Source organism: Paractinoplanes aksuensis (genome assembly GCF_024137025.1).
GTDB classification, from domain to species: Bacteria; Actinomycetota; Actinomycetes; order Mycobacteriales; family Micromonosporaceae; genus Actinoplanes; species Actinoplanes aksuensis.
The window spans coordinates 1-111,609 of sequence record NZ_JAMYJR010000041.1; the positions used below are offsets into that span (position 1 = coordinate 1).

Sequence of the window (111,609 nt, forward strand, 5' to 3'; positions counted from 1 at the left end):
GGGGGGGGGGGGGGGGGGGGGGGGGGGGGGGGGGGGGGGGGGGGGGGGGGGGGCCCCCCCCCCCCCCCCCCCCCACCACGGCGACGTGCGTAAGTGGTTGCGCCCAACCCCAAAACCGCCGTTCCGGTGGCGGGTGATGATCAACTGCTGTTGGGGCTGGGGCAGAATGGCGCGATGGCGAGCGACCCGAAAATGGAGTTGGTTCCGGTTACGGCTGAGAACTGGCGGGACTGCGCCGGGCTGAGTGTGCGCGGGGAGCAGCAGCGGTTTGTCAGTGCGGTCAGCTACTACCTCTGTCTGTGCAACTACGGGGACACCTGGAATCCGCTGGCGGCCGTCCGGGACGGGGACGTCGTCGGGTTTGTCATGTGGGGGATCGATGACGACCGGAGCGCCTGGATCGGGGGCCTGGTGGTCGACGGGCGGCATCAGCGGCAGGGGATCGGGCACGCCATCGTTCGGCAGCTGCGGGAGCGGCTGATCAGCGAACCGGGCACGCCGAACGTGGCGCTCAGCTACGCCGCCGACAACACCGCCGCCAGGCACCTGTATCGGACGCTCGGCTTCCACGAGACGGGTGAGACCGAGGGGACGGAGCTGGTGGCGCGCTGGACCCCGGCTCACGGGTGACGGGCTGAGGTGAGTCGCGCCCCGGCACCAGCGTGACTCCGGTGCCGGCCAGTGTGACCAGGGCCAGGGCGGCGACCGGCAACCCGCCCACTCCGGGCACGAGCCCACCCAGGCGCGCGGTCAGCACGATGTAACCGGCGCCACAGACCCCGGCCAGTGCGGCCAGCAGCAGTCCGCCGAGCGGGACGGATGCGCCGGGCTGCCACCACAGCAGGGCGACTCCGGCTCCGGCGAGCAGGGCCCAGAGCAGGTCGAGCAGCCGCCGCGTCTGCACGAGCGAGACCGTGAGCGGGCCCAGGAACGAAACGGTGACGACCACGCCGAGCGGAACCGTGCGCAGGGCCAGCGCCGACAAGAGGTTGAGCCCGGCGACCGCGATCCCGAGCAGGGCCGCCGCTCGCCATGCGGCTCGGGACCAGTTCCGCAGGCGGGGGCGGGCCAGAACGAAGAGGGCCAGCGCCGCGATCGTGACCCGCAGCAGCACCACGCCGGTGGCGCCCAGGTCGTCGAACAGGGTGCGGCCGACGGCCTGGCCGAACTGGATCGAGGCCACCGAAACGAGCACCAGCAGGGGCGCGGCATTCATGTCGTACCCCCGGTCTAGGTTCCCGGCATGGAAACTATCGAGCCGGTGAACGGGATCAAACTCTTCGTCCGCCGTTTCGGTGACCCCGGGCGGCCGATGCTGGTCGTGATCCATGGTGGACCGCCCTGGGACCATTCCTATCTGCTCCCGGTGGCCGAGCTGGCCGACGCGTTCCACGTCGTGTTCTTCGACCTGCGGGGCAGCGGCCGGTCGAGCCGCGACGTGCCCCTGCAACCCGGCCTCATCGCCGACGACGTGGCCGCGCTGATCCGGCATCTGGGCGCCGAGCGGGCCGACGTGCTGGGCTTCTCGTACGGCGGTGGCATCGCCATGCGGCTGGCCGAGCAACACCCGGCGGTGCTCCGGCGGCTGATCCTCGCTTCCACCACGGCGTACGGTGATTTCGTGCCTGTCATCCCGGCCGAGCGGGCGGCGATGTGCGGCGAGGTCGACCGGTCCGGCGGTGAGGACGGCGCGCTGGCGCGGGCGATGGCCGAGGCCGACCTGCCGGTGACCATCTGGCGGCTCGACCGGGCCGAGGCGTGGCGGGCCGTGCTGGCCGAGGTCCGCTTCTCCAGCGCGTGGGACGTCCCGTACGCGGAAGGAAAGCTGAAACCGGCCCGCCCCACCGACCCGTCGGGGGTGCTGCGCCGCTGGGGCGGTGACGTGCTGATCCTGCACGGCGAGCGCGAGATGACGTTCCCGCCCGAGGTCGCGCACCGCCTGCACGCCGCCGTGCCCGGCAGCCGGCTGCGGCTGATCCCCGACGCGGCCCACATGGCCCAGTTCGACAACCCGGTCGCGTGGCTCGCCGCCGTGCGCGACTTCCTGACGGGATAGCCTCGTGGACGTGGCGACTGCACTTGTCATCGAGAACGATCCGACCGACGACCTGCGCCGGCTGGGTGACTGGCTGACCGAGGCGGGGCTCGGGCTCACCGTCCTGCGGCCGCACGCCGGTGACGAGCTGCCCGAGACGCTCGACGGCTACCTCGCGCTCATCGTGCTGGGCGGCGACCAGAACGCGTACTCCGACGCCGAGGGCCGGCCCGGCGCCCCCTGGTTCCCGGCGCTCGAGGCGCTGCTGCGCAAGGCGGTCCGCCACCGGGTGCCGACGCTCGGGGTCTGCCTCGGCGGCCAGCTGCTGGCCACCGCGCACGGCGGCCTGGTCGAGCGCGGCACCAGCGGCCCCGAGATCGGCCCCGGCCTGGTCGGCAAGCGCGACGCGGCCGACAAGGATCCGCTGTTCAAGTGGGTGCCGCTGCTGCCCGACGTGATCCAGTGGCACCGCGACGAGATCACCGAGCTGCCGTTGCAGGCGACGCTGCTCGCCGCGTCCAGCCGCTACCCGCATCAGGCGTTCCGCATCGGCGACCGGGCCTGGGGCATCCAGTTCCACATCGAGTGCGACGCCGCGATGATCGCGCAGTGGGCCGCGAGCGACCAGGCCGGCCTCGACGAGCTGGGCTACGACGCCGAGGCGGTCGTCTACGCCATGGCCGAGCAGCTGCCCGACGTCGAAGAGGTGTGGCAGCCGTTCGCCGCCCGGTTCGCCGCGCTGGCCCTCGGCACCCTGCCCGACGCCGACATACCCGACGCCGGCACCGGCCGCACCCTTCCGCTGCTGGGGAACTGAGCGTGACCCGGCCCAGCCGGCTGGCCCGGTACGGCTTCGCCGAGGACGGTGTCCGGGCGTCCGACCTGCTCGGGCCGACCGGGCTGCGGCTGTGGGACGCCGAGGCCCAGGCGCCGGCCGATCCCGACGCGGCCGAGCTGCTCAGTTCGCTGTCCCGGGCGGCCGACCCCAACCTGGCCCTGCGCCAGCTGCACCGGCTGGTCGAGGCGGCCGGGCGGGCGGCCGCGCGCGGCAACGGCGGCCCGGTCACCGGCCCGGGCGTCGGGATCAGCGCCAACGAGGCCACCGACGTGCTGATCGGCGCCCTGGCCGCCGACGCCGGCCTGCGCCGCCGGCTGGTCGCTGTGCTGGGCGCGTCGTCGGCGCTCGGCGACCACCTGGTGGCCAACCCCGGCGACTGGCAGGTGCTGGCCACCGGCAAGACCGGTCTGCCGCCCAACGCCGAGGGCCACCTCGAGGTCGGGGGCGACGAGCCCAGCGTGCCCGAGCTGCGCCGGGCCTACCGCATCGCGTTGCTGCGCATCGCCGCGGCCGATCTGACCGGGGGCCGGGGGCTCGAGCCGACCATGGCCGCGTTGTCCCGGCTGGCCGACGAGACGCTGGCCACCGCGTACGCCATCGCCGTGGCCGGGTTGACCACGGGCACGGCCGAGCCGAGCCTGGCCGTGGTCGCGATGGGCAAGTGCGGCGGCAACGAGCTCAACTACGTGTCCGACGTCGACGTCATCTTCGTGGCCGACTCCGACGACGACCTCAGCGCCGGCACCGTCGTCGCGGCCCGGATCATCGAGATCTGCGGCATGGTGGCCTGGCCGGTCGACGCCGCGCTGCGGCCCGAGGGCAGCCGGGGCCCGCTGGTCCGCACGCTGGCCAGCCACCAGGCCTACTACCGGCGCTGGGCCCGCACGTGGGAGTTCCAGGCGCTGCTCAAGGCCCGTCCCGCCGCCGGCGATCTGGCGCTGGGCCGGCGCTGGATCGACGACCTGGCTCCGCTGGTGTGGCACGCGGCCGAGCGGCCCGAGGCGGTGGCCGACGTCCGCGACATGCGTCGCAAGATCATCGACAACGTGCCTCCAGGGCTGGTCGACCGCGAGATCAAGCGGGGGCCGGGCGGGCTGCGGGACATCGAGTTCGCGGTGCAGCTGCTCCAGCTCGTGCACGGCCGGGTCGACGAGACGCTGCGCGCCCCGGGCACCATCCCGGCCTTGCGCGCGCTCGTGACCGGCGGTTACGTCGGCCGCGACGACGGCGAGACGTTGCTGCGCGGCTACCGTTTCCTGCGCAGCGTCGAGCACCGGCTGCAACTGCAACAGCTCCGGCGTACGCACACCGTCCCCGACGACCCGGCCGGCCTCCGCTGGCTGGCCGCCGCCCTCGGCTACACGGCCATGCCCGGGCGCGATGCCGTCGAGGCGTTCCGCTCCGACTGGGTGGGCCACGCCGCCCAGGTGCGCCGCCTGCACGTCAAGCTGCTCTACCAGCCGCTGCTCGAGGCCGTGGCCCGGGTGCCGGCCGAGGCGCTGCGCATGACGACCGAGTCGGCCGGCCGCCGCCTCGAGATCCTCGGCTTCGCCGACCCCGACGGGGCGCTGCGCCACCTGCAGGCACTCACCGGCGGCGTCACCCGCACGTCGGCGATCCAGCGCACCCTGCTGCCGATGCTGCTGCAAGAGTTCGCCGACGCCCCCGAGCCCGACCGCGGCCTGCTCAACTACCGTCACGTCTCCGACAAGCTCGGCAGCACCCCGTGGTACCTGCGCCTGCTGCGTGACGGTGGCCCGGTCGCCCGCCGCCTGGCCCGGGTGATCAGCCTCTCCCGGTACGCGACCGACCTGCTCACCCGCGACCCCGAGGCGCTGCGGCTGCTGGCCGACGACACCGAGCTGCAGCCCCGCTCGCGCGCGTCGCTGCTCGACGGGTTCACAGCCGCCGCCGACCGGTACGCCGACGACCCGGTCAAGGCGATCGCCGCCGTCCGCGCCCGCCGCCGGCGCGAGCTGTTCCGCCTGGCCTGCGCCGACATCCTGAGCCGGGCCGGTGAGCTGGCCCCGGCCCACCCGCTCGAAGTCAACGCGATCGGCATCGCGCTCTCCGACGTCACCGACGCCACGCTCAACGCGGCCCTGACCGTGGCCCGCCGCGCCCACCCCGGCCCCGACGGGCTGCGGTTCGCGATCATCGGCATGGGCCGGCTCGGCGGCTACGAGATGAGCTACCCGTCCGACGCCGACGTCCTGTTCGTCTACGAGCCCCCGGCCGGCGTCCCCGAGAACGAGTCGAGCGCCGCCGCCCGCGTCATCGCCGAAGAGCTGCGCCGCGCCCTGACCGCCCCCGCGCCCGACCCCGAGCTGGGCATCGACGCCGACCTGCGCCCCGAGGGCCGCCAGGGTCCGCTGGTCCGCAGCCTGGCCGCCTACCAGCAGTACTACGCCCGGTGGTCGCGCGTCTGGGAGGCCCAGGCCCTGCTCCGGGCCCGTTTCGTCGCCGGCGACACCGACCTCGGCGACCGCTTCGAAGAGCTGGCCGACAAGATCCGCTACCCCGAGGGCGGCCTGACCCGCGAACAGGTCGTCGAGATCCGCCGCATCAAGGCCCGGGTCGAGGTCGAGCGGCTGCCCCGCAACGCCGACCCGCAGACGCACACCAAGCTGGGCCGGGGCGGCCTGTCCGACGTGGAATGGGCGGTCCAGCTGCTGCAGCTGCGCCACGCCTACGCCGTGGCCGGTCTGCGCCGCACCCGCACCCTCGAGGCGCTCGACTCGGCCGTCGAGGCCAAGCTGATCGACAAGGTCGACGCGGCCGCGATGACCGCCGGCTGGACGCTGGCGGCCCAGGTGCGCAACGCGTTGACCCTGGTCCGGGGCCGCCCCACCGACCAGTTGCCCCGCCACGGGGTCGAACTGGCGGGCGCCGTCCAGCTGCTGGGCGGCGGCGACCCGGGCGAGTTCGTCGACCGCTACCTGCGCCTGACCCGCCGCTCCCGCGCCGCGATGGAAAGGGTGCTGGAGTCTTAGGAAGCGCGCGGGTGGGTATTACCCTTTCATGCTGTTCAACATGGTGAAGCGCTTCGCAATCATGGCCATCGCCGTCCCGCTCGCGGCGGCCGGCGCCCGCAAGCTCAGCGACACGCTGGAGGCCAAGCGCGGCCCCAGCCGCGGCAGCCGCGCGCTCCGTCAGGGCGCCGACTTCCTCGGCGGCCTCCGCGGCAACCAGAAGAAGAAGCGCCGTTTCGCCTGGTGACGACGCTGTCTCAGGCCTGCTTGCGGATCTCGTCGGCGGCGGCGAGCAGCACCTCGACGGGAATCTCGACGAGACGCTCGCCGTCCGGCACCTCGACGCCGGCCTTTTCACCGGTCATCTCGTAGCCCTGCACGACCACAGTGTCGCTGTCGGTGCCGTAGACGGTCGGGCAGGAGCCCACGCCGCACATGCTGGCAAGGGTTTTGGTGACGGCAGGTTCTTGAGTCGTCATGTCTTCCAAGGTACGGACGGGAGCAAGTCCGTTACAACGAGTCAGGCCGCGGTACCCGGCAACATGCGGATGTACCGCTTCTGATGACGATCCAGAATGGGATCGATGTCGGCCGTCCCGAGGGCCTCGTAGGCGTCGAAAACGCGCCGGTAGTTGCGAACTGTGCGGCGGCCCCGGGAGAAAAGGCTGGTGTTGAAAAGATCGACCAGAACGGACTTCTCGCCCATGATCTCGAAGCCGTGATAGGGCGCGGTCGGCCACCGTGCGTCTTCGGGAATGATCCGCACGCTGACGTTGGGTAACTCGGCAACCTCACGCAACCGGGCGATCTGACCGATCATGTCAACCGGCGCGCAGACCCGGTTACGCAGCACCGTCTCGGCCATGATGAAGATGAACCGGCGGCTTCGGTCGTAGAGAGCCTGACTGCGCTGCATTCGTGCGGAGACGGCTTCGGACACCGCCAGCGCGGACGCGGCCAGCTGATCCTCGGCCAGTTCGGTCTCGACCGGCGTCAGCAGGGCTCGCGCATATTCACTCGTCTGCAACAGGCCCACTACCACGGCCGGTTGGAACGTACGGACCTCACGGCCGAGAGTCTCGAGCTGACGCACGAACTGCTGCCGGGCCGGAAGGTCGGGCTCGGTCGCCTGCCAGTCGACGAGCTGATCACTGGGATGCTCGGCGTTGGCGACCAAACGGTCGATCTCGGCCGCCGGCAGCTCCAGGGCTTCGGCGATGCGGCGGACGTCCTGCGGGTCGAGGCTGGAGACGCCGTTTTCGAGGCGGGACACGGTCGCCTGACTGAGGCCGACGAGCTTGCCCAAAGCGTGTCCGGACATCTTGCGCTGTTTGCGCCAGCGGGCCAGGGCGGCTCCCACGGATTCGTCCGAGCCGTCCGGCCGGTCCAGGGGCGGCTCGCTCACGCCAACCGCCCCCTCTCGATATCTGTCTCGGTCAGCTTGCTGCTTTCAGGGCTTCAGCCAGAAGTGCGGCTGGAATCTCCACGAGCTGTTCGCCGGCGGGGATGTCGAGGCCGGTGGCCTCGGCGGTCACGGTATATCCCTGCACCACGTAGGTGTCGCGGTCGGTGCGGTATACGGTCGGGCAACTGCCGGCGCCGCAGATCTTGGTAACAAAGGTCAGCTGCGGTGCCGACTCCTGAACGCCCGTTAAGGGTAGATTTGTCACACGCAGACGGTACAGCAAATGTCAAGGTCTATGCAGGCATCGCGCATAGATTCCATGCAACCACATGGTGGAATAGACGAACACCCCGAGTTTCCCGCCGTGAACTGGTGAGGGAACAGGATTCATGTTCGCGCATCATGCTTGCGTACGAGTGCATAGCCGTGGATATTCAGGGGTAAGGGTCTCGGAGAGAAAACCCGGTCGGCGCCAGAGGCGCCGACCGGGTCGTCCCACCGGCCGACGACGGGGTCAGGCCCTTGACGGTGCACGTACGGCCTGAACCGGAGGTCGATGGCATGCTCTCGTTCCGTTTCCTTTCATCGGCAGACAGCGATCTCCCAGCCGTGTATCCGGCTCGTGTCCTGCCACCCCTTCTGATCGGCCCGCGCGTCAGGCGTCCGCGTCCGAACCCTGGACGGTCCACTGAGTGGTCACCTCGTTCGAGCCGGCCGGTCGCGCGCCGGGCGGAACCCACTTTCGTCTCCCGGACCGGAGAACCTCGATGATCACATCTGTGCTGGCCGGGGTCGTCGCACTGATCGTGGTGCTGATCGTCCTCAGCGAGATCCTCGCGGCCGTCATCCCTCTCATCATCGTCCTGACCTGCGTGCCCGCTGCGGAGCGGGACGGGCTCGCCCGCGTGCTGGCGGTCATCGACTCCTCCCGCCGGCTGCGGGTGTGGTCTGCGCTCAAGCTTGCCGTCGTGCTGCGGCGGCAGGAGATCGAGCAGGCGCGGACGGCTCAGGATCCGTTGCGGAACCCGTACGCGCACCTCAACGACCACTTCGCGAACCTGCCGGGGGATGCGCCGCTGAATCCGCCGTACGAGCGGGCCGAGCCGGTCAGCCCACCCGTGCGCGACTGAGGTGGTGGGCGGCGGCGCCGGGGGTGATGTGGTCGCGCTCGGCGTTGGTGAAGACGGTGGTCAGGGTGGTTCCGATGGCGTCCAGGCGGGCTGCGACCTGGGCCGGTGTGTCGTGGTGCAGTTCGACGGCGGTGGCGCTGATGACGCCGCCCGCGCTGACCACGTAGTCGGGGGCCCACAGGATGCCGCGGGCGTGCAGCAGGTCGGCCGTGGCGGGGGTGTCGAGTTGGTTGTTGGCCGGGCCGGCCACGGCGGCGCAGCGCAGCGCGGTCACGACGGCCGGGGTCAGCACGCCGCCGAGGGCGGCCGGCACCACCACGTCGACGTCGGCGGTCAGGGCCTCGTCGGGGGTCGTCCAGGTGGCGCCCAGTTCGTCGGCCAGGGGGCGTAGGGCCGGGTCGACGTCGGTCACCACCAGCTTCGCGCCGGCCTCGGCCAGCAGGCGGGCCACCCGGCCGCCGACCCGGCCCAGGCCGATGACCGCGAAACAACGCCCGGCCAGGGCGGCGGAGCCGAAGCGGGCGGCGCAGACCGCGCGCAGGGCGGCGACCGTGCCCACGGCGGTGCCGGGCGACGAATCACCACTGCCGCCCGCACCGACCGGGCGGCAGAAGACATGGCTCGTACGCCGGCCGATCGTGACCATGTCGTCCGGGCCGGTGCCCACGTCGGGGCCGGTCGCGTAGCGGCCGCCCAGCTCCTCGATGACCGTGCCCGCGTCGTGCAGGGCAGCTTCGCGCAGCCCGGGATCCGTGGCGGGGCCGACGATCACCGTTTTGCCGCCGCCGTTGGGCAGACCGGCCAGGGCGCACTTGTCGGTCATGGCCGCCGAGAGCCGCAGCGCGTCGGTCAGGCCGTCCTGCCATTGCCCGTACGCCTTCAGCCGGCACCCGCCGAGGGCCGGGCCCAGCTTCGTCGAGTGCACGGCCACGATGATCGGCAGCCCGGACTCGGGGCCGCGCCGAACGATGATGCGTTCATGCGAGAACATGGGCTCAAGTTAGGCGTCTGCCCGACAGTTGTGCCGTCTCGCCGAACGAAATTCGGTGAAGTAGCCGGAAGGGGACCCGGTGGACGAAGTTGATTCGGCGATCGTGCGGGAACTGCAGGCGAACGCGCGGCAGACCAACCGCGACCTGGCCCGCGCGGTCGGCATCGCTCCGTCGACGTGCCTGGAACGCGTGCGCCTGCTGCGCGACCGCGGGGTGATCACCGGCTATCACGCCGAGATCGACCTGGGCGCCCTCAACCGGCACGTCCAGGCCTTCCTGCACCTGCAGGTGCGCCCGATGAGCCGCGAGGTGATCGAGAACGTCAAGACCTACATCACCGCGCTGCCCGAGGTGCTCTCGGTCTTCGTGGTGGCCGGTGGGGACGACCTGCTGGTCCATGTGGCCGTGGCCGACGTCGATGCGTTGCACTCGTTCCTCATGGACAAGTTCAGCCCGCGCCGCGAGATCGTGGGCTTCCGCAGCTCAGTGATCTATCAGCACACCCGCAACCGGGTCCTCGACGAGCTCGAGCCGTGACGTACCGTCGTACGGTCGAAGCGTCGAACGGAGCGAAGAGAAGCATGAGCCGTCCGTTCGTGGCCGCGGCGGTGCTGGCGGCGGCCCTGCGGGTGCCGTTCCTGTTCACCGGCCTGTCGACCGATGAGGGCGGCTACGCCTACGTCGCCCAGCAGTGGTCGCGCGGCGAGGCCCTCTATTCGGGGGTGTGGCTCGACCGCCCTCAGGGGCTGCTGCTCACCTATCGCGCGCTGCTCGGGCTGGCCGACGCCGGCTGGGCGATCCGGGCCGGCATGGTGCTGGCCGGGGTGATCATCACGGTCGCCCTCGGAGTGATCGCCGGCCTGCTGGTCAACCGGGCCACCGGCATCACCACGGCTTTCCTGTACGCGGTGGTCGGCGTCGCTCCGCACCTGGAGGGCATCACGCTCAACGGCGAGCTGCTGGCCGCCGCCCCCGCGACGGCGGGGATCGCCCTGGCCGTGTGGTGGTGGAAGCGCGAACGGTCCCTGTTCTGGCTGGCCGGCGCGGGTGCGCTGGCCGGCCTGGCCCTGACCATGAAGCAGTCCGGGATCGAGGGCGTGCTGGTCGTCGGCGCGCTGCTGGCGGTCGTCGTGCGGCGCGGGCGGCCGGCCCTCGTGTTCGCGGCCGGGCTGCTGCTGCCGTTGCTGGCCTCGGCGCTGCACGGCCTGGTCACCGGCTGGGACGCGTACTGGGACGCGCTCGTGGGCTATCAGCTGTCGGCGATCGGCTCGGACGGCTCGAACGCGAGCACCCGCTGGACCGACCTGGGCCGCAACGCCGGGGACATCGCGCTCGACATGGTCGTACCGCTCGTAGTGTCGCTGCTGGGCTGGCGGGTGCTCGACCGGCCCGCCCGCCGGCTGGTGGCGGCCTGGCTGGTGGCCGGGGTCGTCGGGGTCAACCTGGGCGGCTCGTACTGGCCGCACTACTTCGTGCAGCTGCTGCCGCCGCTGGTGCTGCTGGTCGCGGCCGCAGTCACCGCGCTGGGGCAGCGCTGGCAGAAGCTCACCGTGGCCGCCGTCGTGGTCCTGCCCACGCTGATCTGGCTGGTCGCGCTGGTGCCGATGTCGCCGGCGAAGCGGGCCGAGACCATCCCGTACGACGCGCTGGCCGCCCGCGACGACAAGATCGCCGCCGTGATCCGGGCGACCACGACCCCGGACGACGAGATCTATGTGCTCGAGTCCGAGGCGTACCTCTACTTCGCGGCCGAACGCCGGTCGCCCTATCCGTACCTGTGGGGCAAGCCGATCGACAAGATCCCGGACGCGCTGCCGCGGTTGCGCGAGATGCTCGACTCGCCGCAGCGCCCGACCCTGGTCATCCTCGACACCCCGCCGTCGGCGGTCGATCCCACCGGCGGGATCGAGGCCGCGCTGGCCGAGCACTACCGTCTTGACACGGTGGTCGAGGGCGTCCCGATCCTGCGGGCCCGGTGATGGCTGTGCTGTCCACGCCGGCCGGGGTGCGGTATCTGGGGCTGTTCGGGGCGCTGTGCTGTGCCGTCGACGCGATCCTGTTCGGCGCGCCGAGCTGGATCCGCCAGGGCGTGTCTGTGGTGAGCATCCTGCGCGGCCCGAACGGCTTCCTGATCATGGTGTTGTGGATCGCCGGGTTGACCGCGCTCTGTGTCGCCTGGTGGCACGGCCGGCATTTGACCGAGAGCCGGACCTGGATCTGGACGACGGCCGCGCTCTGGAGCCTGCCCCTGCTGTTCGTGCCGCCACTGGCCAGCCGCGACATGTACGCGTACGCCTGTCAGGGCGCCCTGTTCGACGCCGGGTTCAACCCGTCCGAGGTCGGGGTGGCCACCCAGCCCTGCCCCTGGCTCGAGTCGGTCTCGGTGGTCTGGCGCGAGACCCCCACCCCGTACGGACCTTTGTGGATCTTGTTGGCCGGGGCCGCTGCCGCGTTCGGTTCGCAGGTGGTCGCGCTGGCCGTCTTCCGGCTCTACGCCGTGCTCGGCGTCGTGGCGCTGGCCGCCGCCACGCCGGTGCTGGCCCGGCGGCTCGGCGTGTCCGAGAGCCGGGCGCTGTGGCTGGTCGTGGGCTGCCCGATCATCCCGGTCCACGTCATCGGCGGCGGGCACAACGACGCCCTGGCCCTGGCCTTGCTGATCGGCGGGCTGGCGCTGATCGCGGGCCGGGACCGCCCGCTGGTCGCGTTGCTGGGCGGCGGCGCGCTGATCGGGGCCGGGATCGCCGTCAAGATCACTCTTGGGGTGGTGCTGCCGTTCGCGGCCGTGCTCGCCGCGGGGGGCCTGGCGCTGACCCGGCCCGGCTTGATGCTGGTGCTGCGGCGGGGCGGCGCGGTCGTCGGTGGAGCGGCAGCCGCCATGGCCGGGCTGTCGATCGCGTCCGGGCTCGGCTTCGGCTGGCTGTACGCCCTGTCCGGGGCGGGGGAGTCGCGCAGCTGGACGTCCCCGGTGACGGCCGTCGGCATCGCGATCAACGCGGTCGGCCAGTGGTTCGGCGCCTCGATCGACGCCGTGCCCCTGGCCCGCACGCTCGGACTCGGCCTGCTGCTGGTGGCGCTCGTGGTGATCTTCCTGCGCTTCCGGCAGGGTGATCAGCTGGTCGGGGCGGCACTGGCCCTGCTGGCCGTCATCTTCCTGGCCCCGATCACCCAGCCCTGGTACGTGCTGTGGCCGCTGGCCGTACTGGCGCTGACCGTGGCCTCGACCCGGTGGCTCGAGATCGTCGTCATCGTCTCGATGTTCTTCATCCTGCCCAACGGCGACGGCGCCTGGAAGCCGCTGCAGGTGCCGCTGGCCTTCGTGATGGCCGGGCTGGTGGGCTGGGTGGCCTGGCGGGCGGTGCGCTGGACGCGGGAGCCGGTGCCCGAGGCGGTGTCATGACCGTGATCACGCCGGCCTCGGTGCGCTGGGCCGGGTTCGCGGGCAGCGTGGCCACCGCGGTCACCGCTTACCTGGGCGGGGCCGGGCCGGTGCGGGTGCCCAGCGTCAACCCGGGCACGCTGCTCAGCGGGGCCAAGGGCGTGGCGCTGCCGCTCTGCTGGCTGCTCGGCACGGCGCTGTTGATCACTGCTTGGTGGTACGGCCGACGGGTGGCGCCGAGCCTGCGGTGGGTGCTCGTGACGTGCGCGCTGTGGTTCCTGCCGGTGCTGCCGTTCCTGCCGCTGGGCAGCGCGGACGTCTACTCGTACGCCTGCCAGGGCTGGGTCCAGCGGGTCGGCGGCGACCCGTACGCGGCCGGGGTGGCCGGCTCGGGCTGCCCCTGGGTGTCGTCGGTCGCGTCCTCGTGGGCCGATTCGCCGGCCCCCTACGGTCCACTGTTCCTGCTGCTGGCGGCGGGCGCGGTGCTGTTCGGCGGCACCTCGCTGGACGCGGTGATCGCCGGCCTGCGGGTCATCGCGCTGGCCGGGCTCGTGCTGACTGCCTGGGGTGTGCCGGCGCTGGCCCGCCGGGCCGGTATCGACCCCGTGCAGGCCACCTGGACGGTGCTGGCCGGCCCGCTCGTGCTCGTGCACCTGGTCTCCGGCGCCCACAACGACGCCCTGCTCATCGGCCTGATCGTGGCCGGGCTGGCCGTCGTTCCACGTCCGGCGCGGCGCTGCGCCGAGGCCCCGGCCATCGGACAACCGCCGGCCGTCGTGCGGGGGCGGGCCGTGGTGCCGCTGGTCGTCGCTGGTCTGCTGCTCGGTCTCGCGGTTTCGGTCAAGGCGACTGCGATCGTGGTAGTCCCGTTCGCCGTGCTGGCCGTGGTGCCGCCCGGATCCGCCCTGCGGACGCTGTGGCGCCCGGCCGTGATCCTCGGCGGCAGCGTCGTGGCCGGCGCGGCCGTGGTCTCGGTGCTGTCCGGCCGGGGTGTCGGCTGGATCGGCGGCCTGCTGCGCAGCGGCGACACCGTGGCCTGGACCTCGCCGTCGACCGCGGTCGGGCTCACGATCGAGACGGTCACCGGCCTGTCGGCGATCGGGGTCACCCGGGCGGTCGGGGTCGCCGTTCTCGCCGTACTGCTGGTGTGGTTGTGGTGGCGGGCCCGCCGGGGCGACGCGCTGATCGGGGCCGGGCTCGCCCTGGCCGCGACCGTCCTGTGCGCGCCCGTCTTCCATCCCTGGTACGCGACCTGGCCGCTGGCCGTGCTGGCGGCGACCCTGCCCGCGGGCACCACGATCGGCCGCTGGCTGATCGGCCTGTGCGCCTTCGCCGCCACCTTGACCACGCCGGCCGGTTACAACTGGGCGCTCTACACCCGGATCCCCGGGGCGGTGCTGGTCACCGTCCTGCTCCTCGCCGGACTCGCCTACCTCGCCCGGAAGCCGCGGCGACGGGCCGAGGAAGTCGCGCCATGAAGCTGAAGATCGGTCTGGTCACGGCGGCGGCGTTGATCACCGTCCTGGTCGTGTATCTCGCCGAGACGCGTAATCACTTCTTCGACTCGACGGTCTATCACGGCGCGATCCAGTACTGGTTCCGCGGCGACGGTGGCCTGGTCTACGACTGGCTGCGCCCCGGGAATCCGTACGGCTTCACCTATCCGCCCTTCGCCGGCCTGGTCATGGCCCCGATGGCGATCCTGCCGCTGGGCGCCGTCGTGTCGATCACCTTGGTCGCCACCGTGCTCACGACCGCGGTGGTCACCTGGTGGCTGGCCGGCCCGCTGATCCGCCGTCGAGGCTGGACGGTCTGGTTCGCCCTCGCGATCGCTGTCTGTCTGGCCATCTCGTTCGAGCCGGTGCGCGAGACCATCACCTTCGGCCAGATCAACGTCCTGCTGCTGGCTCTGGTGGCCGGCGACCTGCTGCTGGGCCTGAGCCGAGGAAGGAAGTGGGCCGGTGTCGGCATCGGCCTGGCCACCGCGATCAAGCTGACCCCGGGCATCTTCATCGTCTATCTGCTGGTGACCCGGCGCTGGCGGGCGGCCGCGACGGCGAGCGGCACGGCGGCCGGGGCCACCCTGCTGGCGGCCGCGCTCTTCCCCGACGAGTCCCGCGAGTTCTGGACGTCGGCGTTGTGGGACACCAACCGGGTCGGCGTGCTCTCCATCGTGTCCAACCAGTCGGAGCGCGGCCTCCTGGCCCGTCTGGCGCTCGGCCCGGCCGAATCGAAGGTGTGGCTGGTCGGCGTACTGGTGACCCTGGCCTTCTGGGTGTGGCGGGTGGCCCGGGCGCCGGAGGACATCGCGGGCGGCCTGGCCCTGACCGGCATCGTCGGGTGCCTGGTCAGCCCGGTCAGCTGGATCCACCACTGGGTCTGGCTGCTGCCGGCCATCATCCTGTGCGTCGAGGCCAACCGGAAGGCGCTGGGAATCTCCGCCTACCTGGTGCTGACCAGCCGGCTGACCTGGTTGTGGGAGCGCCCGGGGCGGCCGCTGGAGCTGATCGGCGGCAACCTCTATGTCTGGTTCGGCCTGGCCCTGCTGATCTGGACACCCATCGGCACGCGTCGTTCAACGGAAATCCATGCGAAGGACAAGATCCTCACGTAGTCAGAGCGCATGCGTAAACGCTCGGCAATCGCTCTCCTCGGCCTGGCCGCGACCTTCGTCGCCACCCCGGCGGCCGCGCACGGGCCCGATAAGGAATTCCGCCGGCTGGCCACCTTCCCGGCGTATCTGAACTCGTCGATCGACGACACCGCGGCGGCGGAGATCTCCACGGTCACCGAGGACGGCCGGACGGTCGTCTACACCGACAGCCCCGGTAAGCGGCTCGGCTTCGTCGACATCACCAACCCGAGCCGGCCCCGGGCGGCCGGCACGCTGGCCCTGGACGGCGAGCCCACCTCGGTCGCGCACCTGGGCCACCTGCTGCTGGCCGGCGTGAACACCCGCGAAAGCTCCACCGATCCGTCCGGCCAGCTGGTCGTGATCGACGACCGCAGCCGCAAGGTCGTGCGGCAGATCGACCTCGGCGGGCAGCCCGACTCGGTCGCGGTCGCGCCCAGCGGCCGCTACATCGCGGTCGCGATCGAGAACGAGCGTGACGAGGACGTCGACGACGGCGCGATCCCGCAGCTCCCGGCCGGCTACCTGTCGGTGATCGACACGAGGACGTGGAAGGCCTCGAAGGTCGACCTGACCGGGCTGGCCGCGGTCGCCCCGACCGACCCGGAGCCCGAGTACGTCAGCATCAACGCGCGCGACGAGGCGGTTGTCTCGCTGCAGGAGAACAACCACCTCGCGGTCGTGTCGCTGAAGTCGAGGAAGGTCGTCGAGCACTTCCCGGCGGGCGCGGTCACTGTGTCCGGTGTGGACACCAAGGACGACGACCGGATCACGCTGGACGGCACGATCACCGCCAAGCGCGAGCCCGACGGCGTGGCCTGGATCGGCGACGAATACTTCGCCACGGCCAACGAGGGCGACTACGAGGGCGGCTCGCGGGGCTGGACGATCTTCACCCGCGACGGAAAGGTCGCCTGGGACGCCGGCAACACGCTCGAGCACATCGCCGTCGAGCACGGGCTCTACCCGGACAAGCGCTCCGACGCCAAGGGCATCGAGCCCGAGAACGTGGCCTTCGCCAAGATCGGGCGTACGCCGTACGTCTTCGTCAACTCGGAACGCGGCAACTTCACCGCGGTGTACGACGTGTCGAACCCGCGCAAGCCGAAGTTCCAGCAGTTGCTGCCGACGACCAACGGGCCCGAGGGTGTCGTCGTGGTGCCGTCGCGGGGGCTGCTCGTCGTCTCCAGCGAGGAAGAGATCCCGGACGCCAACATCCGCGGCTCGGTGCAGATCTACGGCCTCGGCCACGGCCAGTTCCCATCGATCGTCTCGGACGACAAGATTCCGTTCGGCACGCTGTCGGCCCTGTCGGCCGTGCCCGGTAAGCGCTCGCAGCTCGTCTCGGTCACCGACTCGGCGTACACCCCGACCCGGATCCTGACGGTCGACACCGCACAGCGTCCGGCTCGTATCGAGCGTCAACTCACCGTGACCAAGGCCGGAAAGCCGGTCGGTTACGACGCCGAGGGCATCGTCGCGCGCAGGGGCGGCGGTTACTGGCTCGCGAGCGAGGGCTCCGCCGAAACCCCCAACCTTCTCGTACGCCTCGACGCGCGCGGCGCCGTGCAGCAGGAGATCGCGCTGCCGGCCGACATCGCGGCCGCCGTCACCACCAACGGCTTCGAGGGCGTGGCCGAGACGGGCAACTCCGTCTGGGTCGCCATCCAGCGCTCGCTGAAGATCGATCCCACCAATGTCGTACGCATCGGGAAGCTCGACCTGAAGACCGGCGCCTGGTCGTGGCTGCTCTACCCGCTGGACGCGGCCCCGATCGGCTGGACCGGGCTGTCCGAGCTGGTCGCCGTGGACGGCAACACGTTCGCGGTGATCGAGCGGGACAACCAGCGCGGCCCGCAGGCGTCGATCAAGAAGGTCTACCGGTTCGACGTCCCGGCCCGCTGGACCGGCACCCCGACCGTGAAGAAGAAGCTCGTCAAGGACCTGCTGCCCGCGCTCAAGGCCGACAACGGCTGGGTGCAGGACAAGGTCGAGGGCCTCGCGATCGGCGGTGACGGCCAGACCTACGCCGTGACCGACAACGACGCCATCGACGACGCCACCGGCGAGACCGTGTTCCTGCGGCTGGGTCGGCTGTTCTAGAAGAGCCGACCCGCCTCGGCCCCGGTGATCCCGGCCGCCCGGCGGTACGCCTCGTCGAAGCCCGCGTCGCCCAGTGCGGCGCGGGCTTCGGCCATTATGCGGTCGACATCGGGCACCGAGTGGCCCCGGTGGCCGCGGACGGGTGGTGGGTGGATGCGCTCCTGGAACCGGCTGTCTCCACCCTACGGTTCTGCCCGTTGGTAGCGAGCGATGAGGACGCCCTTGGTCGTAGGGACGCTGCTGATCAGTTCGAACTCACTCAGCGGCCCCGGCTGCTCGAACAACCGAGTGCCCGCGCCCAGGGTGAGTGGGTGGATGAGCAGCGTGTAGTCGTCGATCAGGCCGGCCCCGTGCAAGCTCCTGACCAGGGCTGCGCTGCCGTTGACGGCCAGGTCGGGGCCCTCGGTGCGCTTGAGCGCAGCCACGGTCTCGACGGCGTCCCCGCGCAACACGATCGAGTTCTCCCAGCCGTCGGCGTCGTTCAGGGTGGTGGAGACCACGTACTTGGTGGCCTTGTTCATCAGCGCCGAGAACGGGTTGCCGTCGATGGCGCGCCCCCACACGTTCGCGAAGTCCTGCCAGGTCCGCCGGCCGAACAGCAGGTCACCGGCCTGCGCCATGCCCTGACCGAGCTCACGCCCCATGACCTCGTCGTTGTAGCGCGGCCCCCAGCCACCGTGCGGGAACCCGCCGCGCGTGTCCTCGTCGGGGCGGCCCAGCCCCTGAACCACCCCGTCCAGAGTCATGAACATCGTCGCGCTGATCGTCCGCATACTGCCTCCTCGTTTCCTTCTACACGAACGACAAGCCGGCATTTCGACACGACGCAAGCGCAGGCTGTCGTAGCGGGGTGGTGGGTTACCGACCGCCGCTCACGCCGAGGGTCGCTTCGCTCCACCTGCGTGAGTGGTTGCGCCCGAACCCCAACCCCAAGCCGCCCGAACTCGGTCCCGACTCGAACTGGGTCCCGCGCCGAACTGGGTGCCGCGCCGTCCCCACCCGTCGACGAGATGCCGCTAGTCTCGCCTCGTGTGGTCGGCGGATTTCCGGTGGTTCTTCGGGGCTACCGTGGCCGGGCAGCTGGCGGACCGGTTTGTTTTTCTGGCGCTGCCGCTGGTCGCGATCGTGTGGCTCGACGCCGACGAGTTCGCCGTGGGCGTGCTGACCGCGATGACCACGGCCGGGTCGCTGCTGATCGGGCTGCCGGCCGGGGCCTGGCTCGACCGCCGGCGGAAGCGCCCGGTGATGATCGCGGCCGACCTGATCCGGGCCGCCCTGCTGCTGCTCGTCCCGCTCGCGTGGTGGGCGGGCGGACTGTCGATCTGGCTGCTCTACGCGGTCGCCCTGGGCCACGGGTTGCTGACCGTGCTGTTCGACGTCGGGTACGCCAGCTACCTGCCGGTGCTGGTCGGCCGGGAGCACCTGGTCGAGGGCAACGCCAAGATCGCCGCAGCCCGGTCGGCGGTCAGCATCAGCGGACCCGGACTGGCCGGGCCGCTCGTCGGTGTGCTGGGCGCGCCACTGACGGTCGTCGCGAGTTCGGCCGGGATGCTGCTGTCGGCCTCGGGCTTGGTGCGGATCCGCCGCCCCGAGCCACAACCGACTGCCGAAACATCGCATCACCTGCTGCGCGAGGTGGGTGAAGGGCTGCGCTTCGTGCTCGGCCACCCGCTGTTACGCCCGATGCTGCTGACGGAGGGCCTGTTCAGCCTGTTCCTCGTGACGTACCAGACCATGCTGTTGGTGTTCCTGGCCCGCGCGGCCGACCTCGGCGCAACCGGCATCGGCGTGGTGCTTTCGCTGATGGCGTGCGGGGGACTGGTGGGTGCGCTGATCGCGCGGCGGGTGGCCGGCTGGATCGGCCCCGGCCCCGCGGTGTGGCTGCCGCCGCTGGTCACCGCGCCGGCGGCCGCGCTCATGCCGGCGGTCGCGATTGATGAGCGATGGTTGGTCCCCGGGGTGGCCGGCCTGATGCTGATGTCACTGGGCGGAGTGGTCCGGCTGGTGGCCCAGGCCGGGCTGCAACAGTCGGTCACACCGGACGGCTTGCTGGGCCGGATGAACGCGACCGTCCGTTTTGTCCAGTGGGGAACCATGCCGCTGGCCGGCCTGCTCGGCGGGGCGCTGGGCACGACCTGGGGCGCACCCGCAGTCCTGGTGCTCGGCGCGTGCGGAATGACTGTCGCGAGCTTGCCCGCCCTGTTCTCCCCACTACGCGTAACCCGAACAATGCCGGCCGCGACCAGCCCTTCCACAGATCCCACCGCCGCGGCGGATCGCACCTGACGCTCCTCGTCCGTCGTGGCCCGGGATTCAGCCGAGCGGTCAAGCGCGACCCTCAGCGCACCTTGTCAGCGGCAGGTAAGTGCGAAGTGCGCGATCGTGTATCGGTCAGCCATCTTGATCAGCCGGTGCTGGAGACCGGCCGGCCGATAACACTGGTGTTCACGTGGTCCTGTCCGCCGGTCGACCTGGAGCTGAGGTCGGTCCACACGCTGCCCGCTGATGGCATACCGTTTCGCGGTGATCGATACCTTGACCGAGCTCTGGGACCCGCCGCCGTCTCGGCCCGGCCTCGCGCCCGCTTGGATCGGCGCGTCCATCTCATCCGTGATGATCCTCGCGCTCGTTGCCGCGGGCGGGGTGGTCGTCCACGCATCGAACGACGAACGCTACCGCGAGACCCGCGATGTCTGTTCCCGCCTCGACATCTCGGCGGTCGCCAGTCGCCTCGGCGATCCCGCGCTGCGACCGCGACCGTCGGCGAACGCCGGCGCCTGCGCCTACGTCGTCGAGAACGAGGACGGCCTCTGGGCCAGCTATGGCAACGTGAAACTCGCGTACGGCGCGAACGCGGCCGCTGCGTGGATCGGGTGGCGATACAACAAAACCGAAGGGAGTCCGCGCGACGTCGCGAATCTGGGACGAGCCGCGCGCCTCGACTCGCAGGCAAGGAACGTCGACGGCACGGCGGTCTGCTCCGTTTACCTGGACGTGCTCGACTCGAACCTGAGGTTCACCGCCAGCCTCGGCACCGACGCCGACATACCGTCGCGTCCCTGCGACGACTTGGAAGCGCTCGGCAACGCCATGATCGAAAGCACCCGGACGTCCCTGACCCGCCTCGCCGAGAGTCCATGATCGCGAGCCACGGCTGACGGGGTTACGGCTCGGCCTGCCGCTGTCCTGGTGGTCCTGGCCATCGCGCCCGGGTGCCGCGCCGCGTCCACCGTCGACGAGACGGCGCGGCCGCTGACCGACGAGCAGGCAGGCGGACGTTCGCCACGAGGACGGACGACGGGCCGAAAGACAAGATCATCTTCTACGGCGGGGCCGACGCGCCGACAGCGTTCCTGGGAGGAAATACATTTATGAGCAGATTTGCCGAAGTGGTGCTCCTTGCTGCGGAAGCCAACACCGTCATGTCTCCTTTGACTCAGGAGAACGACGGCACGCGGCCTTGGAACAACATCTTCGTGCCGATCGAGAGCCAGTGGCCGGGTTCTTTCGGCCTCGGCTGGGCGGCCGAGTTCACTCATCGGCGTCACTGGGACGGCCTGCTGGAGTACCTGGAATCCATGGCTTGGCCACGGCCGGAGACAGTGCAGGTCTTGATTCATGACGAGGGGGACGACTGCTTCGGTCTCTGGATGATGTTCGACGGCAAGCTTGTTGAGGTATCGCTGCCGCGAACAGAGCGAGAGAGCTATTCGAGTTCGACGTCCAGCGAAGTGAGCAATCTCTATCGAACTGACGGATCCACACCGCCTGACTGACGTCGGCCGTACTCATCTCGGGATCCGTGCCCGGTGCGAGGTGTGCGGTTGCAGGCCCGGCGCGGCGCGGGCCGGGGCAACGTCGAGGGTGCATGTCGGAGTCGGCCGCCGAGTGCTGGCCCGCGGGTCGGCACTCGGCCGGCGGTCGGGGTTATGCGTGTGTGCGGTTCGGGTCCCAGGGCTGGCGGGGGGCAGGGTAGGGGTACGGCGGGATCGGCGGGGGCGGCTTGGCCAGGAAGTAGGCGCGGGCCGAGCGCGGGATGGTCAGGGTGAGCAGTGCGGCCAGGGCGGAGGTCACCACGGCGGCGCCCGCGAACGGGAAGGCGCCGCCGCCTGCGGTGATCAAGGTGAGCAGGCCGCCGAACAGGATCGTGAACGGCAGCATGACCAGGCTGACGATCCAGGCCCAGGTTCGGCCCCGGCGGACCTGGTAGGCCAGCACCAGCAGGAACAACGCGAAGATCAGCACGATCGAGTTCAGCACCAGGAAGACGCCGCGGGCGCCCGCGCTCCAGTGGTCCTGCGACAGGTTCAGGATCACGCCGTAGGCCACCCGGCCCGCGCTGACCAGACCGACCAGCCCGACCAGGCTCGCGCCGGCCTCGACCGTGGTGGGGCGCGGTCTTTGCTCGTACGTCATTTTTTCTGATTCCCCCGTGGCATTGAGCTTGATCTTTCACTCATCGTAGGGCGGCCACGGAACGAACATGTGCCCCCTCCACCCGGATGCTCTCGGGCGGCCCGGTGAGGCCCGGAGCATCCGGCCGCAGTTCGGTCAGGGCGTGCGCGCTAGGCCGGTGCGGGTTGGCGGGTGCGCAGGGTGGGCAGCACCAGGGCGGTGGCGGCTGCGGTGATGACGATGGCCACCGTGACGCCGATGTGGACCCAGGTGGGGCGCGGTCGTCGAAGAATGCGCCGATCCCCAGCAGCGCCGACAGGGCGCGCGAGCCGACCACGACGTACGCCGCCCGGCGGTTCCCGCGCCGGGCCGGGACGGCGGCGGCCAGTGTGATCAGGCCCAGGGCGACGCCGGCGATGATGACGCCGAGCGGCGGGGCGACGTCGCCGGCCGGCACTGCGCCGGCGACGTCCAGGATGGCGAGCAGGATGAACAGAACCATTCCGGTGCGGTACAACGGAACCTCCCGATGACGGTGTGAACATCGGGAAGGGAGCGTGACCGTCAGTCAGATACGGCCGGGGCGGTCGGAGACGGGCCACACGTACGGCAGGTCGTCGGGCACCTCGGGGCCGAAGAACGGGCGGTAGAGCTCGGGGTCTTTCCGTAGCAGGGCCGACTGGTGGCTGCGGTGCACGGCCTCGTCGCCCAGCCACGGCGGCAGTTCGCCCGAAAGTTCCAGTTCTTCCCGCGTACGAACCTCAGGCCCGCCACCCCAGTCCGTGATCAACGTCGCCGCCGTGGTGTCGGCCCGCCCCGATTCGGTCCAGACGGCGACCATGTCGAGGCCGTAGCGCACCAGGCCCTCCTCGTAGCCGTGCCACATCTTGACGGCCGGGTGGTGCCGCCATCCGTACCCGGGCGTGACCAGGCCGCGCAGCACCTGGACCGTCTCGACCCGCTGCTTGCCGAGCCGCTTCTGGTCGAGCACCTGGGCCGAGGCCAGGAAGCCGGCGTACGGGAGAAAGGTCTGCACGCCCCGACGTTACTGTCTCGGACGTGACCACTGCCCTGCTCGTCACCGGAACGGTCGGCTCCGGCAAGACGTCGGCCGCCGAGGCCGCCGGTGATCTGCTGACCGCGCGCGAGATCCCGAACGCGGTGATCGACGTCGACTGGCTGCGACGATGCTGGCCGTCACCGCCCGGTGACCGGTTCAACGGCGCCCTCACGCTGCGCAATCTGCGCGCGGTCACCCGGAACTTCGTGGACGCCGGCGCCGAACGGATCGTGCTGGCCGGCGTGATCGAGAGCAAGGCCGAGAGGCAGGCGTACGAGGAAGCTCTGGGCCTGCCCCTGGCGGTCTGCCGGCTGCGGGTCGCACTTCCGGTCGTACGCACCCGGCTGCACCGCCGTCATGAGGGCGACCCATCAGGGTTGGCCTGGCATCTGGACCGCTCCGGCGAGCTCGAGCGCATCCTGGCCGCGGCCGCGGTCGAGGACCGGCTCGTGGACGTGACCGACGAGACGATTCCGCAGGTGGCGCAGCTGGTTCTGCGTGGTTGGATGGGGTCGTGACGATGGTGGTGACCGACGCGCCCGACAAGAACCGGTTCGAGGCGCGCGACGACGACGGAACCCTGGCCGGGGTGATCACGTATCAGGTGACCGGGAACGTCGTCGCCTACACGCACACCAAGGTCGAAGAGGCGTACGAGGGCCACGGCGTGGGCGGCCTGCTGGCCCGCACGGCCATGGAGGACGCGCAGGCCAAGCACCGCCTGGTCGTGCCCATCTGCCCGTTCCTGGCGTCGTGGCTCGACGAGCACCAGGAGTACGAGAAGATGGTCGCCCGATCCCACCGGCGCGTGAAGTAGCCGGTCACGAGAACGGCGTCACCGGCCGGGCCTGGGGCTCGCCGTCGAGGACGATGTCGACCCGCTCGTTGTAGAAGCAGACCAGGTCGCGGATTTTCGCCGATCGGGTCGGGGTAGCTCCACGCCGCGTCGGCCAGCCCCGGGTGCGACCAGTAACGGGCCACTCCCTTGTACGGGCATCGCGACACGGTCTCGCTGGCGGTGAGTAGTTCTGTGCGCACGTCGGCGAACGGAAGGTAGTAGCGCGTCGGCAGGTGGGTCTCGAACAGCAGCACCGGGCGGACGCTGTCGGCCACCTCGACCCCGTCGATCAGCACCTGGACGCGGCGGGAGCTGTGCAGCGTGTCGACGCGGTGGCGCGGCGACCGTGCGTGGACGAAGACCTGCTCGTCCTCCTCGTACCAGTCGAGGGTCTCCCACGAGAACGTGACGTGACCCTTGAGCTGCTCGAACCGGTCGTCCGACCAGGCTCCGCCGTCGGCCCGGCGACCGCCGGCGACAACCGGCCACCGGCCGTCGGCGCGGCCGGCCAGCACGTCGGGCCGCACATCGTCGTACGGGAGGAAGTAGGTCGGGAAGCCGTGCTCGCTGATCTCGTCGAGAAGCAGGGCGCGCCTGCTGTCGGCGACGACGGTGGGTCCCAGACGCACCCGGATGCGGCGCGGGGTGGGCTCGATGACCGTCTCGGGTGGTTGAAAGACAAACATTCCTCCGGCATACACCCGCGTGGCTACTTGCGCAGCGGTGGGATGAGCGCCGCGATGGCGGCCTGGCCGGCGGCGTTGGGGTGGTCGCCGTCCGGGGCCAGCAGACCGGTGGGGTCGCGGCCGCCGTCGTCGCCGTGGAAGGCGGGCTCCGTCGGCACGAAGGTGGCCCCGGTGCGTTCGGCGGCCGTCCGCAAGGCCTGGTTGACCAGCGCGGTGGCGTGGCCGGCGTCGCGTACTCCGTCGGCGCCGTAGGCCTCGGCGGCCACCTGGCCGTCCTGCACGACGTTCCAGTAGCCGAGCACGACCACGGGAATCCGGTGACCGCGCCGGATCGTGGTCACTGTGGCCGCCACGTCGGCCTCGACCCCGTCGGCCACCGTGGCATAGCGCGCGGGCTGCCCGAACACGCCGGCCATGTCGTTCGCGCCGATCATGATGACGACCTCGGCCGCCGAGGACAGCTCGTCGCGCATCCCGTTCAGCCCGGCCCGCACGTCGGCGGCCGTGGCCCCGTCCTGGGCCAGGTCGACGTCGGTGGCGTGCTGGGCGCGGGCGTACAGCGCGGGGAACGGGTCGCATCCGCAGGCCGCACCGGCCGCCACCGAATCGCCCAGAGTGACCACCGACCGCGGTTCGGCCGGCGCCGGCGAGGTCGCACAGGCACTCGACACCAGCACCGCTGCCACGGCCAGCAGCCGCAGGACCGCAGATGTGGTCATGCCCGGGGCCGGGCCAGGTGGGCGGACAGCCAGTCGAAGGCGGGCGGTTCCATCTCGCGCCAGACGGCGCTGCTGTGACCGCCGTGAGCCAGCACGGCTGTGGTCAGGGCCAGGGGATGGTGGATCTCGGCGGCCAGCCGCCGGGAGTCCTGGGCCGACTCCCGGTCGTCGCCGGCCCAGCCCAGCCACAGGGCGATCGGTGGCTGCGGCAGGTGGCGCAGGCGCCACGCCGGGTTGTTGGTCGTGTTCTGGGAACCGTCGCCGACGTCGATGCCGGGCTCGGCGTAACCCGAGAGACTGGCGGCCGCGGCGTACTGGCCGGGGTGCCGCAGCGCCAGGTCGGTCGCGCAGAAGGCGCCCGCCGAATACCCGGTGAGGCCCCAGGCCGCCTGGTCCGTGCGGACACGGTAGTGGGCGCGGACGTAGGCGGGCACGTCGACGGTCAGGAAGGTCTCGGCCTGCGGGCCGCCGCGCAGGTTGGTGCATTCGGTGTCGAGCAGGCGCTCGGGGGTCTGATAGGGGAACAGCACGACGGTCGGCGCCATCCGCCCGGCGGCGATCTCTCGGTCCAGCGTGGACTGGACGTTCAGCCTGCGCAGCCAGGTCACGGGCGTTCCGGGGTAGCCGTGCAATGCCTCGATCACCGGGAACCGGCCGGCGCCGCCGCGGTAGGCGGCCGGCAGGTAGACGTACATCGGCAGGGTGAGCCGGCTGGCCGGCCCGGGAACGGTGACGGTGAGCATGCGGCTGCCGCTGTCGTCGGCCACCGTGGCGGCCGCGACCGTCTGCGTCGGGTAGGCCTCGGTCAGCCGGTTGACCTGCACGGCCACGGCCGCGGTCACGCTGAGCACCGAGAGCACGACGAGGGCCGAGCGCCCGATCACCCGCGTACGGTTCCACACCGTCGCGAGCAGCACGGCCGTGATCAGCACCGCGGCCGTCGTCAGGGCCGTGCTCATCGCGGCACCGCGTAAGCCGGCAGGCGCAGCGGAGCCGCGAGGGCGGGCGGCAGCGCGTCGACCGGCTGGTTGAGCACCGCGAGACCGGCCGGGGCCTGCGCCACGAAGGCCGCGGCGACCGGGCTGTCGCCCAGCACGTCCCAGCCGATGGCGGTCACCCGGAGGGCCCGGCCGAGCTCGCCGGGCAGGCTCCGCAGGGCGGCGGCGGTGGTGCCGGCGGTGGGTGTGAGGGTCACGGTGACGGCGTCCGCGGTCGCGCGACCGGGCGCGTCGAAGAGAAGGACCACGGGAAAGGCCATGCCGGGGCGTTCGCGGTAGCCGTGGGGGAGGGTCACCGTCGGCGGGCCGGCCAGGCGCCAGGCGGCGAGGCCGGGCGGACGCCAGGTGAAGCGGGCGGAGCGCATGTGAGCGTCGAGGGAGCCCACCCGCGCGCGCTCGGCCACCGCGACTGTGCCGGTGTCACCGCGCAGCGCCGACCAGGACGGATAGAACTCCTCGTGCCGGTTGACGACGAGACCGACGGTGACGACCACCAGTGACTCGGTCAGCAGGACGGCGGCGGTGCGCGTGACCGGGCGCAGCCGGCCCCCGCGCGGCCAGGTGAGGACGGTAACGGTGACGGCCGCGACGGTGGCGGCGGCAGCGAGCGCGATGAGGGGCCAGCCGGTGAGCGTCATGCCGTCGCCCTTTCCGCGTGGGCCGGCGGGGCGGGCCGCTCCAACCTGGTCCGTGTCATACCGCCAGCTTCTATGCGCCGGCTGTGAATTGGCTCGGGAGAAAGCTGTGTGCTCGCTTCAGGTGCACCCGACGCACGTGGTGGCGAACGGGCGGATCTCGAGGCGCTCCGGGGGAATGGCGCGCCCGCACTCCGCGCAGCGGCCGTACGTGCCGGCGGCAAGGCGGGCCAGGGCCTCGTTGACTGCCGCCAACTGCGCGCGGGCCGCGCCCAGCACGGCCGTGAGCTGGGCCCGCTCGTACGCGATGGTGGCGCCCTCGGGGTCGTGCTCGTCGTCGGCGTTGTCGGCCCGGGACGCCTCGAACAACGCGTGCAGGTCGGCGTCGAGCGCCGCGATCTCGAGCTCGGCCTGATCGCGGAGCCGTTCCAGCGCCGTACGGTGATCGGTCATGGTTCCTCCACGGTAACCAGGCGGTCGATGAACGCGGTGAGGGCCTGGTCGGGGGTCACATCGGCGTTGATCGAGGTGGTCAGCAGGTCGAGCAGCAGCCCATCCATCGCGTAGTGGAGCAGGGCGATCTCGAGCGGGCCGCCGGGCAGGCCGGTGGTGGCGTGGAAGGCGACGTCCTCGCGGTAGCCGGTGCGCAGGGTCGTGCCGAGGATCTCGGCCAGTTCGGGGCGGCGGGCGGCCTCGAGGCGCAGCTCGATCAGGGCGCGGGTCAGCTCGGGGTGGGCCGTCGTGCGTTCCAGGATGTAGCGCAGGTAGTCGACGAACAGCTCGCGGCCGGGCGGGCGGCCGGACATGCGCGCGACCACGGCCGGGTCGGGCGCGAACCGCTCGAAGATGCGTTCGCCGAGCGCGCCGAGCAGGGCGTCGCGCGAGCGGAAGTAGTTGGAGGCCGTGCCGGTGGGCACGCCGGCCTCGGTGTCGACGGCGCGGTGGGTCAGCCCGCGCGCCCCCGACTCGGCGAGCACGCGCAGACCCGCGTCGGCCAGCAGGCGGCGGCGTTCCGGATTTCTGACCACGGAGCCAGACTAGCCGAACCACTACAGGTGTTGTAGTTTGGCCGCATGCGAAAACTCATCTACTACGTGGCCGCGACCGTCGACGGGTTCATCGCCGCGCCGGACGGTGACTTCGCGTTCTTCGGTCTGCCCGACGAGTTGCTGGCCTTCATCGCCGAGCGTTACCCTGAGACGCTGCCTACAGCCTTCCGTGACCAACTCGGCATCACCGCGCCGAACCAGGTCTTCGACACGGTCGTGATGGGCCGTGGCACGTACGAGCCGGCCCTCGAGGTCGGCGTCACCAGCCCGTACGCACATCTCGAGCAGTTCGTCTTCTCACGCACTCTCGACCCCGCGATCGACCCGGCGGTGACCGTGGTCGCCGACGACCCCGTCCCCTACCTGCGCGAACTCAAGCAGCGTCCGGGAAAGGACATCTGGCTCTGCGGCGGGGGCGCGTTCGCGGGCGCCGTCCGGTCCGAGATCGACGAGTACGTGATCAAGCTGAACCCGCTGCTGGCCGGGCAGGGCATCCCGCTGACCGCCGGCCCGTTCGACCCGGCCCGGCTGGCCCTGATCGACGCCACGCCGGTGGGTGACAGTGGCGTGATTGTGCTGCGCTACCGGGGGAACAATGCGGGGGCATGAGCCCATTGCGCACCACGATGATCAAGCGGGTCGGTGACGCGACCAAGCCCGATGACTTCGACGAGGCCACGGCCGCGCCGGCGGCTGGGACGAGGTCGAGCGCCTGCTGCGGGACGGGCCGGGACCGTGCCGGCTGAGCGCGGGCGCCGGCTCCGGCCCGCACGTCCGGCCGGTTTTCGCCGCCCGGACCGGCGACTCCTTTGTGGTCGCCAGCAACCCCGGGACGCGCAAGACCGCCGTCCTCAGGCGCGACCCGGGCTGCTCGGTGGCGATCGACCTCAAGACGATGCACCTGGTCGTCGAGGGCCGGGCCGCGCGGCTGACCGGCGAGCCGGACCTGCGTCGCGCGACCGCCGCCTTCGACGCCGTCCTCAGCTGGCCGACCGAGGTCGAGGGAGACCGGCTGACCTCGCCCTACGCGGCCCCGAGCAGCGGTGGGCCGCCGTTCGAGGTCTACGAGATCCGGCCCCTCCGGGCGTACGCCTTTCCTACCGAGGACCAGTTCGAGCCGACGCGCTGGTCGTGGGAGTGACGTCGCGGACGAAGACGACGCCGTCGACGCCGGTGAGCAGGGCCGGGTCGAGCGGGGCGTAGCCGTACCAGGGGGATTCGCGCCGCACGGCGCCGGCGGGCAGGTCGCGGCCCGCGGTCAGAACAACCTCCTCCGGGTACGCGTACAGGTGTCCCTCGACCGTGCCGGCCTCGGGGATCCCGACGCCGTGCTCGTGGATCGTGCCGACCGCAGAGGCGACGAAGCCGTAGTCGAGCCGGGCGCTGACGAGAGCGCCGGCGCCCCACCACTCGAGGTGCCGGCCGCCCATGCGCATGGCGCTCTTCGCGCGCTGCAGGTGCGAGTTGTGGGCGAAGACGAGGGTCGGTCCCCGGTCGGCCAGGGCCAGCAGGTTGGCCGCCATCATCGAGTCGCGGATGCCGAGCAGCCAGGTCAGGCGGTCGGGCGAGGGGTCGGCCATCCAGTAGTGGTAGCGCAGCAGGCCGGTGGCGGTGCGGGCGTAGAGGAGGGCGCGCTCGTCCTGGTCGGGCCGCATGGCCGGCCGGGCCGACAGGTCGTCGGCCAGCAGGCGCAGTTCCTTGGCCTCGGGGGTGCGGCCGACGGACTGGGTGGGGTCCATCATGGCGGCCGGGTTGGTCCAGCGTTCGTCGTCACCCAGCAGGTGGTCGATCGGTTCGGGGTAGCCGGTGCTCTCGGCCAGCGCGGTCATGACTCGTCGCGGGCTCGCCGCGGCGTGGATCTCGAGCGGGCCGTCGAAGCCCGCGAAGCGGACCTGATCCGCGGGTGGGCGGCCCTCGTTGTGGGCGCGCATCCACCGTACGAGATCGCGGTTGCCCTGGAACTGGCCCCATTCGTGGCTGAAACCCGCTTCGGTGACCGCGTCGAGGTCGCCGGCGCCTCCCGTCACGTAGTCGTCGACGAGCAGGCCCAGCAGGCAGTCGCTCTCGAGGGCGATGGTGCGGTAACCGTCACGCTCGACGAGGCGCCGGAACAGGTCGTTGCGCAGGGTGAGCAGGTTGTTGTCGCCGTGCGTGGGCTCGCCCAGGGCGAGCAGGCGGGGCGGGGCCGGGAACAGGTGCATCACGTCTTCGACAGCAGTAGTCATGCCCCTGAACAGTATCGTTGAACTCTCGGTTGAGACTTTTGCCGGTGATGGTGGGGGAGATGGGCGAGAACCTTCAAACGCTGCGACCGGTCGACCTGGCGCGGGCGCACGGGTTGTCGACGCAGGCGGTCCGGAACTACGAGGAAGCGGGAATCCTGCCGGCGGCGGAGCGCTCCGCGTACGGGTATCGGACCTACACGCCGCGGCACGCTCGGGCGCTGGGGACGTTTCTGGCGCTGCTGTCCGGCCACGGCCATCGGACGGCGACCCTGATCATGGGGGCGGTCCACCGGGGCGCTCTCGACGAGGCGTTGCAGTTCATCGACGAAAGTCACAGTCAACTGCTCGAAGACCGGCGTACGTTGCGGGCCGTCGACGCCGCGCTCCGCGATCTCGCCCCGATGCCGCCGGAGCGCGGGGACACATTCGTCGGGGCTCTGGCCGCACGGCTGGGGTTGCGGCCGGCCACGCTGCGCAAGTGGGAGCGGGCCGGATTGGTCCGGCCGCGACGGGACCGCCGGACGGGGTACCGGGTCTACAGCGCGGCCGACGCCCGCGACGCCCGGATGGTGCACCAGCTGCGGCGGGGCGGATATCGGCTGGCGCAGATCAGACCCCTGATGGACCAGGTGCGCACGGCGGGCGGGGTCGAGCCGCTGGAGGTCATGCTCGGCGACTGGCAGGATCGGCTGGCGTCCCGCGGCCGCGCGCTGCTGGCTGGTGCGGCAGCCTTGGACGGCTATCTCGCTGCCGGCGCGGAGTGATACTGGCTGGGTGATGTTCTATTCGGACCCACGCGATCCCCGGCTGTTCGTGCTGCGGCGCTCAGGCCTGGGACTGACCCTGAACTTCGGCCACCCATCGGCCCGGCTCGCCCTGCTCGGCCTCTTCGGCGCACTGGCCCTCGTCACGACACTGGCCACCCTGCTCGCAGCCTTGACCTAGGGCTGCTCGCTGCGTTGACACTGCGAAGCTACGCAACGAGCCGCAAGATCCTGAATTACTCCGTGTTCGCACTGCTGCGGCAACTGTTCCAGGCGATGCTGGCGCGCGTGTTCTTCTTCGGTGATTCTTCGGACCCGCGCCGCCGCCGCGTCATCGGGGTGATCGTTGCCGCATCGGTGTTGGCGGGCGCAGGCGTGCTCTCGTGGGTAGAGGGCCGTTCCGCACCGGACAAGGGCGTCGGGTACATCTGTATGGGTCCCGTCTCCGGGACCCCGGAGGAGGAAGCCGCGGCCCGAGCGCTCTGCGATCGGCAAGCCCGGGACGAGGCCAGCCGCACGACGCTGCCGATCGACGCGGCGAGAGACCCCGCCGTCGCGGAGATCTGGCGCACCCTCCAAGAGGCGGTCTGCCGGCCTGACGGCGGCGACTTCATCTGCATGAGCATGGCTGGCCGACCCGCCACCGAGGCCGACGCCGAAATGGTCCGCAAGGTGTTGCGGGGCCAGGGCCGACCCGAAGCGATCGTACGAACGGCGCGTCCCGACGACCCGGCCCCGGTCGGAGCGATAGTGGTCGCCGTCCCTCTGCGCGCCGGCGTCTGCCTCGTCGGATATGTCGAGATGGGCCGCGGTGTCATGGCGTCACCCGTCAGCGGCCTTCGGCCCGACGGCCGATGCCTGGCCGAGTGAGGCGTTACACCGGGAACGGCGGCCACGCCGAGCGTGACCGCCGTTCCCGCTGTGGACGCGTACCCGGGCCTACGGGTCCTGCAGGAGGAACTTGACCGAGCGGGCCTGGTTGTCGAAGCTGACCTCGCTCAGCCGGGAGATGGACGTGCCGGCGTCGAACCGCTTGGACGTGCCCGTGCAGTTGTCGCCGGTGTAGAGCAGGACGTCCTGGTCCGGGTAGTAGAGGCTCTGCCGGATCGAGCTGACCTGGCCCCGTACCGCGGAGTTGAGGGTTGTGCAGGTGTTGGTCGGCTGGAAGCCGATCACCTGGGCCGCGCCGTCGTACAGGACGTCGGTCCACAGGCAGATCTGCTGGCTTCGGCACGGGTCGATGACGAACTTGATCGACCGGGCCTGGTTGTCCATCGTGGTGTACGACAGGTCAGGGTGGCCGGTCCAGGCGTTCTGCCGGTGCGCGTTGCCGGTGCAGTTGGTGTTGCTGAAGATCAGCACGTCCTGCCGGCGGGTGGAGCCGACGTCCTGCAGGTTGTTCATCAGCGACGACACCTGCTGCTGGAACTCGGCCGGCAGCTGCAGGCAGGCGTTGACGGCCTGCCGCGGGTAGGCCAGGAAGTCGCCCAGGAACTCGGCGTCCTTGTAGAGGCAGACGACGAACGGCTGGCTGTCGCAGACGTCGGTCACGAACTTCACCGACACCGAGTCGGCGAGCCCGGTCGTCGTCAGGTCACGCGCACCCGAGTACGAGCCGAAGCGGTACGAAGAGCCGGTGCACCCCGCCCCGGCGTAGAACAGGACCGCCATGTCCTGCCCGTTGTAGACCGAACTGGTGGCCCGGACGACCGGCGCGTCCAGGTCGACGCAGGTGTCCGCGGCCGGCTTGGGGACGAGCACCGGGTCACCCCGGTACGACTTCTCCCCGTACAGCTCGAGGTACTCACACTCGTACGGATCCTCGCCCGGATCACAGGGCGCAGCGGCCGGCGCGGCCCCCGCCGCCGTGAGAGTGGAATCGACAACGGTGAAAGACACCAGCACGACCAGCAGCACCGCGGCACCGAGAAACGCCCGCAGAATTCGCCCCGCGCCCGATGCCGTCACGAATGACAACATGAAGCCCCCGTATGTACATGAAACATCACTGCGGGCGGACAATATCACCGTTCATCGATGTCCGTGGGGCCTCGGACGACCAACGGCGGCCACGCCGAAGCGTGACCGCCGTTCCCCCTGCGTCAGAGTCGGACGTTGTAGTACTTCTCGAACCGATCAAGGGTTTGCCGCGACCCGGCCCCCTTGCCGCCGGAGGCGCCATCCGGTTGCAGGGTCGGAGATCTCGCCTCTTCAACGGTTGGACGTGCTGCGCGACGGCCTGGGCGACTCGGAGGACTTCGCGCCAGTACGTGGCAGCTTCGGCGGGCGGTGAGTTCGTATGCTCGACAACGTGCCGGCCACGAACTCCTCCCTGCAGGCAGCCAACCCGGCACCGAGGCCGCCATCCGAACTCTGGCCCGGCCGGTACTGACCGGCCGACCGGAGCCGAGCGCCCTCACCGTCCGGGCCACAACACCTTGGGCCACGCGGCGCGCTGACGTTTCTCCGACCCCTTCGGCGCGTTGGACGAGGCGTACGAGTTCGACGCCCCGGCTCGGCTGAGAAACGAGGCCGTTGATGCCGAGGTCCCGAGCCGAAGCCTGCCGAATCGTCGCGCAGTACCTCTACATGCGGGCAGACAGACGCTTCGGCCTCGCCCACCACTCGCAGCCGATCATCAGGCCGATCGGCTTGGGGGTGACCCGCCGGAACTCGGTGGTCAGTCGTCGAGCAGGCCCAGGCGGCGGGCGACGGCGGCGGCCTCGCCGCGGTTGGTGACTTCGAGCTTGGCGATGATGCGGGAGACGTGGACGCTCGCTGTCTTGGGTGAGATGTAGAGGTCGGCGGCGATGCGGCTGTTGGTGTGGCCCTCGGCGACCAGTCGCAGCACCTCGCGCTCGCGGGCGGTCAGCAGGTCGTCGCGCTCGGCGACGGGGGCCGACGGACGGATCCCGAGCCGGCGGCTCAGCGTCTCGGCCGCGACCAGCAGTGGCGTCGCACCCAGCGCCGACGCCACCGCGACGGCCTCGGCGATCGACTCGGCGGGATCTGCTGGTACGTCCGCCCCGAACGCCCGGCCCGCGCCGTCATGCGCCGCGACATCGACCCGCGAACCATCGTCACCGCCCGAAGCGACACCACCGGGAGCAGCAACGTCACCGCCCGGAATGGCATCGCCCGACGCAGCAGCATCACCGCGCGCAGAGGCTCCACCCAACCCAGTTGCATCACCGCGCGAGGCAGCATCGCTGCGCGAGGCAGCATCACCGCGCAAGGCATCACCGCGCGAGGCAGCATCACCCCGTGAGGCAGCATCGCCGCGTAAGGCATCACCGCGCGAGGCAGCGTCGGAGCGGAGGGTGGTGCGGGCGGCCGCCTGGGCCTCGGCCAGATCGAGGAGGGCTCGGGCCAGTTCGTAGCGGTGACCATCCGCGCGCCAGGCGTCGACGGCCTCGCGCCAGCGGGACTCGCCGCCCTCGAGCAGGGCTCGAACCTCGGCAGCGAACGCAGCCTCGGCCGGATAGCGCTGAGGCACCCTCGCCGCGACCGCGGCCACCTCGGCCGACAGCGCGGAGTCACCCGCCCGAGCAGCGGCACCGGCTTGCGCGGAGTGGCCCGCCCCAACCGCGGCACCGGCTTGCGCGGAGTGGCCCGCCCGGGCGGCGGCACGGGTCGGCGCGGAGTCGCCCACCCTAGCGGCGGCACCGGCGTCACCCACTCGAGTGGCGGCACCGGCCGGCGTGGAGTCGCCCGCTCGGGCGGCGGCGCGGGCCGCGTGGGACAGGATGGACCAGCAGTAGCGTGGTAGCACCGTGAGTGACGGGTCGGCCAGGGCGAAGCCCGCCGCCTGGACGGCGACGGCCGGGTCGGGGTCGGCCAGGGCGGCCAGCAAGCGCAGGTCGAGCGTGGCCAGGCGGCCCTCGTTGCTCAGGTAGGGGCGGCGCAGGAAGGCCACCGAGCGCGCCACCAGGGCGTCGGCGCCGTCGCGGCCGCGGGCCAGGCGGATGCGGGCCCGCAAGCGCAGCCAAGGGAGGGCCAGCGTCTCAGGTGGGTCGAGCCGGGCGGCCTCGGCCAGGCGGGCGTCGGCCTCGTCCCAGCGGCCCAGGGCGATCAGCGCCTCGGCGTGGTTGGCCAGCAGGAAGACGCCGGTGGTGCGGCTGACGCCGACGCGGCCCGCGTCGGGCAGGCCCTCGGCGGCGGCCGCGGCCGATTCCTCGTAGAGGCCGAGCTCGAAGAGTTTGTCGGAGACGTTGATCAGACCGCGGGTGAAGGCGGGCAGGTCGCCGGCGGCACGGGCGCGTTCGACCGCGTCGCGCATGACGGGCAGCACCTCGGCCGCGGGGACCCGGCCGGAACAGGTCGAGCCGAAGGCCACCTCGGCCGTCACCAGGGCGGCCAGGTCACCCTCTTCGGAGGCGTCGGCCATCGCGACGCGGGCCACCTCGGCCGCGCGGTCGGGGTCGAGGCCGGCCAGCTGGTGGGCCACGTCGGCCAGCAGGCGCACCCGGTCGGAGCCGCGCGGGGCCACGCTGAGCAGGCGGAACGCCTCTTCGCACTCGGACCGGCCGTCGGACTTGCCGGCCGTGCGCAGCAGCTTGGCCCGGCGCACGAGCAGGCGGCCGGCTCGCAGCGGTTCGGCCTCGGCGTCGAGGTCGGCCAGGGCAGCCCGGGTGAGGGTGAGCGCCCGCATGTGCTCGCCGGAGTCGATCGCGGCCAGGGCCGATTCTTCCAGCAGGTCGAGGTGGTCGAGGCCGAGCAGGGTGCGGGCGTCGGGCACGTCCTCCCAGAGCTGGAGCACCCGGTCGAGCAGGCGCGCCTGTTCCCCGTACGCGAATCGCCGTTTGGCCTCGTCGGCCGCGATCTTGGCGGTGATCAGCGCCCGCGGGTGGTCGCGGGCGGCGTGCCAGTGGTGGGCGGTCTCGGCGGCGGCCCGGCCCAGGGCGACCAGGTGGGGCTCGGCCTCGACGGCGCGGGCGTAGCGGGCGTGGAGCCGGGCGTGCTCGCCGGGCAGCAGGTCGTCGTGCACGGCCTCGCGGACCAGGGCGTGCCGGAACTCGTAACCGCCCTCGGCGTCGACGACCACGACCAGCTGGGCGGCCACGATGACGCGCAGCGCCGACTCGAGGGCGGCGTCGTCGAGCCCGGCCACGCGGGCCAGCAGCTCGTGGCCGAACCTCGTGCCGCCCACGGCCGCCACCCGCAGCACCTGCTGGGCCGGCTCGGGCAGCTGGTCGACCCGGGACAGCAGCAGGTCGCGCAGGCTGGCCGGGATCTGGTCGAAGGTCGCGCCGGCGAACTGCTCGATGAAGAACGGGTTGCCCTGGGCCCGCTCGTTGATCGCGTCGACCACGCGCGCGTCGGGCTCGGCCCCGAGCAGGTGGGTGAGCATCTCGGCCGTGCCGTCGCGGTCGAGCCGGTCGAGCTCGAGGCGCAGCACGCCGCGGACCCGGTCGAGCTCGGCCAGGAAGCCGCGCAGGGGGTGGCCGCGGTGCAGCTCGTCGGTGCGGTAGGTGGTGATCAGCAGCAGCTGGGGCAGGCGGGCCGCCCGCACCAGGAACGCGATGAGGTCGCGGGTGGAGCGGTCGGCCCAGTGCAGGTCTTCGATCACCAGCACCAGCGGACCGCGCCCGAGCAGCGCGGCCACCGCCTCGAAGAGCAGGCCGCGGCGGGCGTCACCCTCGGGCGGGGGCGGGCCCAGCTCGGGCAGCAGGCGGGCCAGCTCGCGCTCGTGACCGCCGAGCGCGGCCACGCCCTCGGCCCGCGCCAGCTCGCGCAGCGCGCCCGCGAACGGGGCGAAGGGCAGGCCCTCTTCGCCCAGCTCGAGACACTGGCCGGACAGCACGCGGACCGGCTCGCCGGCCAGGCCGCGGCGGAATTCCTCGACCAGGCGGGTCTTGCCGACCCCGGCCTCGCCGCCGACCAGCACGGTCGACGGCTCGGCGTGGCGGGCCCGTTTCAGCGCGTCGCGCAGGACAGCGAGGTCGGCCCCCCGGCCGACGAGCACCTCGCTGTGCGCATGCGCCGTCATGAGTTCGAGCATGCCATGGGGGTGCGACAGATTTTCCGCCGCGGAACGCGGGGCCGGCACCGGCCCGGGCCCCCCGAAGGCCACGGCCGTCATACGGCCACGGCCGCCCGGGCCGGCTCCTCGGCGCGCCGCCATGGCCACTTGCCGAAGCGGCGCGCCTGTCCGGCGCCGGCCTCCCGCACGAGGCGCCGGGCGGCCGCCTGCCGGCTCAGCTCACCGGCGCGCTGGTGGTGCAGGTCGAGCATCATCTGCGGGTCGTTGTAGGGGAACATCACCGTGTCCTTCCGTCGGAGTTCGTACCGAGAACTCTTCGCCGGAAGGCCCCCACCGGGCATGGGGAGACTGCCTCATATTGGGCCCGGACGCCTCCTTACCGATGGGGAGGACGGCCGGTGCGTGCGTAAGTGGTCGCCCCACTACACTTTCGGGTTATGGCAAAAGAGCAGGAGAAGGTGTCCTTCGGCACGCGCCTGAAGCAGATCGGTCAGGTGTTCTCGTTCACCGCGAAGCAGGACAAGTGGTTCGTCCCGCTGCTGCTGGCGGCTGTGCTGATCCCGCTCGCCCTGACCGTCGTGCTGGTGATCCTGTTCGGCTGGATCTACCTGCCGATCGGCATCATGGTCACCCTGCTGGCCGCCGTGATCGTGCTCAACCTGCGCTCCAACGCGGCCATGATGAACGCGGCCGAGGGCCAGCCCGGCGCCGCGGCCTCCCTGGTCGAGAACATGCGGGGTGACTGGCGGGTCCGGCCCGCGGCCACCTCGACCACCCAGTTCGACATGGTGCACATCGTGATCGGCCGCCCCGGCGTGATCCTGCTGGCCGAGGGCAACCCGCAGCGCATCCGCGGCCTGCTCGGGCAGGAAAAGCGCCGCCTGACCAAGGTCATCGGCAACGCGCCGCTCTACGACTACGTGATCGGCTCCGACGAAGGCCAGCTCTCGGTCAAGAAGCTGCGCTCGACGCTGATGCGGCTGCCGCGCAACCTCACCGGCAAGGACGTCAACTCGCTCGACAAGCGCCTCGGCGCCCTGATGGCCCGCCCTCAGATGCCCAAGGGCGCCATCCCCAAGAACATGCGCCCCAACAAGGGCATCCGCCAGCAGCGACCCCGCTGAAAACACCGTTTTTCGTACGACCGTACGGGGTTGAACTGGGAAGGCCGTCCTCGCTGCACGCGGGCGGAAGGCGAACCCGCCGCGACACGCGCTGAACGGGTGTCACGGCCCAGATCGCTCCGCCCCTTACGGTCGTACGAAAAACGGGGTTGATCTCAAGGTCGCAGGACCATGATCGAGCGGGCGGCGCGATCGTGCAGCCCGCGGCCGTCGGCGTCGTTGATCACCGCGGGAATGACCACGGCCAGCAGCAGGGCTCGCACGATCGCCCGGGGCAGACCGATGGCGCCGCCGTCCACGATGGAGACGCAGCGGATGCGGGCCAGCGCCATGCCCAGAGTCTGTCCGAACAGGCCGACGAAGAACGCGTGCACCAGCACGAAGATGCCCAGCTGAGGCCACGGATTGGCGCGCAGGTCGTCGACGATCACGGCCGCCACCACGGTGGCCAGAGCCCAGTCGATCAGCAGGGCGCCGAACCGCCGGCCGAACGACGCGATCGTCACGCCGGAGAGATCGAGCGCGCCCGGCGTACCGGACGGGGTCTTGCCTGCCGAAACCATGCAACCAGCGTAACCGCGCCGGTTTTCGCGATAGCCTCGCTGGGGCCGCCGTGGTCGCCGGCGGATACCCACAGCTTCCGTAACATGACGGAAACAATAGGGATACGCCCGGGCAACTCCCGCCCCATAGCGTCGCGACCAGCCCAGCCACGCGGCGGAGGAACGCCGCCCCGGTATCGAAATCCTGTGCCAGGAGGACGTGTTGTTCGCCAACCCCGAGGAATTGCTGCGATACCTCAAGGACGAGGACGTCAAGTTCGTCGACGTACGGTTCTGTGACCTGCCCGGTGTGATGCAGCACTTCAACATGCCGGTCGAGTCGTTCGACGACAGCGTGGTGACCGACGGCCTCGCCTTCGACGGATCCTCGATCCGCGGGTTCCAGGCCATCCACGAGTCCGACATGATGCTGCTGCCGGACGTGAGCACCGCCTTCATCGACCCGTTCCGCATCCAGAAGACGCTGGCGCTGAACTTCTTCATCCACGACCCGTTCACCCGCGAGGCCTACTCGCGCGACCCGCGGAACGTGGCCAAGAAGGCCGAGACCTACCTGGCCTCCAGCGGCATCGCCGACACCGCGTACTTCGGGGCCGAGGCCGAGTTCTACATCTTCGACTCGATCCGGCACTCCACCAGCGCCAACGAGGCGTTCTACCACATCGACTCGATCGAGGGCGCCTGGAACTCCGGCAAGGAGGAGGAGGGCGGCAACCGCGGCTACAAGACCGCGTACAAGGGCGGCTACTTCCCCGTCGCGCCGCTCGACCACTACAGCGACCTGCGCGACTCGATGGTCCGCCGCCTGATCGACGTCGGCTTCACCGTCGAGCGCTCGCACCACGAGGTCGGCACCGCGGGCCAGGCCGAGATCAACTACAAGTTCTCGACGCTGCTGCACGCCGGCGACCAGATGCAGATGTTCAAGTACATCATCAAGAACACCGCCTGGGAGCACGGCAAGACCGCGACGTTCATGCCGAAGCCGCTGTTCGGTGATAACGGCTCGGGCATGCACACCCACCAGAGCCTGTGGCTGAACGGCGAGCCGCTGTTCTACGACGAGACCGGCTACGCCGGCCTGTCCGACACGGCCCGCTGGTACATCGGCGGCCTGCTGCACCACGCGCCCAGCCTGCTGGCCTTCACCAACCCGACGGTCAACTCGTACCGGCGCCTCGTGCCCGGCTACGAGGCGCCGGTCAACCTGGTCTACTCGCAGCGCAACCGCTCGGCCTGCACCCGCATCCCGGTCACGGGCAGCAACCCGAAGGCCAAGCGCGTCGAGTTCCGGGTCCCCGACCCGTCGTCGAACCCGTACCTCGCGTTCTCGGCCCAGATGATGGCCGGCCTGGACGGCATCAAGAACAAGATCGAGCCCCCGGCCCCGATCGACAAGGACCTGTACGACCTGCCGCCCGAGGAGTGGGGCAGCGTCAAGCAGGTGCCGGGCTCGCTGGACGCCGTGCTCAACAGCCTCGAGGCCGACCACGAGTTCCTCACGGCCGGCGGCGTCTTCACCGACGACCTGATCAGCACCTGGATCGACTGGAAGCGCACCAACGAGATCGACCCGGTCCGCCTCCGCCCCACCCCGCACGAATTCGAGATGTACTACAACGTCTGACCTGTTCTAGCTCGCTGACCCGCGGTTTCGGCTGACGCCGACGCAGCCGCGACAAGTCGGCGACAGACTGCGAAGCGGCGGTCATGCCTGGCTCCGAGCCGGTGTGGCCGCCGCTTTCGGCTTTCCGAGAGCGCCGTTGATCAAAGACCGGGTCCGGTCCAAGGCGTCCGGCCACTCGTGCACATACTCGTTGAGCGTGGCCGTGGAGTGCCCGAGTGCCAGTTGCACCGTCTTGACGCTGGCGCCCCGCCACCCGCGGCGTACCAGCATCCAGCCAAAGTTGCGTCGCCAAAGGAAGGCCATGAGAGAACGCAGAGCGGGAAGTCATCGACGGGCGCCCTGGTCGGCGGCATGAGCGGCCCGTTTCGGGCCGCCGTGAAGACGTGCCGAACACTGAACATCAATGCATCCGTGCATGTGATCAGACGGCTGATGCGCGACGCGGATCCGCCAGGCTCGCCAAGGGAACGTGCACGGCTACTTGGGCCCAGACTGGTCGGAGATCGAATCGATGCATTACGACCAATGGAACTCCGAGCAGTACGGGCCGCGGTTGGTGGTCGAGTTCGCCGGTACCCAAGCTGGGACGCGGCTTGTCCTGGACCACATTCATGGAACGTCCACGACGCCGCTTTCGTAGCTGGCTCGCGGTCGCTGGCCCTTGATGCTACGGACTGCCTGGCTGCTGGTGCGGCGTACGACTTTGACGTCGCCGTCACCGAGATCGACGGCGATGGTGGCGTCGGAGGCGGTCACCGTGAGATTGCGGTGCCGATGAAGCCGGCCGAGAGCAATCTTCTGACCGGCGACCATGACAACGCCGGTGTTCGACGCCCGCCGTTGCACCCGGATCGGCTCGACCGGTGGGCGTGGTGGCGGCCCGGCCGGGCGAATTACTCGCAGCCGCTGAACCTGCTCGGGGGCGAGCGGGTTGGGACGAGTGCGCAGTAGCTCGCGGCTGTCGAGGTCGTAGAACATCAGGGTGGCCGGTTCGATCCGGGGTCGCAGTCGGCCCAGATGTCGACGAGGACGGCGGCTTCGACATAGCCGACGCTCCAGAGGGCGGCCGCCTCCCGCATCGCGTCCCTGGCTTCGGGGGCGTTCATCGGGGTGTTGCGGTGGCTGTCGCGTGCAGGATGTGGTCGTTCGGGGTGGTTCGGGCGGTCAAGTGCCAGCCGAGCGGGGCTACGGCGGCCTGGAGGTCGGCGGGTTGCCAGAAGTGTTTGACCACGCGGAACTCGCGGCCGTCGTTGAGGGTGCGTTGCTGGATGTGGCCGGGTAGTTCGGTGTGGTGGTGGCTGTCGATCAGGAAGACGCGGCCCCGGGGGCGTAGGGCTGCGGCGACCTTGGCCCAGAACGCCGCGAAGTGGCCGGCCGGCACGTGGGACAGCCAGTAGCTGAAGAAGACGACGTCGAACGCGGACCTCGGTGGCTCCCAGCGGAAGAGGTCGGCCTGCTCGTAGCGCACGTGTGGGCCCAGGTCGCGGGCCCGGTTCAGGGTCAGGACGGCGGGGGACGCGTCGACGGCCAGGACTGTCGTGGCGTGCGGGGCCAGGCGGCGGGTCCACAGGCCGGTGCCGCAGGCGAGCTCCAGGACATCGCCGATCGGGGCGAAGTCGTCGAGGGCCTGTTCGGCCGCGGCCACGTCGGCGAACCAGCCGCGTTCCTCGTCCGGTGGCAGTGCGTAGCGGCCCTGGCGGTACCACCACTCGTCGTACTCGTTCGCTCGTGCCTGGTAGTAGGCGCGCTGCTCGTCGAGGAGGCCCATGGCGTGAAACCTAGAGCTGTCCCCGGCGACCGCCAAGCTGTTTTACGGCTCGCGGAAGGAGCGCAGCACGCGGACCAGGAAGTAACCGCCGCCGCCGATGAGGAGCAGGCCGAAGGACACGGCGAGCATGCTGCCCAGGCTCATGCCGGACCGGGCGGCCTGGGCCTGCGGGGTCGCGGTGGTGGGCGGCGGGTAGTACCTGGCGGGAGCGTTGTCGACGCCGGGGGCCGCGGTCGTGGCGGGGAGGGTCGGCGCGGGAGCGGACGGTGCGAACCCCGCCGGTGGGGGCTGAGTCCCCGGCGTGTTGGTGGTGGGGGCGACGGGGTTCGGGGCCGGCGCGGAAGTGCAGCCGGCCGCGGGCGGGCGCCAGCTTCCGACGTACGTGGTGAAGGTGCTGACCCTGATCGTCAGCGAACCGTCGCGAGGGCCGCGGAGGGTGGTCGAGCGGCCGGGGGCCAGGCGGGTCAGGCGGCCGCCGGTCAGGAACGCGGCGCTGACGTTGGCCCCGGGGGCGTTGGTCAGGGTGGCCCGGTAGGAGCCGTCGCAGGCGCTGGTGAAAGTGACCGTGGGTTCGGGGGAGCAGTCGGAGGAGCCGCCCCGGTAGTGGGCCGGGGCGCCGGTGGAGCGGCTGCCGGAGACGCCCAGGGTCGCCGCGCCGTACGGGTTGTCGTCGCTGGTGACCTCGTCGAGCAGGCCGGTGCCGGTGATCGCGGTGACCCGGGTGCGGCAGGGCGGGACGACGACGTCGAGGCGGACCGTGCGGGACTTGGCCGTGAGCGTGGCGCTGTCGGTGGCGTACCGGAATTGGCCGCTGTCGCCGTCCGTGTACGAGATCAGCCCGAACGACTGGGACTGTCCGGCACAAAGCGGGCGTACGGCGGAGATCGTTGCCTTGCCGGAGGCGCCGTCGAAAGTGTGGCGGTAGGTCGCCGAGGCGGCGGAAACGCAGGTGTCGGCGGCCGTGGCGGTAAGGGGCGCGCCGAGCACGCCCGCCAGCGTCGCCACCGCGGCGAACAGAATCCCAGACCGGCGCATACAAACAACATCGGCCGATATCCGACTTGCTGAGCCAAAGCAGCGCGACGACAACATTGAAGCCAAGCGACGGCTCGTTGCGAGTCGGGCAGCGGGCGGCCGAAAAGGGGCAGCGGGCGGCCAAGAGCGGCGGCGGTCGGCTGAAAGGCGGGCGGCTGAAGCGGGCGGCCAGCCCAACAGCAGGCGGGCAAGGCCGGTGAGCAGAGCTGCAGAGACAGCGATGCCCCGGCCACCAAGGCCGGGGCATCGGAAAAATCAGCCGCGAGCTTCGAGCGCCTGCTTGTAGAGCCGCCCCGCCCGGTACGAAGACCGCACCAGCGGCCCGCTCATCACCCCGGCGAAGCCGATCTGCTCGGCCTCTTCGCGCAGCTCGACGAACTCCTCGGGCTTGACCCACCGCTCGACCGGGTGGTGCCGCGGCGTCGGCCGCAGGTATTGCGTGATGGTGATCAGCTCGCACCCGGCGCTGTGCAGGTCGCGCAGGGCCTGGGAGATCTCGGCCCGCTCCTCGCCCATGCCCAGGATCAGGTTGCTCTTGGTCACCAGGTCGGCCGCGCGGGCCTGGGTGATCACGTCGAGCGAGCGCTCGTAGCGGAACCCGGGCCGGATGCGCTTGAAGATGCGCGGCACCGTCTCGACGTTGTGGGCCAGCACCTCGGGCTCGGCCCCGAACACCTCGGCCAGCTGCGTCGGCTCGGCGTTGAAGTCGGGGATGAGCAGCTCGACGCCGCAGCCGGGCTGGAGCTTGTGGATCTGGCGGACCGTCTCGGCGTAGAGCCAGGCGCCGCCGTCGGGCAGGTCGTCGCGGGCCACGCCGGTGACCGTCGCGTACTTCAGGCCCATCGTGGCGACGGACTCGCCGACGCGGCGGGGCTCGTCGGCGTCGAACTCGGCCGGCTTGCCCGTGTCGATCTGGCAGAAGTCACAGCGCCGGGTGCACTGGTCGCCGCCGATGAGGAAGGTGGCCTCGCGGTCTTCCCAGCACTCGTAGATGTTGGGGCAACCGGCCTCTTGGCAGACCGTGTGCAGGCCCTCTTTCTGCACCAGACCGCGCATCTGGGTGTATTCCGGGCCCATCTTGGCTTTGACCTTGATCCACGGCGGCTTCCGCTCGATGGGAGTTTCGGCGTTGCGCGCTTCGATGCGCAGCATGCGGCGGCCCTCGGGAGCAATAGTCACAGCCCCGAGATTACGCCTGTGTGGGTCTTTGCCTAGACAGGGGCGACGAGGCTCACGTGACACGAGGTGTGACGGCGCTCATATGAACCGGTTAAATTCCCTTTCCCGGCGTGGACGCCTGCTGTTAACGTCCGGCCCACGGCAGTGAGGGAACCGAGTAGCCCCCGTAACGCCGGCCGAGAGAGCCACCGATCGCTGTGAAGGTGGCCCGCGCGCCGGGGCGTGAAGACACTCCTGAGCCGCAGCAACACAAGAGGCGCCGGTGAAACGGCGCGAAGGTGTGGTGGCACCGCGAGGATCCCGCTCGCCCACGCCTCCCTGGGGCCGCGTTGCAGCTCTCAAGGAGGTCACCCGCCATGCAACGCATCCTCTCGACCCAGCTCCGCGCGCACGTCGACCAGACGGTGACGATCGCGGGCTGGATCCATCGCCGCCGGCTGCTCAAGTCGGTGGCCTTCCTGATCCTGCGCGACGCCGAGGGCCTGAGCCAGGTCGTCGTGGCCGAGCCCGAGACCCGGGCCCAGCTCGAGGAACTCGCCGAGGAGAGCGTCGTCGAGGTGGTGGCCACGGTCACCGCCAACGAGCAGGCGCCGGGCGGCGTCGAGCTGACCGGCCCGAAGATCCGCGTGCTGTCCGCGGTCACCGCGCCGCTGCCGTTCGAGCTGCACCGGCCGGCGATCGGCGCGAGCCTGCCGACCCAGCTCGACCACGCCGCCCTGGCCCTGCGGCACCCGGCCCGGCGCTCGGCCCTGCGGGTCGCCGCGGCGGCCACGGCCGGCTTCCGGGCCGCGCTGAGCGAGCAGCGGTTCGTCGAGATCCAGACGCCCAAGATCGTCGCGTCGGCCACCGAGTCCGGGGCCGACGTCTTCGAGCTGGAGTACTTCGGACGGCCGGCCTATCTCGCCCAGTCGCCGCAGTTCTACAAGCAGCTGATGGTCGGCGTCTTCGAGCGGGTCTTCGAGGTCGGGCCGGTCTTCCGGGCCGAGCCCAGCGACACCGTGCGGCACCTGGCCCAGTACACGTCGCTGGACGCCGAGATGGGATTCATCGAGGACCATCGCGACGTGATGAAGGCCCTGACCCGGACGCTGACCGTCATGATGGCCACGATCACCGCCCGCGCCCGGCTGGCGACCCCACGGGTGCCCTCGGAGATCCCGGCCGTGCACTTCAGCGAGGCCCTGCGGATCGCCGGGGCGCCCGCCGACGAGCCCGACCTGGCGCCGGCCCACGAGCGGGCGCTGGGGGAGTGGGCGCTGCGCGAGCACGGATCCGACTTCGTCTACGTCACCGGTTATCCCATGCGCAAGCGGCCGTTCTACACGCATCCGGACCCGGCCGACCCGGCGTACTCGAACGGTTTCGACCTGCTCTTCCGAGGGCTGGAGATCGTGACCGGTGGGCAGCGTCTGCACCGCTACGAGGACTACGTGGCGGCGCTCGGCCGGGCCGGTGAGCCGCTGGAGCCGTACGCCGGATATCTCGACGGTTTTCGCTACGGGATGCCGCCGCACGGCGGGTGGGCGATCGGTCTCGAGCGTTTCGTCGCGCGGCTGACCGGAACGGCTAACGTGCGTGAGGTGACGGCCTTCCCGAGAGACCTCAACCGGGTCATCCCGTAGCGATGACGATCGACCTCGACGTCGCGCCCGCCGCTCCTGACCGGCGGCGTGCGGGGCGTACGAGGTCCGGCCCGTTCGTGGTGGCGGCGCTGGTGCTCGCGCTGGTCGCGGCCTCGGCGCCGCCCTCGTACGCCGCTGTGCTCACGCCCGTGCTCGAGGGCGACGGCCGCGAGATCACGGGCAGCGTGCTCACCGCGACGGCCATCTTCACCCAGCACGGCGGGCCGGGCGACGAGTCGTCGGACGTCTGGGCCCGGCCGATCGATCCCGGTGGCCCGGAATGGATCACCAAGGTGTCCGGCCCGGGCACCGGCCTGTGGCTCGACCGGTCGGGCTCGGTGCTGGTCAGCGAGTCCGGTGACCAGGGCGAGAAGACCTTCCTGGACGCGCGGACCGGTCACACGCTGTGGCGGACCGGGCAGTACTCGTCGGTGCGGCCGGTCGGCGCCGCCGTCACCGACTGGGTGCCGCCCGGGCTGCTGCGGCTACGCGACGTGACGACGGGCCGGGTGCTCTGGTCGCACCCGGCGCGGGCCTTCACCGTCGACCAGCAGCAGCGGTACGTGATCGTCTTCGACGGGCGGCGCCGGCCGACCGTGCTCGCCGCAGCCGACGGCCGGGTGGTCGCCCGCTCGGACCGGCTGGACTTCGAGTGGAGCGCCGACCTGCCGTCGCCGTACGTGCCCGTCCGGCCGATCGGCGACAGCCTCGTCGCGGTCGGCCCGACCGCCATCACGGCCTACCGGCTCACCGACCTGTCCCCGCGGTGGCGCACGACGATCGCCCGCCCGGCCGTCGTGACCGGCTGCGGCGGCCGGATCTGCGCGTTCTCCGACGATGGCCTGACCGTCCTCGACGCGGTCTCCGGCGCCGCGCGCTGGGCCGGCGAGCGGTGGCGCAGCCTGGCCGGCGACATCCTGACCGACGACACCGGCCGGGCCGCCCGGGTCGACCTGGCCACCGGCCGCGTCCGGGCCGAGCTGGGCCGGGGCGACGTTCTCGGCGATCTGCAACTCATCGGCGCCGGCGGTGAACGCACCCTGGTCCGCCGGCTGACCGACGGGCGCGTGCTCGGTGAGGCGACCCGGGTCGCGGCCGGCGCGTGCACCGCCGCCGCCGACCTGCTGGCCTGCCGTACCACTGACGCCCGGTTCCGCGTGTGGCGCGTCGGCCGGGCGTAGAGTCCGGTCCCGTGCTGATCGAACTCGACGCCGCCCCGGTCCCGAACCCGAGCCCGCCCCGGGCCCGGCGGCCGGTCCGGTACTGGGTCGCGGCCGTGGTCGCGCTGGTGCTGGCCCTGGTCGGCGGGGCCGCCGGGCCGGACCGGGCGGCCGAGGTCACCGAGGTGATGACCGTCGAGGGCCAGGGCACCGTGACCAGCCTGCTGACGAGCGAGGCGCTCTACCTCGTGCGGACCGACGGGCGGATCGAGGCCAGGCCACTGTGCGACAAGTGTCCGGAGTGGACGTCACGAGCGGCGGCGGCGGGACAGCGCCTGACGGTGGCCGAGGGCGACACGCTCATCCTCGACGGCAACGAGACGGGCGAGGTGTACTTCCTCGACGCCCGTACGGGTGCGTTGCGGTGGCGCCTGTCGGAGGCGCTGGCCGTCGACCCGCTGGGCTCGCTGGTCGCCGCGTGGAACTTCGAGAAGCACGTCCTGCAGATGCGGGACCTGCGCACCGGGCGCACCCTCTGGTCGCGGCCGGCCTACAACTACACGGCCGATCAGGCGTACGCGGTGATCCTCGACGAGGCGGGCGGGGCCACCGTCTACGACGCCGCGAGCGGCGAGGAGCGCACGCCCCGCCACGACCTCGGCCTGCCCGACCCGGCCGCCCGGCTCGTCGGGGAGCGGCTCATCCTGCTGGGCGGCAGCTACGTGGCCGCGTACCGCCGCGACGGCCTGTCCCGTGAGTGGATCACACCCGTGCCCGCGACGTACGGCGTCGTCCCGTGCGACGGCCTGCTGTGCGCGTTCGGCGGCGAGGGACTGACCGTGCTCGACCCGGCCGGCGGGAAGATCCGCTGGGCCGGCCGCACGTGGCAGGGCCTGGGCGCGGGCGACGTCCTGATGGAGGAGGGCGGCCGCACCGCCGTCGTCGACTTCGCCACCGGCCGGGTCGAGCGCGAGCTCGGCCGCTCGGCCCCGGTCGGCGACTGGCAGCTGTTCCCCGAACCCGGGCGTACGTCGGTGATCGCCCTGGCCGACGGCCGCGTCCGCGGCACGCTGCCGCTGGTGCTGCCGGGCGCCTGCAGCGCGGCCGGCCGCTACCTGGCCTGCGAGACGCCCGACGTCACGTACACGGTGTGGCGGCTGCCAGGCTGAACTGGTTGCCGTCCGGGTCGGCCAGGTCGACCGTGCCGTCGGCGCCGTCGCCGAGCCGGGTGGCCCCGAGGGCGATCAGCCGCTCGACCTCGGTCCGCTGATCCGCGCCGACCGCTGTCAGGACGAACCGCTGACGGTTGGGTTGCTCGTTCGGGGCCACGGGCGGCCCGCCCCAGGCGACCTTCGTGCCGCCCCGCGGCGACTGGATCGCGGTCTCCTCGTCGGAGTCCCAGACCAGCGGCCAGCCCAGCGCCTCGGCCCAGAACAGGCCCACGGCCCGGGTGCCGTCGCAGGCCAGCTCGCCCAGGAAGCCGGTGCCGGCCAGGTAGGCGTTGCCCGGCTCGATCACGTCGAACTCGTAGCCGGCCGGGTCGGCCAGCACGACGTGACCCTCCTCGGGGCGCTGCCCGACGTCGAGGGGCCGGGCCCCGAGCTCGAGCGCCCGGGCCACCGTACGCTGCTGGTCATCGAGGTCGCTGCTGGTCAGGTGCAGGTGGATGCGGTTGTGCCCGAGCGCACCGTCGCGGCCGGGAACGAACCGCAGACCGAGCTGAGTGTCGTCGGCCGGGCGAAGGGCGAGCAGGGCAGCCCAGAACCGAGCCGCCCGTTCCGGCTCGCGCGCCTCGTAGGTCACCGCGATCAGCGAGGACGGCATGTCAGGACAGCACCGCGATGGTCATGCCGATGACGATCGCGGCCGGGATGATCGTGGTGGAGACCAGGATCACCCACGCGATGGGGTGCCCGAAGTTCAGGGACACCCCGCCGCCGCGCTTGGGGACGAAGATCCGTTTGTCGGCCGGGTCCCGGTAAAGAGCCATCAGAGCAGGGTAGTGAGGTGCTTCTCGACGACCGGCAGCACCTCGGCCACCGTGACGTCGCGGCCCAGCTCGGCGCTCAGCGAGGTGACACCCGCGTCGCGGATGCCGCACGGCGTGAAGCGGTCGAAGTTGGCCAGGTCGCAGTTCGCGTTGACGGCGAAGCCGTGCTGGGTCACCCCGCGCGCGACCCGGATGCCGATCGCGGCGATCTTGCGGTCGGGGCCGCGCTCGTCGGCCAGGACCCAGGCGCCGCTGCGGCCCTTGATGTCGCTGCGGGCCGCGGTCACGCCGAACTCGGCGCAGACGTCGATCAGCATCTGCTCGGTGCGCCGCACGTAGGCCACCACGTCGATCGGGTCGGCCAGCTTGAGGATCGGGTAGCCGACCAGCTGCCCCGGGCCGTGCCAGGTGATCTTGCCGCCGCGGTCGACCTCGACCACCGGGGTGCCGTCGATCGGCAGGTCGGCGGGCTCGGTGCGCTTGCCGGCGGTGAGGACGCTGGGGTGTTCCAGCAGCAGGACCGTGTCGGGCCGGGTGCCGTCGGCCACGGCGTCGTGCAGGCGCCGCTGCTCGTCCCAGGCCTCGCGATAGTCGACCAGGCCGGGCCGCAGGACGGTGAGCGTGGAAGTTGTCACGCGTCCCACGGTAGTCCCCCTACGGCCGGTCGACCGGATCCACTCCGGGACGGATGCGCCACACCAGCACGTCGTCCACGCGCTCGGGCGGCCCCAGCAGATCGGTCGCGGTGGTCTCGACGGCCGAGCGGAACAGCGGCCCCTCGGGCCCGGTGATCACGTCGGGCAGGAACAGCGCCTCGACCCCCCAGCGCTGGAAGTCGGCGCGGGCCGTGGCCCGGTCGGCGTTGTCCAGGTCGGCCAGGTAGCCGTAGAGGGCGGCCCGCAGGAACAACCAGTCGGTGGCCCGCGGCAGCGCGCCGATGCGGCCCTTGCCCTCCGCGCCCTCGGCGTCGGGGCCGAGGAAGTAACCGTCGGGGATGCGGAACTCCGGGCCCCCGCGCGCCATCGTGTACGCCTGCCAGCGCTGCCCGTCCGCGGCCACGTTGGCGGCGAACGGCAGCGCGCTGATCACCCCGCCCTCGGTGACGTACCTCTCCCAGGTGCCGTCGGCGATGAACCGCGGCTCGGGCGAGCGCTCCCGATGGACCAGGGGCAGCGGGAAGATCGGCAGCAACGCGACCACCAGGCCCACCGCGAACAGCGGCCGCGGGGCGCCCGAGCCGAGCATGCGCTCGGTGGCCATCGCGAGGATCACCCCGAACACACCCACCAGTACGAGCGCATAGCGGGCCGGCAGGGCCGAGTCGAACAGCGGCACGTGCTGGAGCAGCGCGTACAGCAGCGGGATGTCGCTCTCGGCGCCGGCCACCCGCAGCCGCGGGCCGAGCGAGATCAGGAAGAACAGCCCGCCCACGATCATCAGGGCCCGCAGGACCGACCGCCGCCGGTCGTCCGCGCTGCGCCACAGCATCACCAGGCAGGCGGTGAGCAGCACCAGCAGCGGCAGGCCGAAGAAGCTCGTCTCCTCGGTGCGGTTGGCCGCCAGCTCGTTGCCCAGCCCGGCCCCGGCGGCCAGCGAGCGATCGGCGAAGGCGAAGAACGAGAGCAGATCTTCCGAGTAGTGCCGCTGGTTGAAGCCGGTGCCCTTGAAGGTCTGCGGCCCGGCGAAGTGCATATAGAGCGGGTACGCCAACAGGGCGCCGGCCACCACGGCCGTGACCCCCAGACCGGCGGCGAACCGCCCCAGCGCCTCCCGCGCCTCGGACCGGTTGACCGGGGACAGCGCCCACGCGATCACGAAGACCCCGCCGGCCAGCGCGGTGAAGAACAACCCCTCGGCCGCGATCGAGAAGCCGACGGCCAGCGTGACACCGAGGATCAGACCGTTGCGCAGCCAGCGGCTGGTGTCGCGCATCTTGAGCAGGCGCCACAGCACCAGCGGCGCGATCCAGCCCGAGGTCCAGTTGAGGTGGCCGTTGGCGTGGGCCACGAAGCCCGGCGCGAAACCGCAGAAGAACCCGGCCAGCGCGGCCGCGCCCCGGTGCGCGGTGACGAAGCGGTTGAAGAACAGGAACCACGCGTAGGCCGAGCCGGCCAGGTTGAGCGTGAGGACGGCCAGGAACGTCACCTGTGGGCCGGCCAGCATGGTGAGCGGGGCGAACAGGATCGCGTACACCGTGATCGAGGTGTTGGCGGCCAGGTTGACGCCGTCCGGCACGTTCATGAGGTCGGTGAAGAACGGGTCGCCGCCGTGGTGCAGCAGGTGTACGCCGTACGACAGCACCCACTCGAAGAACGCCTGGTCGCCCACGTTGTCGGCGATCGCGTGCCGGTACGGGTCGCGCCAGAGCCGGCTCACGACGTATCCGCCCAGGGCGAGGGCCATCAGGGCGACGAACAGATGGAACGGCCACGGCCGCGTCGCCCGGGGGGCGGCGGGGGGTGACGGCCTGTCTGCGGAGGACGTGGAGGTGGGAACGGCGACGGACATCACGCGCAGGTTAGCAAGCCTGCGCCGCTGCTCAGCGGGACGCCGCCGGTTCCTGGCCCACGGCCGCCCGCATGGCGCCGTCGATCGTGGGGTAGGCCCACCGGAAGCCGGTCCGCTCCAGCACGGCCGGCACGACCCGGGTGCTGCGCAGCGACTCGCCGGCCAGTTCGCCCATCACCACGTGCAGGGCCGGGCCGGGCACGCTCAGCAGGGCCGGGCGGTGCACGGCGGCGGCCAGCGCCTTGGTGAACCGGGCGTTGGTGATCTGCTCGCGGCCGACGATGTTGACCGGGCCCGAGACGTCCTCGCGCTCGAGCAGGAAGTCGGCCGCCCCGAGCCAGTCGGGCAGACTGATCCAGGGCATCCACTGCTTGCCGCCGCCGAGCTTGGCCCCGCCGCCCAGCTTGAACAGCGGCAGCAGAGGCTTGAGCAGGCTGTCGAGGGTCAGCCCGGTCCGCAGCAGGACGACCCGGGTGCCGGCGTCCTCGGCCGGGCGGGCGGCGGCCTCCCAGACCCGGCACAGGTCGGCCAGGAAGGTGGTGCCGGCCGGCGTCTCCTCGGTGGCGGGCGTGTCGCCGGTGTCGCCGTACCAGCCGACGGCGGAGGCCTGCAGCAGCGTGCGCGGGCGGTCGGCCTCGGGCAGCTTGCGGATGGCCCGGGCCAGCGTGCCGGTGGTGTCGACCCGGCTCGACCGCAGCTCGCTCTTGTACTGGGCGGTCCAGCGCTTGCCGCCGACGTTGGCCCCGGAGAGGTTGATCACGGTGTCGGCCGCCGCGACGATGTGCGGGTCGATCTGGCCCTGGGCGGGCTGCCAGGTCGCCTCGTCGTCGCTCCGGGCGGGCCGGCGCACCAGCTTGGTCACCTCGTGGCCGTGGCCGCGCAGGCGCTCGACGAGGTTGCCGCCGAGGAAACCGGACGCGCCCGAGATCAGGATCCGCATGACCCCATCATGCCCCGAAGTGAACCCGTTCAAAACGAAGAGGGGGAGCGCTCACGCGCTCCCCCTCTCACTTCAGGAAAATCAACCCAGCCCGAGGTCGCCCTCGAAGTGGCCGCCCTCGAGGCGTTCCTTCAGCGTGACCAGGAAGCGGGCGGCGTCGGCGCCGTCCACGATCCGGTGGTCGTAGCTGAGGGCCAGGTAGACCATCGAGCGCGGCACGATGATCTCGCCCAGCTCGGGGTCGTTGATGACCACGGCCCGCTTGACCACGGCGCCCGTGCCGAGGATGCCGACCTGGGGCTGGTTGATGATCGGGGTGTCGAAGAGCGCGCCCCGGCTGCCCGTGTTGGTCAGCGTGAACGTGCCGCCCGAGATCTCGTCCGGCCCGATCTTGTTGTTGCGGGTGCGGTCGGCCACGTCGGCGATGCGCTTGGCCAGCCCGGCCAGGTTCAGGTCGCCCGCGTCCTTGATGACGGGGACGATCAGGCCCTTGGGGGTGTCCACGGCCATGCCCAGGTGCTCGGCGTCGTGGTAGGTGACCGTGCCGGCCTCCTGGTCGATCGACGAGTTGACCACCGGGTGCTGGCGCAGCGCCTCGACCGCGGCCAGCGCGAAGAACGGCAGGAAGCTCAGCTTGACGCCGTGCTGGGCCAGGAAGTCGGCCTTGGCCTTCTGCCGCAGCTGGGCGATCTTGGTCACGTCGACCTCGACCACCGTGGTCAGCTGGGCCGAGATCTGCAGCGACTCGACCATGCGCCGGGCGATCGTCGCGCGGGTGCGGGTCAGTTTCTCGGTGCGGCCACGCAGCGGGCTCGGCGCCGGCTTGGGCGCGGCGGCCGGCTTGGCCGCCGCCGGGGCGGCCTCCTGCTGCTGCGGGGCGGGCGCGGCCTTGGCGGCGGCGGCCTTCTCGGCCGCGTCGGTCACGTCCTGCTTGCGGATGCGGCCGCCGACGCCGGTGCCGGTCAGCGTCGACAGGTCGACGCCCTTCTCGGCGGCGAGCTTGCGCACCAGCGGCGTGACGTAACCGGCGTCGCCGGCGCCGTTCGGGCTGGCCGTCTCGACCCGCGGCTGCGACGGGGCGGGCGGCTCGGCCGCCCGCTCGGCCGCGACCGGGTCCTTGGCCGTCTCGGCCTCGGGGGCCGGGTCGGCGTACGAGCCGCCGGACGGCTCGAAGGCGGGCGCGGGGGCCGAGTCGATCTTGGGTGCGGGGGCCGGCTCGGGCTCGGGTTCCTGCTCCTGCTTGGGCGCGGGCGCCTGCTGCGGAGCCGGGGCGGCCGCGGGGGCCGCGCCCTCGGCGCCGATGATGGCCAGGTCGGCGCCGACGTCGGCCGTCTCGTCCTCCTGCACCTTGATCTCGAGCAGCGTGCCCGCGACCGGCGAGGGGATCTCGGTGTCGACTTTGTCGGTGGAGACCTCGAGCAGCGGCTCGTCGACCTCGATGGAGTCGCCGACCTGCTTGAGCCAGCGGGTGACGGTGCCCTCGGTGACGCTCTCGCCGAGCGCCGGCATCTTCACCGCGGTGCCCTCGCCGCCGCCGGTGGGGGCGGAGGCGGTCTGCGGGGCCGGGGCCTCTTCCTCGACCGGCTTCTCGGTGGAGGGGGTGGTGGGCGCCGCGGGCTCGGGCTCAGGCTCGGCCTGCTGCTGGGCGGGGGCGGGGGCCGCGGAACCCGCGTCCTCACCCTCGCCGGCGATGACCGCGAGCTCGCTGCCGACGTCGGCCGTCTCGTCCTCGCCGACGACGATGCGCGTGAGCACACCGGCGGCCGGCGACGGGATCTCGGTGTCGACCTTGTCGGTGGAGACCTCGAGCAGCGGCTCGTCGACCTCCACCCGCTCGCCCTCTTGCTTGAGCCAGCGAGTGACGGTGCCCTCGGTGACGCTCTCACCCAGTCGCGGCATGGTGACCGATACCGGCATGTCTCAGAACTCCTTAACCGCTGTGAACGGGATCAGCTGTGTGCGTGCAGGGGCTTGCCGGACAGGGCCAGGAACGCCTCGCCGAGCGCCTCGTTCTGCGTCGGGTGGGCGTGGACCAGCTGCGCGACCTCTTCCGGGAACGCTTCCCAGTTGTAGATCAACTGCGCCTCGCCGACCAGTTCGCCCATGCGTGCGCCGACCATGTGGACACCCAGCACCGGCCCGTCGTTGAGCCGGACCAGCTTGACGAAACCGGCGGTCTTGAGGATCTGGCTCTTGCCGTTGCCGCCGAGGTTGTAGTTGTAGGTCGAGACCTTGTCGGCCCCGTACTGCTCCTTGGCCTTGGTCTCGGTCAGGCCGACCGACGCGATCTCGGGGTCGGAGTAGGTGACCCGGGGGATGCCGGCCTCGTCGATCGGGGCCGGCTTGAGGCCCGCGATCTCTTCGGCCACGAAGATGCCCTGCTGGAAACCGCGGTGGGCGAGCTGCAGGCCGGGCACGATGTCGCCCACGGCATAGATGTTGCCGACGCCGGTGTGCAGCCGCTCGTTGGTGATGACGAAGCCGCGGTCGAGCGTGATGCCCTGCTGCTCGTAGCCCAAGTTGGCCGTGGTCGGGCCGCGGCCGACGGCGACCAGCAGCACCTCGGCCTCGACGGTCTCGCCGCCGGCGATGGTGGCGCGCACGCCGTTCTCGGTGTGCTCGACCTTCTCGAACGGCTTGCCGACCTTGAAGTTGATCTTGCGCTTGCGGAAGGCGCGCTCGACCGTCTTCGAGATCTCCTCGTCCTCGGCCGCGACCAGGCGGGGGAGGGCCTCGAGGATGGTGACGTCGGCGCCGAACGACTTCCAGACGCTGGCGAACTCGACGCCGATGACGCCGCCGCCCAGCACGATCGCGGAGGAGGGCACGCGGTCGAGCTTGAGGGCGTGCTCGCTGGCGATGACCCGCTGGCCGTCGACCTCGAGGCCGGGCAGCGAGCGCGAGTACGAGCCGGTGGCCAGGATGACGTTGCGGCCGGTGTAGCGCTGGCCGTCGACCTCGACCGTGTCCTTGGCCACGAGCTTGCCGGCGCCCTGGACCAGCGTGATCTTGTCTTGCTTGAGCAGGCCCTGCAGGCCCTTGTAGAGGCGCGCGACCACGCCGTCCTTGTACGCGTTGACGCCCGCCATGTCGATGCCGACGAGGTCGGCCTTGACGCCGAACTGCTCGCTCTCGCGGGTCTGGTCGGCGATCTCGGCCGCGTGCAGCAGCGCCTTGGTCGGGATGCAGCCGCGGTGCAGGCAGGTGCCGCCCAGTTCGGCCTTGTCGATCAGCGCGACGGAGAGGTCGAGCTCGGCCGCGCGCAGGGCGGCCGCGTAGCCGCCGCTCCCGGCGCCGAGGATGACGATGTCGAAGGTTCCGCCGTTCGGCTGACTCACGTTGACTCCAGTGTTCGCGTCGTTGCCATGCGGGTCACACAATGGAAACGGTCACAGTATGTCCAGGCCATCTTGTCACTTGGCGAACTGATCGATGCAGTCAGGTTCCCCACGTGTGGGCCCGCTCGACGTACTCTTGCCGCAATTGAGCGTGAGGAGCGGGTAGTGGCCTGGTTTCGACGCCGCCGGGAGCCGCAGCGAGCGGCCGGACGGCCGCTGGACCGTGCCGATCTTGAATATCTCGCGGAGTTCGTGCGCACCCGGCGCGGGGTCGAGGCATTCATCGAACCCCGTACGTCGGTGACGGAGACCACGGTTCTGCTCGTGGCGCACGACGGCGAATGGACGCGGCGTCGCACCGAGACGCCCGAGATCGCACGGCGGTGGGCCCATCAGCTCAGCGTTCCCATCTACGACGTCGCGCTGCTCGGCTACCCGCAACGCATGCGCGATTACAACGAGCGCCAGAAGCGGCGGCCCGCTCAGGAAAGCTGACACGGTTCCGGGCGCCGCGCGCCCGGAACCGGAAACAATCAGCCCAACTGGTCGATAACCGACAGCAGGGTACGAATCGGGACGCCCGTGCCGCCCTTGCTCCAGTAACCGGTCGGCTCGCCCGTGTGGTAGCTCGGGCCCGCGATGTCGATGTGCGCCCACTCGACACCCTCGGCCACGAACTCGCGCAGGAAGACGCCGCCCTGCAGCATGTGCCCGGCCCGGTCCAGATTGGAGTTGGTCTGGGAGATGTCGGCGATGTCGGACTCCATGCCCTTGCGCACCTCGTCCGGCAGCGGCATCGGCCAGGCCGGCTCGCCGACCCGGTCACCCGCCGCGCGCACCAGTTCGACCGCGTCGTCCGAGCCCATCAGGCCCGCGATGCGCTTGCCGAGCGCGATGACCTGGCCGCCGGTCAGCGTCGAGGTCTCGAACACGTAGTCGGTGCCGTCGGCGCAGGCGCGGGCGATCGCGTCGGCCAGCACCATGCGGCCCTCGGCGTCGGTGTTGTACACCTCGACCCGCTTGCCGTTGAACATCGTGATGACGTCGCCCGGCCGGTACGCCGTACCGGAAGGCATGTTCTCGGCCATCGCCAGGTAGGCGCTGACCGCGACCCGGGGCTTGAGCGCGGCCACGGCCAGCATGGTCGCGCCGACGGCGGCGGCGCCGGCCATGTCGGACTTCATCTCCCACATGCCGGCCGACGGCTTGATGCTGATGCCGCCGGTGTCGAACGTGATGCCCTTGCCGACCAGCGCGACCCGCTTCGGCGACTCCACACCCTCGGGCGTGTAGGTCAGCTTGACCAGCCGGGGCGGCGCCTCGGAACCCTGGCCAACGGCCACGATGCCGCCGTAGCCGCCGGCCTTGAGCTCGTCGAAGTCGAGCACCTCGACCTCGAGGCCGGTGCCCGCGGCCGCGGCCACCACGGCGTCGGCGAACTGCGGCGGGCGCAGCACGTTGGGCGGGGTGTTGACCCAGTCGCGGGTCAACCGCACGGCGTGGGCCACGGCCTCGGCCCGGGTCACCTCGGCCGCGGCGGCGGCGTCGCCGGCGTCCGGCACGTGCACCTGGAGCGCGGCCACCGGGTCACGCCGGGTCGGCTGCGGCTTGGTCTTGTAACCGGCGAACTTGTACGACCCCAGCAGCGCGCCCTCGAGGATCGCGCGCAGCACGCCCGGCGCGTCCTCGTCGTCGGGCAGCGGCAGCGCCAGCGCGACCGTGCCGCTGCCGGCCAGCGCGCGCACCGCGGCGCCGGTGCCCCGGCGCAGGGTCTCGGGGTTGGGCGCCGAACCGGTGGGCTCGTCACCGAGGCCGACCGCGACGACCAGGGGCGCCGAGATGGTGCCGAGGGTGGCCAGCTTGGTCACCTCGCCCGGCGCGCCGCTCGCGCCGAGCAGCGCCAGCGTCGAAGTCAGCTTGCCGTCGAAGGCGGCGGCGATGCTCTCGGCGCCGGCCGCCGGCAGCAGCGCGCCGCCCTCGTCGGGCTGGCTGTGCAGGCCGATGACGATGGCGTCGACGGACAGTTCGGCCGGGTCGGTGTCGACCAGGCTGAGGCTGGGCTGGGTCACTCGGGCACTCCGCGGACTGATGAGCCAGGCGCCTCATGGGCCGCGCCGGCTGGTCTGGTGGGCCCCGGCGCGGTGACGCCGGGGGAGGGGTTCCCCGCGACTCTAACCAAGCCCGAGGTCACGGGTAAGTTGACTCTCATGTCTGCCGACGCTCTTTCCCGATCGCCCCTGCACGAACGCCATGTGGCGCTGGGTGCGAAGTTCGCTGCCTTCGGGGGCTGGGAGATGCCCCTCGAGTACGCGGGTGGGGGCGTCCTCAAGGAGCACACGGCGGTGCGCGAGGCCTCGGGCGTGTTCGACGTCTCGCACCTCGGCAAGGCCCGCGTACGCGGAACCGGCGCTCTTGATTTTGTGAACGGCTGCCTCACCAATGACCTGAGCCGCATCGGTCCCGGCCAGGCGCAGTACACGCTGTGCTGCACCGAGGACGGCGGTGTCGTCGACGACCTCATCGCGTACGTGATCTCCGACGACGAGGTCTTCCTGATCCCGAACGCGGCGAACACCGCTTCGGTCGTACGGCTTCTGACCGCCGCCGCTCCGGCCGGCATCACGGTCACCGGCGAGCACGGCGACTGGGCGGTGCTGGCCGTGCAGGGGCCGCAGTCGGCCGAGGTGCTGACCGAACTCGGCCTGCCCACGTCGCACGACTACATGTCGTTCTCGACATCGGGCGACCTGATCGTGTGCCGCACCGGCTACACCGGCGAGCACGGCTACGAACTCGTCGTGCCGTGGGCGTCGGCGGTCGGGGTGTGGGACAGGCTGATCGAGGCCGGCGTGCGCCCGTGCGGCCTCGGTGCGCGCGACACCCTGCGTACGGAAATGGGCTATCCCCTGCACGGCCAGGAGCTGACCCTCGAGATCACGCCGGTGCAGGCCCGCTCGGGCTGGGCCGTGGGCTGGAAGAAGCCGGCCTTCTGGGGCCGCGAGGCCCTGCTGGCCGAGAAAGAGGCCGGCCCGCGGCGTACGCTGCGCGGCCTCGAACTGACCGGCCGGGGCATCCCGCGTGGGCACATGCAGGTCTACGCGGGCGACCAGCTGATCGGCGAGACCACGAGCGGCACGTTCTCGCCCACCCGCAAGCTGGGCATCGCGCTGGCCCTGCTCGACACCGCGGCTTCCGTGGCCGACGGCGACCTGGTCGAGATCGACATCCGCGGCCGCCGCACCGAGGCCCGCGTCGTCAAGCCACCGTTTGTCAAGACGTCCGTGCGCTAGCGGAACGACAGGCCGATCAGGGTGAGCGTGGTGGCGACCTCCACGGCCGCGCCGAGCACGTCGCCGGTGATGCCGCCGAAACGCCGTACGCAATGGCGCACCAGCAGCACCACGACGGCGAGTGAGACGACGACGGCGGCCGGCCCCTGCCATATGCGGTCGGGAGTCGCGGCAATCGCCGCTGCGGTGACCAGCGTGGCGCCCAGGGCCGCCACAGGCGGGGGCACAGAGCCGGCAACCAGCGCGCCCAGCCCTTCCGGCCGGGCCGCGGGCACGCCGCGGCGGCAGGCGAGTGGAATGGCCGCCCGGCCCGCCGCGAAAGCGACGACGACCGCCACGAACGGCAGCACGGTCAGCGCGGACGCCTGGAGCAGCAGCGTGAGCGCGATCGCGGCCACCCCGAACGGGCCGATGTCCGATTTCTTCATGATGACGAGGGCAGCCTCACCCCGGCGGTAGGAGCCGAGCGCGTCGGTCGTGTCGGCCAGCCCGTCGAGGTGCATGCCGCGGGTCAGCAGGGCCGCCGCCGCGACCGTCACACCCGCTGCCACCAGCGATGGCGCCTGGCCCTCGCGCAGCAGCCACAGCAGCGCGGCCAGGATCAGACCGAGCAGGGCGCCGACGGCCGGGGCCACGCTCATCGCCACCGCGGCCGCCGGGCGGTCGACCCGCCCGGCCCGCACCGGCAGGACGGTCAGCGTGGTGACCGATAGCCGGAGCCCGGCGCCGAAACTCACTCGGGGCTGGTGGTGGCCGGCCCCGGACCGTCCGGCTCGGGCTCCGAGAAGTCCTGCTCCGGCTCCAATGCCGGATGCACACCGGTCGACTGGGCCAGGCCGACGGCCGTCCGCAGCAGCGGCAGCGCGGCCAGCGCGTTCGCCCCTTCACCCAGACCCAGACCCAGGTCGAGTACGGGTGTCAGGCCGAGCACGTCGCCGCCCTGGCGGACGAGTTCGAGGTCGCCCGCGTCGGCCAGCAGGGTCCAGTGCCGGATCTGGCCGCCCAGATCACGCGCGATCAGACCGGCCGCGATGCCGACCGGCCCATCCAGCACGACCGGAAGTCGTCGCGCGGCCGCGCCGAGCAGCGCGCCGGTCGCGACCGCGAGGTCGAGGCCGCCCAGCTCGCGCAGGATGTCCTTGGCCCCACGGGGCTCGCGGCGGATGCGGTGCAACGCGTCCCGCACGGCGCCGGCGCGCTCCATCCACGACTCGTCGTCGTAGATGCCCCCCGGCAGCAGCACCCGGGGCAGCACGGCCACGGCCTCGGCGCCGGTGGTGGCGGCGGAGACAGCGGCCGCCACTGCGTCGGTGCCGACGCCGATGGACGCGATGACGAGCAGGTCCTTGCCGGCCTCGGCGGCCGCGTCGGCCAGCAGCCAGCCCCGCTGCAGGGCCAGGTCGACGTCCTCCAGGGACGCCGCGGCCATGTCTTCCATGGGGGTGGCTTCGGCCGTACGCACGACGGCGATGTCGGCCCCGGCCGTGCCGGCCAGACGGCTGAGGACGCCCTCGCCGTTCTCGACCTGGGCCACGCGGCGCTCGACGTCGTCGACGTCGTCGCCGGCCGCGGCCCCGCCGGAGTGGCGGCCCGAGAGCAGGAGCACGCGCGGGGCCGACCAGGGCTGCGGGGTGACTGTGGACTGGGTGGCCGCGGCGAACATGACCGCCTCGGCCAGGCGGCCCAGCCCGGGGCCCGCGAAGTCGAGGTTGACCAGGCGGTCACGGGCGTCGGGGCCGGCGTCGCCGTCGGGCATGGGCAGGTCCATGCCGGGCTCGAACACGACAGTCGAGGCGACCAGGGGCAGGACGGTGGTCTGCTGGTTGAGCGCGTCAGCGACGTCCGGAGCCGCCGCGGGCTCGGCGGCGACCGGGCTGACCAGAGCCGGCGCGGCGGGGCTGACGACGGCGGGTTCGGTGGTGGCCGGCGCGACGACGGCCGGTTCCACGGCGGCCGGTTCCACGACAGCCGGTTCCGCGGCGGCGGCCGTAGTCGCGCCGCTGCTCGCTGGGCCGGACGAATCCGAAAGGGCGGCTTCGTCGGGGGCGCCCTTGAGCCAGACCGGGCGGCCGGCCACGACCAGCGCGACCCGGTCGCTCGCCTCGGCCAGCGCCTGGTTGGTCGTGCCCAGCGCGTCGGCGAAGGCCCGCCCGACCGGCGTCGTCGGCACCAGCGCCAGCCCCACCTCGGGGCTCACCAGCACCACCCGCGCCGTGCAGGCGCGCACGGCGGCGGCCAGGGCGGCCACGTCGGCCTCGTCGTCGTTGGGCTGCCGGGCCGGGTCGAGCAGGGCCGCCACCCAGCCGCCCAGGTCGTCCACGAGCAGCGTGTCGTCGGGCTTGGCCTCGGTGAGCAACTCGGTCAGCCGGGCCGGGTCGGCGCCCGTCTCCTCGGTCGACCACGACTGCGGCCGCCGCCGTTGATGCTCCTCGATCCGAGCCAGCCACTCCGGGTCGTCCTCGCCACCGGTCGCGGTCGCCACATAGCGCACGGCCGGGGCGCCGGCCACCAGGGACTCGGCGAAAGCGGACTTGCCGGACCGGATCCCGCCGAGCACCAGGACCGTGTGCCACCGATCATCGGACATGCCCCGTACCTTAAGGCCGGGCCGCACATCGCGACGCCGTAGGGTGGAGGACACCGACCGAGGACGTGAAGGGGGCGGCGCATGCCGTGGAGTTGGCGCTACGAGAACGTCGACGGTCAGCCGGTGGCCGGTCCGCCGGAGACGTTCAGCAGCCAGGCCGACGCCGAGTCGTGGATCGGCCAGGAATGGCGCGGTCTGGCCGAGGCCGGCGTGGCCAAGGTGGTGCTGGTCGAGGACGACCGGGTGGAATACCCGATGAGCCTGCTGCCGACGGAGTGACGTGACCTACGACGACCCGGTCCACACCCGGGCGCCGCGCCACGCGTTCGTGCCGAGCCCGGTGTTCGTGGGCATCGTCGCGGTGTTCGTGGTCAGCGGCTGGATGACGTGGGTCGGCTTCGGCAACGTCCGGGTCGACGTGTTCCTGTTCATCGTGGCGGGCTGGCTGGTCTCGCTGTGCCTGCACGAGTACGCGCACGCGCTGATCGGCTACTTCTCGGGCGACCACTCGGTGGTCGAGCGCGGCTACCTGAAACTGAACCCGCTGAAGTACACGAGCCCGCTGCTGTCGATCGTGCTGCCGGTGGTCGTGGTGATCCTGGGCGGCATCGGCCTGCCCGGTGGCGCCGTCTGGATCGACCACCGGTACATCCGCAGCAAGGTCAAGGATTCGCTGATCAGCGCGGCCGGCCCGCTGACCAACCTGATCCTGGCCCTGGTGCTGGCGTTCCCGTTCCTGATCGGCGTCGGGCCCACGCTCGACCTGGTCGGCGGACAGTTCGTCGCGGGCGGCTCGGGCGAGCACCTGGAGTTCTGGGCGGCCCTCGCCGCGCTGGCGTTCCTGCAGGTGACGGCCACGATCCTCAACCTGCTGCCGATCCCCGGCCTCGACGGCGGCAGCATCCTGGCGCCGTGGATGAGCCCGGCCTACCTGCGCGCGTGGAACCTCTTCGCGCCGTACGGCTTCATCCTGCTTTTCCTGCTGCTGTGGCAGACAAAAGTCGGCGACTACTTCTACACCCTGGTCTTCTGGATCACCGACAAGCTGGGCCTGTCCGAGGTCCTGATCCAGGTCGGCCTCGAGTTGATGCGCTTCTGGTCCGGCTCGTAGGAACCGGACCAGAAGCACCATCCGTTACGGGCGGCGAGCCGGCGACTGGGTCTTGGCCGGGTCGCGCTCGGCGACCGGGTCCAGGGCCGCGTCGATGGCCTTCATCAGGTCGGCGTCGAGCTTCTTGCCCGAGGCGACGACGTTGTCCCGCAGCTGCTCCGGGCGGGACGCGCCGACGATGGCGGCCGACACGTTCTGGTTCTGCAGCACCCACGCCACCGCCAGCTGGGCCAGGGTCAGCCCGGCCTGCTCGGCCAGCGGCTTGAGCTGGGCCACCGCCTCCAGCACCTCGTCGCGCATGAGCCGCGAGATGAAGTTGGCGCCCGACTTCTCGTCGGTGGCCCGCGAGCCCGCCGGCGGCTGTTTACCCGCCTCGTACTTACCGGTCAGCACGCCCTGCGCGATCGGCGAGAAGACGACCTGGCCGATGCCCAGCTCGATCGAGGTGGGCACCACCTCGGCCTCGATGACCCGGTGCAGGGCCGAGTACTGCGGCTGGTTCGAGACGAGCTGGATCTTCAGATCCTGGGCCAGCTCCCAGCCCGCGCGGATCTCGGTGGCGGTCCACTCCGAGACGCCGATGTAGAGCGCCTTGCCCGAGCGCACGACGTCGGCGAAGGCGATCATCGTCTCTTCGAGCGGGGTCGAGTAGTCGTAGCGGTGGGCCTGGTAGAGGTCGACGTAGTCGGTCTGCAGCCGGCCCAGCGACGCGTCGATCGACTCCATGATGTGCTTGCGGGACAGGCTGCGGTCGTTCGGGCCGGGCCCGGTCGGCCAGAAGACCTTGGTGAAGATCTCGAGGCCGGCGCGGCGCTCGCCCTTGAGCGCGCGGCCCAGCACCTCCTCGGCGCGGCCACCGGCGTACGCGTCGGCGGTGTCGAAGGTGGTGATGCCCACGTCGAGGGCGGCCCGCACACACGCGGTGGCGGCCTTCTCCTCGACCTGGGAACCGTGGGTGATCCAGTTGCCGTACGCGATCTCGCTGATCAGCAGGCCGGAACGGCCGAGATGACGATGTTCCATCACCCGACCCTATGCCCCGGTCAGAGAACCGGCCGACTGTCCTTGATCAACTTCTCGATCTCGTCGAGCACGTCGGCCCGGTCCCGGTACTTCAGCTCGACCAGCGGCTCACCCTTGCGGTCGAGCGCGCCCCACAACCCGAACCGGTCGGCCACCAGGAAAGCAGCCGGGTGGATCAGCAGGGCGGCGTGCACGGGCGGCACCAGCAGGCGGCCCTCCCGGTCGACCACGCCGTAGACCTCGCCCGCGTCGACCACCGCCAGCCCCTCCTCGGTGAAACCGTCCACCGGTTCGCCGGAGGCCAGCATCGTCGCGAAGGCTTGATAGTCCGGCGCCACGACCATCCGGGCCTGGTCGTCGACCACGCCCCAGCCACCCCGCCGCACCAGCGCCAGCCCGTTGTGGAAGGGCCGCGCGTCCTCGAACCCGCCCGACACGACAACCTGGTTCTGCTTGTCGATCGCGCGCCAGCCGCCCGTGTCGTCCCGCGACACCCAGGCCAGCCCGCCCGCGAACCGCCCGGCCGCGCGATACCCCGACGACGCGTCGATGAACAACACGCCCGACTCGTCGATCAGCTCCCACGCCGGCGCCTCGGGCCGGCGCACCCACGCCACCCCGTCGGCGAACGGCTGAGCCTGCGCGTACCGCGGCGGCAACAACCCCGGATACCCGAACAACCCCGAGTTCTCGTCCCGCGCCGGCCGGGCCGTCGCGGTCGACCCGACGATCTCTTCCGGCGTACGCGGATACGGGCCCCAGCCCTCGGCCGCCCGCCCGGTGATCGTGTCCAGGGCCAGCTCGATCCGCTCGACCAGATCCGGATCGGCCCCCCGGCGCAGGTCGAGGGCCCGCTCCAGGTGGTTCACGGCCTCCAGGTAGCGCCCCTGCTCGAACGCGGACCGTCCCGCCAACTCGGAGATCTCGGCCCGCAGCCGCGCCGGCAACTCGGCCGAATCCGCCTCGGCATAGATCCGGTCGGCCTCGGCGAACTCCCCGCGCCACTGCAACACATGCCCGAGCCGGGCCCGGACGGTCGCCGTCCGCACCAGCTCCCCGGCCGCCTCCGCGTGCACGATGGCCGCGCGCGCGTCCTCCAGAGCCGGATCCAGATCCCCGAGCAGCCGCGACGCCACCGCCCGCAGACTCAGCAGACGGGCGCGGTCGCTGTCCCGCTCGGCGTACTCCAGCTTGTCGGTGAGCCGATCGATGACGACCCACATCGGCTCGTCGTCCTCGATCTGCTCCCGCAGCGTCAGCGGGTCATAGGTGACCGGGTAGGCAGCCAGGATCTGCTCCGGGTCGGTGCGCCGGTTGCGCGGATCGGCCCGCTGCTCCCGCTTCTGCCGGATCGGCTCACCATCCCCCCGAACTTCCTTCCCGTACGCCGCCGAGCCGCCCCCAGCCACAACGTCATCCTGAGAATCCGTCGCCGCGCCGTCCTCAGCCCCCACGTCTTCCCGCGATTCCGTTGCCGAGCCGTCCCCAGCCACAACGTCTTCCTGCGAATCCGTCACCGAGGCGGTTTCCTGCGCATCGGTGACTTCTCCACCATTGGGCGCGTCGACCAGCTCGGAGCCGGTCGCCGTCGCGGCGGCGTCAGCGTCGTTGTTCGCGACATGCTCCGTGGCCGCCTCCGGGGTGCCGTCGGTAGCAGGTCCTACGGGAGAATCGTCCAAACTCTCGGCGCCGGGCTGGTCGACAGTCTCAGCCTCAACAGTCGACGACTGCCCCGCGACATCCGACGACTGCCCCGCGACAGACGACGGTTGGTCCGTATCTGTCGACGGTTGTTCCTCGACTTCGACGGCCCGGACATCGGTCGACGGTTCCTCGGCGGTGCCGGGCCCAGCAGTCAGGGCAGGAGTGACCGACGGGCCTTCCAGCGCGGCGACCGACTCATGCGGCGCGTCATCGATGACCTCGGCGTCCACGATGTCGTCATCAACCGCACCCGCCGGCCGCACCACGACCGGCCCGTCATCATCGATCGGCTCGAACTCGACCAGCTCGACCTCGATGGCCTCGGCGTCAACGTGCACACCCTCGACCCGGAACCGCGACGCCGGCTGCTGGCCGAATTCGCTCTCCCGCGCTCCTTCGTCCCGGAACGCCCCCGCAGCAGACTCCTCGTCGGACGCAGGCACTGCCGAGACGGGACGTCCCGTCTCGTGCGCGGCGGCCGACTCGCCCGGAGCGGCGTCGTCCTCCACCGACTCCAGGCGCGCGGATTCATGCGGTCCACGCGTGGCGGGTTGCGCCCCGCCGAACCGAGCCGAGTCCGGCCGCGTCGACCCCGCACGCGCCGAGTCGTCCCGCGCCGAGGCCGACTGCACAGGCGAGGGCTGCGCCGAACCGGCCCGATCCGCATCCGGTTGTGCCGAGACGGGCTGAGCGGTGTTCGGTTGGGCCGCGTCCGGTTGTGCCGAGATGGGCTGAGCGGTGTTCGGTTGGGCCGCGTCCGGTTGTGCCGAGATGGGCTGAGCGGTGCTCTGTTGCGCCGCGTCCGGTTGTGCCGAGATGGGCTGAGCGGTGCTCTGTTGCGCCGCGTCTAGCCGTGTCGAGCCGAGCTGAGTGGTGTTCGGTTGGGCTGCATCCAGCCGTGCCGAGACGGGTTGGGCCGCATCCGTTTGAGCCGAGGCGGGCCGACTGGTGTTCGGCTCTGCCGACACGGGCTGCGGTCGCGCCGAGGCAGGCGGAGCCGCATCGGGTTGCGACGAGGTGGGGTGGTGGGCCGTGTTCGGCTGAGCCGAGCCGGATTGACCCGAGCGGCCCCAGTCTGAAACCGGCCGCCTCGAACTCGGCTGGTCGGTGGCGGGCTGAGCTGAGACCGGGCTGGTGGACACCGGCTGATCGGAAACCGGCTGGGCTGAGACTGGCTCGCCCGAGACCGGTCGGGTAGACGCGGGCAGATCCGGGACCGGTCGGGTAGACGCGGGCTGATCCGGGACCGGTCGGGTAGACGCGGGCTGATCCGGGACCGGTCGGGTAGACGCGGGCTGATCCGAGACCGGTCGGGTAGACGCGGACTGGGTCGAAGCATGTTCGGCCGAGGTAGTGCGAGCCGAGCTGGGCTGCTCTGCGACTGGCTGGTCCGAACTGGGCTGGTCGGGGCGGCTGGGGCCGGGCTGGGCCGAGGCCGGGCGCGTGCGCGTCGGTAGAGCGGAGACCGGCTGGCCGGACGCGGGCTGGGCCGCGACTGGCTGGGCCGAAGCCGGCTCGGCCGAGGTGGGATGAGCCGAGCTGGGCTGCTCTGAAACTGGCTGACTCGAACTGGACCGGCCGGGGCCGGGTTGGGCCGAGGCTGGGCGCGTGCGCGTCGGTAGAGCGGAGACCGGCTGACCGGACGCGGGCTGGGCCGCGACTGACTGGGCCGAACTCTGCTCGGCCGAGGTGGGATGAGCCGAGCTGGGCCGGCCTGAGAGTGGCTGGCTCGAACTCGGCTGGCCGGTGGCTGGTTGGGCCGAGACCGGACGCGTGGACACGGGCTGAGCGGAGACCGGTTGAGCGGAGACCGAGTGGGCTGACACAGGCTCGGCCGCGGCGGGTTCGGCGGAGACCGGGCGGGCTGACGCGGGTTGGACCGAGGCGGGCTGCGTGGAGACCGGCTGGGCTGACACAGGCTGGGCCGAGACTGGGTGGGCTGATACGGGCTGGGCCGAGACTGGGTGGGCTGACACGGGCTGGGCTGACACGGGCTGCGCCGAGACCGGCTGCGCGGAGGTCGGCTGCGCGGAGGTCGGCTGCGCGGAGGTCGGGTGGGGCGCCGTGGTCGAGTCCGCTGGTGACCGTTGCTCCGACGTGGGGTGACGCGTGTCGGGCTGAGCCAGGTCGGGGTCGTCGTAGGTCGGGCGTGGTGCGGTGGGGGTCCTCACGATCGGCTGGACGGCGATGGGCTCGTCGTAGTCGGCGTAGGGCAGGTCGGCGTAGTGCTGCGTCTTCGGTTCGAGGGCGACGTCGCCAGGGGCGCCGTCAACCTCGGGAGCGGACTCGCCACTCCGCCTCGGCTTGATGACGGGCAGCGCGCCGGACGGGACGAACCAGTCCTCCTGACCAGGCCCGACGCCCACTGGGTGAGCGCCGGAGGTGTGTGGCTGCGCCGACGTCGGTGCGGCGGCGGATGCACCCAGGTCCGCGGTGGACGGTGGCTCGACCGCCGTCGGAGCGGAGCCGAACTGCCCGCCGGTCGGTGCCGGTTGGGCGCCCGCCACTGGGAAAGCCGGATCAAATGCCGGCGCCGAGCTGACCGGTCCAGTGACGGGTACTGAGCTGACCGGCCCGGGCGCTGAGCTGATCGGGCCGGCGGCAGGTGCTGAGCTGACTGGTCCGGGCGCTGAGCTGATGGGGCCGGCGGCAGGTGCCGAGCCGAGCGGCCCTGTGGTGGGTGTCGAGCTGACCGCACCGGCCGTGGGCGTCGAGCTGCCTGGCCCCGGCGCGGTCGTCGAGCCGACCGGGCCAGCCATAGGTGTCGAGCCGACCGGGCCGGTCGTAGGTGTCGAGCCGACTGGGCCGGCCGCGGATGCCGAGCTGACTGGGCCTGTCGTGGGTGGCGACCTGAATGGCCCTGCGGCGGGTGCCGGGCCGGTGGTGGGTGCCGAGCTGAGCGGTCCGGCTGCGGGGCTGATGGGTCCGGCTGGCGCCGAGCTGACCGGGCGGGCTGTCCTGTGCGAGCTGCCTGGCCCGCCGCTGGTGGGGGCCGTGCTGGTGTTGGGCGCGGCGCTGATCGGTCCGGGTGCCGGGACCGCCGATGCGGGACGGGCCGGGCCGGCGGCCGGGCTGAAGGGTGCGGCGCTGGTGGGGCTGGGCGGGGAGCTGACCGGCTCGTCGATGGGCTCGAGCACGACCGGCTGAGCCACCGGCGGTGTGGCGGGCGGCTGGGGGATCGGCGGGGGCAGCGGAGTGACCGCGCCGAGGCCGCTCTGGGACAGAAGCCAACCCAGGCCGTGAGACTCGCCGCCGTCCTCGGGAGCGGGGGCCGGGGCCGGCATCGCGGAGGCGGGCCGGGGGTCCTGGTCCGCGGAGTCACCCTTCTTGGTCGCGGCATCCCAGATCGAGCCGCTCGGTGCCGCCGAACCCTGCGGCGACGGCGAGACCGGGCCGGACGTCGCGCTGCCGGGCGCGGTCTTGTCGGCGCCGAGGCGGTAATCGCCGTCCGGCTGATGGGTCGTGGCTTGTCCAGCCCCCGTGGAGGCCGGCTGGCCCGACACCGGGCGCGACTCAGCGACCGGGCCCGACTGCCACGCGGCGGCCTGGACAGATTGCGGCACGGCGGTCTGACCCGACTGCCATGCAGCGGGCTGAGCGGACTGGGAGTTAGCGGGCTGAGCCGACCGGGAGTGAGCGGGCCGGGTCAGCTGCGATTCGGCGGGCTGGGCCGATTGCGGCGCGGCGGCCTGTGCTGACGGCGATGCAGCACGCTGGGCTGCATGTGTCGCGGCGGGCTGGGCCGACTGCGATGCAGCAGGCTGGCCCGAATAGGGCGCGGCGGTCTGAGCCGATGGCGATGCAGCAGGTTGGGCCAATTGCGGCGCGGCGGTCTGAGCCGACTGCGACGCAGCGGGCTGAGCAGACCGCGGTGCGCCGGGCTGGGCCGATTGCGACGCCGGGCCCGTGGGCGGCGACGCGGGCCGGGCCGGCCAGAACTCGCCGGACCCGGCCGATGTCGGTCGAGCCTGCGCGGCTTCGTGCTCCGTATAGCCCGGCTGGGCCGGACGGCCCGCCTCTTGCTGCGCGTGTCCCGGCTGGCCGGTCTGAGGCCAGCCAGGCTGAGCTGGTTGGACGCGACCCTGCTGAGCAGCTTCCGCCCCCGCGTGAGAAGGCTGCGCGTGGGAGGGCTGCCCGTGGGGCGGCTGCGTGTGGGAGGGCCGTCCCTGGGACGGCTGCCCGTGTGGAGGCTGCCCGAGAGGCGGCTGTCCCTGAGGCGGTTGCCCGTGTGAGGGCTGTGCGTGGGAGGCCTGCCCGTGGGACGGCTGTGTGTGAGGCTGCGCGTGGGGCGGCTGCGTAGCGGAAGACTGACCGGACGAGGGTGGCTGGACGCCGGGTTGCGACGAGGACGGCGGGCCGGGTGACCAGGTGTCGGGCTGTGCCGGCGCGGACGACCGGGCGGCAGGCTGCGCCGCCGGACGGTCGCCGGGCTGAGCCGGCCGTGACTGGCCATAGCCGGGCTGAGACGGACCGGGCTGGGCCGGCACCGGGTAGCCGGGCCCAGCAGGAGCAGGCGGCAAAGGCCCGGGATAACCCGGCGTCGACTGCTGCGGCGCCGCCGACCGGGATGGCGTGACCCGGGTGGGCTGGGGCGCGGGCCGGGCCTGGGCCGGCGTTCCGCGCTCCGGCGGCGCCGGTCGCAGATCGAACGGCGCGTCGTCGCGGCCGTCGCGCTGACCGGGGGCCGGCCGGGCGCCGGGCCGGGACGGGAACGCGTCGGCCGGCGCGGGCCGGGCACTGCCGTAAACACCGGACGCCGGCGAGACCGGCTGGGGCCCGCCCGCAGCGGGGCGACGCCCGTAGAGCTGGTCGCCCGCCGGGCGCCCAGCGCCATACATACCCGACGAAGCCGGAGATACCGGAGCGTCGCGACCAGGCGGCGGGCTACCCGGCGAGACAGGCGCCACACCGCCGCGACCAGAACCGGGCCGTCCGGGCGAGACCGGCGTCGCGCTGCCCCGGCCGGACTGCGGGTGGCCCGGGGTCACCGGCACCGAATAGGGCGCGCCCCCAGGACGGCCCTGCGGCCCGGATTCGCGCATTTGCGCCTCGCGGAACTGCACGGCATCGCGATACGAGCCGCCGGAAGGTGCCTGCTCAGGCCGGCCGTACGTGCGGCGCTGGTCGGAGGCCGAACCCCGCTGCTCGGGCAGCGCGCCGGCCGGCCGGTTCCACAGCGGCTCGTCGCGGCGGCCGGGCGGCGGGTGGCCCGCGGGCGTGGTGTCGTACCGGGAAGGATCTTGATCTTCAGGAGGAGTGGAGGACGCCTCGTAGACCGGCGTGTGCACGGCCTTGCGGCGACCGGGGTCGCCGGGGTAGCGCTGGCCGGGCTGCGGCTCCCATTCCCAGGTGACCTCGTAGACCCAGGCCGGCTGTTCGCCCCAGCCGTCGCCCAGGGAGCTCCAGCCGTTCATCGGGCAGCCCAGCGCAGGCCCGGCGATTGGCGACGCTCCGTCACGGCGAACTTCCACTTCTGGTCGAAAATACGCGGTGGCCGCCCGGAGACCCGGATAGAGTCGCCCGGCTCCACCGCAGGGTCCGGCACTGGAGGTACTGGGGAGTCAGGAAAGGAGATTAACGGCGTGAACGCAATTGGCGCCAGCGTGCCGCCGATCTCTCCCAGACGTCCGGTTAGCGCCTCCATCGCTACTTTCTGTGCATTGATCGGGTCGGGTTTCCGGCGCTACGCGACCTATCGGCAGGCCACCGTAGCCGGAACGTTCACCAACATAGTCTTCGGGTTTCTTCGCTGCTACGTGCTACTTGCCGTAGCCGCTGGGGCAGCGGGCAACGCGCCCGGCGGCTACGATGCGCGCCAGCTCGCCACGTTCGTCTGGGTGGGCCAAGGGCTACTCAACGTAGTCGGCCTGTGGGGCTGGGTCGATCTGGCCGACCGGATCCGCACCGGCGACATCGTGGCCGACCTGGTACGCCCGATCTCCCCGGTGACCGCCTATCTGGCCGCCGACCTGGGCCGTGCGGCCCATGCGATGCTGACCAGGGTCGGTCCACCGCTGCTGGTCGGGGCACTCTTCTTCCCGCTGGCCACGCCCACCCGGTGGCAGACCGTGCCGCTTTTCGCAGTTTCTGTGGTTCTGGCGGTGATCGGGGCGTTCGCCTGCCGCTATCTGGTCAACGCGACCGCCTACTGGCTCGACGACGCCCGCGGCCCGCTCGTCTTCTGGACGCTCGGTTCGGGCGTGTTGGCCGGCCTGTACTTCCCGCTGCGCCTGCTGCCGGACTGGCTGGCCGTGACTCTGTGGGTCGCGACGCCGCTGCCAGGGCTGTTGCAGACGCCACTCGACGTGCTGATCGAGCGGGACGGGCCCGCGCTGCAGGCCGGGCTGGTCGGGTTGCAGGCGGTCTGGGCCGTCGTCATGCTCGCGCTGGCGCACTGGGTGCAGCGGCGGGCCGAGCGGCGGCTGGTGGTGCAGGGTGGGTGAGCTGCGGGCGTACGCGGCGCTGTTCGGCGGGCGGTTGCGCTCGGCCACGGCGTACCGGACGTCGTTCGCCGTCGAGTTGCTGACCAACGCGGCCGGCACCCTGGTCGATGTCGTCTCCGTGTTCGTGCTCTACCGCGCGGCGGCGTACGTGGGCGGTTTCACGCTCGACGAGGCGCTGCTGATGACCGGGATCACCGCGTTCGCCTTCGTCCTGGCCGATCTGACCGTGGGCAACATCGACCAGCTCGAGACGTACGTCCGGACCGGGCGCCTCGATGCGGTGCTGGTGCGCCCGCTGGCCGTGCTGCCCCAGCTGGTGCTGGCCGACCTGCCGCTGCGCAAGCTGATGCGGCTGGCGGTCGGGCTCAGCGTGCTCGCTCTGGCGCTGGCCCGCAACGACGTCGACTGGACCTGGGCGCGAGTGTTGTTGCTGGTCACGGCGCCGATCAGCGGGGCCGTGTTCTTCGGCGCGATCTTCGTGCTGAGCGCCGCGTCCGCGTTCTGGTGGGTCGACTCGGGCAAGCTCGGGCACGGCTTCACCTACGGCGGCCGCGACTTCACCTCGTACCCCATCACGGTGTACGGCTCGTGGTTCCGCACTCTGTTCGCGTACGGGCTGGGGTTCGGATTCGTCAGTTATCAACCCGCCCTGACGCTGCTCGGCCGGGCCGATCCGCTCGGCCTGCCGGGCTGGACCGGCTTCCTGTCGCCGCTGGTCGCGCTGGTCGCCGTGGCCATCGCCGCGGTGGTCTGGCGGCTGGGCGTCCGTCACTACCGGAGCACCGGCTCATGATCGAGATGCGGGAACTGCGCAAGAATTTCAGCGTACGCGTCAAAGCGGGCCGCCTGCGCCGGCAGAAACGGGAGGTGGCGGCCGTCGACGGGGTCAGCCTGTCGATCGCGCGGGGCGAGATGGTGGGCTACATCGGGCCGAACGGCGCCGGCAAGTCGACCACGCTCAAGATGCTGACCGGCGTGCTCACCCCGACCAGCGGCGAGGTGTCGGTGTGCGGCCTGCGCCCGGTTCCGCAGCGCACCCGGCTGGCCCTGCGCATCGGCGTCGTCTTCGGGCAGCGCTCCCAGCTGTGGTGGGACCTGCCTCTGCGCGAGTCGTTCCGGCTGCTCCGGCACGTGTACCGGGTGCCCGCGACCGAGCATGCGGCCCGCCTGCGCCGCTGCGAGGAACTGCTCGACCTCCGTGCGTTCCTCGATACGCCCGTACGGCAATTGTCACTGGGGCAGAGGATGCGGGGCGAACTGACGGCGGCCCTTCTGCACGGCCCCGAGGTGTTGTTCCTGGACGAGCCGACGATCGGGCTCGACGTGGTCAGCAAGCAGGCGGTGCGCTCGTTCCTGGGCGAGCTGGGCCGCACCGGCGACGTCACGCTCGTGCTGACCACTCACGACCTGGCCGACATCGAGCGCCTGTGCCACCGCCTGGTCGTGATCGACCACGGCCACGTCGTGCACGACGGCACGATCGAGCAGTTGCACACCCGCTACGGTTCGCGCCGGCGCGTGGTCGCCGACCTCGACGTCCCGCTTCCGCCCGGCTTCACCCTGCCCGGTGCGACGCTGACGTCGACCGAGGCCGACGGGCACCGGGTCACCTTCACCCTCGAGTCGATCGCGGCCGGGGCCGCGGTCGCCGCGCTGGTCACCGCGGCCCAGGTGCGTGACCTGTCGGTGGTCGAGCCCGAGATCGAGGACGTGGTGGCCCGGCTCTACACCGACGTCAGCGGTGCTCCATGACGAGCACGGCCCAGGACGGTTCGAGCGCCTCGTAGTGGTGCGGGACGTCCCCGGGGAACGTGATGTAGTCGCCCGGGCCCAGCTCGACGGTGTCGCCGTCGGGCCCGGTGCGGATCCGCCCGCCGCCGACCACGATGTGCTCGACGCTGCCCGGGATGTGGGCGGCGGCGTCGCGGGCCGGCCCCGGCTCGAGCTCCATGACGTACAGATCGCGGCGGGTGTGCGGTGACCCGGCGGCCAGCAGCGTGGCCACGAAGTCGGCCTGGTCGGCCCGCAGCCGTGTTCCCCCCTCGCCGGCGCGGACGACGCGGACCTGCGTCTCGAGCGGCTCGACGAGCCGGCTGAACGGCACCCCCAGTGCCACCCCGAGCGACCACAGCGTCTCGATGCTCGGGTTGCCCGTGCCCGCCTCGAGCTGCGAGAGCGTCGACTTGGCCAGCCCGGCCCGGCGGGCCAGCTCGGCGATCGAGATGCCGGCCCGCTCCCGTTCCCGGCGCAAGGCGGCGGCGATGGTGGCGAGCGGGGGCGCCGGCTGCTGCATGTTCACTCCGTCGATCGATTCGTTCGGTTTGACGAACACTCACGCCATCGTTCAGTATCTCGAACTATGCGTACGATACAGCGAACGCAAGCCTTCGATCGGGCGCAGCTCCGCGACGCCGTCGCCATCGCGGCCGCCATGGTGGCGGTGGGCGCGTCGTTCGGGGCCATCACCATTGCGTACGGCCTGCCGACGTGGGTGCCCTTCGCCATGTCCACGATCGTCTTCGCCGGCGGCGCCCAGTTCCTGGCGGTCGGCCTGCTCGCCGCGGGCAACCCCATCGCCGCCGTGTTCGCCGGCCTGCTGCTCAACGCCCGCCACATCCCGTTCGGCCTGGCCATCGGCAGCACCATGGGCACCGGCTGGCGCCGCCTGGTCGGCACCCACGTGATGACCGACGAGGTGGTGGCGTTCACCCTGGCCGAGGACGACCCGGCCCGCCGCCGGCGCACCTACTGGCTGATGGGCATCACGCTGTTCACGTCCTGGAACCTCGGCACCGCCCTCGGCGTCCTGCTGGGCTCGGCCGTCGGCGACTACGAGGCGCTCGGCCTCGACGCGGCCTTCCCGGCCGCGCTGATCGCCCTGATCCTGCCCTCGCTCCGCGACCGGGCGACCCGGATCGTCGCCCTCACCGGCACCGCCATCGCCGTCCTGGCCACCCCGTTCCTGCCGGCCGGCCTACCCGTCCTGTGCGCCCTGCTGGGCCTGCTGACCCTGATCCGCTTCGGCCGCCGCCGGGAGTCCTGATGCTGCTCACCGCGATCCTCATCCTGGGCGCCGGCACCTACACGATGCGCCTCGGCGGCGTCCTGCTGCGCGAACGCCTGACGCTCTCGCCCGGCCTGCAACGCCTGCTCCCGATGGCCGCGGCGGCGCTGCTGGCCGCCCTGGCCGGCACCGCCACCCTGATGGCGGGCAGCGGATTCGCCGGCGTGGCCCGCCCGGCCGGCGTAGCCGTCGGCGCCCTACTGGCCTGGCGCAAGGCCCCGTTCGTCGTGGTGGTCGTGGCCGCAGCCGCGGTCGCCGCCCTGCTCCGCCTGGCCGGCGTCGACTAGCGGCGGGCGAGCAGGACCGTGCGGTTGGTGCGGACGCTGAGGTCGTTGCGGCCGGGCAGGCCGGCGACCACGCGGTCGAGGGCGGCCAGGTCAGCGGCGGGCAGCCGGTCCTCCAGGCCGTGGCGCATGCGGCTCAGGGTCACGGCGGCGTAGCGGGCGGCCGCCGGCGGCAATGGCGCGGGCAGCGCGATGTCGAAGTGGCGCTCGGCCACCTCGGTGAAGCCGGCCCGGCTGATCAGCGCACCCCAGTTCTCGTGCATGTGCAGGCCGGCCTCGTGCCGGCGCTTGTCCATCTCGGCGTGGCCGGCGTCCTCCACCGCCTCGTCCGGCGTGCCGGTCAGGAAGCGGGGGAAGGACTCGAGTTCGGCCACCACCAGTACGCCACCCGGCCGCAGCAGGCCGTGGGCCGAGGTCAGCGCCCGGCCGGGGTCGGCCATGTGGTGCATCGAGGACGCGGCCCAGACCACGTCGACCGGGCCGAGGGCGGGCCAGGGCTGGTCGAGGTCGGCCTCGACGGTGTCGATGCGGTCGCCGAGCCCGGCTTCGGCCGCGCGGGCGCGCAGGTGGGCCAGCATCTCGGGGTCGACGTCGACGGCGGTGACGCGGGCGCCGGGCAGTTCGCGGGCCAGGGCCAGCGAGCCGGTGCCGCTGCCGGCGCCCAGGTCGACGATGCGCGGGTCGGCGGCGGCCTCGCGGCCGACCCAGCCGATCACGTCGCTGTGGTAGTCGTGCAGGACCTCGGCGTCCAGGTCGAGCATCTCGATCATGTGGTCGTGTGCCATGGGTCGAAGGTAGCCGCGCCTTGCTGGTATCGCATAGCATCTTGCGTATGAAGCAAGACCAGGAACTGGAGGCGGTCGTCCGGCAGCGGATCCGCGGTCTGCGGGTGGCGCGGGGCTGGTCCCTCGACGAGATGGCCGCCCGCACGCTCCTGAGCCCGTCGACCATCAGCCGGATCGAGACCGGCCACCGGCGCATCGCCCTCGATCAGATGGCTGCGATCGCCCGCGCCCTCGACACGTCGATCGACCAGCTGGTCGAGCCCGTGGGCGACGAGGACGTGGTGATCCGGCCCCACAACCATCCGGAGCGGGGCATCACGACCTGGGTGCTGTCCCGCGGCAGCGGGCAGACGGTGGCCAAGATGCGCATCACCCGCAAGGTGCCGGCCGAGCTGCGGGTGCACCCGGGGCACGATTGGTTCACCGTGCTGTCCGGCACGATCGAATTACGTCTGGGCGACCGTACGATCCTCGTCGGCACGAACGAGGCGGCCGAGTTCTCCACCATGGTGCCGCACGCGTTCGGCGCGTACGACGGCCCGGCCGAGGTGCTGTGCATCCTCGACCACGCAGGCGAGCGCAGCCACCTGCACGGCCCCGAGCGGGACCTCTAAACAGCCTGGCCCAGTTCGACGCGGGGCTTGGGCACGCGCATGCGGCGGAACGTCAAGCCGCGCATCACGCCGTAGATCTGCAGCGAGCCCACGCGCTGCGAGGTCTTGGGGAAACGGTCCTTGACCAGGCGCTTGATCTTGCGCGAGATGAGCACGCTGTCGATCACGACGCCGATCGCCAGGAGCAGCCAGAGCAGGTTGCTGGCGAGCTGGACGGCCGGGATCTGCACCGTCGAGCCGACCAGCACGATCAGCGCGCCGCCGAAGAAGTAGGTGCCGACCGTGCGGCGGCTGTCGACGATGTCGCGGACCAGCGCGCGCTCGGGACCGCGGTCGCGGGCCAGCAGGTAGCGCTCGTCGCCCGCCTTCATGCCGGCGGTCGCCTCGGCCCTTTCCTGGCGCTGCCGCTCGCGCATCTGCTTGATCTGCTCGCGGCGGTTGGCCGGGGCCGCGGTCTCGGCGCCGAAGCGGCGGCCGGTGGCGACCCGCTTGGGCGTGGCCTGGCCGAGCTCCTTCTTGCTGGGCGTGTAGCTCTTCGGGCGCGACTCGGCCGGCGTCACCTCCTCGACAACCTCGGGAGTGGCGACGTCGGACTGCTTGCGGCGAAAGAGCGAGGGCACGCTCAGAGAGTAGCCAAGCGGCGCGGTGTGTTTCACACCGCGCCGCTGATAGTGATGAAACCGTAGGCAGACTTCAGTCCGCTTCAGGGGTGGTGGCCGGGGTGGTCGGACGGGGTCAGAGACGCTCGACGTGGGCGCCGAGGGCGGCCAGCTTGTTCTCGAAGTCCTCGTAACCGCGGTTGATCAGGTCCACCCCGTACACCCGGGAGGTGCCCTCGGCCGCCAGCGCCGCGATCAGGTGGGCGAAACCGGCCCGCAGGTCGGGGATGACCAGGTCGGCCGCGTGCAGCTTGGACGGGCCGGCGATGACCGCGGAGTGCTTGAAGTTGCGGCGGCCGAACCGGCACGGCGTGCCACCGAGGCAGTCCCGGTAGACCTGGATGGTGGCGCCCATCTGGTTCAGCGCGTCGGTGTAGCCCAGCCGCTGCTCGTACACGGTCTCGTGCATGATCGACAGGCCGCGGGCCTGGGTCAGCGCGACCACCAGGGGCTGCTGCCAGTCGGTCATGAAGCCGGGGTGCACGTCGGTCTCGAGCGCGACGGCCTGCAACTCGTGGCCGGGGTGCCAGAACTTGATGCCGCCCTCGGCCCCGGTCACGCCCGGGCGGGCCACCCGGTCGTCGGTGATCTGGAACTCGCCGCCGATCGAGCGGAAGACGTTGAGGAACGTCATCATGTCGGCCTGGCGGGCGCCGAGCACCTCGATCTCGCCCTTGGTCGCCAGCGCGGCGGCGGCCCAGCTGGCCGCCTCGATCCGGTCCGGGATCGGCTTGTGCTGGTAGCCGTGCAGCTTCGGCACACCCTGGATCTCGATGACCCGGTCGGTGTGGACCGTGATGATCGCGCCCATCTTCTGCAGCACACAGATGAGGTCGATGATCTCGGGCTCGATGGCCGCGTTGCGCAGCTCGGTCACGCCCTCGGCCCGGACGGCGGTGAGCAGCACCTGCTCGGTCGCCCCGACGCTGGGGTAGGGCAGCTCGAGCTTGGCCCCGTGCAGCCCGTTGGGGGCGCTCAGGTGCATGCCCTCGGGCTGCTTGTCGACGACCGCGCCGAACTCACGCAGCGCCTGGATGTGGAAGTCGATCGGGCGCGGGCCGATGTGGCAGCCGCCGAGGTCCGGGATGAACGCGTGACCCAGGCGGTGCAGCAGCGGGCCGCAGAACAGGATCGGGATCCGGCTGGAGCCGGCGTGCACGTTGATCTGGTCGGTGCTGGCGCTCTCGACGTTGGTCGGGTCCATCACCAGCTCGCCGTCGTCCTGGCCGTCGCTGACCTTGACCCCGTGCAGCTCGAGCAGTCCGCGGACGACCTCGACGTCGCGGATGCGCGGCACGTCGAACAGGCGGCTCGGCGACTCGCCCAGAAGGGCGGCCACCATCGCCTTGGAAATGAGGTTCTTGGCGCCACGGACCCGGATCTGACCCTGCAACGGCGTACCGCCGTGCACGACCAAGACGTCGTTGGTCAACGTAACCTCCAGCTGGTGGGCGCGAGGGGAGCGCCCGAGATGATCAGGGGGCAGACGGGTTCGGGGGTGCCCCGTTTCTGCAACCGGGTGAGCATAGCGCTGAGTGACAAAGATGCCAGCCGACAAACGCCCATAGGCGCAGTCTTAAGGCGGAATTAGGGCGGTGGGTGGGGCGGTCGGAGGGAGTTAAGACAGCAGAAAGAAAGACCGCGCCCGTACGGATCTTATTGACTACATTCCGTTACGGGAGGGCGAGCATCTGGTCCAGCGCGACACGCGCGTACTTGGCCGTTTCCTCGTCCACGGTGATGACGTTCGGCACCCGGCCCGCGACCAGTTCCTCCAGCGTCCACACCAGGTGGGGCAGGTCGATCCGGTTCATCGTCGAGCAGTAGCAGACCGTCTTGTCGAGGAACATGATCTGCTTGTCCGGGTGGGCCAGGGCCATCCGGCGTACGAGGTTCAACTCGGTGCCGACGGCCCAGGCCGACCCGGCCGGGGCCGCGTCCAGGGCCTTGATGATGTATTCGGTCGAGCCCACGTAATCGGCGGCCTGGACGACCTCGTGCTTGCACTCGGGGTGGACCAGCACGTTGACGCCGGGCACCCGCTCGCGCACGTCGTTGACGCTGTCGAGGGTGAACCGGCCGTGCACCGAGCAGTGCCCGCGCCACAGGATCATGCGCGCGTTGCGCAGCTGCTCGTCGGTCAGCCCGCCCTGGGGCTTGTGCGGGTCGTAGAGCACGCAGTCGTCGAGGTCGAAGCCCATCTCGAGCACGGCGGTGTTGCGGCCCAGGTGCTGGTCGGGCAGGAAGAACACCTTGCTGCCCTGCTCGAACGACCAGTCCAGGGCGCGCTTGGCGTTGGACGACGTGCAGACCACGCCCTCGTTGCGCCCGACGAAGCCCTTGATGTCGGCCGACGAGTTCATGTAAGTCACGGGGACGATGTCGCCCGCGATGCCCAGGTCTTCGAAGTGCTCCCACGCGGTCTGCACCTGGCCGAGCACGGCCATGTCGGCCATCGAGCAGCCGGCAGCCAGGTCGGGCAGGATCACCTGCTGGGCCGGCGTGGTCAGGATGTCGGCGCTCTCGGCCATGAAGTGCACGCCGCAGAACACGATGAACTCGGCATCCGGCCGGGCCGCGGCCTGCTGGGCGAGCTTGAACGAGTCGCCGGTGACGTCGGCGAACTGGATGACCTCGTCGCGCTGGTAGTGGTGGCCGAGCACGAAGACGCGGTCGCCCAGCGCGGCCTTGGCCGCGGTGGCCCGGGCCACCAGGTCGGGGTCGCTGGGCGCGGGCAGATCACCCGGGCAGTCGACGCCCCGCTCGGTGGCGGGGTCGCTGCCCCGGCCCAGCAGGAGCAGCGCGGTGGCGGTGTTCGAGGGTTCGGTCCAGGTCGACGTCACGCCAGCCATCGTCGCACAGCTTGAGAAGGGTGTACCCGGCGCAAAACAGAGCCTTTAGTCACTTCAGGGGCGGCGGGCGGGGCGGTCGGATGGGGCCTGCCACACTTGCGCAGTGCGCGTGCTGATCTGTCCGGACAAGTTCGCCGGGACCCTTTCCGCCCCCGACGTCACCAACGCGGTCGTGGCCGGCTGGTCGCGTCCCGACGAGTTGATCGAGCGGCCGCTCTCCGACGGCGGGCCGGGGTTCATCGAGGTGCTGGCCGGGGCCGGCGGCGGGCGGCGGATACCGGTGCCGACGGTCGACCCGCTCGGGCGGCCGGTGGCCGGCGAGATCCTGCTCAGCGGCACCACGGCGTACGTGGAAAGCGCCCACGCCTGCGGCCTGCACCTGCTGACCCCCGAGGAGCGGGATCCGAACTCGGCCAGCTCGTACGGCCTGGGCCTGCTGCTGATGGCCGCCGTCGAGGCCGGTGCGGCCGAGATCGTGATCGGGCTCGGCGGCTCGGCGGTCAACGACGCGGGGGCGGGCATGCTGGCCGCCCTGGGCGCCCCGCCGGTCGACATCGCGGGCTACGCGCTGCCCTACGGCGGCGCCTACCTGAACGCGGCCGCCGCGCTCGGCGGGGTGCCCCGGTTGCGGCAGGTCAGCCTGGTCGCCGCGACGGACGTGGACAACCCGCTGACCGGCCTGCACGGCGCGAGCAACGTGTTCGGCCCGCAGAAGGGCGCCAGCCGCGAGGACGTCTATCGGCTCGACGCGGCCCTCGAGCAGTTCGCCGGCGTACTGGAAAAGGCTTTTGACGTCGAAAATCTGCAGCAGGCCCCGGGCGGGGGAGCGGCCGGCGGCATCGGCGCGGCCCTGATCGCCCTCGGCGGCCGCGTCGTGTCGGGCATCGGCCTGGTCAGCACGGCGATCGGGCTCGAGCGGGAGCTGGACGCGGCCGACCTGGTGATCACCGGCGAGGGATCTTTCGACCACCAGTCGCTGCGCGGGAAGGTCGTGGCCGGCATCGCCAACGCCGCCCGGGATCGTGGCCTGCCCTGCATCGTGCTCTGCGGGCGGAACGAGACCGGCTACCGGGAAGCCGCCGCGGCCGGCGTCACCGAGACGTATTCCCTGACCGAGCATTTCGGCAGCACCGAACTGGCGATGAGCGAGCCCGCTCGAGGGGTTACTGAGCTGGCCTTACGCATCTCCGAGCAGTGGAGCCGCTCGTAGCGCCGGTGAAACAAGCCACCCGGATTGGGAATCATGGGAATCCGGGCTAGCGTTGGCCAGTACGGCAGTATGTCCGCACCCTGCAGGGAGATACACGTGACCACTGAAGCGCACACCGAGTCGGTCGAGGCCACCGCCCCGTCCGGCATCATTCTGACCGACGTCGCCGCGGTTAAGGTCAAGGCCCTGATCGAGCAGGAAGGGCGCGACGACCTGCGCCTGCGCATCGCCGTTCAGCCCGGTGGCTGCTCCGGCCTGCGCTACCAGCTCTTCTTCGACGAGCGTTCGCTCGACGGTGACGTCGTGGCCGACTTCGGTGGCGTCGAGGTCGTCGTCGACCGCATGAGCTCGCCCTACCTGGCCGGCGCCACGATCGACTTCGCCGACCGGATCGACGCCCAGGGCTTCACGATCGACAACCCCAACGCGCAGAACTCCTGCGCCTGTGGCGACTCGTTCCACTGATCTTCGGCATTCCGACAGCAGGCCGCTCCAGTTCACGGGGCGGCCTGCTGTCGTTCACGAGCCGGTAGGCTGCGTACGTAAGCCCCCCGTTCCCGAAATCCTGAGGGCCCTCATGAAGATCGCCGTCACCGGCTCGATCGCCACCGACCACCTGATGCACTTCCCCGGGCGGTTCGCCGACCAGCTCATCGCGGACCAGCTGCACAAGGTCTCCCTTTCGTTCCTCGTCGACGACCTGGTCGTCCGGCGCGGTGGCGTGGCCCCCAACATCGCGTTCGGGATGGGCCAGCTCGGCCTCAACCCGATCCTGGTCGGGGCGGTCGGCGCCGACTTCGCCGACTACCGCTCGTGGCTCGAGCGGCACGGCGTCGACTGCGACTCGGTGCACATCAGTGAGGTGGCCCACACGGCCCGCTTCGTCTGCACCACCGACGACGACCTCAACCAGATCGCCTCGTTCTACGCGGGTGCGATGGCCGAGGCCCGCAACATCGAGCTGACCCCGGTCAACGATCGGGCCGGCGGCCTCGACCTCGTGCTGATCGCGGCCAACGACCCGGCGGCCATGGTGCGTCACTCCCAGGAGTGCCGGGCCCGGGGCTACAAGTTCGCGGCCGACCCGTCGCAGCAGCTCGCCCGCATGGACGGCAGCGACGTGCTGACGCTGATCAGCGGGGCCGAGTACCTCTTCACCAACGAGTACGAACGGTCGCTGCTCGAGACCAAGGCCGGGCTCACCTCCGACCAGGTGCTCGACCACGTGCGGGTCCGGGTCACCACGCTCGGCAAGGACGGCGTCGAGATCACCGGACGCGACATCGAGCGCCTCCACGTGCCGGTCGCCCGGGACGTCATCCCGCAGGACCCGACCGGCGTCGGCGACGGCTTCCGGGGCGGCTTCTTCGCGGCGATCTCGTGGGGGCTCGGCCTCGAGCGGGCGGCCCAGGTCGGCTCGCTGCTGGCCGCGCTCGTGCTCGAGTCGGCCGGCGGCCAGGAGTACGACGTCCGGGGCGAGGACTTCGCCAAGCGCTTCGCCGACTCGTACGGCGACGCCGCGGCGGCCGAGATCAAGCAGTTCTTGCCTGCCTAGTTCCGGGGGGAACCAGATGGTGCTGGCCGTCTTCGCCGGGCTGCCCGGCGTGGGGAAGAGCACGCTCGCGGCACGGGTGGCCACCGAGCTGCCCGCGTGCGTGCTCGCGGTCGACACCGTCGACTTCGCGCTCCAGCGGTACGAGGTGGTCGAGCCGAGGCCGGGTTTCGCGGCCTACGGCGCGGTCGCCGCGCTGGCCGAGGTCCAGCTCGGCATCGGCCACCACGTGATCATCGACGCTGTCAGCCCGGTCAAGGCGGCCCGCCAGCTCTGGGTCGAGGTGGCCGAGCGGGCCGGCGTGCCGCTGCGGGTGATCGAGGTGGTGGTCGGGGACGACGCCGAGCACCGCCGGCGGGTCGAGAAGCGCTACGAGTCCCGCGACCACGACGGCGTGCCCGACTGGGTCCGCGTGCTGGAGCGCCAGGCCGAGTACGAGCCCTACCTGGGCCCGCGCCTGGTCGTCGACACGTTCCTGGCCCGCGACCCGGTCGCCGCGGTGGTCGAGTACCTGGCTTAGTGCGTACGCCGTATGTCGAAAGCGTTCTCGGCCGGAGAACCCAGGTATTCCTGCTGCTTCATGCGGCACCAGGCCGGGATGTCGTTGGCCGCCGCCGGGTCGTCGGCGAGCACGCGGACGACGTCGCCGACCTCGACTTCTCCGATGTTCCGGGCCAGCTTGATCACCGGCAGCGGGCACTTCTGACCCCGGCAGTCCAGCTCGATCACATGCCCGCCTCCCGCCGGATGCCCTCGACCAGCCCCGGCAGCACGGCCAGGAACCGCTCGACGTCGGCCTCGGTCGTGTCCCGGTGCAGCGAGACCCGCACGTTGCCGTGGCTGAGCACGCCCATCGCCTCGAGCACATGGCTCGGCCGCAGCGTCGACGCCGTGCACGACGAGCCCGACGAGACCGCGAAGCCGGCCCGGTCGAGCCCGTGCAGCAGCGCCTCACCGTCGACATACAGGCACGAAAAGGTCACCAGGTGCGGCAGCCGCTGCTCCGGATCGCCGACCACCTCGACGTCGGGCACGACGGCCGGCACGCGCTCGCGGATCCGCTCGACCAGCGAACTCAGCCGGGCCGCCTCGCGCTCGGCCTCCGTACGCACCGCTCGCAGGCTCGCCGCGGCCGCGACCACCGCCGGCAGGTCGGCGCTGCCGGGCATCCCGGGGCGATAAAGATCATCCTGCGGGTACGGGGAGATCCAGCGCACACCTTTGCGGACCACCAGCACACCGACGCCCGGCGGCCCGCCCCACTTGTGCGCGCTCGCACTCAGCAAGGACCACCCCGTGGGTACGTCGTACCAGCCCACCGACTGGGCCGCGTCCACGAACAGCGGCACCCCGGCCTCACCGCAGTAGGCGGCGGCCGCCGACACCGGCTGCACCGTGCCGGCCTCGTGGCTGGCGCTGATCAGCGAGGCCAGCGCGACGCCGGGCGCCGTGACCGCCTGCTCCCAGCCGTCGAGGTCGAGCCGTCCCAGCCGGTCGACGCCCACCTCGACCGCCTTGCCCCGCGCCGCCGCGTGCAGCACGGCCGAGTGCTCGATGGCCGAACGCACCAGCGTGTCGCCCTGCCGGGCGCGACCGGCCAGGCCGCCGAGCACCGCGGCCTGGGCGGCGGCCGTGCCGGACGGCCAGAACGAGACCTCGTCCATCCGTACGCCCAGGACCTCGGCGAACGCGGCCCGGGCGGCCTCGGCGAGCTGTTGCGCCCGCCGGCCCGCGGAATAGAGGCGCACCGGATCGGCCCAGCCGTCGGCGAGCGCGGCCAGCAGCGCCTCGCGGGCCACCGGGTGCAGGGGAACTGCGGTCGCCGCGTCCAGGTAGGCCGGACCGGCGGGAACGCCCGTGTATTCCACCCCGGGAACGGTATCGTCCGATTGTCGGCGGGTGCACGGCCACGCCTGAAGATCGGACCCCGTGAAGGTAGGACAGGGCCTGGTCGAGTAATGTGCGACCGTCGGTAACGCCTGGCCACTCGTGTCCGTTTCGGGCGGGAGGCGGCGCTGCTAAGGAGGCAAGAGCAGGTGAGCGCAAAAGGTTCGGCCGCACGGCCGCGAGCGGCAGTCCGGGTCACCGGGCTCGGTCTCGGCGGGTCGTTGCTGCTGCTGGTGCTCTCGGGGTGTTCCGTCGAGGGTGTCGGTAAGGCCTTCGGCCACTTCGGATGGCCGGGCAAGGGCATCACCCTGCAGGCCCACAAGATGTACGACCTGTGGATCGCCTCGACGATCGCCGCGCTCATCGTCGGCGTGTTCGTGTGGGGCCTGATCTTCTGGTGCATCATCCGCTACCGCAAGCGCGGTGACGAGCTGCCCGTCCAGACGCGGTTCAACATGCCGATGGAGGTGCTCTACACGGTCACCCCGGTGCTGATCGTGGCAGTGCTCTTCTACTACACGGCCATCGTGCAGACCGACGTGGACAAGCTGTCCAAGAACCCCGACCAGGTCGTCGAGGTCGTGGCGTTCAAGTGGAACTGGCAGTTCAACTACCGCGACGGCATCGGTGAAGAGGCCAACACGGTCGCCTCGACCGTCGGCTCCTCCGACGTCATCCCGATCCTGGTCCTGCCGACCGGACAGAAGATCCGGTTCGAGGAGACCAGCAAGGACGTCATCCACTCGTTCTGGGTGCCCGAGATCCTGTTCAAGCGGGACGTCTTCCCGGGCAACGTGCGCAACACCTTCGAGATCACTCTCGACAAGGAGGGCCGCTACGTCGGCCGCTGCGCCGAGCTCTGCGGCACCTACCACGCGTTCATGAACTTCGAGCTGGTCTCGGTCTCGCCCGACCGGTTCAACACCTTCCTCGAGGCCAAGAAGGACGGCGCCACCACGCAGGAGGCGATGGCGGCGATCGGCTACGCCGGCGACGCGGCCTACGCGACGACGACCGAGCCGTTCAACACGCGGCGCCAGAAGAACAGCTGGAACCAGCGCGACGCGGTGTCCGCGGGCACCGGCGCGGCCGTGACGGCCGGGAAGTAGGGGCAGCGTGCGCACCGAATACAAGATCTTCGCCGGCGTTGCCGTCTTCCTCTTCGGAGCGTCGATCGTCTACGGCATCTACACCCACGAGGCCGTCGGGCAGCTCGAGTGGATCGGCACGATCGCGCTGATCCTGTCGGGGTTGCTGTGCTCGATGTGCGGCGGCTTCTTCTGGTTCGTCGCCCGGCGCATCGACCTGCGGCCGGAAGACCGCGAGGACGGCGAGATCGCTGAGGGTGCCGGGGAGATCGGCTTCTTCAGCCCGGGTAGTTACTGGCCGTTCGGGATCGCGTTGTCGGCCACTATCGCCGGGCTCGGTCTGGTGTTCTGGATGTGGTGGCTGGTGGCGTTCGGGTTGATCCTGGTGATCGCTTCTTCGAGCGCGATGATCTTCGAGTACTACACGGGGACCCGGCACCCGGCTGAGCACTGAGAGAAATGTGACGAAAGCCCGCGACCCCGAAGGGTCGCGGGCTTTCGTCGTTCTCAGGCCGCAGCTTGGCGTTGTTTGGGGGCTATGCGGTGGGGCTTGGTGGGATGTCCCAGCCACAGGTGGGCGACGATCGGGGCGATGACCTCGGCGGCGCCGCAGCGGGTACACACGAGTTCCTCTGCCGGGACCTCGAACATCATGTCGCCGTCGCAGATGACACAGCGTGGCTCGCGATCGGACACGGGTGGCTCCTCTCTTCGCCGGAAGGTGGATTACCCGAAACTCATTCCGACGCTGCCACGTGTTTGGGGCTTTTGGGAGTATTGAGCCCGGCGTGTCCGCTGTGACTTTGCCTATTCGGCGGCTTTTGCCTGTTGCGCGGCGTCCACCCAGCGGGCCAGCAGAGCCGTTGCCGCCCCGGAGTCGATCGTTTCCTGGGCGCGGGTGATTCCGGCCCGCAGCGTGTCTCTCAGGTCGCCGGGGAACCCACCCTGGGCGGCCAGGGCGGCCGCGACGTTGAGCACGACGGCGTCGCGGACCGGGCCGGGCTCGCCGGCGAACGTGCGGTGGGCCACGCCGGCGTTGAAGGCCGCGTCGCCGCCGCGCAGGGCGGCCGGCTCGCTGCGCGGCAGCCCGAGCTCGACGGCGTCGATCAGATGCTCCTCGACCTTGCCGTCGCGGGCCTGCCAGACCCGGGTCGGAGCGCCGGTGGTGAACTCGTCGAGCCCGTCCTCGCCCCGCATGACCAGGGCCGAGTCGCCGCGCCCGGCGAACACCGCCGCCATCACGGGGGCCATGCGCGGGTCGAAGCAGCCGACCGCGGCCGCCGTGGGCCGGGCCGGGTTGGTCAGCGGGCCCAGCACGTTGAAGAACGTGGGCACACCCAGCTCGCGCCGCGTGACCGAGGCGTGCCGCATGCCGGGGTGGTAGCGGGCGGCGAAGCAGAAGCCGATGCCGGCCCCGGTCACGGTGCTCACGACCCCCTCGGGGCCCAGGTCGAGCGGGATGCCGAAGTGCTCGAGCAGATCCGCGGTGCCGGTGGTCGAGGAGGCCGACCGGTTGCCGTGTTTGACCACCGTCACACCGGTGGCGGCTGTGATGATCGCCGCCATCGTCGAGATGTTCACGGTGTTGGCCCGGTCGCCACCCGTGCCGACGATGTCGACCGCGCTGGTGCGCACCTCTTCGGGCAGCTCGACCCGGGCCGCGTTGGCCAGCATGGCGTCGACCAGGCCGGCCAGTTCGCCCGGGGTCTCGCCCTTGGCCCGCAGCGCGATCGCGAACCCGGCGATCTGGGCCGGGGTCGCGTTGCCGGTCATGATCTCGCCCATGGCCCAGGCGGTGTCGGCTGTGCCGAGTTCCTCGCCGCGCAGCAGGGCGCTCGTCAGATTCGGCCAGGTGCGTGCGCCCATGGCGGGGCCCCTCCGGGGGATGCGGGTCAGCGGGAGCGGATCAGGGGATCTGGCCGAGCGTGCCCAGCGGGATGGCGCCGTCGCGGCGGGCCCGGAGCATCGCGGCCACCGTCTGCCCGGTCGTGACCGGGTCGAGCGGCATGATCAGGGTCTGGTCGACCTGGGCGTATGCGGCCAGCCAGCGGTCGGCGGCGCGAGCCACGACGACGCAGATCGGCGGGGGAGTGGCGTACTCGTCCTTGGTCTGCCGGGCGATGCCCAGGCCGCCGGCCGGGGACGCCTCGCCGTCGAGCACCATCAGGTCGATCTCGTACTTGTCGAGCAGGTCGCGGCAGTCCTCCCAGGTGGAGGCGTCGGCGAACTCGACCCGGAGGTCAGCGGCCGGACGCACGCCGATCGCCAGCCGGAAACGGTCTCGCACAGCGGCATCGTCGCTGTAGAGGAGGACCGTGTACTGAGAGATCTGCGCGTCGCTCATAGTTTGTGCCTCGGCTCACGTCGTAGGTGCGTGCCCGATCGTAACGGAACTCACTACGCGGGGTCGGACCCCGGTCCGCGGGTGTCGGCGGGGGCCCCGTTTGTGATCTTGGCAGCATCCTCGCGGGCCTGCTCGGCGGCCTCCGCGGCTTCCTGCCGGTCGAGGGCGCGGTCGATCCGGCGGGCCTCGCGTTCGGACTGGCGTACCCACTGCAGGATCAGGATGCCGAGCATCGTGACGCTGACGATCTCGCCGCCGGCCCACAGGATGCCGCCCGCGGTGACCTGGTCGGCCTTGGGATCGGTCCAGCTCAGGCCGAGGTTGTTGTAGTAGTCGCCGGCCAGCAGCACCGAGCTCTGCATGATCGTCAGGCCGAGCACGGTGTGGAACGGCACCGACAGCACCATGAGCAGGGCGCGGCCGGGGTAGGGCCAGCGGTTGGGCAGCGGGTCGAGGCCCAGCAGCGGCCAGAAGAACAGGCAGCCGGTCACAATGAAGTGGATGTGGATGAACTCGTGCAGCCACGAGTGCAGCAGCGTCTGCTCGTAGAGGTCGGTGAAGTACAGGACGAACGGGTTGGCCACGAAGATCCCGAACGCCACCAGCGGGAAGGTCAGGACGCGGGCGACCCGGCTGTGCAGCACGGCGAGCACTTGGCGACGAGAGGGGGCGGGCAGCGTACGCAAAGCCAGCGTGACCGGCGCGCCGAGTGCGAGGAAGATCGGGCCCACCATGGACAGCACCATGTGCTGGACCATGTGCACCGAGAGCAGCGTCGTGTCGTACTTCTCGATCCCGGTGACCGTCACCGACGCGATCGAGCCGAGTCCACCGGCGACGAACGCCACCGTGCGGCCCACCGGCCAGACGTCGCCCCGCTGCCGCAGCCGGTAGACGCCGTAGCCGTACAGCGCGGCCGCTACCAGCAGGAACAACGCCACCAGGCTGCCGACATGGATCTCGGTGAAGATCGCGCCGACGCTGAACGGTGGGAGAACAGTATCCCCGCCGGAGACGGCGAGTGTGGGCATTTCGGCTAGGTGCACCACCCGAGGCTAGGCCTATCCGGTCGCGCCCCGTAATTCCGGGCTGCGACTCGTGCCTGAATTCGACCCCCCGCAGTACGTTGCACTGATCGCGGGGCAATAATGAGCCTCGTGACAGCGGCCTCAGCCATCGACAAGAGCAGGATCCACTCGCTGACGCGACCGAACATGGTCAGCGTCGGTACGATCGTGTGGCTCTCCAGCGAGCTCATGTTCTTCGCGGCACTGTTCGCGATGTACTTCTCGATCCGCGCGGCGGCGCCCGAGCAGTGGGAGGAGCACACCCAGCATCTCGAGATCCCGTACGCGACGACGTTCACGGTGATCCTGGTGCTCTCCTCGGTCACGTGCCAGCTCGGCGTGTTCGCGGCGGAGAAGGGTGATGTGTTCGCGCTGCGGCGCTGGTTCACCATCACCTTCGTGATGGGCCTGATCTTCGTGCTCGGGCAGGCGAACGAGTACAAGAACCTCGTCCACGAGGGCATCACGCTCAACGGCGACGGCTACGGCTCGATGTTCTACCTGACGACGGGCTTCCACGGCCTGCACGTCACCGGCGGTCTGATCGCCTTCATCGTCTACATGATCCGTACGACCATGGGTCGGTTCACCCCGGCGCAGGCCACCTCGGCGATCGTCGTGTCGTACTACTGGCACTTCGTGGACATCGTGTGGATCGCGCTGTTCGCCATGATCTATTGGCTGCAGTAGACCCCGCCTTAGTCCATGAGCTTCAGGTCAAAACGCAGAGGGATACAACCCATGACTTCTGACACCCCCGCCCGCCGGCGCCTCAGGGTGTTCTCCCGGCGGCGCGGTGCGCCGAGCCGGGCGCGCCGGCGCCTCGGCGCGGCGGTGCGCATGCTCGCCGCGCTGGCGCTCGCCGGCGGCGTCTACACCGCCTTCGCCCCCGGCGCGTTCGCCGACGAGCCGCGGCAGCTCTCCGCCACCGCGCTCGAAGGCAAGCAGCTGTACGACAACAGCTGCATCAGCTGCCACGGCCGCGACGGCCAGGGTGTCGACGACCGCGGCCCGAGCCTGATCGGCGTCGGGTCGGCGTCGGTCGAGTTCCAGGTGGGCACCGGCCGCATGCCGATGGTCCGCCAGGAGGCCCAGGCCGAGCAGAAGAAGCCGCTGTTCGACAAGAACCAGACCAAGCAGCTCGGCCAGTACATCCAGGAACTGGGCGGAGGCCCCCAGGTTCCCGAGGGTGAGCTGGTCGAGAACCTCGACGAGAACGCCGAGGCGCTGGCCCGCGGGGGCGAGCTGTTCCGGGTCAACTGCACCTCGTGCCACGGCTTCGGCGGTGGCGGCGGCGCGCTCTCCTCGGGCAAGTTCGCCCCGAGCCTGAGCGCCTCCACACCCGAGGAGATCTACGCCGCGATGCTCAGTGGCCCGCAGAACATGCCGGTCTTCGGCGACAACCAGCTCACGCCGGAAGAGAAGCGCGAGATCATCACCTACATCACCCTCCAGCTGCAGGAGGACAGGGACCCGGGTGGCCTGTTCAACCTCGGCCGGTACGGTCCGTCGACCGAGGGTGTCGCGATCTTCCTGGTGGGCATCACTATCCTGGTCTTCACGTCGCTGTGGATTGCGGGGAAGTCATGACCACGACGCACCACGACGCGCCCGACGCCAAGCCGGTCGACGTCAACGACCCGAAGCTCAGCCGCTTCGACGTCGTCAAGGAGGGCCTGCGCCGCGACGAGATCGAACTCATCACGTACGAGTCGCAGTTCCAGGGCACGAACTCGAAGGCCGAGAAGCGCGTCGTGCGCAACATCGCCCTCCTGTTCATCATCGCGGGGCTGGCCGCGTTCGCCTTCCTCGGCTTCTACATCTTCTGGCCGTGGCAGTTCGAACTCGGCAACACGACGAGCGACTACTTCACGCCGCTGCTCGGCATCTCGCTGGCGATCTCGCTGTTCGCGATCGGCTTCGCGATCCTGGCCTGGGCCAAGAAGCTACTGCCGCACGAGGTGTCGATCCAGGCTCGCCACGACGGGGCCTCGCCGACCGACGAGCAGAAGATCACCGGTCAGACGATGATCTTCGTCGGTGACGAGCTGAACCAGGGCGTTCAGCGCCGGCCGCTGCTCAAGGGCGCGATCGGCTTCGGTCTGGCCCCGATCGGCCTGGTCGCCGCGGCGCCGCTGATCGGTGGCCTGATCGAGAACCCGCACAAGGGCGAGCACCCCGACCTGTTCACGACCGGCTTCAGCGCGGCCAAGAACGGGGGCAACCTGGTTCGCCTCACCCGCGACGACGGCACCCCGATCCGGCCCGAGGACGTCAGCACCGGTGGCCAGATGACCGTCTTCCCGGGCATCCCGCACGGCGCGACCAACGAGTACGCCGACTCGCCGACCCTGCTGATCCACCTGCGGGCCGACGACGCCGCGGAGACCCGCCGCAACGCCGACGCCGACCGCCGCAACCAGGGGTCGATGTGGGGCAACTACGTCGCGTACTCCAAGATCTGCACACACGCCGGTTGCCCGGCTAGCCTTTACGAGCAGCAGACCAACCGCCTGCTGTGCCCCTGCCACCAGTCGCAGTTCCTGATCACCCGGAACGCGCAGCCGATCTTCGGTCCCGCCACCCGGCGCCTGCCGATGCTGCCGCTCGGGGTGGACGAGGAGGGCTACTTCGTGGCAACGTCCGACTACAAGGACACAGTCGGACCTGACTTCTGGGAGCGGCCGTGAAGCGCCGGAAAGCAGACCTCCAACAGGCGCCGGTCACCTTCGCCAAGGGCGTAGACGAGCGGTTCCAGGCCTCCACGCCCCTGCGCGCCCTGCTCAACAAGGTTTTCCCCGACCACTGGTCGTTCCTGCTGGGTGAGATCGCGCTCTTCTCGTTCATCATTCTGCTGCTCACCGGCGTCTTCCTGACGCTGTTCTTCGACCCGTCGATGACTGAGACGGCCTACCAGGGCGCCTACCCGGCCCTGCGCGGCACCGAGATGTCTCAGGCGTACGCGTCGTCGCTGCACCTGTCGTTCGAGGTGCGCGGTGGTCTGTTCATGCGCCAGATGCACCACTGGGCGGCGCTGCTGTTCATGGCGGCGATCGTCGTGCACATGCTGCGCATCTTCTTCACCGGCGCATACCGCAAGCCGCGCGAGGCCAACTGGGTCATCGGCATGGCGCTGTTCCTGCTGGGCTTCCTGGCCGGCTTCACCGGTTACTCGCTCCCCGACGACGGCCTGTCCGGCACCGGCCTGCGCATCGCCTCGGCGATCATGCTGTCGATCCCGGTGGTCGGCACGTGGGTCTCGGCCTCGATCTTCGGCGGCGAGTTCCCGGGCCACCTGATCATCGGCCGGTTCTACATCGCGCACGTGCTGCTCATCCCGGGCGGTCTGCTCGCGCTGATCACCGTGCACCTGGGTCTGGTCTTCAAGCAGAAGCACACCCAGTGGCCCGGCCCGATGCGCACCAACACCAACGTGGTCGGCGAGCGCATGTTCCCGCGGTACGCGCTCAAGCAGGGCGGCTTCTTCATGGCCGTCTTCGGCACGGTGGCGCTGCTGGCCGGCCTGTTCCAGATCAACCCGATCTGGCTGTTCGGTCCGTACCGGGCGTCCGAGGTGTCGTCGGCGTCGCAGCCCGACTGGTACGTCATGTTCCTCGACGGCCTGGTCCGGCTCATGCCGAACTGGCAGATCTACATCGGCGACTACAGCATCCCGCCGCTGTTCTGGCCCGCGGTCGTGGGTCTGGGCTTCTTCACCACGGCCCCGATGGCCTGGCCGTGGCTCGAGGCCCGCAAGACCGGCGACAAGCGCGTCCACAACCTGCTGGAGCGCCCGCGCGACAACCCGGAACGCGTCGGCATCGGCTCGATGGCCGTCACGTTCTTCCTGATCGGCACGATCTCCGGCGGTAACGACGTCATCGCCGACAAGTTCCACATCAGCCTCAACGCGATGACTTGGGGCGGCCGTATCGGGTTGATCGTCCTGCCCGCGCTGGCCTACTTCATCGCGGTCCGGGTCTGCCTGGGTCTGCAGCAGCACGACCGCGAGGTCCTGGCCCACGGCGTCGAGACGGGCATCATCCGGCGCCTGCCCAACGGGCAGTTCGTCGAGATCCACCAGCCGCTCGGCCCGGTCGACGAGCACGGTCACCCGGTCCCGATCGAGTACGGCGGCTGGGTCGTCCCGAAGAAGATGAACCGGGTCGGCGCCTTGGCGCCGGCGGTGAAGGGCTTCTTCTACCCGGTCGAGAAGCCGTCCGAGGCCCCGGTCTCGCCCGGCATGCCGCCGGTCAGCGGCGACACCCGCGAAGAGATCACTTCCGGCCGCAAGTAAGACAGCAGCAACGACGAGGGGCCCGCTTCGGCGGGCCCCTTTTCGTTCACGGCCCCGGTCCGGCGGATAGCATGGTCGCGACCACTCCGCCCGCCCAGCCGAGGAGCCCGCAGGTGAACACCGCGATCGTGCACATCGACTGCGCCACCGACTCGATTCCCGAGGTGGCCGAGGCGCTGGCCGCCCTCGACGGCGTGAGCGAGGTCTACTCGGTCGCCGGCAACGTCGACCTGATCGCCGTCGTCCGCGTAGCCAAGTTCGACGACATCGCCGAGGTCATCGCGGGCAAGATCTCCAAGACGCCGGGCGTACTCAACACAGAGTCACACATCGCCTTCCGCGCCTACTCCAAGCACGACCTGGAGGACGCTTTCGCCATCGGCCTCCCCGACGCCGACTGACCCTCGGTCCCAGGCCCCCTACGCCGACTGGCCGGCGGTCCTGGCTTTCGCGGCGCTGACCGACCCCTGGGTCCCTGGCCTTCGCCGGCGCAGACTGACCCGTGGGTCCCGGTCTCCGCGACGCCGGCTGGCCCTTCGACTCGGGCTGCTTGCCTGGCGACCGGCCTTTCTTGCTGAAGCGTCGGGATCGCTGGGGTGTCGGCCTCTTCTGTTTCAGATGGGGAACGAGTGGTGCTCGTGGGTCACGAGCCAGCGGCCGTCCTCTTTCCGCAGGCCCAGGGTCAGGCGCAGGCGGCGGTCGGGGTGTTCGGCCAGCTCGGCCGGCTCGCCGCAGCGGAGGAGCGCGTGGGCGAAGGCCACGTCGGCGCCCGCGGTGACCTCGAGCCGCACGATCTCGAAGACCGAGCCGGACTCGATCCAGCGAAAGAACGGCGGCCACGTCTCGCGGTAGGCGTCGATGCCGCGCACCCCGTCCTGCGGCGGCGGCACGTCGAACATCACGATGTCGTCGGCATGACCGGCCAGAACGCCCGGCAGATCGCCGGCCCGGATCGCGGCCGCCCACCCTTCGATCAGATCGGCAATGAGCTTCTCGTCGTTACCGTGCTCCACAACCATAAGTGTTCTCTCCCTTCACCCGTAAGACCGGCCGAGAGCGATGAACTCATCGGTTCCCGGCGCGTGATGCCATCAGATTGAGCAGCTCCGTTTCGGCCGGTGGCGTAACCGCGGCTAACGGCGTCCGTTCAGGCCGGTGATGCGGCCAGGGGGAGCACCCTGTCTCAGGCGAGTGGTGCTGCCGGATTGGGGAGCGTCGCGACAGCGGCTTGACCCGATCGGGGAATGCGGGAGCGGCGGGCTCAGATGTGGACGGTCAGGTCGCCGGGGGCGCGCACGGTGCTGGTGAGCGACTCGGTGGCCGCGACTCGGGCGCCGGGCCAGATCACGCAGCGGTGCAGATGGCCGGCCACCTCGGCGCCGGCGCCGATCACCGAATTGGTGACCGTGCCGGTGACGGTGGCCGTGGGGTCGATCAGCGAGCCGCCTTGGGTGGCCTGCAGGTTGGCCAGCAGGTAGTCGGCCGGTGTGCCGGTGTCGATGTAGACGCCGTCGTAGTTGACCAGCTCGAGGCTGCCCTCGGCTTCGGCCGGGCGCCAGCAGGTGCGTACGAGATCGCTCTGCTCGGTCGGCAAGTCGCGGATGTAGCGCCAAGGGAGCAGGGAAAAGCCGGTGAAGCGCCGGCCGCTGAATCCGCCCGTGGTGCCAGGGAGGGTGGGCTTGGTGAGCATGCGGACGGTCTCGCCGTCCCAGCCGTCGAGCAGCGCCGCGATGTCCTTGCCGGGCTCGCGGGCGGGATCGGCCAGGTAGGCGTCCGCGTTGCCGACCAGTGCGCCGCGACCGTCGATCCAGGACTTCAGGCGGCCGACGCCGCCGGACGTGCCGACCGGGCCGTCGGGCTCGACCGAGAGGTGGCCGCGGTCGCCGACGTGCCGTACCACCTGGTCGGCCAGGTAGGCGGCGTTGACCGCGACCTCGCCCGGGCCGGTGAGGCCGAGACCGGCCAGCCGGGTCAGCGCCCGGTCGAGCAGGGCGACATTGCCTACCGGGCAGAGGGCTTTGGGCAGCAGTTCGGTCAGGGGGCGCAGTCGCTGCCCCTCGCCCGCGGCCAGGATCACCCCGGCGACGGCGGTCACGACCGCTCCCCGGTGGCCCGAGCTTCCCCGCCCGACTCCGACCCGCCGACAGCGCCCGCAGCGCCTGCCGCGGTCGGGTCGGTCGCGGGGCTCGGCTCGGCCGTAGGGGCCGACTCGGCTTCCGGTTCGGCCGCGGTCTCGGGTGTGGCTGCGGAGTCGGGCGTTGAGGCGGGGGCCAGGTCGTAGCGGGAGAGCAGTTTGATCGTGTTGGAGGTCAGACGGGGCAGGTCGTCGATCGGGAACCAGCCGATGTCGACGATCTCGCCGCCGTCGATGTGCAGGGTGGCCTGGGCGGCAGGGATCGTGCCGAAGAAGACGGTGTCGACCACGCCGACCGGGTGGATGATCGCGTTGGGCACGCCGGGGGTCAGCTCGTCGGGTGAGATGCGGACGCCGGTCTCCTCGAACAGCTCGCGGGCCGCGCCCACGGCCGGGTCCTCATGGCGTTTCAGCAGGCCCGCGGGCAGGCTCCAACCGGCCTTGGAGGGCTGACGCAGCAGCAACATGTCACCGGAATCGGCGTCGCGGATCACGGCCACGGCGCCGACCAGATACTTCGGGGCGACCAGGATCACGACGGCTCGGCGCAGTGGGCTGGGCATGCGATAGAACGCCTGATATGCGGCCGCCCGCACGCGCCGAGGAAAACTCACATCGACAAGGCTAGCCGGACGCCGCAGCCGCCCCGGAGCGGGCTCAGTCGGGGTGGTCGACCAGCGCGATGAGCTGCTCGACCACCACGTCGGGCTCGAGGGTGCGTTCGCACACCGCGACCAGCATGGTCTCGAGGTCGGGGTAGCCCAGCTCTTCGGCCAGGCGGCGCAGCGGCACCTCGCTGGCCAGGCCCCGGTCGTGTTTGCGCAGGGTCAGCCCGATCGTGGCCCGGCCCAGGCGCACCTTGTCGGCGATGCTGATGCCGGGTTCGTTCTTCTCGTCGAAGTATTTGTTGATCTGGAGCTGGGCCTGGCTCGATTTGACGAAGCCGAGCCACTCGCGGCGCGGGCCGCGAGGAGCGTTCGGCTCAGCCTCCACGTGACCGTCGGTCTCGGAGAAGATCTCGACCACGTCGCCGTCGCGCAGTTGCGAGCTGAGCGGGGCCAGCCGGCCGTTGATCGTCGCGGCCAGACACTGGTCGCCCTTCTGCGGGCTCAGCTCGTAGGCCAGGTCGACCGGGGTGGAGCCGCTGGGCAGCTCGCAGGCGTTCCCGTGGGCGAAGACCGTGATCTGACCCTCGGCCAGGTCACACCGCAGCGAGGCGAGGAACTGGGCGGCGTCGGTGGTGTCCTGCTGCCAGTCGAGCACCCGCTTGAGCCAGGTCAGCTGGTCGGCGCCCGAGGCCTCGGCGGTCTCGGCGTACTTCGGATATCGGTAGGTCGTGGCGACGCCGTATTCCGAGTAGCGGTGCATGGTGCGGGTGCGGATCAGCACCTCGACCAGGCGCCCGTCGGGGCCGGTGACGGTGGTGTGCAGGGAGCGGTACAGGTTGTTCTTGGGGGAGGCGATGAAGTCTTTGAACCGGCCCGCCACCGGGCGCCACTGGCCGTGGATGGCGCCGAGCGCGGCGTAACAGTCGGTCTCGGGACCGTCGACCACGACCGCGATGCGCGGCAGGTCGAACGGGACGGCATGACCGCCGGCCACCGTGTCTTTCCAGATCGAGTAGTAGTGCCGGGGCCGCGGGGTGACCTCGGCCGTCACGCGCTGGCGGCGCAGCGCGGTGCGGGCCCGGGTGGTGACGTCGTCGAGGTAGTCGTCCCAGCCGGGGCGGTTTTTCACGTGCTCGTCGATGCGCGCGTAGGAGTCGGGCTCGAGGTGGAACAGCACCACGTCGTCGAGGTCGCGCTTGAGGGCCTGGATGCCGAGCCGGTCGCACAGCGGGACCAGCACGTCGAGCGTGGCGGTGGCGATGCGGGCCCGGCTGGCCGGCGAGCGCGCGTCGAGTGTGCGCATGTTGTGCAGCCGGTCGGCCAGCTTGATGACCAGGACGCGGACGTCCTTGCCGGCGGCGACGATCATCTTGCGGATCGTCTCGGCCTCGGCCGCCTTGCCGTAGAACGCCTTGTCGAACTTGGTCACGCCGTCGACCAGGTGGGTCACCTCGGGGCCGAAGTCGCCGTGCAGGGCCTCGAGCGTGTAGCTGGTGTCTTCCACCGTGTCGTGGAGCAGGGCGGCGACCAACGTGGTCGTATCCATGCCCAGCTCGGCGCAGATCTGCGCGACGGCCAGCGGGTGGGTGATGTAGGGCTCGCCCGACTTGCGCATCTGACCGCGGTGCATGTTCTCGGCGATCGCGTAGCTGCGCCGCAGGACGCCCGCGTCGGCTGACGGGTGCACGTTGCGGTGAGCCCGGGTCAGCGTCGTCACAGGATCGTCATCGTTGCCAGGCAGACTCAGAAAGGAGCGGAGACGCTGTGTGAGCGACATCTCGCGTTCGGAATTCGGCAGGGCACGTCCAAGGGCGGCGCCGTGGCCGGCGTCGACGTCCACTGGACACCCCCTCACCACTGGGCCGTCGGTGCTCGCGCGGGGGACCGCAGGAACCGAGGGCCAAAACGTCGTGAAGTCCCGCGAACCAGGTCCCGAGATTTCACTTGCCTTACAGCCTAAGCGAGCGAGCGTCATCCGAACGGTCAGTTACCGATGAGCGAACGGACGAGTCTTTACCCGAAGCGGCCGCCTCGGCCCGGTTGAGCAGGGAAGTGAACCGCGCCGCGCCACGAACCGGTGACACCCAGTCGCCGGAAGTTTCCACCAGCCGGGTGTCGGCGAGTTCGAGCCAGGCCAGGATCCGCTCCGTCTCCTCGGCCGAGGCGGCCGGGACCGGGCCTCGTCCGGGAAGGACTGTCTCGGCCGTCAGGCGCACCGCGTCGAGAGTGGGCCGGGGATGCTCGCGGGGCGGGGAGGTGGCCGCGGCGGCCAGCCGGCCGTGCCGGACGACGACGATCTCCCACCCGCCCACCTTGTCGCGCCGGGCCGCGACGATTTCGGACAGCCGGGTCATGGCGCTCAGCCGCTGCATGCGCACGGTGGCCCGCAGCAGCGCGATGAGCCGGGACCGGAGCACGGCCGCCTCTTCGTATCTGCGCTTTTCGGACAGCGTGTCGATGCGGTCCATCAGGGCGTCGACCACCTGGGACGGATCGCCGTCGAGGGCCGAGCGGAACGGCAGCGCGGCCGTCGCCTCGTACGCCTCGGGGGTGATCTTGTGTTCGCACGGCGCGGGGCACCGGCCCAGCTCGGCCAGGGCGCAGGCCGGGGTCGGGGTGCGCACCGAGAGCCGGTGGCTGCACTGGCGCAGCGGGACGGCGTCGTAGACCCCGGCCGCGGCCAGCTCGGCCGTCTTGCGCGACGAGAAGGGCCCGAGATAGGCCGCGCCGTCGTCGGCCATCGCGCGCACCACGGACAGTCGCGGATAGGCCTCGGCGGTGAGTTTGAGCCAGACCACGCGTTCGGGATATTTCGACCGGCGGTTGTAGGGCGGGGCGTGGGCCGCGATCAGCCGCAGCTCGCGGACCTCGGCCTCGAGCGAGTGGGCACATTCGAGCGCCTCGACGCGGGTGGCGGCGCCGAGCATCTCGGAGATGCGCGCCCGCTTCTCACTGGCGGTGAAATAACTCCGTACGCGGGTGGCAATGTCTTTCGATTTGCCCACATAGAGCGCACGCCCGTCGCCGGCCCGGAACACGTAGACCCCGGGGACGTGGGGCAGGCCGTCGGCCAGGTGGCGCTGGCGGCGCTGGGTGGGGGTGACCGCCTTGGCGAACTCGATCGCGTCGCCCACCGTGTGGACCCGGAAGCTGCCCAGCCGCTCGATCAGCCCGTGCAGCACGTCGACCGTGGCCCGGGCGTCGTCGAGCGCGCGGTGGGTGGGCTGGACGGTGGCGTGGAAGAACTGGGCCAGCGTGCCGAGCTTGCGGTTGGGCACCTCGTCACGGGTCAGCGCCCGGCGGGCCACGGCGGCCGTGTCGAGCACCCGCGGGTTGGGCCAGGCGTAGCCGTGCCGGGCGCAGGCGGCCTTGAGAAAGCCGACGTCGTAGGGCGCGTTGTGGGCCACCAGCACCGCGCCCCGCAGGAACTCGAGCAGGCTGGGCAGCACCGACTCGATCGGCGGGGCCGGGGCCAGCATCGCCTCGGTGATGCCGGTCAGGACGGTGATGAAGGGCGGCAGCCGCTCACCCGGGTTGACCAGGGTCGCGAAGACGCCCAGCTCCTCGCCGCCGCGCACCTTGACCGCGCCGATCTCGGTGATGCCGGCGCCGTCGGCCGCACCCCCGGTCGTCTCGAGGTCGAGCACCACGAAGGTGGTGTCGGCGAGGGAGAGGGCCGCCGGGTCGACGGACCCGTCAGCGCTGAGGAGCGTGTCCAGAGTGCCCTGGACATATGCGGGTTGTGCCACGGCGGGGAGATTAGAGCGGGGGTACGACAAGAACGCGCGCGGCGCCGGAAAAGATCACTTGCTTCGACAAGCTTTTCTCCGGCCCACGGTGGGAGAATGGGCAGATGTCCGAGCTCCTGCCACCCGGCGACCGCCCCGATCAGGAGGCGGCCGTTCCGGATGGGGAGTTCGCGCCCGAGCCGGTCCTGCCCGAACCGGTCCGCCAGCGGATCACTGTGCTGGCCGCGGCCGCTCTGCCCGGCCTGCCGGCCGACGAGATCCCGGCCCAGATGAAAAAAGTCGCCCGTTTCGCCCCCAATCGACGGGCCCGGCTCGGTGGGCGCGAGATCGCCGCTCAGCTGGCCGCCGACCCGCTGTTCCGGCAGCGCATCAGCGGCCGGGTCGTCACCGATTCGGGCGATCTGGGCGCCGCCGTCGCCTCGGGCATGGCCCCGGCCGCGGCCGACCCGGTCGAGGTGGCCGCGCTGGCCTATCTGGCCCGCCCCGAGGGCTGGCGTGAGCTGGTCGAGGCGGCCGGTCACGCGGTGCTGGCCGAGGCCGACAGCGCCGCGATCGCGGCCCAGGTGCGCGACGCCGAGCAGCGGGCGGCCCGGGCCGAGCACGACCGCGCGGTGGCCAAGGTCGAGGCCGACAAGCTGCGCGACGAGCTGGCTCGCGTCCGCGAAGAGCTCGGGCAGCTGCGGGAGGAGTCCCGCGCCACCTCCAAGGCCCTGCGCGAGGCCCAGGCCGCCCAGAAGCGCGCGAGCGACCTGCTGGCCACCGAAAAGGGACGCGCGTCGCGGGTGGCGGCCGACCACGATTCCGAGGTACGCCGGTTGAAGACCCGGCTGGCCGAGGCCGAGGCGCTCGCCGCGACCGGAAAGGCGGCGGCCAAGGACGCCCGGGCCGCCGACGATGCCCGGCTCTGGCTGCTGATCGAGACGATCGGCCAGGCCGCCAGCGGTCTGCGCCGCGAGCTGGCGCTCAACCCGGCCGACAAGATGCCGGCCGACTACGTGGCCGACGCCGCCGCCGACCGTCCGGGCTCGCCCGAGCGTTCCCAGGCCCGCGCCCAGGACACGGACGATCCCGGCCGCCTCGACCAGCTGCTCGCCCTGCCCCGGGCCCATCTGATCGTCGACGGCTACAACGTCACCAAGCGCGGCTTCGCCGAGATGTCGCTCGAGCAACAGCGCAAACGCCTGGTCACCGGGCTCGGTGGCATCGCCGCCCAGACCGGGGACGAGGTGACCGTGGTCTTCGACGGGGCCGAGCGGGTGCACGGCCTGCCGCCGGCGCCGCGGGGCGTACGGGTGCTCTTCTCGCGCAAGGGCGACACCGCCGACGAGCTGATCCGCCAGCTGGTGCGGGGCGAGCCGGCCGGGCGGCCGATCGTGGTCATCTCGTCCGACCGCGAGGTCGCCGACGGCGTCCGCCGCCACGGTGCGTATCCGATGGGGGCCGACTCCCTGCTGCGCCGGTTGTCGCGGTCCTGAGCTGCGGTTTCCCGTTTTTGTCATACCCCACCCCTAGCGTGATGGTCACCGATGGTGGTCGGCCCGCGACTTCTGATGTCGCACCGGCCGCCCGGGGGAGGAGGAGTGATGATCATCGACTGCGGTCGTTGCGACCAGAGGTCGGCCGAGTGCAAGGGCTGCCTGGTCGGGGCCCTGATGGACACCCCCGACGGCATCGCCGACCTGACCCCCGGCGAGCTGCGGGCGATCGAGGTGTTCGAGCTGGCCGGCTTCGAGGTCGAGCTGCTCGAGACGCCCGAGCCGCCGGTGGTGGTGCCGATGTACCCCCGAGGGCGTCACGTGGCGTGATCGCGAGTCTCTAGGATGGGCGGTCACGGTGGGTCGTCGGAGGTGGGCATGAATCGGCTCTGGGCAGCCGGCACGCTGGTGGTCCTGCTGGCCGCGCTGGCCGTGGTGGCCTACCTGGTCGTCCCGTGGCACCGTCCGCCCGCCCCGCGTCCCGACCAGCTCGACGCCCTCCGTCAGCTGCCGGCCGACAAGGTGGCCCGCGCCCGTGAGTTCCGGTCCGAGTTGCGGCCCGGCAGCTACGTCTCGATGGTTCTCGGGCTCGTGCTGGCCCTGGTCATCGGTCTCACCCCGCTCGGCGCGTGGCTGGTCACCCAGGCCGGTCGGCCGTTCGGCGGGCACTGGCTGGCCCAGGCCGTCCTCGGCGGGTTCACGGTGGTGCTGGTGTCCGAGGCGATCACGCTGCCGCTGGCGGCCTGGCGGCACACGATCGTCGTCCGCTACGGCATCTCCACCCAGTCCTGGGGCGCGTGGTCGGTCGACCTGCTGAAGTCGTGGGCGGTCGGCGCCGTTCTGGGCGGGCTGGTGCTGGCCGGCTTCTACACGCTCACCCACTTCGCGCCGCGCTGGTGGTGGGCGTTCGGCGCGGCCGGCGCGGCGGGCCTGGTGGTGCTGCTCTCGTTCGTGCTGCCGGTGCTGGTCGAGCCGGTCTTCAACAAGTTCACGCCGATGGCCGACGGCCCCTTGCGTACGGAGTTGATCGAGCTGGCGGCTCGTGACGGGGTCCCGGTGAAAGACGTGCTGGTCGCCGACGCGTCCCGCCGCACCAAGGCCGTCAACGCCTACGTCTCCGGTCTCGGGCCGACCCGGCGCATCGTCGTCTACGACACGATGCTCACCGAGGCCGAGCCGGCCGAGGTGGTGTCGGTGGCCGCCCACGAGCTCGGCCACGCCAAGGATGGCGACGTCTGGACGGGCACGCTCCTCGGCGCGCTGGGCTCGGCGGCGGCGGTGATCGCGCTCTTCCTGCTCGGCTCCTGGGGCTGGCTGCTCGACCGGGCCGGCGTCGGCGCCATCGGCGAGCCGAGAGCCATCGGCCTGCTCATCGCCGTGGTCACGCTGGCCGGCCTGGCCGCCGGTCCGGCCCAGGCCTTCGTGTCGCGGCGCATCGAGGCCCAGGCCGACGAACACGCGCTCGTCCTCACCGGCGACCCGGTGACGTTCGAGGCGATGCAGCGCCGCCTCGGCACGGTCAACCTGTCCGACCCCGACCCGCCCGCCTGGGAGCACCTCTTGTTCGCCTCACACCCGTCCACGGTGGAACGCATGGCCGCCGCCCGCGCCTTCGCCCGGGGGTCCCGCTGATGGCCCGCCTCTCGCCGGCCCGCGACTCCTTCGGCCGGCCCGTGCGGAGGGTGCGCTGATGGGGCGCACCCTGCTGGTCACCAACGACTTTCCGCCCCGGCCGGGTGGGATCCAGCAGTTCGTGCACAACCTGGCGGTGCGTCAGCCGGCCGATTCGGTCGTCGTCTACGCCTCGACCTGGCGTGGGGCGGCCGCGTTCGATGCCGAGCAGCCGTTCGAGGTGGTCCGGGAGTCGACCGGCATCCTGCTCCCGACGCCCCCGATCGCCCGCCGGGCGGCCGAGATCGCGCGCGCTCACGGGTGTGACCGGGTCTGGTTCGGGGCCGCAGCGCCGCTGGGCCTCCTGGCCGACGGACTGCGCCGGCGGGCCGGCATCGAGCGGGCGGTGTCGCTCACCCATGGGCACGAGATCGGCTGGGCCGCCCTGCCCGGCGCCCGCACGCTGCTGCGCCGCATCGCCCGCGGCAACGACGTGATCACCTACCTGGGCGAGTACCAGCGGAGCCGGCTCGACAAGGCGCTGCACGGCCTGACGTCGCTCGAGCGCCTGGCCCCCGGGGTCGACGTCGACGCGTTCCACCCCGGCGTGGACGGCAGCGAGGTCCGTGCGCGACACGGCCTGACCGGCCGCCCGGTCATCGTCTGCGTCTCCCGCCTGGTGCCCCGCAAGGGGCAAGACGTGCTGATCAAGGCATTGCCGACGATCCGCCGGCGGGTGCCCGACGCCGCGCTGCTGCTGGTCAGTGGCGGCCCCTACCGCGAGAAGCTGGCCCGCCTGGCCCGGGAGGCCGGGGTCGAGCGTGACGTCGTGTTCACCGGCTCGGTCCCGTGGGCCGAGCTGCCCGCCCACTATGCCGCGGGCGACGTGTACGCCATGCCGTGCCGCACCCGGGCGGCCGGCCTCGACGTCGAGGGCCTGGGCATCGTCTACCTGGAGGCGTCGGCCACCGGCCTGCCCGTCCTCGGCGGCGACTCCGGCGGCGCCCCCGACGCCGTCCGCGAAGGCGAAACCGGCTACGTGGTCGGCGGCACCGACGTCGAGGCGATCGCCGCCCGCCTCACCGAACTGCTCACCGACCAGGCGAAGGCCAAAGCGATGGGCGAGGCCGGCCGCGCCTGGGTCGAGGCGGAGTGGCGCTGGGAGAACCAGGCCGCCCGCCTGACCAACCTCCTCGATCTCCGCTGAGGCCGGTTGTGCTGCGTCGTGATGATGCCGCCGAACGGGCTCGTCGGATCAGCGTTTTGCAACACACCGAGGCGACCTTCGATCCGCTGCCCTTTGACGCCGAGGCGGCCCGAACCTATGACGTGATTTGTGCGGCTGTCCGGGCGGCGGGCCGGACGCCGCGCCGGCGGGCTGCGGACCTGATGATCGCGTCGGTCGCTGCCGCCAACCGCCTGCCGTTGTTCACGACCAATTCCGACGACTTCAAGGGGCTGGACCGTCTGGTGACTGTCGTCGCGGTCCCGCGCCCTGCTGCAGCGGGCTGACGGCCCGTTCGGCGTCGCCGAGTCGGGTTTGGTTGGGTGGTGGGAGGCGGCGCACACCGCCGAAGACTCGCTCCGGTGTCAGCGGCGTGTCAGAGTTGGCCTATGGATCCGGTAGGGCTTGGGGCTGTCGCGGCCGTGATGGTCGTCGGGGTTGTCGTGGGGGTCTGGCGGCGGCGCAGCGACGGTCGGCTGCGGGACGTGGCACCCGCCGCAGTCCCGGTGCCGGCCCCGGCCGAGGACGGGCCGTCGGGGGATCGAGGGATCGCTCCGGTGGTCCGTCGGGCCGAACTCTCCGCGAGGGACGATTTCCCGGGCCGGCCGGCGAGCGAGGAGGTCGGCGTCGGGATGAAGGATGGCGTCGGGAGCTTGAGGCAGAGGCGTGGACTGCTGGTGGCTGCCGATGCGCGGGAGGAGCCGGGCGTGATCGGGGCTGAGGGGGATGCGGGCGCTGCGGTACGGCCCGATGCGCGGGAGGAGCCGGGCGTGATCGAGGCTGCGGGAGATCCGAGCGCGGCCGGGGAGCGGCTGGATGCCGGGTTGATGCGGGAACTCGGGGTGGGGGAGGCCAAGGCGACGCTGTTGCAGTTCTCGTCGGCGTTCTGTGCACCCTGCCGAGCCGTACGGCGGGTCAGTTCCGAGGTGGCCGCGATGGTGCCAGGGGTGCAGCACGTCGAGGTGGATGCGGAGAGCCACCTCGAAGCGGTGCGGGCGTTGGGGATCTGGCGGACGCCGACCCTGCTCGTGCTGGACGGGGACGGCCGGGTGGTCAAGCGGGCGACCGGCGTACCCGGGAAACCGCAGTTGATCGCGGCTCTCGGCGACGTGCTCTGAAGCAGGGCCGCCATGAGGTCCCGGTGGTGAAGGGCGTGCCGGCCGGGATCAGGCGCCGGTTGATTCGGCCAGTTCGGGTGGGCGGCCGGGGGCGGGGGCGTCGGTGTGGGGGCCGCGGGTGAGGGTTCTGGTGCCGGGGACCAGGAATTGGGCGGCGGCCGACAGGAACAGGATGGCGGCGCAGGTGGTGAGGACCTTTGAGGTGCCGTACGCGGCGGACAGGGGGCCGGCCAGCACGTTGCCGACGGGCATGGCCAGGAACGACGTCAGGTAGTCCCAGGAGGAGACGCGGCCCAGCATGCGTTGGGGGACGTTGTCCTGGATGGCCGTCTCCCAGGCCACGTCGAAGAAGATCAGGCCCGCGTAGCCGATGATGGCGCCCGCGATGACGGCGATCAGCTCGGCCGGCCAGACGTAGGCCAGGGCCCACAGCGGCATCAGCAGCAGGGTCAGCCAGCCTGCCCTCAGCAGACGCCGGGGCTTGAAGCGCAGGGCGATGGCCGCGCCGATGACTCCGCCCAAACCCTCGGCGGCGGCGATGAAGCCGGCGGCCGACGGGCCGCCCAGGCGCTCGATGGCCACCACCTGCACCAGGACCAGGATCACGCCGTTGGCGATGTGGTAGACCGTGGCCCCGAACAGGCCGAACATCAGCCAGTCGCGTTTCGCGATCTCGCGCCAGCCGGCGGCCAGTTCGGCCAGCATCGGGGAGCGTTCGCCGCGCTGGGCCCGGACCCGCAGCAGCAGGGCCGCCACCATCGAGGCCAGGAAGCTGGACGCGTTGACGGTGAAGCCGGCCGAGGCGCCGAACGCGGCCACCGTGACGCCGCCCAGCGCGGGGCCGGCGATCTGGCTGCCGGTCTGCAGCATGCTCAGGGTCGCGTTGGCCGACTGGCGCTTCTCGGGCGGCACCAGCAGCGGGCGCAGCGAGCTGAACGCGGGGTCGAAGAAGCTGGCAGCGCCGGTCGAGATCGCCGCCAGCGCGCACAGCAGCACCAGGTGGTAGCTGTCGCTGAAGAACATGAGGGCCATGCCGCCCGCAGCGAGTAGGCGGACCAGGTCGGAGCCGACCATGACGTGCTGGGGCTGGAGGCGGTCGGCCCACACGCCGCCGAACAGGGTGCAGGCCAGGCGGGCGACGATCGACGAGGCCATGACCAGGCCGAGGTCGCCGGGGCCGCCCCCGGCCAGGACGACGGCCACGGCCAGCGCCACGGTCTGGAAGCCGTTGCCGACCCAGGACAGGGTCTGGCCGGCGGCCAGCAGTTGGAAATCGGAGAACCGCATGGCAGGAAACTAGTTCACCGTCTAACTATTAGCAATCTAAAAATCAGACGATGGCATAATGACGCGATGGAGCAGGACAGCGTCGATCAGCATGTGGCGAGATGGTCGGCCTTCTGGGAGAACGAGCCCGCGTTCGCGCCCGAGGTCGAGGGCGCGCTGGTCCGCATGAACTTCATCCAGCGCGAGGCGCGCCGGGCCGACGCTGCCGCCTTCGCCGAGTCCCAGGAGCTCACCGCCGAGGACTACAAGACCCTGCACGTGCTGATGATCCAGCCGTGGCCGGTCGAGGCCACCCCGGCCCAGCTGGCCGACGGGGCCCGGGTCACCCGGGCCGCCATGACGAGCCGGCTCGACCGGCTGGTCGCGGCCGAGCTGGTGACCCGCGAGAACGACGAGACCGACCGGCGGCGGGTGCTGATCCGGCCGACCGCGGCCGGGCGGGCCATATGGAGCAAGTACATCTTCGAGGGCATGGCCCGCGATCAGGGCCTGCTGAAGGCACTCTCGCACGAGGAGCTGATCCAGCTCAACGGTCTGCTGCGCAAGGTCGTGCTCGACCTGGAAAGTTGACCGCGGCGCCGGTGATGCCTCTCACCAGGGCCTTTCGCCGTCCGGGGTGCGACGCTGACACGCATGGAACTCGACCCCCGGGGTCAGCGCTTCGCCGCCACGCTGACCAGCATCGTTCTTGTCGTCGTGCTGGCGACCGGCTGGGGGTGGCTGGCGCTGGTGCAGACGGTCGTCTTCGCGATCACGGCGGCTGATCCCCGGCGCGGCCCCTACGCGTACGTCTATCGCGCCCTGTTGCTGCCGAGGCTGGGTCCGCCGGCCGAGCGTGAGCCCGTCGCGCCCGTCCGCTTCGCGCAGTTGGTCGGATTTAGCTTTCTGGCTGTCGCGAGTGTCGGCTACCTCACCGGGGTGACCACGCTGGGCGTCGTCTTCACGGCGTTCGCGCTGCTCGCGGCTTTTCTCAACGCGGCCTTCGGGCTGTGCCTGGGGTGCGAGGCCTACCTGGCGATCAAGCGTCTGAGCGGCCCGAGAAGCGCCTGAGAACACGACACGCCCGGTGGGGGGACCGGGCGCTGACGTCGTGGTGGATCAGAACTTGGGTGCGTCGGGCGCCTCGAGCAGACCCAGCCGCAGCGCCGTCATCAGCGCCTGGGCCCGGTTGGCCGCGCCCAGCTTCTCGTACAGCTTCGAGATGTGGGTCTTGGCCGTGGACTCCGACACGAACAGCTGCTTGGCGATGCCGGCCACGCTCATGCCGTCGGCCAGCAGGCGCAGCACCTGACCCTCGCGGGGCGAGAGCTGCGGGCCGGACGGGGCCAGCCGGCGCTTCATGGCCTCGGCCAGGTCGGCCGCCGTGAAGGCGCTGGGCGCGGACGCCGCGTGCCGGGCCGCCGCCACGACCTCGTCGGCCGGGGCCGTCTTGGGCACGAACGCGCTGGCCCCCGCCTCGAGCGCGCCGAACAGCTGGTCGTCGCCCGCATACATGGTCAGGACCACGATGCCCATGTTGGCGTTGTTCTTGCGGAGGGCCTTGGTCGCCTCGAGGCCGCTGCCGTCGGGCAGCCGCAGGTCCATGATCACGACGTCCGGCTGCAGGGCGCCGGCCTGGCGGACCGCCTCGGCGGCCGTGGCCGCCTCGCCGACGACCTCGAACTGACGGTCGCGCTCGAATGCGTGTCGCAGCCCCTTACGAATCAAGTCATGATCGTCAACAAGGAGGACCTTGGTGCGCGTCGTCGGCGCCGGACTGGTCGACATGCTCGGGTTACTCCCCTTCTGGAGCGGAAACGCTATTCCGCACGCTATCGCGCCTCGCGGAAGATCCCAGCACTACGGCAACGGTTGTCCCGCTGGGGTGTCGCGGAGTGATCTTCAAGCGGCCCCGGATCCGCTCGGCCCGCTCGGCCATGATGGTCAGACCGTACCGACCGTCCGGGCGGTCGTCAGCGAAGCCCCGGCCGTCGTCGGAGACCTCGATCTCGGCGAACGGCGGGTCGACGGTGCAGGTAACCCACAGGTTAGAGGCTCCGGCGTGCTTGCGCGCGTTGGTGATCGCCTCTTGGGCGATGCGCAGCAGCTCGGCCTCGGTGGCCGCGGGCAGACGGGCCGTCGATTCGTCAAAAGTGAAGTGGACCCGCAGGCCGGCCGAGGTGCCGAGGGTGCGGGCGTACTCGGCGATCGCGGCGGCCAGGCCACCGTTGCGATCCACCTCGGAACGCAGCTCGAACAGGCTCAGCCGCAGCTCGGTGATCACGCGGGTCACCTCGGCCCGCAGCGCGCGCAGCTCCTCGGCCGTCTCTTCGGCGCCCTCGGGCAGGGTGGCCTGCGCGTTGTCGATGCCGTAGCCGACCATGACGAGCTCTTGCGCGACGCCGTCGTGGATCTCGCGGGCCAGGCGCTGACGTTCCTCATTGGTGGCCAGCGAGCGCACGTCGTCGAAGAGCAGGGCGGCTTCCAACCGCAGGGCGGCGGCGTCGGTCACCCAGGTGACCTCGTTGACCGTTTCCTTCGGGTACGCGTTGGCGACGTCGCTTTCCAGAATGACCAGCCCGATCGTGCGGACCCCGGCGACCAGCGGCACGACCAGCGACGAGACGTCGCCGCGGCGGCTCGAGCGGGCCTGTGAGCGGCTGGCCGTCTGGGGCTGCTGGCTGGCCCAGGCGTCGGCGATGGCCGAGTCGGCGTCGAGCGTGACCTCCCAGTCGACGCGCTCGACCCCGGTCTGGGCCAGCACGACGAGCCGGCCGCCGCCGCTGGCCGACAGCACCGCGGCCCGGTCGGACGGCTTGACCAGGCGCAGCTCTTCTAGCAGGTGCTCCGAGATGCCGCCCGGGTCGAGGGTGGCCCCGGGCAGCGAACGGGCCACGCTGCGGAGCTGGGTGAGAAGGCGAGTGGCTTCCGCGTACGGCTGGGGGGTCGGTTCCGAGGGCTGCATGAACTGGCGCATGGTGTCGGCCGCGAACGTGATGATCGCCCCCAGCACCAGCCACTGCCCGCTGGCGGCGAGGAAGCCGGGCTGGGTGATCGGGCTGACCTCGCCGACCAGGGTGCCGCCGACGACCATCGAGACCGCGGCCACCCCGAGCAGCGCCGTGCCCTCGGTGGGGCGGCGGCGCAGCGCGGCGGTGAGCAGCGGGACGGCCAGATAGGGCAGCACGGCCTCGGCCCCGAAACCGGCGTCCAATGTGTTGTTGAGGTCGCTGGCCACGGCGATCGACCCGGCCGCGAGACCCGTGACGACCACCTCGGCGAAACGGCCCAGCGGGGCGAAGAGGTGATGGTCGGGGGCGATCACCGCGGGCAGCGCGGCGACGGCGAGAAGAGCGATCCAGCCCAGCTGGGCGGGGTCGCCGGTGGCGATCAGGGTCAGGGCCGCGACCAGCGCGAGCATGACGATGCGCGCGGCCACCGCGAGCGGTTGGACGCGCGCGTTGACGTTGGCAAGGAGCGGCACCTGACGGATGGTAGCCGCCTCGGAACGATCTGGCTCATCGCGCCCGGCCCGGCCGCCAGGAATGTCGTCCGGAGCGAGAGCCGGGCCCGGCCCGCCCGCCAGGAATGTCGGACGCGGGAGGTAGCCTCCGTGCATGGCGGATACCTCGACGCAGTCGATCCAGGTCCATGCGCCCCTCGACCGCGTGGCCGCGGTGATCAGCGACTTCGCGCGCTATCCGGAGTGGGCCGAGGCGATGAAGCAGGTGGAGGTCCTCGAGGAGTACGAGGACGGCTACGCCTACCGCGTGCGCTTCGTGATCGACGCCGGGGTCATGGCCGACGACTACACGCTCGAGTACGCGTATGCCGACGACCTCTCCCGCATCGAGTGGCACCTGATCGAGCCCTCGAAGACCCAGAAGTCGCAGCGCGGCTCCTACGACCTGGCCGAGGGCGCCGACGGGGTCACCACGGTGACCTACACGCTCGAGGTCGAGCTCTCGATCGGCATGCTGGGCATGTTCCGGCGGAAAGCCGAAAAGATGATCATGGACACGGCGTTGAAGCAGCTCAAGCGCCGGGTCGAGAGCCTTCCGGCGGACTGAGCGGACGAGGGAGGGTTCCATGGCCGGATCAGCGCGTGAGGAGGCCGAGCGGCTCGTCGCTTCGGTGCTGGCGCGGGCCGTGACAGGTCAGGCGTTCGGCGAGAAGTGGGCCACCGGCGAGCCGGAGTGCTGCGTGTGCCCCGTGTGCAAGGCCATCGCGGCCATGCGCGACCCGAGCCCGCAGACCGCGGCCCGGCTGGCCGGCAGCGCGGGTGACCTCGCGGGGTCGGTCGCGGGGCTGCTGCGCTCGGTCTCGGCCATCGTGGGCGAGCGGCCCAAGCCGGCGACGCCCCCGCCCGCTCCGCCGACCCCCAACGCCGACCAGGCCTGGTCCGTCGCCACCCGCGCGGCCCGTCCCGCCGGCGGGAGCGGTGGTCCCGGGCGTACGGACGACGGCGGGCCGGGGCGGGCCGGGCGCGATCGCGCCGGTGCGAACGGCGTCGAGCCCGGTGAAACGGGCGGATCCGACGTCAACCACGCCGACGGGGCGTGGGCAGCAGCCACGAACAGCGGCGGCGAGCACGCGGCGGCCGGGGGCGACGACCCGTGGGCCGCGGCCACGACGGCCAGCGCTGCGAACGCGGCTGCGGACTACGCGGCCGAGTTGGCCGGGCGGCGGGCCGCCGCGCTGCAGGCGGCGGCGGACGCCGAGCGCCGGGTGGCCGAAGCCGCGGCTCAGGCCAAGGCGCGTCGCGAGGCGGCGAGCGCAGCCGCGCGCGAGACGGGCGACACGGCCGGACAGGCGGCGCGTGAGGCCCGTACCCCACGAAGGTTGGATGTGTGGGCGGCGGCCACCGCCGATG

113 protein-coding genes and 3 pseudogenes (1 of these 116 only partly in view) are annotated in these 111,609 nt (G+C 71.4%); 60 read left to right on the forward strand and 56 right to left on the reverse strand.

All coding sequences use genetic code 11. The annotated features are described in order from the left end of the window. Positions 1-93 precede the first annotated feature (93 nt). Positions 94-630 (forward strand): GNAT family N-acetyltransferase, encoded by a 537-nt coding sequence (locus M1L60_RS35835; RefSeq protein ID WP_253242001.1) that lies wholly within the window; start codon positions 94-96, stop codon positions 628-630. On the opposite strand, the gene M1L60_RS35840 is transcribed toward M1L60_RS35835, so the two are convergent. Further along, on the reverse strand, positions 512-1,216 hold the full coding sequence (locus M1L60_RS35840; RefSeq protein ID WP_253242002.1) for a DMT family transporter: 705 nt from the start codon (positions 1,214-1,216) through the stop codon (positions 512-514). The two genes, M1L60_RS35835 and M1L60_RS35840, sit on opposite strands and share 119 nt — an antisense overlap. A 27-nt stretch (positions 1,217-1,243) precedes the next feature. Here M1L60_RS35840 and M1L60_RS35845 point away from each other — a divergent pair, with 27 nt between their 5' ends. Genes M1L60_RS35845 through M1L60_RS35860 form a run of 4 tightly spaced genes read left to right on the forward strand, consistent with a single transcriptional unit; the run spans position 1,244 to position 6,092 of the window. Continuing rightward, complete coding sequence (locus tag M1L60_RS35845) at positions 1,244-2,056, forward strand: alpha/beta fold hydrolase (RefSeq protein ID WP_253242003.1); 813 nt, start codon at positions 1,244-1,246, stop codon at positions 2,054-2,056. Positions 2,057-2,066: 10 nt separating this feature from the next. Next, a complete protein-coding gene (locus tag M1L60_RS35850) occupies positions 2,067-2,852 on the forward strand; it encodes a type 1 glutamine amidotransferase (protein ID WP_253242004.1) in 786 nt (261 codons plus the stop codon). A gap of 2 nt (positions 2,853-2,854) precedes the next feature. Then, a complete protein-coding gene (locus M1L60_RS35855; RefSeq protein WP_253242005.1) occupies positions 2,855-5,866 on the forward strand; it encodes a bifunctional [glutamine synthetase] adenylyltransferase/[glutamine synthetase]-adenylyl-L-tyrosine phosphorylase in 3,012 nt (1,003 codons plus the stop codon). A gap of 28 nt (positions 5,867-5,894) precedes the next feature. Next, complete coding sequence (locus M1L60_RS35860) at positions 5,895-6,092, forward strand: hypothetical protein (RefSeq protein WP_253242006.1); 198 nt, start codon at positions 5,895-5,897, stop codon at positions 6,090-6,092. A gap of 10 nt (positions 6,093-6,102) precedes the next feature. Here M1L60_RS35860 and M1L60_RS35865 read toward each other — a convergent pair whose 3' ends face one another. The 3 genes from M1L60_RS35865 to M1L60_RS35875 form a co-directional block, all read right to left on the reverse strand. Then, positions 6,103-6,324, reverse strand: a complete 222-nt coding sequence (locus M1L60_RS35865; protein ID WP_253242162.1) for a hypothetical protein — start codon at positions 6,322-6,324, stop codon at positions 6,103-6,105. A gap of 41 nt (positions 6,325-6,365) precedes the next feature. Beyond that, on the reverse strand, positions 6,366-7,205 hold the full coding sequence (locus M1L60_RS35870) for a helix-turn-helix domain-containing protein (protein WP_253242007.1): 840 nt from the start codon (positions 7,203-7,205) through the stop codon (positions 6,366-6,368). A gap of 76 nt (positions 7,206-7,281) precedes the next feature. Beyond that, positions 7,282-7,515: a hypothetical protein gene (locus M1L60_RS35875; protein WP_253242008.1), complete on the reverse strand. Its 234-nt coding sequence runs from the start codon at positions 7,513-7,515 to the stop codon at positions 7,282-7,284. 502 nt (positions 7,516-8,017) lie between these two features. Here M1L60_RS35875 and M1L60_RS35880 point away from each other — a divergent pair. Further along, the gene (locus M1L60_RS35880) at positions 8,018-8,380 is read left to right on the forward strand and encodes a hypothetical protein (RefSeq protein ID WP_253242009.1); all 363 of its coding nucleotides are present in this window, start codon (positions 8,018-8,020) and stop codon (positions 8,378-8,380) included. Here M1L60_RS35880 and M1L60_RS35885 read toward each other — a convergent pair. Continuing rightward, a complete protein-coding gene (locus M1L60_RS35885) occupies positions 8,358-9,371 on the reverse strand; it encodes a Glu/Leu/Phe/Val dehydrogenase dimerization domain-containing protein (RefSeq protein WP_253242010.1) in 1,014 nt (337 codons plus the stop codon). The two genes, M1L60_RS35880 and M1L60_RS35885, sit on opposite strands and share 23 nt — an antisense overlap. A gap of 79 nt (positions 9,372-9,450) precedes the next feature. Between M1L60_RS35885 and M1L60_RS48060 the strand changes: the two genes are divergently transcribed. Genes M1L60_RS48060 through M1L60_RS35915 form a run of 6 tightly spaced genes read left to right on the forward strand, consistent with a single transcriptional unit; the run spans position 9,451 to position 17,483 of the window. Next, entirely contained in the window at positions 9,451-9,909 is a 459-nt protein-coding gene (locus M1L60_RS48060) for an Lrp/AsnC family transcriptional regulator (RefSeq protein ID WP_253242011.1), read from the forward strand. Between the two features lie 44 nt (positions 9,910-9,953). Beyond that, complete coding sequence (locus M1L60_RS35895; protein WP_253242012.1) at positions 9,954-11,351, forward strand: hypothetical protein; 1,398 nt, start codon at positions 9,954-9,956, stop codon at positions 11,349-11,351. After that, positions 11,351-12,769, forward strand: coding sequence for a polyprenol phosphomannose-dependent alpha 1,6 mannosyltransferase MptB (gene mptB, locus M1L60_RS35900; protein WP_253242163.1), 1,419 nt, complete (start codon positions 11,351-11,353; stop codon positions 12,767-12,769). Before M1L60_RS35895 ends, mptB (M1L60_RS35900) begins: the two co-directional genes overlap by 1 nt. Continuing rightward, on the forward strand, positions 12,766-14,226 hold the full coding sequence (mptB, locus tag M1L60_RS35905) for a polyprenol phosphomannose-dependent alpha 1,6 mannosyltransferase MptB (RefSeq protein ID WP_253242013.1): 1,461 nt from the start codon (positions 12,766-12,768) through the stop codon (positions 14,224-14,226). The genes mptB (M1L60_RS35900) and mptB (M1L60_RS35905) overlap by 4 nt, the downstream gene beginning before the upstream one ends. After that, positions 14,223-15,362 carry a glycosyltransferase 87 family protein gene (locus M1L60_RS35910; protein ID WP_253242014.1) on the forward strand — a complete coding sequence of 380 codons (1,140 nt, stop codon included), beginning with the start codon at positions 14,223-14,225 and terminating at the stop codon, positions 15,360-15,362. The genes mptB (M1L60_RS35905) and M1L60_RS35910 overlap by 4 nt, the downstream gene beginning before the upstream one ends. A gap of 9 nt (positions 15,363-15,371) precedes the next feature. After that, entirely contained in the window at positions 15,372-17,483 is a 2,112-nt protein-coding gene (locus M1L60_RS35915; protein ID WP_253242015.1) for an esterase-like activity of phytase family protein, read from the forward strand. Positions 17,484-17,665: 182 nt separating this feature from the next. Here the strand turns inward: M1L60_RS35915 and M1L60_RS35920 are convergent, their stop codons facing one another. Beyond that, complete coding sequence (locus tag M1L60_RS35920) at positions 17,666-18,256, reverse strand: dihydrofolate reductase family protein (protein ID WP_253242016.1); 591 nt, start codon at positions 18,254-18,256, stop codon at positions 17,666-17,668. A 256-nt stretch (positions 18,257-18,512) separates the two neighbouring features. On the opposite strand from M1L60_RS35920, the gene M1L60_RS35925 reads away from it, so the two are divergent. From M1L60_RS35925 to M1L60_RS35935, 3 genes are all read left to right on the forward strand, one after another. Beyond that, positions 18,513-19,769: an MFS transporter gene (locus M1L60_RS35925; protein ID WP_253242017.1), complete on the forward strand. Its 1,257-nt coding sequence runs from the start codon at positions 18,513-18,515 to the stop codon at positions 19,767-19,769. 237 nt (positions 19,770-20,006) lie between these two features. Next, positions 20,007-20,624 (forward strand): hypothetical protein, encoded by a 618-nt coding sequence (locus M1L60_RS35930; protein ID WP_253242018.1) that lies wholly within the window; start codon positions 20,007-20,009, stop codon positions 20,622-20,624. Between the two features lie 71 nt (positions 20,625-20,695). After that, positions 20,696-21,259 carry a hypothetical protein gene (locus M1L60_RS35935; protein WP_253242019.1) on the forward strand — a complete coding sequence of 188 codons (564 nt, stop codon included), beginning with the start codon at positions 20,696-20,698 and terminating at the stop codon, positions 21,257-21,259. Positions 21,260-21,410: 151 nt separating this feature from the next. Here the strand turns inward: M1L60_RS35935 and M1L60_RS35940 are convergent, their stop codons facing one another. The 3 genes from M1L60_RS35940 to M1L60_RS35950 all read right to left on the reverse strand — a co-directional run bounded on the left by M1L60_RS35940 (position 21,411) and on the right by M1L60_RS35950 (position 22,914). Beyond that, complete coding sequence (locus tag M1L60_RS35940; protein WP_253242020.1) at positions 21,411-21,899, reverse strand: hypothetical protein; 489 nt, start codon at positions 21,897-21,899, stop codon at positions 21,411-21,413. Between the two features lie 40 nt (positions 21,900-21,939). Continuing rightward, complete coding sequence (locus M1L60_RS35945) at positions 21,940-22,380, reverse strand: hypothetical protein (RefSeq protein ID WP_253242021.1); 441 nt, start codon at positions 22,378-22,380, stop codon at positions 21,940-21,942. A gap of 66 nt (positions 22,381-22,446) precedes the next feature. Then, positions 22,447-22,914, reverse strand: a complete 468-nt coding sequence (locus M1L60_RS35950) for an MSMEG_6728 family protein (protein WP_253242022.1) — start codon at positions 22,912-22,914, stop codon at positions 22,447-22,449. Positions 22,915-22,937: 23 nt separating this feature from the next. Here M1L60_RS35950 and M1L60_RS35955 point away from each other — a divergent pair, with 23 nt between their 5' ends. Both M1L60_RS35955 and M1L60_RS35960 read left to right on the forward strand, forming a co-directional pair. After that, positions 22,938-23,456, forward strand: a complete 519-nt coding sequence (locus M1L60_RS35955) for an adenylyl-sulfate kinase (protein WP_253242023.1) — start codon at positions 22,938-22,940, stop codon at positions 23,454-23,456. Between the two features lie 2 nt (positions 23,457-23,458). After that, positions 23,459-23,755 carry a GNAT family N-acetyltransferase gene (locus tag M1L60_RS35960; RefSeq protein WP_253242164.1) on the forward strand — a complete coding sequence of 99 codons (297 nt, stop codon included), beginning with the start codon at positions 23,459-23,461 and terminating at the stop codon, positions 23,753-23,755. Positions 23,756-23,910: 155 nt separating this feature from the next. Here M1L60_RS35960 and M1L60_RS35965 read toward each other — a convergent pair. From M1L60_RS35965 to M1L60_RS35990, 6 genes and pseudogenes are all read right to left on the reverse strand, one after another. After that, a pseudogene (locus tag M1L60_RS35965) lies at positions 23,911-24,462 on the reverse strand (DUF427 domain-containing protein); the annotation flags it as partial. A gap of 23 nt (positions 24,463-24,485) precedes the next feature. Continuing rightward, positions 24,486-25,181, reverse strand: coding sequence for an SGNH/GDSL hydrolase family protein (locus tag M1L60_RS35970; RefSeq protein WP_253242024.1), 696 nt, complete (start codon positions 25,179-25,181; stop codon positions 24,486-24,488). After that, positions 25,178-26,140: an alpha/beta hydrolase gene (locus M1L60_RS35975; protein WP_253242025.1), complete on the reverse strand. Its 963-nt coding sequence runs from the start codon at positions 26,138-26,140 to the stop codon at positions 25,178-25,180. The genes M1L60_RS35970 and M1L60_RS35975 overlap by 4 nt, the downstream gene beginning before the upstream one ends. Continuing rightward, positions 26,137-26,817, reverse strand: a complete 681-nt coding sequence (locus tag M1L60_RS35980) for a hypothetical protein (RefSeq protein ID WP_253242026.1) — start codon at positions 26,815-26,817, stop codon at positions 26,137-26,139. Before M1L60_RS35980 ends, M1L60_RS35975 begins: the two co-directional genes overlap by 4 nt. Positions 26,818-26,934: 117 nt before the next feature. After that, entirely contained in the window at positions 26,935-27,267 is a 333-nt protein-coding gene (locus tag M1L60_RS35985) for a TraR/DksA family transcriptional regulator (RefSeq protein ID WP_253242027.1), read from the reverse strand. After that, positions 27,264-27,842 carry a TetR/AcrR family transcriptional regulator gene (locus M1L60_RS35990; RefSeq protein ID WP_253242028.1) on the reverse strand — a complete coding sequence of 193 codons (579 nt, stop codon included), beginning with the start codon at positions 27,840-27,842 and terminating at the stop codon, positions 27,264-27,266. Before M1L60_RS35990 ends, M1L60_RS35985 begins: the two co-directional genes overlap by 4 nt. A 45-nt stretch (positions 27,843-27,887) precedes the next feature. On the opposite strand from M1L60_RS35990, the gene M1L60_RS35995 reads away from it, so the two are divergent. From M1L60_RS35995 to M1L60_RS36005, 3 genes are read left to right on the forward strand one after another with little or no spacing between them, the layout of a single operon-like run. After that, entirely contained in the window at positions 27,888-28,472 is a 585-nt protein-coding gene (locus M1L60_RS35995) for a dihydrofolate reductase family protein (RefSeq protein ID WP_253242029.1), read from the forward strand. Then, positions 28,469-28,609, forward strand: a complete 141-nt coding sequence (locus M1L60_RS36000; RefSeq protein ID WP_253242030.1) for a hypothetical protein — start codon at positions 28,469-28,471, stop codon at positions 28,607-28,609. Before M1L60_RS35995 ends, M1L60_RS36000 begins: the two co-directional genes overlap by 4 nt. Beyond that, positions 28,606-29,004, forward strand: coding sequence for a pyridoxamine 5'-phosphate oxidase family protein (locus M1L60_RS36005; RefSeq protein WP_253242165.1), 399 nt, complete (start codon positions 28,606-28,608; stop codon positions 29,002-29,004). The genes M1L60_RS36000 and M1L60_RS36005 overlap by 4 nt, the downstream gene beginning before the upstream one ends. Here the strand turns inward: M1L60_RS36005 and M1L60_RS36010 are convergent. Further along, positions 28,961-30,088: an erythromycin esterase family protein gene (locus tag M1L60_RS36010; RefSeq protein ID WP_253242031.1), complete on the reverse strand. Its 1,128-nt coding sequence runs from the start codon at positions 30,086-30,088 to the stop codon at positions 28,961-28,963. The genes M1L60_RS36005 and M1L60_RS36010 overlap by 44 nt on opposite strands. A gap of 59 nt (positions 30,089-30,147) precedes the next feature. Here M1L60_RS36010 and M1L60_RS36015 point away from each other — a divergent pair, with 59 nt between their 5' ends. The 3 genes from M1L60_RS36015 (at position 30,148) to M1L60_RS36025 (ending at position 31,722) form a co-directional block, all read left to right on the forward strand. Further along, positions 30,148-30,852 (forward strand): MerR family transcriptional regulator, encoded by a 705-nt coding sequence (locus M1L60_RS36015; protein WP_253242032.1) that lies wholly within the window; start codon positions 30,148-30,150, stop codon positions 30,850-30,852. A 13-nt stretch (positions 30,853-30,865) separates the two neighbouring features. Beyond that, positions 30,866-31,033, forward strand: coding sequence for a DUF5808 domain-containing protein (locus M1L60_RS36020; RefSeq protein ID WP_253242166.1), 168 nt, complete (start codon positions 30,866-30,868; stop codon positions 31,031-31,033). Between the two features lie 62 nt (positions 31,034-31,095). Further along, entirely contained in the window at positions 31,096-31,722 is a 627-nt protein-coding gene (locus tag M1L60_RS36025; protein WP_253242033.1) for a hypothetical protein, read from the forward strand. 69 nt (positions 31,723-31,791) lie between these two features. On the opposite strand, the gene M1L60_RS36030 is transcribed toward M1L60_RS36025, so the two are convergent. The 3 genes from M1L60_RS36030 to M1L60_RS36040 all read right to left on the reverse strand — a co-directional run bounded on the left by M1L60_RS36030 (position 31,792) and on the right by M1L60_RS36040 (position 37,113). Next, the gene (locus tag M1L60_RS36030) at positions 31,792-32,832 is read right to left on the reverse strand and encodes a peptidase inhibitor family I36 protein (RefSeq protein WP_253242034.1); all 1,041 of its coding nucleotides are present in this window, start codon (positions 32,830-32,832) and stop codon (positions 31,792-31,794) included. A 700-nt stretch (positions 32,833-33,532) separates the two neighbouring features. Then, entirely contained in the window at positions 33,533-36,841 is a 3,309-nt protein-coding gene (locus M1L60_RS36035; RefSeq protein WP_253242035.1) for a helix-turn-helix transcriptional regulator, read from the reverse strand. Positions 36,842-36,930: 89 nt separating this feature from the next. Beyond that, on the reverse strand, positions 36,931-37,113 hold the full coding sequence (locus tag M1L60_RS36040) for a hypothetical protein (RefSeq protein WP_253242036.1): 183 nt from the start codon (positions 37,111-37,113) through the stop codon (positions 36,931-36,933). A gap of 159 nt (positions 37,114-37,272) precedes the next feature. Here M1L60_RS36040 and M1L60_RS36045 point away from each other — a divergent pair, with 159 nt between their 5' ends. Next, the gene (locus tag M1L60_RS36045) at positions 37,273-37,959 is read left to right on the forward strand and encodes a DUF4191 domain-containing protein (RefSeq protein ID WP_253242037.1); all 687 of its coding nucleotides are present in this window, start codon (positions 37,273-37,275) and stop codon (positions 37,957-37,959) included. A gap of 155 nt (positions 37,960-38,114) precedes the next feature. Here M1L60_RS36045 and M1L60_RS36050 read toward each other — a convergent pair whose 3' ends face one another. After that, a complete protein-coding gene (locus M1L60_RS36050) occupies positions 38,115-38,522 on the reverse strand; it encodes an RDD family protein (protein WP_253242038.1) in 408 nt (135 codons plus the stop codon). Positions 38,523-38,724: 202 nt separating this feature from the next. On the opposite strand from M1L60_RS36050, the gene glnA reads away from it, so the two are divergent. Next, positions 38,725-40,149: a type I glutamate--ammonia ligase gene (gene glnA / locus M1L60_RS36055; protein WP_253242039.1), complete on the forward strand. Its 1,425-nt coding sequence runs from the start codon at positions 38,725-38,727 to the stop codon at positions 40,147-40,149. A gap of 609 nt (positions 40,150-40,758) precedes the next feature. Here glnA and M1L60_RS36060 read toward each other — a convergent pair. From M1L60_RS36060 to lipA, 5 genes are all read right to left on the reverse strand, one after another. Beyond that, the gene (locus tag M1L60_RS36060; protein WP_253242040.1) at positions 40,759-41,127 is read right to left on the reverse strand and encodes a hypothetical protein; all 369 of its coding nucleotides are present in this window, start codon (positions 41,125-41,127) and stop codon (positions 40,759-40,761) included. Further along, positions 41,127-41,255 (reverse strand): hypothetical protein, encoded by a 129-nt coding sequence (locus M1L60_RS47325; RefSeq protein WP_256517866.1) that lies wholly within the window; start codon positions 41,253-41,255, stop codon positions 41,127-41,129. Before M1L60_RS47325 ends, M1L60_RS36060 begins: the two co-directional genes overlap by 1 nt. Next, on the reverse strand, positions 41,252-41,917 hold the full coding sequence (locus M1L60_RS36065; RefSeq protein ID WP_253242041.1) for a class I SAM-dependent DNA methyltransferase: 666 nt from the start codon (positions 41,915-41,917) through the stop codon (positions 41,252-41,254). The genes M1L60_RS47325 and M1L60_RS36065 overlap by 4 nt, the downstream gene beginning before the upstream one ends. Positions 41,918-41,959: 42 nt before the next feature. Further along, a complete protein-coding gene (locus M1L60_RS36070) occupies positions 41,960-42,952 on the reverse strand; it encodes a hypothetical protein (RefSeq protein WP_253242042.1) in 993 nt (330 codons plus the stop codon). A gap of 255 nt (positions 42,953-43,207) precedes the next feature. Beyond that, complete coding sequence (lipA, locus tag M1L60_RS36075; RefSeq protein ID WP_253242167.1) at positions 43,208-44,104, reverse strand: lipoyl synthase; 897 nt, start codon at positions 44,102-44,104, stop codon at positions 43,208-43,210. A 383-nt stretch (positions 44,105-44,487) separates the two neighbouring features. Here lipA and aspS point away from each other — a divergent pair, with 383 nt between their 5' ends. The 3 genes from aspS to M1L60_RS36090 are packed head-to-tail and all read left to right on the forward strand — an operon-like array spanning position 44,488 to position 48,082. Beyond that, a complete protein-coding gene (gene aspS, locus M1L60_RS36080; RefSeq protein WP_253242043.1) occupies positions 44,488-45,753 on the forward strand; it encodes an aspartate--tRNA(Asn) ligase in 1,266 nt (421 codons plus the stop codon). Between the two features lie 2 nt (positions 45,754-45,755). Further along, positions 45,756-46,934 (forward strand): PQQ-binding-like beta-propeller repeat protein, encoded by a 1,179-nt coding sequence (locus tag M1L60_RS36085; RefSeq protein WP_253242044.1) that lies wholly within the window; start codon positions 45,756-45,758, stop codon positions 46,932-46,934. A gap of 11 nt (positions 46,935-46,945) precedes the next feature. Then, complete coding sequence (locus M1L60_RS36090) at positions 46,946-48,082, forward strand: outer membrane protein assembly factor BamB family protein (protein WP_253242045.1); 1,137 nt, start codon at positions 46,946-46,948, stop codon at positions 48,080-48,082. Here the strand turns inward: M1L60_RS36090 and M1L60_RS36095 are convergent. The 7 genes from M1L60_RS36095 to lpdA form a co-directional block, all read right to left on the reverse strand. Beyond that, entirely contained in the window at positions 48,051-48,737 is a 687-nt protein-coding gene (locus tag M1L60_RS36095; RefSeq protein ID WP_253242046.1) for a VOC family protein, read from the reverse strand. The two genes, M1L60_RS36090 and M1L60_RS36095, sit on opposite strands and share 32 nt — an antisense overlap. A 1-nt stretch (position 48,738) precedes the next feature. Continuing rightward, positions 48,739-48,903, reverse strand: coding sequence for a DUF5808 domain-containing protein (locus M1L60_RS36100; protein ID WP_253242047.1), 165 nt, complete (start codon positions 48,901-48,903; stop codon positions 48,739-48,741). Then, positions 48,903-49,538: a lipoyl(octanoyl) transferase LipB gene (gene lipB, locus M1L60_RS36105; RefSeq protein WP_253242048.1), complete on the reverse strand. Its 636-nt coding sequence runs from the start codon at positions 49,536-49,538 to the stop codon at positions 48,903-48,905. Before lipB ends, M1L60_RS36100 begins: the two co-directional genes overlap by 1 nt. Positions 49,539-49,557: 19 nt before the next feature. Further along, entirely contained in the window at positions 49,558-51,411 is a 1,854-nt protein-coding gene (locus M1L60_RS36110) for a DUF6311 domain-containing protein (protein ID WP_253242049.1), read from the reverse strand. 31 nt (positions 51,412-51,442) lie between these two features. Beyond that, a complete protein-coding gene (locus tag M1L60_RS36115; RefSeq protein ID WP_253242050.1) occupies positions 51,443-52,351 on the reverse strand; it encodes a TIGR01777 family oxidoreductase in 909 nt (302 codons plus the stop codon). A gap of 81 nt (positions 52,352-52,432) precedes the next feature. Then, positions 52,433-54,268 carry a 2-oxoglutarate dehydrogenase, E2 component, dihydrolipoamide succinyltransferase gene (sucB, locus tag M1L60_RS36120; RefSeq protein WP_253242051.1) on the reverse strand — a complete coding sequence of 612 codons (1,836 nt, stop codon included), beginning with the start codon at positions 54,266-54,268 and terminating at the stop codon, positions 52,433-52,435. Between the two features lie 32 nt (positions 54,269-54,300). Continuing rightward, entirely contained in the window at positions 54,301-55,689 is a 1,389-nt protein-coding gene (lpdA, locus tag M1L60_RS36125; RefSeq protein ID WP_253242052.1) for a dihydrolipoyl dehydrogenase, read from the reverse strand. Between the two features lie 165 nt (positions 55,690-55,854). Here lpdA and M1L60_RS36130 point away from each other — a divergent pair, with 165 nt between their 5' ends. Continuing rightward, on the forward strand, positions 55,855-56,184 hold the full coding sequence (locus M1L60_RS36130) for a hypothetical protein (protein ID WP_253242053.1): 330 nt from the start codon (positions 55,855-55,857) through the stop codon (positions 56,182-56,184). 38 nt (positions 56,185-56,222) lie between these two features. Here the strand turns inward: M1L60_RS36130 and M1L60_RS36135 are convergent, their stop codons facing one another. Beyond that, complete coding sequence (locus M1L60_RS36135; RefSeq protein ID WP_253242054.1) at positions 56,223-57,758, reverse strand: leucyl aminopeptidase; 1,536 nt, start codon at positions 57,756-57,758, stop codon at positions 56,223-56,225. A gap of 138 nt (positions 57,759-57,896) precedes the next feature. On the opposite strand from M1L60_RS36135, the gene gcvT reads away from it, so the two are divergent. Then, positions 57,897-58,979 carry a glycine cleavage system aminomethyltransferase GcvT gene (gene gcvT / locus M1L60_RS36140; RefSeq protein WP_253242055.1) on the forward strand — a complete coding sequence of 361 codons (1,083 nt, stop codon included), beginning with the start codon at positions 57,897-57,899 and terminating at the stop codon, positions 58,977-58,979. Here the strand turns inward: gcvT and M1L60_RS36145 are convergent. Continuing rightward, positions 58,976-59,716, reverse strand: coding sequence for an adenosylcobinamide-GDP ribazoletransferase (locus tag M1L60_RS36145; RefSeq protein ID WP_253242056.1), 741 nt, complete (start codon positions 59,714-59,716; stop codon positions 58,976-58,978). The two genes, gcvT and M1L60_RS36145, sit on opposite strands and share 4 nt — an antisense overlap. Further along, positions 59,713-61,566, reverse strand: coding sequence for a bifunctional adenosylcobinamide kinase/adenosylcobinamide-phosphate guanylyltransferase (locus M1L60_RS36150; protein ID WP_253242057.1), 1,854 nt, complete (start codon positions 61,564-61,566; stop codon positions 59,713-59,715). The genes M1L60_RS36145 and M1L60_RS36150 overlap by 4 nt, the downstream gene beginning before the upstream one ends. Before the next feature lie 81 nt (positions 61,567-61,647). Here M1L60_RS36150 and M1L60_RS36155 point away from each other — a divergent pair, with 81 nt between their 5' ends. Together M1L60_RS36155 and M1L60_RS36160 are read left to right on the forward strand one after the other, a co-directional pair. Further along, on the forward strand, positions 61,648-61,845 hold the full coding sequence (locus M1L60_RS36155) for a hypothetical protein (protein WP_253242058.1): 198 nt from the start codon (positions 61,648-61,650) through the stop codon (positions 61,843-61,845). Between the two features lies 1 nt (position 61,846). Beyond that, the gene (locus M1L60_RS36160) at positions 61,847-62,677 is read left to right on the forward strand and encodes a site-2 protease family protein (RefSeq protein ID WP_253242059.1); all 831 of its coding nucleotides are present in this window, start codon (positions 61,847-61,849) and stop codon (positions 62,675-62,677) included. A gap of 24 nt (positions 62,678-62,701) precedes the next feature. Here M1L60_RS36160 and M1L60_RS36165 read toward each other — a convergent pair whose 3' ends face one another. Beyond that, on the reverse strand, positions 62,702-63,700 hold the full coding sequence (locus tag M1L60_RS36165) for an aldo/keto reductase family protein (protein ID WP_253242060.1): 999 nt from the start codon (positions 63,698-63,700) through the stop codon (positions 62,702-62,704). Positions 63,701-63,720: 20 nt separating this feature from the next. Continuing rightward, positions 63,721-65,913: a WG repeat-containing protein gene (locus tag M1L60_RS48065; protein ID WP_253242061.1), complete on the reverse strand. Its 2,193-nt coding sequence runs from the start codon at positions 65,911-65,913 to the stop codon at positions 63,721-63,723. Positions 65,914-68,080: 2,167 nt separating this feature from the next. On the opposite strand from M1L60_RS48065, the gene M1L60_RS36175 reads away from it, so the two are divergent. The 4 genes from M1L60_RS36175 to M1L60_RS36190 all read left to right on the forward strand — a co-directional run bounded on the left by M1L60_RS36175 (position 68,081) and on the right by M1L60_RS36190 (position 73,599). Then, positions 68,081-68,551: a hypothetical protein gene (locus M1L60_RS36175; protein ID WP_253242062.1), complete on the forward strand. Its 471-nt coding sequence runs from the start codon at positions 68,081-68,083 to the stop codon at positions 68,549-68,551. 2,444 nt (positions 68,552-70,995) lie between these two features. After that, complete coding sequence (locus M1L60_RS36180; RefSeq protein ID WP_438862197.1) at positions 70,996-71,847, forward strand: ABC transporter permease; 852 nt, start codon at positions 70,996-70,998, stop codon at positions 71,845-71,847. Further along, entirely contained in the window at positions 71,840-72,640 is an 801-nt protein-coding gene (locus M1L60_RS36185) for an ABC transporter permease (protein WP_253242064.1), read from the forward strand. Before M1L60_RS36180 ends, M1L60_RS36185 begins: the two co-directional genes overlap by 8 nt. Then, positions 72,637-73,599, forward strand: a complete 963-nt coding sequence (locus tag M1L60_RS36190; protein ID WP_253242065.1) for an ABC transporter ATP-binding protein — start codon at positions 72,637-72,639, stop codon at positions 73,597-73,599. The genes M1L60_RS36185 and M1L60_RS36190 overlap by 4 nt, the downstream gene beginning before the upstream one ends. Here M1L60_RS36190 and M1L60_RS36195 read toward each other — a convergent pair. Further along, the gene (locus M1L60_RS36195; RefSeq protein WP_253242066.1) at positions 73,583-74,140 is read right to left on the reverse strand and encodes a helix-turn-helix domain-containing protein; all 558 of its coding nucleotides are present in this window, start codon (positions 74,138-74,140) and stop codon (positions 73,583-73,585) included. The two genes, M1L60_RS36190 and M1L60_RS36195, sit on opposite strands and share 17 nt — an antisense overlap. Before the next feature lie 66 nt (positions 74,141-74,206). On the opposite strand from M1L60_RS36195, the gene M1L60_RS36200 reads away from it, so the two are divergent. Both M1L60_RS36200 and M1L60_RS36205 read left to right on the forward strand, forming a co-directional pair. After that, positions 74,207-74,890 carry an AzlC family ABC transporter permease gene (locus M1L60_RS36200; RefSeq protein ID WP_253242067.1) on the forward strand — a complete coding sequence of 228 codons (684 nt, stop codon included), beginning with the start codon at positions 74,207-74,209 and terminating at the stop codon, positions 74,888-74,890. After that, positions 74,890-75,198: an AzlD domain-containing protein gene (locus M1L60_RS36205; protein ID WP_253242068.1), complete on the forward strand. Its 309-nt coding sequence runs from the start codon at positions 74,890-74,892 to the stop codon at positions 75,196-75,198. The genes M1L60_RS36200 and M1L60_RS36205 overlap by 1 nt, the downstream gene beginning before the upstream one ends. Here the strand turns inward: M1L60_RS36205 and M1L60_RS36210 are convergent. Next, entirely contained in the window at positions 75,195-75,980 is a 786-nt protein-coding gene (locus M1L60_RS36210) for a class I SAM-dependent methyltransferase (RefSeq protein ID WP_253242069.1), read from the reverse strand. The genes M1L60_RS36205 and M1L60_RS36210 overlap by 4 nt on opposite strands. A gap of 47 nt (positions 75,981-76,027) precedes the next feature. On the opposite strand from M1L60_RS36210, the gene M1L60_RS36215 reads away from it, so the two are divergent. Further along, complete coding sequence (locus M1L60_RS36215; protein WP_253242070.1) at positions 76,028-76,594, forward strand: helix-turn-helix domain-containing protein; 567 nt, start codon at positions 76,028-76,030, stop codon at positions 76,592-76,594. Here the strand turns inward: M1L60_RS36215 and M1L60_RS36220 are convergent. The 3 genes from M1L60_RS36220 to nadA all read right to left on the reverse strand — a co-directional run bounded on the left by M1L60_RS36220 (position 76,591) and on the right by nadA (position 80,096). Then, positions 76,591-77,214, reverse strand: coding sequence for a DUF3043 domain-containing protein (locus M1L60_RS36220; protein ID WP_253242071.1), 624 nt, complete (start codon positions 77,212-77,214; stop codon positions 76,591-76,593). The genes M1L60_RS36215 and M1L60_RS36220 overlap by 4 nt on opposite strands. A 115-nt stretch (positions 77,215-77,329) precedes the next feature. Then, the gene (gene murA, locus M1L60_RS36225) at positions 77,330-78,685 is read right to left on the reverse strand and encodes a UDP-N-acetylglucosamine 1-carboxyvinyltransferase (protein WP_308208587.1); all 1,356 of its coding nucleotides are present in this window, start codon (positions 78,683-78,685) and stop codon (positions 77,330-77,332) included. A gap of 241 nt (positions 78,686-78,926) precedes the next feature. Next, the gene (gene nadA, locus M1L60_RS36230; protein ID WP_253242072.1) at positions 78,927-80,096 is read right to left on the reverse strand and encodes a quinolinate synthase NadA; all 1,170 of its coding nucleotides are present in this window, start codon (positions 80,094-80,096) and stop codon (positions 78,927-78,929) included. A 112-nt stretch (positions 80,097-80,208) separates the two neighbouring features. Between nadA and M1L60_RS36235 the strand changes: the two genes are divergently transcribed. The 4 genes from M1L60_RS36235 to M1L60_RS36250 all read left to right on the forward strand — a co-directional run bounded on the left by M1L60_RS36235 (position 80,209) and on the right by M1L60_RS36250 (position 83,387). Then, positions 80,209-81,315: a glycerate kinase family protein gene (locus tag M1L60_RS36235; protein WP_253242073.1), complete on the forward strand. Its 1,107-nt coding sequence runs from the start codon at positions 80,209-80,211 to the stop codon at positions 81,313-81,315. A gap of 96 nt (positions 81,316-81,411) precedes the next feature. After that, positions 81,412-81,780 carry an iron-sulfur cluster insertion protein ErpA gene (gene erpA, locus M1L60_RS36240; RefSeq protein ID WP_253242074.1) on the forward strand — a complete coding sequence of 123 codons (369 nt, stop codon included), beginning with the start codon at positions 81,412-81,414 and terminating at the stop codon, positions 81,778-81,780. A gap of 112 nt (positions 81,781-81,892) precedes the next feature. Continuing rightward, entirely contained in the window at positions 81,893-82,870 is a 978-nt protein-coding gene (locus tag M1L60_RS36245) for a carbohydrate kinase family protein (protein ID WP_253242075.1), read from the forward strand. A 16-nt stretch (positions 82,871-82,886) separates the two neighbouring features. Further along, on the forward strand, positions 82,887-83,387 hold the full coding sequence (locus M1L60_RS36250; RefSeq protein WP_253242076.1) for a P-loop nucleotide/nucleoside kinase family protein: 501 nt from the start codon (positions 82,887-82,889) through the stop codon (positions 83,385-83,387). On the opposite strand, the gene M1L60_RS36255 is transcribed toward M1L60_RS36250, so the two are convergent. Together M1L60_RS36255 and M1L60_RS36260 are read right to left on the reverse strand one after the other, a co-directional pair. Further along, positions 83,384-83,596 (reverse strand): sulfurtransferase TusA family protein, encoded by a 213-nt coding sequence (locus M1L60_RS36255; RefSeq protein ID WP_253242077.1) that lies wholly within the window; start codon positions 83,594-83,596, stop codon positions 83,384-83,386. The genes M1L60_RS36250 and M1L60_RS36255 overlap by 4 nt on opposite strands. Then, positions 83,593-84,735, reverse strand: a complete 1,143-nt coding sequence (locus tag M1L60_RS36260) for a cysteine desulfurase family protein (RefSeq protein WP_253242078.1) — start codon at positions 84,733-84,735, stop codon at positions 83,593-83,595. The genes M1L60_RS36255 and M1L60_RS36260 overlap by 4 nt, the downstream gene beginning before the upstream one ends. Positions 84,736-84,903: 168 nt before the next feature. Here M1L60_RS36260 and ctaC point away from each other — a divergent pair, with 168 nt between their 5' ends. Then, positions 84,904-85,863 carry an aa3-type cytochrome oxidase subunit II gene (gene ctaC / locus M1L60_RS36265; protein ID WP_438862192.1) on the forward strand — a complete coding sequence of 320 codons (960 nt, stop codon included), beginning with the start codon at positions 84,904-84,906 and terminating at the stop codon, positions 85,861-85,863. 7 nt (positions 85,864-85,870) lie between these two features. After that, a complete protein-coding gene (locus M1L60_RS36270) occupies positions 85,871-86,296 on the forward strand; it encodes a cytochrome c oxidase subunit 4 (RefSeq protein WP_253242079.1) in 426 nt (141 codons plus the stop codon). 53 nt (positions 86,297-86,349) lie between these two features. Here the strand turns inward: M1L60_RS36270 and M1L60_RS36275 are convergent, their stop codons facing one another. The 4 genes from M1L60_RS36275 to M1L60_RS36290 form a co-directional block, all read right to left on the reverse strand. Further along, positions 86,350-86,538 (reverse strand): hypothetical protein, encoded by a 189-nt coding sequence (locus M1L60_RS36275; RefSeq protein WP_253242080.1) that lies wholly within the window; start codon positions 86,536-86,538, stop codon positions 86,350-86,352. A gap of 111 nt (positions 86,539-86,649) precedes the next feature. After that, a complete protein-coding gene (gene trpD, locus M1L60_RS36280; protein WP_253242081.1) occupies positions 86,650-87,708 on the reverse strand; it encodes an anthranilate phosphoribosyltransferase in 1,059 nt (352 codons plus the stop codon). A gap of 40 nt (positions 87,709-87,748) precedes the next feature. After that, complete coding sequence (locus tag M1L60_RS36285) at positions 87,749-88,186, reverse strand: hypothetical protein (RefSeq protein WP_253242082.1); 438 nt, start codon at positions 88,184-88,186, stop codon at positions 87,749-87,751. Positions 88,187-88,239: 53 nt separating this feature from the next. After that, on the reverse strand, positions 88,240-89,217 hold the full coding sequence (locus M1L60_RS36290; RefSeq protein ID WP_253242170.1) for a cytochrome c oxidase assembly protein: 978 nt from the start codon (positions 89,215-89,217) through the stop codon (positions 88,240-88,242). A 126-nt stretch (positions 89,218-89,343) separates the two neighbouring features. Between M1L60_RS36290 and ctaE the strand changes: the two genes are divergently transcribed. The 5 genes from ctaE (at position 89,344) to M1L60_RS36315 (ending at position 93,951) form a co-directional block, all read left to right on the forward strand. Continuing rightward, on the forward strand, positions 89,344-89,943 hold the full coding sequence (ctaE, locus tag M1L60_RS36295) for an aa3-type cytochrome oxidase subunit III (RefSeq protein WP_253242083.1): 600 nt from the start codon (positions 89,344-89,346) through the stop codon (positions 89,941-89,943). A gap of 51 nt (positions 89,944-89,994) precedes the next feature. Continuing rightward, a complete protein-coding gene (qcrC, locus tag M1L60_RS36300; RefSeq protein ID WP_253242084.1) occupies positions 89,995-90,843 on the forward strand; it encodes a cytochrome bc1 complex diheme cytochrome c subunit in 849 nt (282 codons plus the stop codon). After that, positions 90,840-91,943 (forward strand): cytochrome bc1 complex Rieske iron-sulfur subunit, encoded by a 1,104-nt coding sequence (gene qcrA, locus M1L60_RS36305; protein WP_253242085.1) that lies wholly within the window; start codon positions 90,840-90,842, stop codon positions 91,941-91,943. Before qcrC ends, qcrA begins: the two co-directional genes overlap by 4 nt. After that, on the forward strand, positions 91,940-93,550 hold the full coding sequence (gene qcrB, locus M1L60_RS36310; protein ID WP_253242086.1) for a cytochrome bc1 complex cytochrome b subunit: 1,611 nt from the start codon (positions 91,940-91,942) through the stop codon (positions 93,548-93,550). The genes qcrA and qcrB overlap by 4 nt, the downstream gene beginning before the upstream one ends. A gap of 113 nt (positions 93,551-93,663) precedes the next feature. Then, positions 93,664-93,951, forward strand: coding sequence for an Lrp/AsnC family transcriptional regulator (locus tag M1L60_RS36315; protein WP_253242087.1), 288 nt, complete (start codon positions 93,664-93,666; stop codon positions 93,949-93,951). A gap of 216 nt (positions 93,952-94,167) precedes the next feature. Here the strand turns inward: M1L60_RS36315 and M1L60_RS36320 are convergent. From M1L60_RS36320 to M1L60_RS36340, 5 genes and pseudogenes are all read right to left on the reverse strand, one after another. Continuing rightward, positions 94,168-94,569 (reverse strand): annotated as a pseudogene (locus M1L60_RS36320) (YybH family protein); the annotation flags it as partial. 242 nt (positions 94,570-94,811) lie between these two features. Further along, positions 94,812-95,645, reverse strand: coding sequence for a nucleotidyltransferase family protein (locus tag M1L60_RS36325; protein WP_253242088.1), 834 nt, complete (start codon positions 95,643-95,645; stop codon positions 94,812-94,814). A gap of 134 nt (positions 95,646-95,779) precedes the next feature. Beyond that, positions 95,780-96,247 (reverse strand): annotated as a pseudogene (locus M1L60_RS36330) (NUDIX hydrolase); the annotation flags it as partial. 94 nt (positions 96,248-96,341) lie between these two features. Beyond that, positions 96,342-98,132: a RelA/SpoT family protein gene (locus tag M1L60_RS36335; RefSeq protein ID WP_253242089.1), complete on the reverse strand. Its 1,791-nt coding sequence runs from the start codon at positions 98,130-98,132 to the stop codon at positions 96,342-96,344. 109 nt (positions 98,133-98,241) lie between these two features. Further along, complete coding sequence (locus M1L60_RS36340) at positions 98,242-100,041, reverse strand: DEDD exonuclease domain-containing protein (protein ID WP_253242090.1); 1,800 nt, start codon at positions 100,039-100,041, stop codon at positions 98,242-98,244. A 104-nt stretch (positions 100,042-100,145) separates the two neighbouring features. On the opposite strand from M1L60_RS36340, the gene M1L60_RS36345 reads away from it, so the two are divergent. The 6 genes from M1L60_RS36345 to M1L60_RS36370 all read left to right on the forward strand — a co-directional run bounded on the left by M1L60_RS36345 (position 100,146) and on the right by M1L60_RS36370 (position 105,470). Then, entirely contained in the window at positions 100,146-101,516 is a 1,371-nt protein-coding gene (locus tag M1L60_RS36345) for an NYN domain-containing protein (protein ID WP_253242091.1), read from the forward strand. 108 nt (positions 101,517-101,624) lie between these two features. After that, the gene (locus M1L60_RS36350; protein WP_253242092.1) at positions 101,625-101,846 is read left to right on the forward strand and encodes a hypothetical protein; all 222 of its coding nucleotides are present in this window, start codon (positions 101,625-101,627) and stop codon (positions 101,844-101,846) included. Positions 101,847-101,894: 48 nt separating this feature from the next. Continuing rightward, on the forward strand, positions 101,895-103,148 hold the full coding sequence (locus M1L60_RS36355; protein ID WP_253242093.1) for a M48 family metallopeptidase: 1,254 nt from the start codon (positions 101,895-101,897) through the stop codon (positions 103,146-103,148). Positions 103,149-103,206: 58 nt separating this feature from the next. Next, positions 103,207-104,334, forward strand: coding sequence for a glycosyltransferase family 4 protein (locus M1L60_RS36360; RefSeq protein WP_253242094.1), 1,128 nt, complete (start codon positions 103,207-103,209; stop codon positions 104,332-104,334). An 8-nt stretch (positions 104,335-104,342) separates the two neighbouring features. Next, positions 104,343-104,639, forward strand: a complete 297-nt coding sequence (locus tag M1L60_RS36365) for a PIN domain-containing protein (RefSeq protein ID WP_253242095.1) — start codon at positions 104,343-104,345, stop codon at positions 104,637-104,639. Positions 104,640-105,122: 483 nt separating this feature from the next. Then, the gene (locus tag M1L60_RS36370) at positions 105,123-105,470 is read left to right on the forward strand and encodes a thioredoxin family protein (RefSeq protein ID WP_253242096.1); all 348 of its coding nucleotides are present in this window, start codon (positions 105,123-105,125) and stop codon (positions 105,468-105,470) included. Positions 105,471-105,518: 48 nt separating this feature from the next. Here the strand turns inward: M1L60_RS36370 and M1L60_RS36375 are convergent, their stop codons facing one another. Beyond that, complete coding sequence (locus M1L60_RS36375; RefSeq protein WP_253242097.1) at positions 105,519-106,757, reverse strand: MFS transporter; 1,239 nt, start codon at positions 106,755-106,757, stop codon at positions 105,519-105,521. A gap of 66 nt (positions 106,758-106,823) precedes the next feature. Here M1L60_RS36375 and M1L60_RS36380 point away from each other — a divergent pair, with 66 nt between their 5' ends. Both M1L60_RS36380 and M1L60_RS36385 read left to right on the forward strand, forming a co-directional pair. Continuing rightward, positions 106,824-107,327 (forward strand): MarR family winged helix-turn-helix transcriptional regulator, encoded by a 504-nt coding sequence (locus tag M1L60_RS36380; protein WP_253242098.1) that lies wholly within the window; start codon positions 106,824-106,826, stop codon positions 107,325-107,327. Between the two features lie 63 nt (positions 107,328-107,390). Beyond that, positions 107,391-107,807: a DUF4395 domain-containing protein gene (locus M1L60_RS36385; protein WP_253242099.1), complete on the forward strand. Its 417-nt coding sequence runs from the start codon at positions 107,391-107,393 to the stop codon at positions 107,805-107,807. A 48-nt stretch (positions 107,808-107,855) separates the two neighbouring features. Here the strand turns inward: M1L60_RS36385 and M1L60_RS36390 are convergent, their stop codons facing one another. Beyond that, positions 107,856-108,524, reverse strand: a complete 669-nt coding sequence (locus M1L60_RS36390) for a response regulator transcription factor (protein WP_020512124.1) — start codon at positions 108,522-108,524, stop codon at positions 107,856-107,858. Between the two features lie 7 nt (positions 108,525-108,531). Next, on the reverse strand, positions 108,532-110,220 hold the full coding sequence (locus tag M1L60_RS36395; RefSeq protein WP_438862193.1) for a GAF domain-containing sensor histidine kinase: 1,689 nt from the start codon (positions 110,218-110,220) through the stop codon (positions 108,532-108,534). 133 nt (positions 110,221-110,353) lie between these two features. Between M1L60_RS36395 and M1L60_RS36400 the strand changes: the two genes are divergently transcribed. Together M1L60_RS36400 and M1L60_RS48570 are read left to right on the forward strand one after the other, a co-directional pair. Next, the gene (locus M1L60_RS36400) at positions 110,354-110,806 is read left to right on the forward strand and encodes an SRPBCC family protein (protein ID WP_253242100.1); all 453 of its coding nucleotides are present in this window, start codon (positions 110,354-110,356) and stop codon (positions 110,804-110,806) included. A gap of 19 nt (positions 110,807-110,825) precedes the next feature. Then, positions 110,826-111,609: the 5' portion of a hypothetical protein gene (locus M1L60_RS48570; protein ID WP_438862194.1), read on the forward strand. Its footprint extends 107 nt past the window's final position; only the first 784 of its 891 coding nucleotides appear in the window; its start codon is at positions 110,826-110,828; its stop codon lies off the right edge, out of view.

Coding starts and splice junctions, on each gene's coding strand:
- M1L60_RS35975 (WP_253242025.1), bottom strand. CDS start 26,140: ATGAGCACGGCCCTGACGACGGCCGCGGTGCTGATCACGGCCGTGCTG.
- M1L60_RS35945 (WP_253242021.1), bottom strand. CDS start 22,380: ATGGTTCTGTTCATCCTGCTCGCCATCCTGGACGTCGCCGGCGCAGTG.
- gcvT (WP_253242055.1), top strand. CDS start 57,897: ATGTCTGCCGACGCTCTTTCCCGATCGCCCCTGCACGAACGCCATGTG.
- M1L60_RS36360 (WP_253242094.1), top strand. CDS start 103,207: ATGGGGCGCACCCTGCTGGTCACCAACGACTTTCCGCCCCGGCCGGGT.
- sucB (WP_253242051.1), bottom strand. CDS start 54,268: ATGCCGGTATCGGTCACCATGCCGCGACTGGGTGAGAGCGTCACCGAG.
- M1L60_RS36290 (WP_253242170.1), bottom strand. CDS start 89,217: ATGCCCACACTCGCCGTCTCCGGCGGGGATACTGTTCTCCCACCGTTC.
- M1L60_RS35970 (WP_253242024.1), bottom strand. CDS start 25,181: ATGACCACATCTGCGGTCCTGCGGCTGCTGGCCGTGGCAGCGGTGCTG.
- M1L60_RS36210 (WP_253242069.1), bottom strand. CDS start 75,980: ATGGCACACGACCACATGATCGAGATGCTCGACCTGGACGCCGAGGTC.
- M1L60_RS36070 (WP_253242042.1), bottom strand. CDS start 42,952: ATGCGCCGGTCTGGGATTCTGTTCGCCGCGGTGGCGACGCTGGCGGGC.
- M1L60_RS36015 (WP_253242032.1), top strand. CDS start 30,148: ATGGGCGAGAACCTTCAAACGCTGCGACCGGTCGACCTGGCGCGGGCG.
- M1L60_RS36095 (WP_253242046.1), bottom strand. CDS start 48,737: ATGCCGTCCTCGCTGATCGCGGTGACCTACGAGGCGCGCGAGCCGGAA.
- M1L60_RS36385 (WP_253242099.1), top strand. CDS start 107,391: ATGGAACTCGACCCCCGGGGTCAGCGCTTCGCCGCCACGCTGACCAGC.
- M1L60_RS35940 (WP_253242020.1), bottom strand. CDS start 21,899: ATGACGTACGAGCAAAGACCGCGCCCCACCACGGTCGAGGCCGGCGCG.
- M1L60_RS36020 (WP_253242166.1), top strand. CDS start 30,866: ATGTTCTATTCGGACCCACGCGATCCCCGGCTGTTCGTGCTGCGGCGC.
- M1L60_RS36205 (WP_253242068.1), top strand. CDS start 74,890: ATGCTGCTCACCGCGATCCTCATCCTGGGCGCCGGCACCTACACGATG.
- M1L60_RS36040 (WP_253242036.1), bottom strand. CDS start 37,113: ATGTTCCCCTACAACGACCCGCAGATGATGCTCGACCTGCACCACCAG.
- M1L60_RS36060 (WP_253242040.1), bottom strand. CDS start 41,127: ATGTTCTACGACCTCGACAGCCGCGAGCTACTGCGCACTCGTCCCAAC.
- M1L60_RS35960 (WP_253242164.1), top strand. CDS start 23,459: ATGGTGGTGACCGACGCGCCCGACAAGAACCGGTTCGAGGCGCGCGAC.
- M1L60_RS36030 (WP_253242034.1), bottom strand. CDS start 32,832: ATGTTGTCATTCGTGACGGCATCGGGCGCGGGGCGAATTCTGCGGGCG.
- M1L60_RS35840 (WP_253242002.1), bottom strand. CDS start 1,216: ATGAATGCCGCGCCCCTGCTGGTGCTCGTTTCGGTGGCCTCGATCCAG.
- M1L60_RS36345 (WP_253242091.1), top strand. CDS start 100,146: ATGTCCGAGCTCCTGCCACCCGGCGACCGCCCCGATCAGGAGGCGGCC.
- M1L60_RS36115 (WP_253242050.1), bottom strand. CDS start 52,351: ATGCGGATCCTGATCTCGGGCGCGTCCGGTTTCCTCGGCGGCAACCTC.
- M1L60_RS36155 (WP_253242058.1), top strand. CDS start 61,648: ATGCCGTGGAGTTGGCGCTACGAGAACGTCGACGGTCAGCCGGTGGCC.
- M1L60_RS36245 (WP_253242075.1), top strand. CDS start 81,893: ATGAAGATCGCCGTCACCGGCTCGATCGCCACCGACCACCTGATGCAC.
- M1L60_RS35980 (WP_253242026.1), bottom strand. CDS start 26,817: ATGACGCTCACCGGCTGGCCCCTCATCGCGCTCGCTGCCGCCGCCACC.
- M1L60_RS36375 (WP_253242097.1), bottom strand. CDS start 106,757: ATGCGGTTCTCCGATTTCCAACTGCTGGCCGCCGGCCAGACCCTGTCC.
- mptB (WP_253242013.1), top strand. CDS start 12,766: ATGACCGTGATCACGCCGGCCTCGGTGCGCTGGGCCGGGTTCGCGGGC.
- M1L60_RS36200 (WP_253242067.1), top strand. CDS start 74,207: ATGCGTACGATACAGCGAACGCAAGCCTTCGATCGGGCGCAGCTCCGC.
- M1L60_RS36380 (WP_253242098.1), top strand. CDS start 106,824: ATGGAGCAGGACAGCGTCGATCAGCATGTGGCGAGATGGTCGGCCTTC.
- M1L60_RS36195 (WP_253242066.1), bottom strand. CDS start 74,140: ATGCAGCAGCCGGCGCCCCCGCTCGCCACCATCGCCGCCGCCTTGCGC.
- M1L60_RS36215 (WP_253242070.1), top strand. CDS start 76,028: ATGAAGCAAGACCAGGAACTGGAGGCGGTCGTCCGGCAGCGGATCCGC.
- M1L60_RS35920 (WP_253242016.1), bottom strand. CDS start 18,256: ATGCGGACGATCAGCGCGACGATGTTCATGACTCTGGACGGGGTGGTT.
- M1L60_RS35895 (WP_253242012.1), top strand. CDS start 9,954: ATGAGCCGTCCGTTCGTGGCCGCGGCGGTGCTGGCGGCGGCCCTGCGG.
- M1L60_RS36110 (WP_253242049.1), bottom strand. CDS start 51,411: ATGTCCGTCGCCGTTCCCACCTCCACGTCCTCCGCAGACAGGCCGTCA.
- M1L60_RS36350 (WP_253242092.1), top strand. CDS start 101,625: ATGATCATCGACTGCGGTCGTTGCGACCAGAGGTCGGCCGAGTGCAAG.
- M1L60_RS36250 (WP_253242076.1), top strand. CDS start 82,887: ATGGTGCTGGCCGTCTTCGCCGGGCTGCCCGGCGTGGGGAAGAGCACG.
- M1L60_RS36065 (WP_253242041.1), bottom strand. CDS start 41,917: ATGGGCCTCCTCGACGAGCAGCGCGCCTACTACCAGGCACGAGCGAAC.
- M1L60_RS36045 (WP_253242037.1), top strand. CDS start 37,273: ATGGCAAAAGAGCAGGAGAAGGTGTCCTTCGGCACGCGCCTGAAGCAG.
- M1L60_RS35865 (WP_253242162.1), bottom strand. CDS start 6,324: ATGACGACTCAAGAACCTGCCGTCACCAAAACCCTTGCCAGCATGTGC.
- M1L60_RS36390 (WP_020512124.1), bottom strand. CDS start 108,524: ATGTCGACCAGTCCGGCGCCGACGACGCGCACCAAGGTCCTCCTTGTT.
- M1L60_RS36050 (WP_253242038.1), bottom strand. CDS start 38,522: ATGGTTTCGGCAGGCAAGACCCCGTCCGGTACGCCGGGCGCGCTCGAT.
- M1L60_RS36010 (WP_253242031.1), bottom strand. CDS start 30,088: ATGACTACTGCTGTCGAAGACGTGATGCACCTGTTCCCGGCCCCGCCC.
- M1L60_RS36100 (WP_253242047.1), bottom strand. CDS start 48,903: ATGGCTCTTTACCGGGACCCGGCCGACAAACGGATCTTCGTCCCCAAG.
- M1L60_RS35845 (WP_253242003.1), top strand. CDS start 1,244: ATGGAAACTATCGAGCCGGTGAACGGGATCAAACTCTTCGTCCGCCGT.
- M1L60_RS36085 (WP_253242044.1), top strand. CDS start 45,756: ATGACGATCGACCTCGACGTCGCGCCCGCCGCTCCTGACCGGCGGCGT.
- M1L60_RS36165 (WP_253242060.1), bottom strand. CDS start 63,700: ATGGAACATCGTCATCTCGGCCGTTCCGGCCTGCTGATCAGCGAGATC.
- M1L60_RS36355 (WP_253242093.1), top strand. CDS start 101,895: ATGAATCGGCTCTGGGCAGCCGGCACGCTGGTGGTCCTGCTGGCCGCG.
- M1L60_RS35860 (WP_253242006.1), top strand. CDS start 5,895: ATGCTGTTCAACATGGTGAAGCGCTTCGCAATCATGGCCATCGCCGTC.
- M1L60_RS35995 (WP_253242029.1), top strand. CDS start 27,888: ATGCGAAAACTCATCTACTACGTGGCCGCGACCGTCGACGGGTTCATC.
- M1L60_RS35880 (WP_253242009.1), top strand. CDS start 8,018: ATGATCACATCTGTGCTGGCCGGGGTCGTCGCACTGATCGTGGTGCTG.
- qcrC (WP_253242084.1), top strand. CDS start 89,995: ATGACTTCTGACACCCCCGCCCGCCGGCGCCTCAGGGTGTTCTCCCGG.
- M1L60_RS35910 (WP_253242014.1), top strand. CDS start 14,223: ATGAAGCTGAAGATCGGTCTGGTCACGGCGGCGGCGTTGATCACCGTC.
- M1L60_RS36150 (WP_253242057.1), bottom strand. CDS start 61,566: ATGTCCGATGATCGGTGGCACACGGTCCTGGTGCTCGGCGGGATCCGG.
- M1L60_RS47325 (WP_256517866.1), bottom strand. CDS start 41,255: ATGAACGCCCCCGAAGCCAGGGACGCGATGCGGGAGGCGGCCGCCCTC.
- M1L60_RS36035 (WP_253242035.1), bottom strand. CDS start 36,841: ATGACGGCGCATGCGCACAGCGAGGTGCTCGTCGGCCGGGGGGCCGAC.
- M1L60_RS36285 (WP_253242082.1), bottom strand. CDS start 88,186: ATGAGCGACGCGCAGATCTCTCAGTACACGGTCCTCCTCTACAGCGAC.
- M1L60_RS35985 (WP_253242027.1), bottom strand. CDS start 27,267: ATGACCGATCACCGTACGGCGCTGGAACGGCTCCGCGATCAGGCCGAG.
- M1L60_RS35915 (WP_253242015.1), top strand. CDS start 15,372: ATGCGTAAACGCTCGGCAATCGCTCTCCTCGGCCTGGCCGCGACCTTC.
- lipA (WP_253242167.1), bottom strand. CDS start 44,104: ATGCTGCGCATCGAAGCGCGCAACGCCGAAACTCCCATCGAGCGGAAG.
- qcrA (WP_253242085.1), top strand. CDS start 90,840: ATGACCACGACGCACCACGACGCGCCCGACGCCAAGCCGGTCGACGTC.
- M1L60_RS36000 (WP_253242030.1), top strand. CDS start 28,469: ATGAGCCCATTGCGCACCACGATGATCAAGCGGGTCGGTGACGCGACC.
- aspS (WP_253242043.1), top strand. CDS start 44,488: ATGCAACGCATCCTCTCGACCCAGCTCCGCGCGCACGTCGACCAGACG.
- trpD (WP_253242081.1), bottom strand. CDS start 87,708: ATGGGCGCACGCACCTGGCCGAATCTGACGAGCGCCCTGCTGCGCGGC.
- M1L60_RS35885 (WP_253242010.1), bottom strand. CDS start 9,371: ATGTTCTCGCATGAACGCATCATCGTTCGGCGCGGCCCCGAGTCCGGG.
- mptB (WP_253242163.1), top strand. CDS start 11,351: ATGGCTGTGCTGTCCACGCCGGCCGGGGTGCGGTATCTGGGGCTGTTC.
- M1L60_RS36400 (WP_253242100.1), top strand. CDS start 110,354: ATGGCGGATACCTCGACGCAGTCGATCCAGGTCCATGCGCCCCTCGAC.
- M1L60_RS36190 (WP_253242065.1), top strand. CDS start 72,637: ATGATCGAGATGCGGGAACTGCGCAAGAATTTCAGCGTACGCGTCAAA.